This is a genomic window from Veillonella sp. ZSJB6, from assembly GCF_051549505.1.
GTDB lineage: Bacteria > Bacillota > Negativicutes > Veillonellales > Veillonellaceae > Veillonella.
In genome coordinates this window covers 1-115,343 of the sequence record NZ_JBPUGE010000004.1, presented here as the reverse complement: position 1 = coordinate 115,343, position 115,343 = coordinate 1, and the positions used below count along the sequence as shown (strand labels likewise).

102 protein-coding genes, 1 tRNA gene and 2 pseudogenes (1 of these 105 running past the window's edge) are annotated in these 115,343 nt (G+C 38.2%); 12 read left to right on the top strand and 93 right to left on the bottom strand.

What is annotated here, in order from left to right; translation table 11 throughout:
• The 9 genes from fabG to ACSV5T_RS06565 all read right to left on the bottom strand — a co-directional run.
• Window positions 1-402, bottom strand: the 5' portion of a protein-coding gene (gene fabG, locus ACSV5T_RS06605; RefSeq protein ID WP_005386974.1) for a 3-oxoacyl-[acyl-carrier-protein] reductase. It extends 342 nt beyond the left edge of the window; only the first 402 of its 744 coding nucleotides appear in the window; the start codon lies at window positions 400-402; the stop codon falls past the left edge of the window.
• 1 nt (window position 403) lies between these two features.
• On the bottom strand, window positions 404-1,345 hold the full coding sequence (fabD, locus tag ACSV5T_RS06600; protein ID WP_438320571.1) for an ACP S-malonyltransferase: 942 nt from the start codon (window positions 1,343-1,345) through the stop codon (window positions 404-406).
• Between the two features lie 10 nt (window positions 1,346-1,355).
• Window positions 1,356-2,300 carry an enoyl-[acyl-carrier-protein] reductase FabK gene (fabK, locus tag ACSV5T_RS06595; RefSeq protein ID WP_438320570.1) on the bottom strand — a complete coding sequence of 315 codons (945 nt, stop codon included), beginning with the start codon at window positions 2,298-2,300 and terminating at the stop codon, window positions 1,356-1,358.
• A gap of 15 nt (window positions 2,301-2,315) precedes the next feature.
• On the bottom strand, window positions 2,316-3,311 hold the full coding sequence (locus ACSV5T_RS06590) for a beta-ketoacyl-ACP synthase III (RefSeq protein WP_438320569.1): 996 nt from the start codon (window positions 3,309-3,311) through the stop codon (window positions 2,316-2,318).
• On the bottom strand, window positions 3,295-4,323 hold the full coding sequence (gene plsX, locus ACSV5T_RS06585; RefSeq protein WP_295793499.1) for a phosphate acyltransferase PlsX: 1,029 nt from the start codon (window positions 4,321-4,323) through the stop codon (window positions 3,295-3,297). The genes ACSV5T_RS06590 and plsX overlap by 17 nt, the downstream gene beginning before the upstream one ends.
• A gap of 3 nt (window positions 4,324-4,326) precedes the next feature.
• Complete coding sequence (gene fapR, locus ACSV5T_RS06580) at window positions 4,327-4,887, bottom strand: transcription factor FapR (RefSeq protein WP_005386980.1); 561 nt, start codon at window positions 4,885-4,887, stop codon at window positions 4,327-4,329.
• A 310-nt stretch (window positions 4,888-5,197) separates the two neighbouring features.
• Window positions 5,198-5,374, bottom strand: coding sequence for a 50S ribosomal protein L32 (gene rpmF / locus ACSV5T_RS06575; protein ID WP_004693428.1), 177 nt, complete (start codon window positions 5,372-5,374; stop codon window positions 5,198-5,200).
• 25 nt (window positions 5,375-5,399) lie between these two features.
• Entirely contained in the window at window positions 5,400-5,912 is a 513-nt protein-coding gene (locus tag ACSV5T_RS06570) for a YceD family protein (RefSeq protein ID WP_295793519.1), read from the bottom strand.
• Between the two features lie 101 nt (window positions 5,913-6,013).
• A complete protein-coding gene (locus ACSV5T_RS06565; RefSeq protein WP_004693422.1) occupies window positions 6,014-6,148 on the bottom strand; it encodes a rubredoxin in 135 nt (44 codons plus the stop codon).
• A 547-nt stretch (window positions 6,149-6,695) separates the two neighbouring features.
• On the opposite strand from ACSV5T_RS06565, the gene ACSV5T_RS06560 reads away from it, so the two are divergent.
• The gene (locus ACSV5T_RS06560) at window positions 6,696-7,649 is read left to right on the top strand and encodes a nitronate monooxygenase (protein WP_438320567.1); all 954 of its coding nucleotides are present in this window, start codon (window positions 6,696-6,698) and stop codon (window positions 7,647-7,649) included.
• Between the two features lie 17 nt (window positions 7,650-7,666).
• The gene (locus ACSV5T_RS06555) at window positions 7,667-8,215 is read left to right on the top strand and encodes a gamma carbonic anhydrase family protein (protein ID WP_156719554.1); all 549 of its coding nucleotides are present in this window, start codon (window positions 7,667-7,669) and stop codon (window positions 8,213-8,215) included.
• 153 nt (window positions 8,216-8,368) lie between these two features.
• On the opposite strand, the pseudogene ACSV5T_RS06550 reads toward ACSV5T_RS06555, so the two are convergent.
• The 61 genes and pseudogenes from ACSV5T_RS06550 to ACSV5T_RS06250 all read right to left on the bottom strand — a co-directional run bounded on the left by ACSV5T_RS06550 (window position 8,369) and on the right by ACSV5T_RS06250 (window position 75,691).
• A pseudogene (locus tag ACSV5T_RS06550) lies at window positions 8,369-9,016 on the bottom strand (hypothetical protein).
• Between the two features lie 87 nt (window positions 9,017-9,103).
• Window positions 9,104-13,759, bottom strand: a complete 4,656-nt coding sequence (locus ACSV5T_RS06545; protein WP_438320566.1) for an ESPR-type extended signal peptide-containing protein — start codon at window positions 13,757-13,759, stop codon at window positions 9,104-9,106.
• Between the two features lie 261 nt (window positions 13,760-14,020).
• A pseudogene (locus tag ACSV5T_RS06540) lies at window positions 14,021-14,446 on the bottom strand (hypothetical protein); the annotation flags it as partial.
• A gap of 12 nt (window positions 14,447-14,458) precedes the next feature.
• Window positions 14,459-15,697: a chloride channel protein gene (locus ACSV5T_RS06535; RefSeq protein WP_438320565.1), complete on the bottom strand. Its 1,239-nt coding sequence runs from the start codon at window positions 15,695-15,697 to the stop codon at window positions 14,459-14,461.
• Between the two features lie 2 nt (window positions 15,698-15,699).
• Complete coding sequence (gene nrdG / locus ACSV5T_RS06530) at window positions 15,700-16,197, bottom strand: anaerobic ribonucleoside-triphosphate reductase activating protein (RefSeq protein WP_295825005.1); 498 nt, start codon at window positions 16,195-16,197, stop codon at window positions 15,700-15,702.
• 137 nt (window positions 16,198-16,334) lie between these two features.
• Window positions 16,335-18,485 carry an anaerobic ribonucleoside-triphosphate reductase gene (nrdD, locus tag ACSV5T_RS06525; protein ID WP_295825007.1) on the bottom strand — a complete coding sequence of 717 codons (2,151 nt, stop codon included), beginning with the start codon at window positions 18,483-18,485 and terminating at the stop codon, window positions 16,335-16,337.
• Between the two features lie 244 nt (window positions 18,486-18,729).
• On the bottom strand, window positions 18,730-19,533 hold the full coding sequence (locus ACSV5T_RS06520) for a CpsB/CapC family capsule biosynthesis tyrosine phosphatase (RefSeq protein ID WP_438320564.1): 804 nt from the start codon (window positions 19,531-19,533) through the stop codon (window positions 18,730-18,732).
• A 263-nt stretch (window positions 19,534-19,796) separates the two neighbouring features.
• Entirely contained in the window at window positions 19,797-20,243 is a 447-nt protein-coding gene (locus tag ACSV5T_RS06515; protein WP_438320563.1) for a VanZ family protein, read from the bottom strand.
• 34 nt (window positions 20,244-20,277) lie between these two features.
• Window positions 20,278-21,444 (bottom strand): nucleotide sugar dehydrogenase, encoded by a 1,167-nt coding sequence (locus ACSV5T_RS06510; RefSeq protein WP_438320562.1) that lies wholly within the window; start codon window positions 21,442-21,444, stop codon window positions 20,278-20,280.
• Entirely contained in the window at window positions 21,445-22,542 is a 1,098-nt protein-coding gene (locus ACSV5T_RS06505) for an NAD-dependent epimerase/dehydratase family protein (RefSeq protein ID WP_295824843.1), read from the bottom strand.
• Window positions 22,543-22,568: 26 nt separating this feature from the next.
• Window positions 22,569-24,020 carry a lipopolysaccharide biosynthesis protein gene (locus ACSV5T_RS06500; protein WP_438320561.1) on the bottom strand — a complete coding sequence of 484 codons (1,452 nt, stop codon included), beginning with the start codon at window positions 24,018-24,020 and terminating at the stop codon, window positions 22,569-22,571.
• Window positions 24,020-25,159, bottom strand: a complete 1,140-nt coding sequence (locus tag ACSV5T_RS06495; protein ID WP_438320559.1) for a CapA family protein — start codon at window positions 25,157-25,159, stop codon at window positions 24,020-24,022. The genes ACSV5T_RS06500 and ACSV5T_RS06495 overlap by 1 nt, the downstream gene beginning before the upstream one ends.
• Window positions 25,137-26,069 carry an ATP-grasp fold amidoligase family protein gene (locus tag ACSV5T_RS06490; RefSeq protein WP_438320557.1) on the bottom strand — a complete coding sequence of 311 codons (933 nt, stop codon included), beginning with the start codon at window positions 26,067-26,069 and terminating at the stop codon, window positions 25,137-25,139. The genes ACSV5T_RS06495 and ACSV5T_RS06490 overlap by 23 nt, the downstream gene beginning before the upstream one ends.
• Window positions 26,047-27,288 (bottom strand): O-antigen ligase family protein, encoded by a 1,242-nt coding sequence (locus tag ACSV5T_RS06485; protein ID WP_438320556.1) that lies wholly within the window; start codon window positions 27,286-27,288, stop codon window positions 26,047-26,049. Before ACSV5T_RS06485 ends, ACSV5T_RS06490 begins: the two co-directional genes overlap by 23 nt.
• A gap of 19 nt (window positions 27,289-27,307) precedes the next feature.
• Window positions 27,308-28,375, bottom strand: a complete 1,068-nt coding sequence (locus ACSV5T_RS06480) for a glycosyltransferase (protein ID WP_438320555.1) — start codon at window positions 28,373-28,375, stop codon at window positions 27,308-27,310.
• A complete protein-coding gene (locus tag ACSV5T_RS06475; protein WP_438320554.1) occupies window positions 28,372-29,421 on the bottom strand; it encodes an NAD-dependent epimerase/dehydratase family protein in 1,050 nt (349 codons plus the stop codon). Before ACSV5T_RS06475 ends, ACSV5T_RS06480 begins: the two co-directional genes overlap by 4 nt.
• Entirely contained in the window at window positions 29,414-30,136 is a 723-nt protein-coding gene (locus ACSV5T_RS06470) for an IspD/TarI family cytidylyltransferase (RefSeq protein WP_195185978.1), read from the bottom strand. The genes ACSV5T_RS06475 and ACSV5T_RS06470 overlap by 8 nt, the downstream gene beginning before the upstream one ends.
• Before the next feature lie 9 nt (window positions 30,137-30,145).
• Window positions 30,146-31,012 (bottom strand): LicD family protein, encoded by an 867-nt coding sequence (locus ACSV5T_RS06465; RefSeq protein ID WP_438320553.1) that lies wholly within the window; start codon window positions 31,010-31,012, stop codon window positions 30,146-30,148.
• An 11-nt stretch (window positions 31,013-31,023) separates the two neighbouring features.
• Complete coding sequence (locus ACSV5T_RS06460; RefSeq protein ID WP_438320552.1) at window positions 31,024-31,710, bottom strand: sugar transferase; 687 nt, start codon at window positions 31,708-31,710, stop codon at window positions 31,024-31,026.
• Window positions 31,704-32,903: a DegT/DnrJ/EryC1/StrS family aminotransferase gene (locus tag ACSV5T_RS06455; protein ID WP_438320550.1), complete on the bottom strand. Its 1,200-nt coding sequence runs from the start codon at window positions 32,901-32,903 to the stop codon at window positions 31,704-31,706. Before ACSV5T_RS06455 ends, ACSV5T_RS06460 begins: the two co-directional genes overlap by 7 nt.
• Window positions 32,904-32,977: 74 nt before the next feature.
• Window positions 32,978-33,589, bottom strand: coding sequence for a CpsD/CapB family tyrosine-protein kinase (locus ACSV5T_RS06450; RefSeq protein WP_438320549.1), 612 nt, complete (start codon window positions 33,587-33,589; stop codon window positions 32,978-32,980).
• Between the two features lies 1 nt (window position 33,590).
• Window positions 33,591-35,036 carry a GumC family protein gene (locus ACSV5T_RS06445; RefSeq protein ID WP_438320548.1) on the bottom strand — a complete coding sequence of 482 codons (1,446 nt, stop codon included), beginning with the start codon at window positions 35,034-35,036 and terminating at the stop codon, window positions 33,591-33,593.
• A 120-nt stretch (window positions 35,037-35,156) separates the two neighbouring features.
• On the bottom strand, window positions 35,157-36,983 hold the full coding sequence (locus ACSV5T_RS06440) for a polysaccharide biosynthesis protein (protein WP_227720791.1): 1,827 nt from the start codon (window positions 36,981-36,983) through the stop codon (window positions 35,157-35,159).
• Window positions 36,984-37,019: 36 nt separating this feature from the next.
• On the bottom strand, window positions 37,020-37,763 hold the full coding sequence (locus ACSV5T_RS06435) for a polysaccharide biosynthesis/export family protein (RefSeq protein ID WP_438320547.1): 744 nt from the start codon (window positions 37,761-37,763) through the stop codon (window positions 37,020-37,022).
• A 419-nt stretch (window positions 37,764-38,182) separates the two neighbouring features.
• Window positions 38,183-38,893 (bottom strand): ABC transporter ATP-binding protein, encoded by a 711-nt coding sequence (locus ACSV5T_RS06430; RefSeq protein WP_005387028.1) that lies wholly within the window; start codon window positions 38,891-38,893, stop codon window positions 38,183-38,185.
• Between the two features lies 1 nt (window position 38,894).
• Complete coding sequence (locus tag ACSV5T_RS06425; protein WP_005387030.1) at window positions 38,895-39,656, bottom strand: ABC transporter ATP-binding protein; 762 nt, start codon at window positions 39,654-39,656, stop codon at window positions 38,895-38,897.
• An 11-nt stretch (window positions 39,657-39,667) separates the two neighbouring features.
• Entirely contained in the window at window positions 39,668-40,681 is a 1,014-nt protein-coding gene (locus ACSV5T_RS06420; protein ID WP_005387032.1) for a branched-chain amino acid ABC transporter permease, read from the bottom strand.
• Window positions 40,681-41,562: a branched-chain amino acid ABC transporter permease gene (locus tag ACSV5T_RS06415; protein WP_005387034.1), complete on the bottom strand. Its 882-nt coding sequence runs from the start codon at window positions 41,560-41,562 to the stop codon at window positions 40,681-40,683. Before ACSV5T_RS06415 ends, ACSV5T_RS06420 begins: the two co-directional genes overlap by 1 nt.
• A 16-nt stretch (window positions 41,563-41,578) precedes the next feature.
• On the bottom strand, window positions 41,579-42,727 hold the full coding sequence (locus ACSV5T_RS06410; RefSeq protein ID WP_005387036.1) for an ABC transporter substrate-binding protein: 1,149 nt from the start codon (window positions 42,725-42,727) through the stop codon (window positions 41,579-41,581).
• Window positions 42,728-42,836: 109 nt separating this feature from the next.
• Entirely contained in the window at window positions 42,837-44,756 is a 1,920-nt protein-coding gene (locus ACSV5T_RS06405; RefSeq protein ID WP_295793334.1) for an ABC-F family ATP-binding cassette domain-containing protein, read from the bottom strand.
• Window positions 44,757-44,783: 27 nt separating this feature from the next.
• Window positions 44,784-45,923 (bottom strand): type II secretion system protein GspD, encoded by a 1,140-nt coding sequence (locus ACSV5T_RS06400; protein WP_438320624.1) that lies wholly within the window; start codon window positions 45,921-45,923, stop codon window positions 44,784-44,786.
• A 230-nt stretch (window positions 45,924-46,153) separates the two neighbouring features.
• Window positions 46,154-46,984, bottom strand: a complete 831-nt coding sequence (locus ACSV5T_RS06395; RefSeq protein ID WP_257846663.1) for a hypothetical protein — start codon at window positions 46,982-46,984, stop codon at window positions 46,154-46,156.
• Window positions 46,985-47,113: 129 nt separating this feature from the next.
• Window positions 47,114-48,103 (bottom strand): UDP-glucose 4-epimerase GalE, encoded by a 990-nt coding sequence (gene galE / locus ACSV5T_RS06390; RefSeq protein ID WP_438320546.1) that lies wholly within the window; start codon window positions 48,101-48,103, stop codon window positions 47,114-47,116.
• Between the two features lie 9 nt (window positions 48,104-48,112).
• On the bottom strand, window positions 48,113-49,549 hold the full coding sequence (locus ACSV5T_RS06385) for a glucose-6-phosphate isomerase (protein WP_119206285.1): 1,437 nt from the start codon (window positions 49,547-49,549) through the stop codon (window positions 48,113-48,115).
• An 84-nt stretch (window positions 49,550-49,633) separates the two neighbouring features.
• Window positions 49,634-49,912: a DUF1294 domain-containing protein gene (locus tag ACSV5T_RS06380; protein WP_024065484.1), complete on the bottom strand. Its 279-nt coding sequence runs from the start codon at window positions 49,910-49,912 to the stop codon at window positions 49,634-49,636.
• Window positions 49,913-49,932: 20 nt separating this feature from the next.
• Window positions 49,933-50,856, bottom strand: coding sequence for an NAD-dependent epimerase/dehydratase family protein (locus ACSV5T_RS06375; RefSeq protein ID WP_105088996.1), 924 nt, complete (start codon window positions 50,854-50,856; stop codon window positions 49,933-49,935).
• 22 nt (window positions 50,857-50,878) lie between these two features.
• Entirely contained in the window at window positions 50,879-51,604 is a 726-nt protein-coding gene (locus ACSV5T_RS06370) for a ribonuclease H1 domain-containing protein (protein ID WP_438320545.1), read from the bottom strand.
• A 9-nt stretch (window positions 51,605-51,613) separates the two neighbouring features.
• Entirely contained in the window at window positions 51,614-52,105 is a 492-nt protein-coding gene (gene ybaK, locus ACSV5T_RS06365) for a Cys-tRNA(Pro) deacylase (protein WP_039969269.1), read from the bottom strand.
• 80 nt (window positions 52,106-52,185) lie between these two features.
• Window positions 52,186-53,184 (bottom strand): nucleoid-associated protein, encoded by a 999-nt coding sequence (locus tag ACSV5T_RS06360; protein WP_005387052.1) that lies wholly within the window; start codon window positions 53,182-53,184, stop codon window positions 52,186-52,188.
• Between the two features lie 27 nt (window positions 53,185-53,211).
• On the bottom strand, window positions 53,212-54,507 hold the full coding sequence (locus tag ACSV5T_RS06355; protein ID WP_438320544.1) for an AMP-binding protein: 1,296 nt from the start codon (window positions 54,505-54,507) through the stop codon (window positions 53,212-53,214).
• Window position 54,508: 1 nt separating this feature from the next.
• Window positions 54,509-55,615 (bottom strand): thiolase family protein, encoded by a 1,107-nt coding sequence (locus ACSV5T_RS06350; protein WP_438320543.1) that lies wholly within the window; start codon window positions 55,613-55,615, stop codon window positions 54,509-54,511.
• A 66-nt stretch (window positions 55,616-55,681) separates the two neighbouring features.
• A complete protein-coding gene (locus tag ACSV5T_RS06345) occupies window positions 55,682-56,194 on the bottom strand; it encodes a biotin transporter BioY (protein WP_005387058.1) in 513 nt (170 codons plus the stop codon).
• Window positions 56,195-56,202: 8 nt separating this feature from the next.
• Complete coding sequence (locus tag ACSV5T_RS06340; RefSeq protein ID WP_298633262.1) at window positions 56,203-56,769, bottom strand: hypothetical protein; 567 nt, start codon at window positions 56,767-56,769, stop codon at window positions 56,203-56,205.
• Between the two features lie 161 nt (window positions 56,770-56,930).
• The gene (galU, locus tag ACSV5T_RS06335; RefSeq protein ID WP_005387062.1) at window positions 56,931-57,794 is read right to left on the bottom strand and encodes a UTP--glucose-1-phosphate uridylyltransferase GalU; all 864 of its coding nucleotides are present in this window, start codon (window positions 57,792-57,794) and stop codon (window positions 56,931-56,933) included.
• A gap of 13 nt (window positions 57,795-57,807) precedes the next feature.
• A complete protein-coding gene (locus tag ACSV5T_RS06330) occupies window positions 57,808-59,361 on the bottom strand; it encodes an LptA/OstA family protein (protein WP_005387063.1) in 1,554 nt (517 codons plus the stop codon).
• Window positions 59,362-59,398: 37 nt separating this feature from the next.
• On the bottom strand, window positions 59,399-60,517 hold the full coding sequence (locus ACSV5T_RS06325) for a hypothetical protein (protein ID WP_039969271.1): 1,119 nt from the start codon (window positions 60,515-60,517) through the stop codon (window positions 59,399-59,401).
• Window positions 60,518-60,625: 108 nt separating this feature from the next.
• Window positions 60,626-61,072 carry a hypothetical protein gene (locus ACSV5T_RS06320; protein ID WP_005387067.1) on the bottom strand — a complete coding sequence of 149 codons (447 nt, stop codon included), beginning with the start codon at window positions 61,070-61,072 and terminating at the stop codon, window positions 60,626-60,628.
• A gap of 254 nt (window positions 61,073-61,326) precedes the next feature.
• Window positions 61,327-62,334 (bottom strand): hydrogenase expression/formation protein HypE, encoded by a 1,008-nt coding sequence (gene hypE, locus ACSV5T_RS06315; protein ID WP_438320542.1) that lies wholly within the window; start codon window positions 62,332-62,334, stop codon window positions 61,327-61,329.
• 1 nt (window position 62,335) lies between these two features.
• Window positions 62,336-63,454, bottom strand: a complete 1,119-nt coding sequence (gene hypD, locus ACSV5T_RS06310) for a hydrogenase formation protein HypD (RefSeq protein ID WP_438320541.1) — start codon at window positions 63,452-63,454, stop codon at window positions 62,336-62,338.
• Window positions 63,414-63,665, bottom strand: a complete 252-nt coding sequence (locus tag ACSV5T_RS06305; protein ID WP_295783481.1) for a HypC/HybG/HupF family hydrogenase formation chaperone — start codon at window positions 63,663-63,665, stop codon at window positions 63,414-63,416. The genes hypD and ACSV5T_RS06305 overlap by 41 nt, the downstream gene beginning before the upstream one ends.
• A gap of 143 nt (window positions 63,666-63,808) precedes the next feature.
• A complete protein-coding gene (gene hypF / locus ACSV5T_RS06300; protein ID WP_438320540.1) occupies window positions 63,809-66,088 on the bottom strand; it encodes a carbamoyltransferase HypF in 2,280 nt (759 codons plus the stop codon).
• A 34-nt stretch (window positions 66,089-66,122) separates the two neighbouring features.
• Window positions 66,123-67,532 carry a thioether cross-link-forming SCIFF peptide maturase gene (scfB, locus tag ACSV5T_RS06295; protein WP_438320539.1) on the bottom strand — a complete coding sequence of 470 codons (1,410 nt, stop codon included), beginning with the start codon at window positions 67,530-67,532 and terminating at the stop codon, window positions 66,123-66,125.
• Window positions 67,533-67,698: 166 nt separating this feature from the next.
• Window positions 67,699-67,842 (bottom strand): six-cysteine ranthipeptide SCIFF, encoded by a 144-nt coding sequence (gene scfA, locus ACSV5T_RS06290; protein WP_004693318.1) that lies wholly within the window; start codon window positions 67,840-67,842, stop codon window positions 67,699-67,701.
• A 67-nt stretch (window positions 67,843-67,909) separates the two neighbouring features.
• Window positions 67,910-68,710, bottom strand: a complete 801-nt coding sequence (locus ACSV5T_RS06285; protein WP_438320538.1) for an ECF transporter S component — start codon at window positions 68,708-68,710, stop codon at window positions 67,910-67,912.
• Between the two features lie 49 nt (window positions 68,711-68,759).
• The gene (locus ACSV5T_RS06280; RefSeq protein WP_438320537.1) at window positions 68,760-69,602 is read right to left on the bottom strand and encodes a hypothetical protein; all 843 of its coding nucleotides are present in this window, start codon (window positions 69,600-69,602) and stop codon (window positions 68,760-68,762) included.
• On the bottom strand, window positions 69,595-69,999 hold the full coding sequence (locus ACSV5T_RS06275; RefSeq protein WP_438320536.1) for a hypothetical protein: 405 nt from the start codon (window positions 69,997-69,999) through the stop codon (window positions 69,595-69,597). The genes ACSV5T_RS06280 and ACSV5T_RS06275 overlap by 8 nt, the downstream gene beginning before the upstream one ends.
• Window positions 70,000-70,114: 115 nt before the next feature.
• The gene (locus ACSV5T_RS06270) at window positions 70,115-72,253 is read right to left on the bottom strand and encodes a heavy metal translocating P-type ATPase (RefSeq protein ID WP_438320535.1); all 2,139 of its coding nucleotides are present in this window, start codon (window positions 72,251-72,253) and stop codon (window positions 70,115-70,117) included.
• A 16-nt stretch (window positions 72,254-72,269) separates the two neighbouring features.
• Complete coding sequence (locus ACSV5T_RS06265) at window positions 72,270-72,530, bottom strand: DUF6110 family protein (RefSeq protein WP_004697111.1); 261 nt, start codon at window positions 72,528-72,530, stop codon at window positions 72,270-72,272.
• A gap of 107 nt (window positions 72,531-72,637) precedes the next feature.
• A complete protein-coding gene (locus ACSV5T_RS06260) occupies window positions 72,638-72,844 on the bottom strand; it encodes a FeoB-associated Cys-rich membrane protein (RefSeq protein WP_257846679.1) in 207 nt (68 codons plus the stop codon).
• Between the two features lie 231 nt (window positions 72,845-73,075).
• A complete protein-coding gene (gene feoB, locus ACSV5T_RS06255) occupies window positions 73,076-75,448 on the bottom strand; it encodes a ferrous iron transport protein B (RefSeq protein ID WP_438320534.1) in 2,373 nt (790 codons plus the stop codon).
• A 9-nt stretch (window positions 75,449-75,457) separates the two neighbouring features.
• Window positions 75,458-75,691: a FeoA family protein gene (locus ACSV5T_RS06250; RefSeq protein ID WP_004697076.1), complete on the bottom strand. Its 234-nt coding sequence runs from the start codon at window positions 75,689-75,691 to the stop codon at window positions 75,458-75,460.
• 543 nt (window positions 75,692-76,234) lie between these two features.
• Here ACSV5T_RS06250 and ACSV5T_RS06245 point away from each other — a divergent pair.
• The gene (locus ACSV5T_RS06245; RefSeq protein WP_438320532.1) at window positions 76,235-77,533 is read left to right on the top strand and encodes a DEAD/DEAH box helicase; all 1,299 of its coding nucleotides are present in this window, start codon (window positions 76,235-76,237) and stop codon (window positions 77,531-77,533) included.
• A 64-nt stretch (window positions 77,534-77,597) separates the two neighbouring features.
• Here the strand turns inward: ACSV5T_RS06245 and ACSV5T_RS06240 are convergent, their stop codons facing one another.
• Window positions 77,598-79,907, bottom strand: a complete 2,310-nt coding sequence (locus tag ACSV5T_RS06240; protein WP_438320531.1) for a DNA topoisomerase 3 — start codon at window positions 79,905-79,907, stop codon at window positions 77,598-77,600.
• A 176-nt stretch (window positions 79,908-80,083) separates the two neighbouring features.
• Between ACSV5T_RS06240 and ACSV5T_RS06235 the strand changes: the two genes are divergently transcribed.
• Together ACSV5T_RS06235 and ACSV5T_RS06230 are read left to right on the top strand one after the other, a co-directional pair.
• Complete coding sequence (locus ACSV5T_RS06235) at window positions 80,084-81,679, top strand: peptide chain release factor 3 (protein WP_438320530.1); 1,596 nt, start codon at window positions 80,084-80,086, stop codon at window positions 81,677-81,679.
• 475 nt (window positions 81,680-82,154) lie between these two features.
• Window positions 82,155-83,402, top strand: coding sequence for a sodium/glutamate symporter (locus ACSV5T_RS06230; protein ID WP_005387098.1), 1,248 nt, complete (start codon window positions 82,155-82,157; stop codon window positions 83,400-83,402).
• A gap of 89 nt (window positions 83,403-83,491) precedes the next feature.
• Here ACSV5T_RS06230 and rsmA read toward each other — a convergent pair whose 3' ends face one another.
• Together rsmA and rnmV are read right to left on the bottom strand one after the other, a co-directional pair.
• A complete protein-coding gene (gene rsmA, locus ACSV5T_RS06225) occupies window positions 83,492-84,346 on the bottom strand; it encodes a 16S rRNA (adenine(1518)-N(6)/adenine(1519)-N(6))-dimethyltransferase RsmA (RefSeq protein WP_213467023.1) in 855 nt (284 codons plus the stop codon).
• 13 nt (window positions 84,347-84,359) lie between these two features.
• Entirely contained in the window at window positions 84,360-84,887 is a 528-nt protein-coding gene (gene rnmV / locus ACSV5T_RS06220; protein WP_438320528.1) for a ribonuclease M5, read from the bottom strand.
• 104 nt (window positions 84,888-84,991) lie between these two features.
• On the opposite strand from rnmV, the gene ACSV5T_RS06215 reads away from it, so the two are divergent.
• The 3 genes from ACSV5T_RS06215 to msrB all read left to right on the top strand — a co-directional run bounded on the left by ACSV5T_RS06215 (window position 84,992) and on the right by msrB (window position 88,382).
• Window positions 84,992-85,930, top strand: a complete 939-nt coding sequence (locus ACSV5T_RS06215; RefSeq protein ID WP_227721494.1) for a LysR family transcriptional regulator — start codon at window positions 84,992-84,994, stop codon at window positions 85,928-85,930.
• 391 nt (window positions 85,931-86,321) lie between these two features.
• The gene (locus ACSV5T_RS06210) at window positions 86,322-87,443 is read left to right on the top strand and encodes a 5-methyltetrahydropteroyltriglutamate--homocysteine S-methyltransferase (protein ID WP_005387106.1); all 1,122 of its coding nucleotides are present in this window, start codon (window positions 86,322-86,324) and stop codon (window positions 87,441-87,443) included.
• Window positions 87,444-88,382, top strand: coding sequence for a peptide-methionine (R)-S-oxide reductase MsrB (gene msrB, locus ACSV5T_RS06205; RefSeq protein ID WP_119207307.1), 939 nt, complete (start codon window positions 87,444-87,446; stop codon window positions 88,380-88,382).
• Window positions 88,383-88,506: 124 nt separating this feature from the next.
• Here the strand turns inward: msrB and ACSV5T_RS06200 are convergent, their stop codons facing one another.
• The 20 genes from ACSV5T_RS06200 to ACSV5T_RS06105 all read right to left on the bottom strand — a co-directional run bounded on the left by ACSV5T_RS06200 (window position 88,507) and on the right by ACSV5T_RS06105 (window position 112,782).
• Window positions 88,507-89,484 (bottom strand): 3D domain-containing protein, encoded by a 978-nt coding sequence (locus tag ACSV5T_RS06200; RefSeq protein WP_005387109.1) that lies wholly within the window; start codon window positions 89,482-89,484, stop codon window positions 88,507-88,509.
• A 426-nt stretch (window positions 89,485-89,910) separates the two neighbouring features.
• Window positions 89,911-92,028, bottom strand: coding sequence for a polyphosphate kinase 1 (gene ppk1 / locus ACSV5T_RS06195; RefSeq protein ID WP_346660812.1), 2,118 nt, complete (start codon window positions 92,026-92,028; stop codon window positions 89,911-89,913).
• A complete protein-coding gene (locus ACSV5T_RS06190; RefSeq protein WP_005387114.1) occupies window positions 92,018-93,583 on the bottom strand; it encodes a Ppx/GppA phosphatase family protein in 1,566 nt (521 codons plus the stop codon). The genes ppk1 and ACSV5T_RS06190 overlap by 11 nt, the downstream gene beginning before the upstream one ends.
• Complete coding sequence (gene ppx / locus ACSV5T_RS06185; protein ID WP_346660811.1) at window positions 93,583-95,130, bottom strand: exopolyphosphatase; 1,548 nt, start codon at window positions 95,128-95,130, stop codon at window positions 93,583-93,585. Before ppx ends, ACSV5T_RS06190 begins: the two co-directional genes overlap by 1 nt.
• Before the next feature lie 203 nt (window positions 95,131-95,333).
• Window positions 95,334-96,104 carry a TatD family hydrolase gene (locus ACSV5T_RS06180; RefSeq protein ID WP_119206850.1) on the bottom strand — a complete coding sequence of 257 codons (771 nt, stop codon included), beginning with the start codon at window positions 96,102-96,104 and terminating at the stop codon, window positions 95,334-95,336.
• Window positions 96,104-98,050, bottom strand: a complete 1,947-nt coding sequence (gene metG, locus ACSV5T_RS06175) for a methionine--tRNA ligase (protein ID WP_119206852.1) — start codon at window positions 98,048-98,050, stop codon at window positions 96,104-96,106. Before metG ends, ACSV5T_RS06180 begins: the two co-directional genes overlap by 1 nt.
• A gap of 34 nt (window positions 98,051-98,084) precedes the next feature.
• Window positions 98,085-98,933 (bottom strand): 16S rRNA (cytidine(1402)-2'-O)-methyltransferase, encoded by an 849-nt coding sequence (gene rsmI, locus ACSV5T_RS06170; protein WP_119206854.1) that lies wholly within the window; start codon window positions 98,931-98,933, stop codon window positions 98,085-98,087.
• On the bottom strand, window positions 98,923-99,648 hold the full coding sequence (locus ACSV5T_RS06165) for a tRNA1(Val) (adenine(37)-N6)-methyltransferase (protein WP_346661018.1): 726 nt from the start codon (window positions 99,646-99,648) through the stop codon (window positions 98,923-98,925). The genes rsmI and ACSV5T_RS06165 overlap by 11 nt, the downstream gene beginning before the upstream one ends.
• The gene (locus tag ACSV5T_RS06160) at window positions 99,641-100,486 is read right to left on the bottom strand and encodes a PSP1 domain-containing protein (protein ID WP_119206858.1); all 846 of its coding nucleotides are present in this window, start codon (window positions 100,484-100,486) and stop codon (window positions 99,641-99,643) included. The genes ACSV5T_RS06165 and ACSV5T_RS06160 overlap by 8 nt, the downstream gene beginning before the upstream one ends.
• A complete protein-coding gene (locus ACSV5T_RS06155; protein ID WP_438320525.1) occupies window positions 100,487-101,527 on the bottom strand; it encodes an ATP-binding protein in 1,041 nt (346 codons plus the stop codon). It lies immediately after the preceding gene.
• A gap of 75 nt (window positions 101,528-101,602) precedes the next feature.
• Complete coding sequence (locus ACSV5T_RS06150) at window positions 101,603-102,289, bottom strand: dTMP kinase (protein WP_438320524.1); 687 nt, start codon at window positions 102,287-102,289, stop codon at window positions 101,603-101,605.
• 2 nt (window positions 102,290-102,291) lie between these two features.
• The gene (locus ACSV5T_RS06145; protein WP_438320522.1) at window positions 102,292-103,773 is read right to left on the bottom strand and encodes an aminotransferase class I/II-fold pyridoxal phosphate-dependent enzyme; all 1,482 of its coding nucleotides are present in this window, start codon (window positions 103,771-103,773) and stop codon (window positions 102,292-102,294) included.
• 58 nt (window positions 103,774-103,831) lie between these two features.
• A complete protein-coding gene (gene pth, locus ACSV5T_RS06140) occupies window positions 103,832-104,410 on the bottom strand; it encodes an aminoacyl-tRNA hydrolase (RefSeq protein ID WP_295220212.1) in 579 nt (192 codons plus the stop codon).
• Between the two features lie 10 nt (window positions 104,411-104,420).
• Window positions 104,421-105,374 (bottom strand): ribose-phosphate diphosphokinase, encoded by a 954-nt coding sequence (locus ACSV5T_RS06135; RefSeq protein ID WP_005387130.1) that lies wholly within the window; start codon window positions 105,372-105,374, stop codon window positions 104,421-104,423.
• 126 nt (window positions 105,375-105,500) lie between these two features.
• On the bottom strand, window positions 105,501-106,874 hold the full coding sequence (gene glmU, locus ACSV5T_RS06130; protein WP_370815800.1) for a bifunctional UDP-N-acetylglucosamine diphosphorylase/glucosamine-1-phosphate N-acetyltransferase GlmU: 1,374 nt from the start codon (window positions 106,872-106,874) through the stop codon (window positions 105,501-105,503).
• A 127-nt stretch (window positions 106,875-107,001) separates the two neighbouring features.
• Window positions 107,002-107,820, bottom strand: coding sequence for a pur operon repressor (gene purR, locus ACSV5T_RS06125; protein ID WP_370815799.1), 819 nt, complete (start codon window positions 107,818-107,820; stop codon window positions 107,002-107,004).
• A gap of 224 nt (window positions 107,821-108,044) precedes the next feature.
• Window positions 108,045-108,653: a peptidoglycan-binding protein gene (locus ACSV5T_RS06120; protein WP_438320521.1), complete on the bottom strand. Its 609-nt coding sequence runs from the start codon at window positions 108,651-108,653 to the stop codon at window positions 108,045-108,047.
• A gap of 255 nt (window positions 108,654-108,908) precedes the next feature.
• A complete protein-coding gene (nhaA, locus tag ACSV5T_RS06115) occupies window positions 108,909-110,081 on the bottom strand; it encodes a Na+/H+ antiporter NhaA (RefSeq protein ID WP_005387137.1) in 1,173 nt (390 codons plus the stop codon).
• Window positions 110,082-110,109: 28 nt separating this feature from the next.
• The gene (nhaA, locus tag ACSV5T_RS06110) at window positions 110,110-111,264 is read right to left on the bottom strand and encodes a Na+/H+ antiporter NhaA (protein WP_005387138.1); all 1,155 of its coding nucleotides are present in this window, start codon (window positions 111,262-111,264) and stop codon (window positions 110,110-110,112) included.
• 192 nt (window positions 111,265-111,456) lie between these two features.
• Window positions 111,457-112,782 (bottom strand): PepSY-associated TM helix domain-containing protein, encoded by a 1,326-nt coding sequence (locus ACSV5T_RS06105; RefSeq protein WP_295826097.1) that lies wholly within the window; start codon window positions 112,780-112,782, stop codon window positions 111,457-111,459.
• Between the two features lie 135 nt (window positions 112,783-112,917).
• On the opposite strand from ACSV5T_RS06105, the gene ACSV5T_RS06100 reads away from it, so the two are divergent.
• From ACSV5T_RS06100 to ACSV5T_RS06085, 4 genes are all read left to right on the top strand, one after another.
• Window positions 112,918-112,991 (top strand) — tRNA-Gly (locus tag ACSV5T_RS06100).
• 105 nt (window positions 112,992-113,096) lie between these two features.
• On the top strand, window positions 113,097-113,306 hold the full coding sequence (locus ACSV5T_RS06095) for a TOBE domain-containing protein (protein ID WP_295826099.1): 210 nt from the start codon (window positions 113,097-113,099) through the stop codon (window positions 113,304-113,306).
• A 131-nt stretch (window positions 113,307-113,437) separates the two neighbouring features.
• Window positions 113,438-114,007: a transposase gene (locus tag ACSV5T_RS06090; protein WP_370815795.1), complete on the top strand. Its 570-nt coding sequence runs from the start codon at window positions 113,438-113,440 to the stop codon at window positions 114,005-114,007.
• Window positions 113,971-114,825, top strand: a complete 855-nt coding sequence (locus ACSV5T_RS06085) for an IS3 family transposase (protein WP_370816198.1) — start codon at window positions 113,971-113,973, stop codon at window positions 114,823-114,825. Before ACSV5T_RS06090 ends, ACSV5T_RS06085 begins: the two co-directional genes overlap by 37 nt.
• Window positions 114,826-115,343 lie beyond the last annotated feature (518 nt).

The following is a 115,343-nucleotide window of genomic DNA, read 5'->3' as shown; positions in this document are numbered from 1 at the left end:
AGAACGTTGTTTCATCATGATTTTAGATACTGCTTTAGTTACTAGATATACACCTTTAAGATTGATATCAATAACAGCATCAAAATCTTCGTCTTTCATACGCATCAACAAACCGTCGCGCGTAATACCCGCATTATTTACGAGAATATCAATGTGACCAAACTCTTTATGAGCTTCTTCTACCATAGAAGCAACTTCATCAGCATTGGCTACATTGGCTTTAATTTTAATGGCTTTACGGCCTAAAGCTTGTACAGCTTCAACAGTTTCTTGAGCTGCACCTTCGCTACCGCTATAGTTAACTACAACATCAGCACCAGATTGTGCTAAATTGATAGCTACAGCGCGACCAATGCCACGGGATGCGCCAGTTACAATGGCTACTTTACCCTCTAAATGCATTTTATCGAACCCCTTTCAAAAATTCAAGCGTTTTCTCTAAGGATGCAATGTCTTCAACATTGGCTAATTCCATATCTTTATTGATCTTTTTAGTAAAGCCTGTAAGAACTTTACCAGGACCTACTTCAACGAAACGAGTTACGCCAAAGTTAACCATTTCAGCTACGCAGTCTTCCCACAATACAGGATTAGCAGCTTGTGTAACTAAGGACCCTTTAATATCGTTTGCATTAGTCAAAATTTTACCTGTAACATTTGCTACTACAGGGATTTGAGCATCGCTCACTTGGATTTTATCCAACTCTTCTTTTAAACGAAGAGCTGCAGGTTCCATCAAACGGCTGTGGAATGGAGCACTTACAGGAAGCATAACAGCACGTTTTGCACCTGCTTCTTTCATCTTTTCTGCAGCCGCTTCCACCGCTGCTGTTTCACCAGCAATAACGATTTGGCCTGGGCAGTTAAAGTTAACGGCTTGTACAGAGCCAACAGATGCATTAACTTCATCACAAATTGCAACAACTTGTTCACGAGGCAATGCCAAAATTGCTGCCATAGCACCTTTGCCCAATGGCACCGCTTCTTGCATATATTCACCGCGTTTATGAACAACATATACAGCATCTTTAAAGTTCAATACGCCTGCTGCTACAAGAGCACTATACTCACCAAGGCTATGGCCACCTACGATATCAGGTGTAAAACCTTGTTCTTTAAGAACTTCATAGCAAGCTACGGATGCAGTTAAAATAGCTGGTTGTGTATTAGCAGTTTTAACAAGTTCAGTATCAGGACCTTCAAAGCACAATTTGGAAATAGAATAACCAAGTGCTTCGTCAGCTTCTTCAAAACGTTGTTTTACGATAGGATATGCATTGTACAAATCTTGTAGCATGCCTACTTTTTGGGAACCTTGACCAGGAAAAACAAATGCTGTTTTCATAAGGGCCTCCTTATTTACCAAGACCTTGAAGATTGTTAATTACACGTTCGGTTTCAGCCATAATATCTTTGATGATAGTTGCACATGGTTTAACATCTGTTAACATACCAGAGATTTGACCAATCATTACGGAACCTTCTTTTACATCACCATCAATAGCAGCTTTACGAAGTGTACCAGCACCTAGGCTTTCCAATTCTTCTTTAGAACCACCACTAAATTCAAGGGATTTATATTTATGTGCCAATGCATTATCAATGATACGTACAGGATGACCTGTTGTTAAACCAGTCATAACTGTAGCACGATCTTTTGCTTTCAATACTGCATTTTTATAGTTTTCATGAGCAATACATTCTTCAGATAATACAAAGCGCGTACCCATTTGTACTGCTTGAGCACCCAATGCAAATGCTGCCGCCATACCACGACCATCAGCAATACCACCAGCTGCAATAACTGGTACATCTACAGCGTCTACTACTTGAGGAATCAATGCCATAGTTGTAATATCGCCTACGTGACCACCGGATTCTGTACCTTCTGCGATAATGGCATCAATACCGCCACGCAACAAACGTTTTGCAAGTAATACGGAAGCAACTACTGGAATTACCTTTGTACCGATTTCTTTTAAAGCTGGAATGTACACGCCAGGATTACCAGCACCTGTTGTAATAACAGGAACGCGTTCTTCCACAACTACTTCCATAACTTCTTTTACAAATGGAGACATGAGCATGATGTTACAACCAAATGGTTTGCTTGTACGCTCTTTTAATTTGTGAATTTCATTACGGAAAATATCAGGAGGCATATGACCAGCCCCAATGATACCAAGGCCACCAGCTTCAGAAACAGCTGCCGCTAATTCTGCAGTACCGAGCCAAGCCATACCGCCTTGTAAGATTGGGTACTCAATCTGCAATAAATCACAAATGTCAGTCTTAATCATCTTGATGTGTCCTCCTTAATACCATTTCAAGACAAGGCTAGCCCAAGTTAGGCCTGCACCAAATCCTGCAAACGCAACGTTATCACCGCGTTTGAAACGTCCTTCACGATTAGCTTCGTCCAAAGCTATCGCTACAGACGCGGCAGATGTATTACCATACTTATGTAAATTAACAAATACTTTTTCCATCGGCATATGTAAGCGTTTTGCAGCCGAATCAATAATGCGAATATTTGCTTGATGTGGAATGAAGAAATCTAACTCATTAAGTTCCATTCCAGCACGTTCCAAAGATCTTAGAACCGTACGCCCCATCGTTTTAACAGCAAATTTATATACTTCAGGGCCATCCATATGAATGAATGTTAAACCTTCTTCAACGCGTTGGTCATTGGCAACTACAGCTGTACCACCTGCAGGAATACAAAGAGATGGACCACCAGTACCATCAGCACCCATATCAACACCTTTAATGCCATAACCTTCAGGAACTTCAGATACAACTGCAGCACCTGCACCATCACCAAAGAGGATACATGTGGCACGATCATTCCAATTCACTCGACGAGAAAGAATTTCTGCCCCTACAACGAGTACCTTTTTATATAAGCCAGAGCTAATATAGCTAGCTGCAGTAATCAATCCATAAACAAAGCCGGAACATGCAGCTTGCAAATCATAAGCCGCTGCATTTTTAGCTCCTAAATTCGCTTGTAATACACAAGCTGCTGAAGGAATAATCATATCCGGTGTTAAGGTAGCAAAAATAATCATATCAATGTCTTCTGCGCTAACCTTAGCCATTTGCATAGCTTTCTTGGCCGCCTCAGTTGCCATATAGGATGTATTCATACCTTCCGGTGCAATGCGTCGTTCTTCGATACCAGTACGTTCTCTAATCCATTGGTCATTGGTATCAACCATTTTTTCAAGATCAAAGTTTGTTACTACATTGTCAGGAAGGAAGCTCCCAGTACCAATGATTCCTACCGGTTTACTCATCATAGTCATACTTCAAGGCTCCTTCAATATCCATTGTTTCTCTTATGTGTTGAATAATCTTACGCTCTACTAAATCTCCAGCAATTTCAATAGCAGTCTTTATCTCTTTTGATTTAGAGCTACCATGGGCAATCATAAAGACCCCATTAACCCCTAAGAGTGGAGCACCACCATTTTCTGTGTGATCTAAGCGTTTAGCCATCTTCTTCAAAGCTGGCTTTACGAGCATAGCACCAATCTTAGCAAAGATACTCCCTGCCATGATGCTATCCTTTACTAATTGTGCAAGACCTGTTACTAGACCTTCCGCAAATTTAAGTACCACATTACCTACAAAGCCATCGCATACAACAACATCTACAGCCCCTTTAGGAATATCACGGCCTTCAATATTACCTTTAAAATTGATGGTTTTCATACGTTCCAAAATTGGATATGTGGCTAGAACGACATCGTTCCCTTTTGTGGCTTCTTCGCCAATATTTAATAATCCTACTGTAGGATTCTCTTTACCTAATAAAAGTTTTGCATATTCAGAGCCCATCAAAGCACCTTGTACAAGATGTTTTGGTTTACTATTGGAGTTAGCACCTGAGTCTAACATAACAGTAATACCACTCACTGTTGGCATCGGAGTAGCAATAACTGGGCGATCGACCCCTTTAATGCGACCGAGTCCAAACAATGCAGCTGCTACAGCAGCACCTGTGCTACCAGGAGCAATTACGGCATCGCAAATATTATCACGAACTAAAGATGTCGCTACCACAACAGATGCGTCCTTTTTCTTACGCAATGCTTGTCCTGGATGCTCATCCATACCGATGACTTGACTGGCATGATGTACAGAAATGCGTGGATTCTTAGCTTCATTATTAGCTTCTAATATATTAAAAATTTGCTGCTCATCGCCGACGAGCACCACTTCAATGTGTTCATTTGCTCGTACGGCTTCAATGGATCCTAGTACAGTCTCCAATGGAGCAAAGTCGCCACCCATGGCGTCTATTGCAATTTTCATAATCTACACCCTATTCTCTACGGATTCCATAATAAATTTTGCGCGAAATACTTCTTTTATTTTATCTCTTATAATGACCCAAATAAAGAACTTATTACCACGGCGACGCACAATTTCTGCTTTTGCCACCAAATTAGTACCAGCTCCTACTGGGTTTTTATATTTTATATTTCCAACCTCCGCAGAACAAACAGTAGTCCCCATGACTACCTTTGCGAGGGAATTCGCTTGAGCATATAAATACTGTGGTTCTACATATCCAAATCGATCTTCCATGTCTGCAGTAGTGCGCAACATCGATAATGCTTGTTGCCCTTCCGTGACATCAATCAATTCACCAACCACTTCGTACGGTACATGTTCTACCGTTTCTTGTGACTGACCTGTAGCCATGACGCGTATGCGTTCACGCAATTCAGGAATCCCCAACTCTAGTCGATCAAGACGAATAGTTGGCACACTTACATTAAAGTGTGTTGCCAATTCTTCATCAGTAAGAAATGGCGTAATATTCAGTTTTTCTTGTAACTGCTTTTGGCGCTCTTGCTTCTTTAACCGACTCATGGGACCACCTTTTATGACCTAGTATTAATATTACATCCTAAGTATATACAATAATTCCCCTATTGGCAAGGCTTTTCATACATATAGTAACAGATTTTACTCATATATACTAAATATAGATATTATTTTATGTTTAAGTATCATTTTGTTTATAAAAGTATAAAAAATGCCACTATTCTACAACTTTATATTACTATAAAATAGCGGCACTGACTAATGCATATCAAGTATATTAAGTTATATATATTACTAAAAGTATACAAAAAAGACGCCTACTATTATAGTAGGCGTCTTTTTTTCCGCTCACATATTAAGCATTAGCTACTACTTGCTCACCTTTATAGTGACCACATGTAGGGCAAACACGATGAGGCATCTTAGGTTCGTGGCATTGTGGGCATGCTACATAACCAGGAGCTTCTAATTTCCAATTAGCACGACGGCGATCGCGACGGCATTTAGACAATCTACGCTTAGGTACTGCCATTATCTGCACCTCCTTAGTACAATCATTAGGACAATCTATCATCTTTCTCATCAAGCAAAGCACGTAACTCTGCAAATCGAGGATCCACCACAAAGGATTCACAAGAACAAGGTGAAACATTTAAATTTGCTCCGCAATGAACGCACAATCCTTTGCAATCATCCTGACATAACACTTGAGAGGGCTCATTGATGATTAATGTATCCCTAATTAGTTCGGTTAAGTCAATTTCCTCTCCATCGAAAGGAATCACATCTTCAGCAGCGTCTCTAGAATCACTAAAGATTTCCTCAAAGGAATCCTTACGATCATGCTCTGTTGTAGTTAAACAACGAGAACACTCGTAATCACCTTTAGACTCTATCGAACCTTGAACGATGTAATTTTGACCATCAAACCAAAACTCACCATTAATGGTTATATCATGACGGCTCCAAGGAAAAGCAGTTACGTCACCAAGCTCAGAGGTTGGTATCGTATAGCTATAAGGAAATTTCTTTCCTATATGTTCTTTTGCTTGCTCTACTTGCAGTTTCATAATCTTACCTCGACTCATAATATTATAAACATGACATAGGGCTTTGTCAAATAAAAAAGACTATCTTAAGCGGACTCAAGATAGTCTTTTTGGTAAGTCAATTACATTTTTTCGAATTGGTCTTTACCAACACCGCAAATTGGGCAAACATAATCAGCTGGTTGATCTTCGAATTTTACGCCTTCAACAGCTTCGTCATAAACCCAACCACATACTACGCATACGTATTTTTCCATGAGTATTTCCTCCTTCACTTGAAAATTATTGTTTAATGTTTATCTTTTATAATTCAGATACTCTATCTGTAATGTAGTATATCAAAGATATCGAAACTTTTCAATACTCATTTTCTTAATTTCTCATTTTTTATAATATTTATAAAGCATATATAATATGCGGATTTGTGCTACATTATAATTTGAAATGTATTATCATTTAGGCTAATTATGACCTAAATTTACCTCAATTCCTTTCCCTATTGCTACTCATCTGTCAATATATCTATTAATATAAGTAATCTCCATTATTATACCAATACTTTTTAAAGTATTAACTAAAATAAGACCCAAGGTGTACATAATTTATATATTATACTATTATATATAGAAGAGAATATTGTTATATTATATATTCTAAAAGAACTTAAATATAACTTATTATATAAGTATGTACTTATGAACTCTTACTTCTCTATGCAATATTATCATAATAAGAACTTCACGATCTTAATATGAAATATTGATCAGAGAAATCGTCATTTATATTGTTATCATAGGAGGATTTATGAGAACAGCTTTAACAGAACTTTTACAAATTGAATATCCTATCATCCAAGGTGCTATGGCTTGGGTATCTGAACACAAATTAGTATCTGCCGTTGCTAATGCTGGCGCAACAGGCGTTATCGCCCTTGGTGGTCGTGATGCTGAATGGACACGTAATGAAATTCGTGCATGTAAAGAGTTAACTGATAAACCTTTCGGTGTTAACCTCATGTTAATGGCACCTAATAAAGACGAGTTACTAGAAATTATTATCGAAGAAAAACCTGCATTTGTAACACTAGGTGCCGGTAATCCTGTACCATATATTAAACCACTCCAAGAGGCTGGTATCAAAGCTATCCCTGTAGTCCCTTCCCTTAAATTAGCTAAACGTATCGAAGAAGCTGGCGCCGATGCAATGATCATAGAAGGTATGGAAGCTGGTGGTCACATTGGTAGCCAAACAACAATGTCTTTAATGGAAAACATTTTACCTGAAATCTCTATTCCTGTAGTAGTAGCTGGTTCTATCGTGGATGGTCGCGGTCTTGCCGCTGCATTACTCATGGGTGCAGAAGGTGTACAAATGGGATCTCGCTTCTTACTTGCTGAGGAATGCCAAGCACACCAAAATATGAAAGAAGCCATTATTAAGGCTACAGATACTGATTCTGTTGTAACGGGTCTTCTCTCTGGCCACGGTGGTGTTCGTAGTTTAAAAAATGAATTTACTACTCGCTATTTAGCTGCAGAAACGGATGGCGTTACTACACCTGAAGAACGTACAAAAATGTCTCAAGGCACTAATAAACGTGCTGCTATTGATGGTGATGTGGTAAACGGTGCAGTACAAGTAGGCCAAGCTTTAAATCGTCTTACAGCTATTGAACCAGCTCATACTATCGTTCAAACTGTAATGAATGAAGCTATTATGTCTATTCGTAAAGCTCAACGCCTTCTTGAAATTGTTTAATGAATTAGGAGTACCATATGTTACCATTTCACGGAAAATATCCAAAATTAGATCCTAAAAGTTGCGTCATGCCCGGTGCAGAACTTGCTGGTGATGTAGAACTTAAAGAATATGCATCTATTTGGCAAAACTGTGCACTTCGTGGTGACGTAAACAAGATTGTAGTAGGTCGTTACTCTAATGTACAAGACAACTCTGTATTACATGTAGACGACGATAAAGCATGCGTCCTTGGCGATTATGTAACAATCGGCCACGGTGCCATCGTTCATGCTAGTACAATCGAAGACAATGTGTTAGTTGGCATGGGTGCCATTGTATTAAGTGGTTGTCATATTGGCTCTGGCTCTATTATTGCAGCCGGTGCGGTAGTAAAAGAAAACACTGTCATCCCACCTAACTCTTTAGTCGTAGGTATTCCTGCTCGTATTGTTCGCACAGATGAAACTCAAATTGAACGCATTCACAATCAAGCTTTAAAATATAAACACTTGTGGACTATTGAGTACGGTATGCTTCCTGATGCAGGTGGCGAGGAATACGATAAAAACGCCAAAATCGTATAATCACATATACAATAAAATTTGCACAAATAATCAGAACCACCCGTAAAACGGGTGGTTTTATGATTCGCGACTACGTCGCGAACCAGTCTAAAGACAATAACAAAAGCCGAGGCAATCACTGCCTCGGCTTTCATAATTTATGTGGTCTAAATTTTATTGAATTGTTGGTGCATAAATCGCTTGTCGAAGATCCACCCTACGATGTTCTTCCATCATCTTAGAAATGTCTTCTTATTCGGCAGGTTTCACGCGATTGTTGCCGTCTTTCATAGCTTCTTTCAAGCTAAAGATAACCATTTCATTCATGTAGAAACGCAATTCATCATCATGTACATTGGCCGTATTGCGATCCAAGATATCGATGATTTGTTGTGCATAGTCCATTTTTTCATCGTCAGACACAGTCACATGATTAATAAAAAAGTCTTTATAATCATTATACAAACGATCTAACGCCATGCGTGCATAGCTGTCTTTCTTATAACGATGACTCACAATGTACCAGCTACGACGAACGTTCATATAATACAATGCATTATTGCGGTACCGTTCTTGGCCCTTCATAATACGAGAGTCGTCCATGATATATCTATCTTTTTGATCCAATTGGAATTGTGTGAAAGCATTCACTACTTCACGAACTTCTTCGCTAGGTACAGGAATAGCCACTTCTGCTTCAATCACGTTTAATGGTTCAGCTGGTTGTTCTGGCATCATCAAAGTATCCCGAGCCGCATCCGCCTGACCAACTGCACATACACAAGCAAGCGCCAATACAGGCATAATTTTTTTGAATTTCATACATCCTCCTTATGATAAGCCGCCCCCCGAAGGGCGGCTTTCACAATCCTTACATGAGCCATGAAGAACTCGAATATTCAGATTCGATTATTTTGTAAGACCTGCTTGTTGCATCAACAATGCAATTTGAGCCTTCATTTGTTCATTATCTTCCTTCACAGAGGATAATTCATCAATACGTTTTTGCATACGTGCATTATCATCCTTAACAGAAGACAACTCATGGAGACTTTCTTGCATGCGTGCATTTTCAGCTTTCAACGCTGTTACTTCATCTTGCAACACATAAATAGAGCTGATAGGACCGCCCTTATAACGTTCAGGAACAGCTTTCTTCGCATCGGAAGTGCCGAATTTACGAGTTACACCGGCATTCACCATGTTATGGTGGCTACCTACGGACATCCCTACATGGAACATGGTATCTTCCGCCGTGTAATGTGCAATGCCTAGAGCCGCCGCCGTTTCACCGCGATAGTTGCCGATGCCGGCCATCACCTGAGTCGGTTCCAACGGATCATACTGAATAGGTTTCAACGCTGAAAGTGCCGCCGCATGAGCGCCCACACGTTGCGTTTCGCCCGCTACCGCATTAATGGCATTTGACAAGCCGCCAGTAGCATCTTTCAATTGATTTACGTTAACCGCATCGGTACCGTTTACGCCAGGACCGACATTACTGATTGTATTGCCGCCGTTATCGAGACCGTCTTTTGTGAGGCTCACCTGGTTGCCGCTGGCCGGAGTGATTGTCACGCCGCCACCGTTCATAACGGTCGTATTACCATCAGCATCCTTAGTCGTTACGGTTTCAAGACCTTTCAAGTCCTTCGCCATACGAACCTTAAGGTTATTGTTGCCGTCGGATACGACACCCAAATTATCTTCTGAGGTCAACTTATTGGCATCGGTAATGCCGCCGACTACATTCACCTGTTCATTAAGCCGTTTCTTGATAACCGTACCGGTATCACCACCGTACTTCATACCATCATCTTTGGTTGCCATCTGATGTGTCTTACCGTTTTCATCCCGATATTTAATACGAGTGATTTCGTTTCCGTTAAGGTCAGGATCGCCTTTATCAACGGTAATATCCGCATTGCGGCCGTCCTTACCGCTTAAACCGATGTGACCGACACCGTCTTTACCGGACATGGATACAGCATCTTTACCGTCTTTGCCGGCAATGCCTACCTTGCCGTCCGTACCGTCAGCACCGTTAGGTCCTGTAATGGATACGCCGTCTTTGCCGTTTTTACCGACTTTCACCTTATCGGTAGTTAAACTGTCAGTCTTGAGATCCTTCGCCATCTTGATCGTAACATTACCATTTTCGGCTACGGTCTTAATATTCTCACCGGAATATTTATCATCATTTTCTGTACCTTCACCTTTAATGGTAACCTTTTGACCTAAATCACGATGGAATTCGCCTGTATTACCGGCAAAATCCATACCTTTCTTCGTGATTTCATCGCCCAAGTTGGTAATTTTATTATCCAAGGTCTTGTGAGATTTCTGCAACTGGTCTTCTGTAGCAGCACGACCGCTTGAGATATTATCAGGGTCCCAATCTTTGTTTTCCAGACCTGTCACATAGCCGTCCTTACCGTCAACAGCAACTTTCCCTGCCGCAATCTTGCCGTCTTTGCCGTCGATCGTTACCTTGTCGCCGGCCTTAATGGTACCGTTTTCGCCGTCAATCGTTACATTGCCCGCTTTAATAGTACCTTTATTACCATCGATTTCAACCTTATCGCCGGCTTTGATTGTGCCGGCGTTGCCGTCTATAGCCACTTGTTTTGTCAGATCTGTGCCCATTGTCACCTGATCCTTAAGACCCACTTCATAGTTTTTCGACCCATCCGCATTGGTGCCAGGTGTAACGATAATATTTTTACCGGCTGTCACCGTTGTAGTCGCAGCCGCTGTCGCCTTATCCAATTGGGATTTATTAACCGCATCTTTAGGATCCGTACCGTCGGCTACATTCGTAATCTTATTACCTCCGTTATCGAGGCCATCCTTTGTGAGGCTCACCTTATTACCGCCGGCAGGATTGATTGTCATACCGTCACCGTTGATAACAGTGTTATTACCACCGTTTGTGAAAGTTGTAGACGTTAACCCCTGTAATTCTTTCGCCAATTTTACATTTAATGTACCGTTACCGTCGGATACAACACCGATATTATTGTCGGATAATTTAGCTGCATCAGCACCGCCTTTGATAGTTACTGTATCACCTAATTTTCTGTTGCTTACGGCACCCGTATCACCGGCAAAGTTCAAGCCTTTTTCAAGAGTTTTATTGATATCGGAGATATCCTGTTTATTCTTATTGATGTTCTGCGTATTGTTGGCGATATCTCCGGCATTTTTATTGATGTTCTGTTTGTTACCCGCAATATCCTGTTTATTTTTGTCGATGTCGGATCTATTCGTATTAACTTTGTCGTTAACCTTCTTCAACTGATCTTCCGTAGCACCACGACCGGATACAGCCACTGGATTATCCACATTCCAATCCGTATTCGTGAGACCTGTTACATGACCTGTATCACCATCTACAGTTACAGGGTGGGCAGCACCGACATTGATTTTATTGCCTAAACCGACAGTAAATTCCTTACCGCCATTCGCATTCGTACCTTCCGTTACGGTTACATTCGAATCCTTTGCTTTCACAGTGGATGCCTTCGCAGTACCGTTGATAGCTTTTTGTAACTGACCGTAGTTAACTGCATCATTAGGATTACTACCATCCGCCACGTTGGTAATCTTCTGATTATTCGCATCGATACCGTTCGGCGTTACATAAGTCTTACCGCCTACAGTCAAGCCGTCATTGTTGATAGTCGTACTACCGGCAGTAACGCTGTCTAGACCGGTTAACGTTTTCGCCAATTTTACATTTAATGTATCCGTTCCGTTGGATACAACGCCGATATTATTATCGGATAGTTTTGTCGGATCAGTCACACCACCGACAATATTCGTCTGTTCACCAAATTTACGAGTAAATTGATTAGCTGTAGCCGATGCAGCTTTCACATCACCGGCATATGCCACGCCCTTATCCATCTCCGAAGTAACTGCATGCAATTGACTGCCGTTGATAGCATCCGTAGAAGTAGCGGAAATACGACCTGCCGCTACATTAGTAACTGTCCGTTCCATGCCTGCCTTGCCGACACTTACGGTGGATGCCGGATTAATACCTGCAAAGTTATGTACAGCCCCGTTAATGGTTGCGGAAGGTGTCGCTACAGCTGCTGCCGTTTCAGAACCGGTCCCCAGAGCTACAGCGCTTTCATTATCTACCTTTGTATTATTACCGATAGCCACAGCATTATTCGCCGTCACGGAAGCATTATTTCCGAGAACCATAGCCCCATCAGCGGAAACATTTGAGTTACTGCCCACTACATAAGAATTATCGGCCGTAATACTGTTCTTATAGCCGAATGCACCGGACATATTACCTTTAACAGTACCGTCTGTAACAGTTGTAATTTTATCCTGATCGGCACCTGCACCACTACCATTTGCTTCCGTCGTGGTCATAACAGTAGCGGAACCGATGGTATTTCCTGCACCGATAGCATACGCCTGATTACCGTAAATCGTATTCTTGGAACCAACAGCAGCAGACTCTTTCCCGGATTTAGAACCGTCTTTCATATCTAAACCGACCTGGTTCGTATCACCGATAGAGGATGAACGATTACCGTAAGCACCAACCTGCGTACCAAGAGCAAGAGAATTTGTTCCCCAACTACGTGTCATGATACCGATGCCGGTACTGGCTACACCTTTAGTCAAAGAGTTGATACCGATTGCTGTAGAGCCTGTACCATAGGCTTCGCTCAATGTACCGATAGCCGTAGTTGCATCACCGATAGCCGCCGTATTTGCATATTTACCTTTTACATTAATAGATGCCGAACCAAGAGTGCCGGCGAATTTATCTTCAATTTCCTTGTTAAAGCTCTTTTTAATACCGTTTCCTGCAGCCAATTGAGGCACAGCTGTTTCCAATTCAGTACGAGCCATATCGATATCATCACCGCCGATGGCAACAGATGAATTACCGATAGCTCTTGTATCTGCACCGAGAGCAAGAGACTGTGTACCATAAGTTTTCGCAGTGCTGCCGATAGCTACACCTTGCGCATATTTAGGGTTAACAGTACCGCCATCATTCTTAATTTTTACATTTGTTTCCGCAGATGCACCGATAGCCACATCACCACGAGCACCGTAGGAAGCAGCCTCCGCCCCCATAACAACAGCGCCGGATCCAGGATTACCATGGTGCGTAGAAACAATACTCTTTGCGGAACGACCGATAACGATATCCCCGTTTTCCAAAGCTTGTGCCCCTTGACCTATAGCTACTGTACTTGTAGGGATATTCGTGCCTACAGTACTTTCACCGGCTGCTTTTGCACCTGTACCGATAGCAATAGAATTAGTACCCCGAGCATTTGTGCTATCACCAATTGCGATACCACCGTCATTTTCAGCTTGTGCGTTGATACCATTTTTAATCGGTGCCCCCAAAGCATCCGTAGGCATCATAACGCCCGTCAACATAACGGCAAGCGCAGTAGCACCTACCATTTTAGAAAATACAACCGACAAAGAAGAACGTTTCGTCATGTTCTTTGCCGTTTCCGCTACGACTACGTAACACCCCTTTGTACGATTCCAAATTACTTTAAAAACTCGATTCATCAATCTTACTCCCTTAAATCAAACTAACTATATCCACTTACATAAAAATTACAGTAACCAATCGATAATCACTGAGACTATATCGATTTTCTTAAAATCATATAACTAAAATACCACATTTTACTGTATAAGTAAAATTTTTTTCACTTTATTTTCACATAATTATGAGTCAAAATTATCAATTTTTTCGATATGTAAAAAATATCGAGGCACCGTCACTCGAACAGCCCTCGATATTCTTATATATACTATTAAATTATTCTATTGGATTGTCGGTGCATTAATCGCGGTGCGAAGATCAACCACATGAGCGTCCTCCATCACAAGAGCACCTTTTTCGTCCATAGGTTTCACGCGATCATTGCCGCCTTTCATAGCTTCGTTCAAGCTGAAGATAACCATTTCGTTCATGTAGAAACGCAGTTCGTCATCATGTACATTGGCCGTATTGCGATCCAAGATGTCGATGATTTGTTGCGCGTAGTCCAATTTAACGTTTTCAGATACAGTCACATTCTCTGTAAAGAACTGTTTGTAATCGTTATACAAACGGTCTAATGCCATGCGCGCATAGCTGTCGTTTTTGTAACGATGACTCACGATGTACCAGCTGCGACGAACGTTCATGTAGTACAACACATTGTTACGGTAACGCTCTTGACCGGTCATAATGCGGGAAGCATCCATGTGTTTAGATTACTATTTATCACTCTTTAGTTTTGACTGAATAATCTGCTCTACCATAAGCGCTGTACCCATAGTTAACGCTATAGGGAACAACATTTCTACAGAAAATCTTGAAAGCTCAAGCATAAATACACATGAGGTCATAGGCATTTTTTGTGCGAGTCCTAAAAATGCTACGGCACCGATAAAGGCAGCCATCCCCAATGATATAGGCGCTACAGCAATAGACCAAAGAGTCCCAAATACTATGGCTAGCGTACTCCCCAACATCATAGATGGAGTAATACGACCACCATAAGCACCTGCCGCTAATGCAAGTAGTACTGCTATCCACTTAGAACCAAATAAACCCAATGCATAGGTCCAAGTAATATCATTGGTAAAGGTCAATTCATTCCCAGCTTTACCGTTCCCAAGTATTTCAGGAAAATACATAGATAACGCACCAATAAGTGTAAAGGCTACGATAGATATGGGGATCATAACAGGACTGCTACGATGAATAGCCGGTAACTTACTTTGTGTAATATTAAATAAAACTACACCTAAGGCAACAATAGTACCCAAGGCAATGGAGAATTCAACATAATGACTACCCAAGCTAGGTTGAGCCATTGTATATTGAATAACATCCCCTACACCTGCCTGTCTCGTTACAAAGGTTGCTAATCCACAGCATATAAGAGCAGCACTCATAGCGCGTATATTCCATGTAAGAAGCAATGTTTCCAACGTAAAAATCGCTGCCGATAAAGGTGAATTATAAACGGCCGCAAGACCAGCACCTGCTGCACAAGCAATCAATAGTTGGCGGTCTTCTTGTTTTATATCAAAATGTTTAACTAAAAAAGTTGTAATCCCTGCACTGGCTTCACGTGGTGCGACTTCTCGACCTAATGGTGAACCAATACCTACTGTAATAATTTGTAAAGTTGCATGTAAAACAGTAGTAATAGGATTCATATCCATCTTACCAGATACAGCCGTTTTAATATCTACAACACCTTTACCATATCGGTGAATAAGTACCCAACCGACACCGCCTATAAGACCGCAAATAATCAGTGGTATCAATCGCTCTACTGGAGATACACGAGCTACAGCAGCGCCAAAACTCATATGATCAGCAGCAGAATAATGATATACAAAGTGCTGAATACCATGTAATAAATGTGTATAAGAAGCCCCTACCAATCCCGCTATAAATCCAACGATAATTATGAGGCCTATTAAACGTTTATCAAATGCCATACTTACTCCATTGCTAATACGACTTCGCCTATTTCTAATGTTTTCTTAACATCTATAATACGTTGATTAGATGATCCTCTAAATCGCAATGCGGGATCTTTGAGTTCATCTACAAAGCGACCATCTACGAGAATATCAATTTCATGTAATAAAGCGCTTCTCAACTCATCTTCTAAGATATCATCTATTGTATAACCTGAATAGGCCCAAATTTTCTTTTCTGGTACCGCCGCACGAACTGCCCGCACCACCGGCAATAAACCTTGTACATTTTGGAACGGTTCCCCACCTAACAAGGTTAAACCTGAGCATGTTGGACTTTTCACATAGGATACAACTAAATCAGTTTCAGATTGAGTCCACTCCTTACCGGCATTAAAATTCTGGTATTCTTCATTAAAACAGTTATAGCAACAATGTGTACAACCAGTTACGAATATAGATGTACGAATACCTTCCCCATTGGCAATATCATATTGTCTTATTTGCCCATATCTCATAATTACCTCCATAATAGTGATTATCAACTTTGATTAACACCATATAGATATATTTCTATTTCTTACAAACGCAGTAAAAGCTGTGCCTTAAGCACAGCTTTTACCATGTATTTATAGAAACTATAATTCTAATAATTTTAAATGTGCATTACACGATCTTTGATTTCTTTCGTACGCCCTTCATTCCAGAAATTTTCACCTAGGTAACCACATGTACGACGAATTACAGTTAATTTATCGCGGTTTGTATTGTGGCAACGTGGGCATTCCCATTCATTATTCTCGTTTACCTTAATTTCACCATCAAAACCACATTCGTGACAATAGTCAGACTTGGTATTGAATTCAGCATAAGAAATATGATCATAAATATATTGAATCATAGTCAAAACAGCTGGGATATTATTAGTCATATTCGGAATTTCCGCATAGGAAATACAACCGCCAGTCGATTTCTTTTGGAATTCAGATTCAAAATTAAACTTATCAAATACATTGATTTCTTCACGAACATTAACGTGATAGCTATTAGTATAATATCCTTTATCGGTGATATCTTCAATTACACCAAAGCGAGCACGATCTAGAGAAGAGAATCGATTTGTTAAGCTTTCAGCAGGTGTACCATATAAACCAAAGCCAAGATTATGTTTATCATGCCATAGATTGATAGCATCATTTAAACGATCCATAATTTTCATGGCGAATACACGACCTTTTTCACCTGTGTTAGACTCACCAGTAATCAATCGAGTTGCTTCATAAATACCGATGTAGCCAAGAGAAATCGTTGCATAACCACCAGTAAGGAAGCGAGCGATTTTTTCTCCTTTTTTTAGGCGCGCAATAGCACCGTGTTGCCAATGAATTGGCGATACATCACTCACTACATCCTTTAATAAGTTGTAACGTAATAGTAATGCTTTTTCAGCTAATTCAAGACGTTTATCTAAAATTTCAAAGAATCTTTCTTCACTACCGCGAGCTAAGATGCCAATTTGAGGTAAGTTCAAACTTACAACGCCCATATTAAAGCGACCATCAAATTTATAGTTCCCCTTTTCATCCTTCCAAGGAGATAAGAAAGAACGACATCCCATTGGGCTAAATACATTACCTTCATAGTTTTCCTTCATCTTCTTAGCGGAAATGTAATCTGGATACATGCGTTTAGCCGTACATTGTGCAGCAAGTTCAGTTAAATAGTAATATGGACTATCAGGCGTTACATTATGTTCATCAAGAACATAAATCAATTTAGGGAATGCTGGCGTAATATATACATCAGCTTCATTTTTTACACCCTTAATACGTTGGCGCAAGATCTCTTCTGTAATAAGAGCAGCCTCTTTAGCGTATTCATAATCAGGTTTAAAATACATGAACAATGTAACAAATGGAGATTGACCATTTGTAGTCATCAATGTATTGATTTGATATTGGATAGTTTGGATGCCATCCTTAACCTCTTTACGCGTACGTTTCCACGCAATTTCACGGGCTTTTTCCATATTTGGTTCCATCCCGTAAATCTCAACTTGTTCTTCAATAACATTGTTAAGGATTTTTTCGTAAGATTTACGTACGAATGGCGCCAAAATGCGATCGATACCATTAATACTTTGACCGCCGTATTGACCAGATGCAACTTGGGCAATAATTTGCGTTGTTACTGTACATGCAACTTGGAAGGATTTAGGTGTATCAATTTTCTTACCATTGATAACCGTACCATTTGTTAGCATATCTTCCAAATTGATCAAGCAACAGTTAAACATAGGTTGGATAATGTAATCCATATCATGGAAATGGATAGCACCACTATCATGGGCTTCTAAAATATCTGTAGGAATTAATTTACGGCGAGCGATATCCTTAGATACTTCACCAGCGATTAAATCACGTTGTGTAGATACAATGGCAGCATCCTTATTAGAATTTTCATCGAGAACGCTGACATTACTGCGATCTAATAAACCGATTACATCATCATCAGTAGTATTTTGACGACGTTTAAAAGCTTGAACAGCTTTGTAACCTTCATAGGCACGTGCCGTTGCAGGATTATGATACTCAATCAACTTATAATACACTTGATCTTCAATAGCATAAATTGTCATGTCCTTTTGGAGCTTTGTAGCATATTCTTCAATTTCATCAGCAATACGCTGTGCCAACCCCTCTTCGTACAACCCTGTACTACTATGCTCAGCTTTTTCTATAGCCAAAGCAATCTTATTCTTATCAAATGGTACCTTTGTACCATCCCGTTTAATGACCTGCAACATATTGGCAACCTCCCCATTTTGTTACCGCTGAAATATATGTTAAGACATAGAAAAAAGTATGGAAAACCATACTTTTTATAAATTTATATGTAAAAATGTAAAGAATTATGACTAAACTCTCTATTTTTACCGCTAACTCAGTATACTATATATGGTGGTTGTTTTCAAGAACAAATACAATATAAAGTAAAAATAGGCTCTTTTAGCCATGCCAATACAGCATGAATAAAAGAACCTATATAAATTATAATGTAAAACCAAATAGACGAGTCAAGAAGTTAGATTTTTGACCTACCCAACTAGAAGGAACCGCTGGATAGAATGTGCGATCAGCTAAAAGATCGCGTTCATTGAGATGAATATTCGGCAACAAATCTTTTTTGTACGTACTATCTAATTTAGAAATAGCTTCTACATAGCCTTGATGTGCTTGTACATCACTTTCATTACAGTAACCAGTACCAAAGAAGTGAATTAGACCATTGCGATATAATTCAATAGCTCTATGATAGTTAGCATTGCTATGATTAAAGGAAGCCATATTACATTGAATTAGTATCCCTTTATCTACCCATTCCAACAATTGCTCTGGTTTAGTAAACAATTGACGATGTGTCTCTACTTCACTAATGATAGGAACAATGCCCATATCTAGTAAGCTTAGCAACCATGCATTAATATGGTGAACCTTACTATTTTCAGGTAATGCTACTAACATAAAATGGCTATTACCCAACAAATACTGATTGCGATGAGCAACGATATATTCAACCATTTCATCACAAAGTAAAACGCGAGCACCACCATGAATAGTTACATCCACTTGTTGTTCCCCTACAGCAAGCTTCACATCATTCAATGTTGTTTCCATCTCATCCCATGTATTCATATCCATAGATACGGTTACATCAGGTGTACTAAAAATATCTGTAATACCTTGTTCAGCCAAAGATTTTATCATTTTTACTGATTCTGCCATTGTTTGTGGCCCTTGAGGCCCTAACACAGCTGGCAAAATGCAACCATGTAAGTCAACCACGCGATTCATATTCTTTCCCTTCTACTTACGATAATCCCTTACAGAAATCGTTCTCTTTATAAAGTTCATGTTTATCTCATTTATTTTTCATTTTCTATTCATGATTATATCAAGGGAAAAGTGGCTTGTACAGTGGTTTTTATATAAAAATAGATAAATTATAATATGTTCATTTAATATATTTTTTATATTTTCATGTTATCTTCATTAAAAATACCTCATAATCGCTAAGATTATGAGGTATTTTTACATATTTGTATATTATTAACAATTTAATTTTTAAATGTACTTCGTTTATACCTGATGTAATGAACTAGCTTCACTACTAGAATACCAATAACAACACCAACAGTATCAATCAAAATATCAGAAATCTGAGAGCTACGCCCTGGTGAAAACAATTGTATAAATTCATCAAGACTAGCTATCAACATGCCTAAACCTATGGTCTTTATTACGGTACCGTATGTAATATATCGACGTAGAATCGTATATAAAACACCACCAAGGATTGTAAACTCTGTAAGATGGGCTAACTTTCGAACAATCCTATTCAAGGTCCATATATTTCCATGAAAGCCTAATTTATTTGCTATAGGAGTCAAAGTCTCTGCAAAAAGCAAACTAAATCCATCTGATGATCCACCATTCTGCATAGAATTATCCCATATAAAAAATACAATTAGACCTAATAGAATATATAGTATCCAACGTTTCATATTACTCTCCTAAACGCCATAATACATATCTATCTTAATCGCGGTCAAAAATATCTCTTGTATAAACTTTATCCTTCACATCTTCTAAGCTCTTATCCCAACGATTAGCGACTATAACGTCACTAACACGTTTAAAATCTTCAAAGTTGCGAATCACAGGGGAATTAAAGAAGTCTTCTGCATCAAGAGTCGGTTCATAAACAACTACGGCAATCCCCTTTGCCTTGATACGCTTCATTACACCTTGAATTGCAGATGCTCTAAAATTATCAGAATTCATTTTCATCGTCAAGCGATAAATGCCAACAATTTTTGGATTCTTCCCTATAATAACATCTGCAACGTGGTCTTTACGCGTTCTATTAGCATCTACAATAGCAGAGATTAAATTTTGTGGAACATCATTATAGTTAGCTAATAATTGCTTAGTATCTTTTGGCAAACAATACCCACCATAACCAAAGGATGGATTATTATAGAAGTCTCCAATACGAGGATCTAAACAAACACCATTGATGATTTGGCTTGTACTAAGGCCACGAACCTCAGCATAAGAATCTAACTCATTAAAGTATGCAACGCGCAATGCCAAATACGTATTAGCAAATAATTTAATCGCTTCTGCTTCCGTAGAGTCCGTATATAATTGAGGTACTTGTTCCTTAATAGCACCATCAGCTAATAGTTGTCCAAAACGGCGGGCCCGTTCAGAGTCTTCCCCTACTACAATACGGGAAGGATGTAAATTATCATATAAAGCTTTGCCTTCACGTAAGAACTCTGGAGAGAAAATCAAGTTCTCTGTATTAAATTCCTTACGCATTTGAACTGTATACCCAACTGGCACAGTTGACTTAATAATCATAACAGCATCTGGATTAATATCTAATACTGTTTTAATAACTTGTTCTACAGAAGAGGTATCAAAGAAGTTCTTTTGAGGGTCGTAGTTAGTAGGAGTTGAAATAATAACATACTCAGCACCTTTAAAAGCTTCTACAGGATCTAATGTAGCTTTAAAGTTTAACTTCTTAGTAGCTAAATACTCCTGCAATTCCACATCTACAATAGGTGACTCTTTACGATTTAGCATTTCAACCTTTTCAGGGATAATATCGAGGGCCACCACTTCATTATGTTGTGCTAATAAAACACCATTTGAAAGGCCTACATAGCCTGTACCAGCAATTGCAATCTTCATTTATTTGCCCTCCGTCATGTAAAACTCTTTATACCATATAGCAAATTTCCGTAACCCTTCACGTAAAGATGTATTTGGCTTGAATCCAAAATCTTCTTCTAGAGCACTTGTATCTGCATAGGTAACAGGTACATCGCCTGGTTGCATCGCCACTAATTCTTTATGTTCTTCAAAATTATAATCCTCTGGTAATACGCCCGCAGCAACTAATTCTTCAGATAGAATACGCACAAAATCAAGTAAATTTTCAGGATGACTATTACCAATATTATAAATAGCATACGGAGGAACCGGTAAACCATCGGCACCGTTGCGACGTTCTGGAGCCGCACACATGACCTTAGATACGCCCTCTACTATATCATCGATATAGGTAAAGTCACGTTTACAGTTACCATAGTTAAAGATTTTTATAGTGCCACCGTTCCGCAACGTATTAGTAAAGCCAAAGTATGCCATATCTGGACGACCTGCTGGACCGTACACAGTGAAGAAACGAAGCCCTGTACTAGGAATGTTATATAACTTGGCATAAGAATAAGCCAATAATTCATTTGATTTTTTAGTAGCCGCATACAGAGAAACTGGGTTATCTACTTTATGCTCTGTAGAGTATGGGATTTGTTTATTCGCACCGTATACGGAAGAAGATGATGCATAGACTAAATGCTCTACTCCACTTTCACCGTTATCATACGAATGACGACAAGCCTCTAATATATTGTAGAAACCAATAATATTAGACTCGATATAAGCATCTGGGTTTGTAATAGAGTAACGAACACCAGCTTGTGCTGCTAAGTTAACAACAACACGTGGTTTATAAGTAGAAAAGATTTCTTCAATAAAAGCCTTATCTGCAATATTACCTTTTTTAAAGATCCACGTATTTTTATTATCTTTGCTCATCTCATCAATTTGTTGCAAACGATAATCCTTTAAAGCCACGTCATAGTAATCATTAACAGAATCTATGCCGATAATTTGAGTTCCTTCTGCTTCAGATAAAAGGGACATAACAAGATTAGCCCCTACAAATCCAGCGGCTCCCGTTACTAGGATCACCGTATTGTTTAAATCTACATTTTTTGAAAGCATATGTACTCCTTTCATAGTTCTGTTAATTATGAGCGTCTTACTTTACGTAACACTTTATTAACGCCAGAAGTAATAATGGTACGCTCAGATGGAATGATACATAAAATAACCACATATAGTATTACGCATAACATCATACAAGCTATAGTCCACCACACCGCATCATATATATGTAAAACACTATACGCAATAGCGCCAACAATAGATGCGGTGATTAGATATACACCTATATTAGTAATCACACGTAAGGCACTCATATGGATAAATAATCCCAAGAAAATCATGGCAACCATTAACATTTCCATGCGTACTATTGAACGTGCATAGACAAATGTACTAAAGTCATACTGAATACAAATATAAATTACAGGTATTAATACAACTAAGTGCAATATTTGAGTCCAGAATGATAAATTAGGAACTCCTTTTGCACGGAATACTTCAGAAATCAAATTCGCTGTTACTGTCATAATAGCGGAACTCAAGGCCCAAGATCCCAATACAATACCTGCTAGTTTCCATTGTGGTCCCAATAAGAGATCAACAATAAAGTCTTGGAATACAAACAATCCTATTCCTATAGGCACTAAGAATAGAGCCATATAGCGTTGGAAGGTAAAGAATGTATTTGAAAATGCTTGTTGATCATTCTGAACTCGACTTAAGGCTGCAAATAATACAGGTGCCAAGGATGAAGTAGCCATGGCCATAACAGTCGTTACAATAGCCATAGGCATTTTGTATATTCCTAAATAATAGGCGTCTAAAAAGCGACTAATAATGAAGGTATCCACCCACGCTGTAAGCCAGATGGAAAATGCTTCAGCTAGTGACCATGCACTATAGCTGAACATCTTCATAAAGACCTGCCCACTAAAGAATAAATGGATTTGATTCTTCCTGCTCTTTAATAAGGCTAAAGCCGTGAACAACTGAGCCCCTAACATACCGGCGATTAACGACCAATAGTCATAGCCCATGAGTGCCATAGGTATGGATATCAATATAGGAGTCAGAATTGTGATGAGCCGAATGTTAAGAAGAAACTTAAAGTTAAAGTCCCGTCTATACAAGGCCATTTGTACACTACTGAAAGCAGAGAGCGGAATCATGGCCCCCATTATGGCCAATGGTATGCCTAAGCCATCATTTCCAACTAATACGGCCAGTTCATCACGACCGACTATAATAGCCCCCCACAAGAGTAAAGAAAGAACTAAGTTAGCAATAAAAGCTACATCTGTAGCCTCCTGTTTTTCTTTATCACTTTGAAACTCATGCTGTACAAGAAATTTTTGGAATCCCGCATCAGCTAGCATTTCTGCAAAGGATATAACCATCATAATTGTTGCCAATATCCCAAATGCCGTAGGTGCTAGCATATGGGCCAATATTATATTTGTTAGTGGTGTAATAAGCTTTGCTAAAACCTCTGTTATGACAGACCATTTAGCAGCAGCTACTATTTTAGTATCCATTATTTTCTATTGATATTCTTAATGCCCCGCAAGAATAATTCATGGTGAGCTTCACATTCTAAGTAGTTTTGGATTGCCAAATAACTTGTTTTTCCTAATAGGAGTTGCATTAATTTTCGACCAAATAATGCATTGATTGCACGTATAATAAATGATCTACCAATAAATTCACGTAAATAACGCTTTACATGTGTATCGGCAAAATCTTTATAGGCTTGTACTACAAAATGAGCATCTCTAATGTGTTCACTTCGTTGTTTATAGGCTGTCAAAGTTTCATCTGCTTCTGACTCAGTAGCTAAACGCGTTCCCATTTCCGTACTACGAATTGGCACTTCAGAGATAATAAAACTATCCTTTGTTGCCTCTACATTGATTAATAAAGAGTCTTTAACAAACTCCTTATGCTGTATATAGAATTCGGAGTTAAAGATAAAGTTACCTTGACCATAAATAATAGTCCCATTGCCATAGTCTTCACGAGAGCCTATACAATGACTATGTTGACAAACGACAAGGTCTGCCCCTTTATCAACAAATTTACGGCAATATCTCTGTAGCATTGGTGATGGATAGCGATAAAATTCCTTCCCACCATGATATAAAACGATGACATAATCACAGGTCTTCTTTAGTGCTTCAACATCATCAAAGCTCTCTAATACATCAAATGGATTAGCCCCCATTGTATGACAAGAAGCAACGGTAAACTCATGTTCTGCACATAGGTAAAATCCTATACGTATACCTTCTTTTTCAAAGATAAATGGCTTTTTAGCTTCCTTTACATTAGTACCAGCACCTGCATTTTTAATATCATGCTTTTTTAATAACTCCAGTGTAGTAGTTAATCCTTCTACACCCTGATCTAAGGAGTGATTATTAGCCAATGTTAAAAATATAGGCTCTAAAGCCTTATAACCATAGATTGTTTTTGTAGGAGACTTTAAATTATTACCAAATTTATTAATCGGAGTAGATGCATCTGTTAAAGGCACCTCTAAATTAAATACATTTAAATCAGATTCCTTTAGAAGTCCCAGTAACTCCTTACCAACCAAAGCCTCTCCATTACCAGATTCAAATAATTCTCTATTTATATCCGTTGGGACAAAATCAGCCCCGATGTACAGTTTCAAGGTGTAACCACTCTCCCAATTCATAATCTTTTGTCATAGGACGAAACTTTTCTAATCCTGCACCCGGGAAGAACGTTAACTCTCCAATATAAAGTCGTCCCTTTATTTCATAGAAATCAACACGTAAAAATGGGCAGTCTTTACTAAGTTCAGCAGCCAATCTTAGCATTTCTTCATATGTTTCAGGCCTTGTAAACTCAGTTGATACCGGCGGATAATGGCCAAAATGAATGCCCATAGGTTCCCAATCGATATCGTAAAAATTCATACGCGTTCCTGTTTTAGAAAAGCGGTCAGAACATACTACAGTCAACTTTGGTTTACCATGGAAACAATACATCTTATAATCTAAGATTTCATTGCTACCTAACTCAGATAAATATTCCTCTGCTATAATCCGACGAGGAACATCTTTATAAGGCCACTCTCTGGCTATACGCGAATAATCCCGTTGTAAGGATGCTCTTAACTTTGCTTTAGCGGCTTCTCGATCAAGGGATGACTTATCTTTACAAATAACGATGCCCCCACTATCATGTGTACATTTCAAAACAAATTGATTAGGTAATGCATCAAAGTCTATATCCTCTACAGAATCCCAAACAGCAAGTGTGCGAATTATATATTGTTCACCCACCCGTTGAGCAATAAAGTTCTTAGCTTCATGTTTATCAACCATTACAGTTTGTATAGGGTCTCTGTAATTAACCTTTAGCCATTGTAACTTTTCGCTAAAAGTTTTAGGATTTTCTAAATCTAGAGGATAGCCCATGTATTTTGGGAATACTTTCTTTAAAAACTCTTCATCAGATAAAGAATCATAATAACCTAATTTGATTAATACTCTTGTGCGATAGTAAGGTTTTGTTAAAAAGGACATGCCAACTTTACATAACTTGCTGAGCTTCATTTTTACGTCCTTTCCGGAGCAATTGCACCTCTAAATAAAACATCATCATATAAAAATATGTACTCTTACTTTCATAAGACACCATCCCCATATCCATGACGATTTGAGAAAGGAATAAAATGAGCACCATTACGTATTCATTGCTATGAAAATTTCGATAACGAATTAAGTTATAAGCTATATACACATACATTGAGTAATACGCCAATAAGCCGATTATCCCTGTACCCGCTAATAGTTCAATATAATTATTATGTAAATAATAATTCTCTTTACCATATAAAAAATAGGTAAGTACAGATGGATTATTTACCCCCACCCCAGTGATGGGCGATTGATAAAATAAATCCCACCCTATATCAACCAAGGCTAAACGAATAATGGTAGATGAATCACCACCAGTACCGGAGAAAGCATCCACCATACTCGACATACGATCCAGAACCTCTGAAAACATAGGTAATTGTAGAACTGCAATACCAATGATAGTAAGAGCTAACAATGAGCCAATAATCTTAGCAATAGAATTTACTACATTGGCACTACGTAAACTTTTAAATACAAATAGTAATACTGTACCAACAACAACAAATACTAAAGCTTTACGACTACCAGTAGCTGCTAGAATACCCAAGGTAGGTAATGCAATGATATGCCACCACCGAGGTCGATCGTACAACATATAATACAATGTCATAACAATTGCATTGGCCCCTAATAGACCAACTGTATTTGCATTTAATGCATCATTAGCAATTCGAGCAGATGAAGACAAAACAGTAATAAAGTAATCTAAACCATAGAAATATACAGTATAAAAACAAACTATATAACCAGTCCACATACCAATCTTTAATAATGTGTCCACCGATGTTTTATCTTGATAACACATGTATAGGATAATAAGCATAAAGAATATCTTAACAATATCAAAGCTTCGACTGAGTGCTACAGATGGCTCAATAGCATTAATAGTACTCAGATAACAGGCTCCAATAAAGAGCAGCATATAACCATGCATCCAAGTAAACCGAAGTTTTATAACTCCCTGCTCTCGTATGAGATAAAAAATAATAAGTCCAAATAGACATACAAATAATACATAGGCACCATAATTCGCATCGCCAAGGGCAAAGGAAATGGTCAACGACAACACTAAAAAAATTAGAGTTATGAACCATATCATGCGGTCAGCAATAGCCGTTATATTTAACTTCAATGGTTCTCCTCCTTACAACTCATAAAACATCTAACCAACGTTTAGCAATTTTACATAGTGGAAATTTATCACGCACCTTGATAGCTTCCTGTGAAAGTTTTGCTGCTAATGCAGGGTCTTTCAGAATACTGCGCATAGCTTCATACATAGCCTTTGTATCTCCTACAGGTACCAAGATACCATTCTCTCCACTTGTTATGACCATACGAGCCCCACCTACTGGACAGTCTGTAACAACTGTAGGCAAGCCCATGCCTAGCGCTTCAAGCATAGAGTTTGAAATACCTTCAAAATCAGATGATGAAACATACATAGAACAAGGTGCGACCTTCTCTAAAATATTACTAGCAAAGCCAGGCAATAAAATTCTATCCTCTAAATTAAGAGATTTAATTTGAGCTCGTAGTTCATCCTCTAAAACGCCTTGCCCATAAATGACGAGTTTATACTCTGGGAACTCGTCTGCTAGCATACTAAAAGCATTGATCATCATAGGCAAATTCTTTTGCGGATGCAATCGACATGCTGTAACGATTGTCTTTTCCCGTTCTCCCTCAATTGGTGGTGGCAATTTACCATTAATAGGATTTGGAATGATAACACCACGCTTTTGTACCGATTCAGGGAAATATGAACGTGCATCTTCCGTTTGGAATACTAACGCATCAGCAAATCGAAAGGCAAAATTACGCAATGCTTGTTGATGCCAACCGATAGGTACCTTACGCGGATTATTTCGCTCCGAAAAGACAATGCGATTGCTTACAAACCAAGAACTAATCGCCAAGATGAAACTCGATGCAGACAAGAACGATAAGCATGTAGCATTAGGTCTTGTCTTCAAGATCTTGATTAATTCTTTTATTTCTTGCATAAAACGAATCACTTTATTAGAGCTAGTAGTATGAATCTGAATTTGCTCAATACCCTCCTCTAAAGCATATTCGTTACCATATCGATTAGGGCTTGTTTGGATAACCGTAATATGGTGACCATCATGCACCCATTGACGAGCTAACTCTGTTAAAATTCGTTCAGCTCCATCATTGCCAAGGGAGATGGTAACAATGATTATTTCCTTTTTCATAGTCCTTCCTCTTGGATATATTCTGCAAGTCTTACATAAGCCTGCGCCATTGTTACCTTAGGCTGCCAGCCTAAGGACTTTAATTTTTTTGAACTCAAGAACATGTGCACTGTCGGCGCATAGCCTAAGCCTTGTACATCTTCTGGAATATCAAAAATGACTTCACTCTTATCATGACTTACATGAGTTGCTACTAGATGCGCAATACTTGCTATAGATCGAGTTTCCTCATCATGACATACATTGTATGCTTCACCAGCTTCTCCGTCCTTCATAAGGGTTAAAATGCCCGTTAATGCATCAGTAATATAGCAATAATTAGACATAGAATCACCCTTTGTATGAAGTACAATATTTTCATTTTTTAGAGCACTCTTAGTGAATTGCATAAATACGCGATTATCTGAAACAGGAACACCAGGTCCAAAAGTTTGTGCCAATCGAGCTATAACAGCTGGAACGCCAAATTCTACGGCATAAGATTTACAATAACACTCACATAATCTTTTACTTTCAGAATAAGAGCTACGCACATTTAAATGATCTAAATATCCTAATCGCTCTTCAGTCATCACCTGTCCCGATTCATAAGGAACACCATACTGTTCCATACTCGATAGATACACAAGTTTCTTTACCGTTTTATGACGGCCTAGTTCTAGCATAGCTTCCGTCCCATGAATCGAAGTACGAATCGTTTCTACAGGATGCTCCATAAAGAACTTTGATTGTGTTGGTGCTGCACCATGTAAGATATAGTCACAAGGTACGTCAATAGATTCTAAAGCACCATCGATAAGTGTAATGGAATCATTATCTAAGTAGTTACCTAATATAGCCTGTGCTTTATCATGACTTCGTACATGACCTATTACCTTTATGTCCAAGTTAAAAGTCTCATTGGCAAGTATAAGTAATTTTATAAACATAGAGCCAATAAGTCCCGTCGCACCTGTCACAAGAATGCGCTGATGGCGGAGGAATTCAAAGTACTCTTTGTCTTGTAATAAAGCTGTTAACTCGCGTTTAATAACGGAATTACTCATCTTGTAATCCTCCTAATTCACGGTTTTTAATAATACCTGTGAACATATAATAATCAGATGGTGTAGTAATCTTTATATTTTCTGTTTCTCCTAATACTGGATACAAGGTGTATCCATAATGCATCATCATGGATGCAGAATCTATAAAATTATGGATACCTTCTGTTTTAGCTCTATCATGAACCGATAAAATATCATCTAGTTTAAAGCTTTGAGGTGCTTTTGCCATAAGGCATTCACTACGATTTAAAATTCGGTTTATAGAGCCATTATCTGTAACCATAACGGTTTCAATAGCAGGTGTAACCGTAATAGCAGAACCCTTTGTTTCTACAGATTCAATATTTCTCTCTATTGTTGCCTTATCCACAAGTGGTCTAACACCATCGTGAATCAATACGGTAACCTCTTCATTAGGAAATAATCGTTTTGCCTCTGTCAATCCATTATATTGAGAGTCTAAAGCACTATCTCCACCTGGAACAATGGATACAATTTTTTGTAAACCAGCCTCTTTGATAAGGTTTTTAGTATGATCAATCCACTCTGCTTTGCAAGCTAAAACAATACCGTCAATAGAGTCGGTTTGTTCAAACACATCTAAAGTTTGAATCAAAATAGGTCTACCGTTCCATTCTAGAAACTGTTTTGGCGTCTTGCTGTTATTCATACGAGCACCTACGCCCCCCGCAAAGATTACTGCTATTCGTTTCATAGGCCCTCCTTAAGGTTGAGCTTCGTTCTTGGCATAATGTATGCCTCTATACTCCTTATAAGGTGTGTGCAAGTCAGCAAATACAGCATCATGTTTTGCTACGCGCTGTTCTACTGGAGGTAATTGCATATAATCGCCCCAGATGAGACGTAAATATCTTTCATACCCTTTCATAACTGGTATTTGATGGCCTTCAAAATCTTTATATATAACAGATTCGAAGTCTTCTCTAGGATGGCGCAGCTTCATACCTTTCAAACTACCAATTAGTTCAGTACACTCCTTGCTCGTATTGAAATCGTATTTAGTCATTTGCTTTTCTGCAAATCGCCATATATAGTAACGTAATGACTGACTAGAGAATACCTTATAAATACAACCTGCTAATGCACGATACATCGGTCCTTTATTATCCGGCAATCGTTGTGCATTGAAAAGTGCAAAGGTCATAGCCCACATCAGTTGTAGCGCTCGACTAATTTTACCTGGTGCACAGCCATCAATGGGCATGATTTCAAGAGCTAAACCATGACAAATATCTTCGTGCATACTATGACGATTAATAAATGTCGTGTTGTTATCTCGAATAGAAGCACCCGCATCATGATAGATATGATTTCGATCAGTTCGACAATAAGTATACCGTTCTGTATCTGCATATTTAGGCCATAATTCAGCTAATTTTTCATAATCGGGACGTGGCATAAATAAATCTAAATCATCATCCCAAGGGATAAATCCATTATGACGTATAGCCCCAATGAGACCACCGCCACAGAGGTAAAAGCGCAAATTATGTTTGTCGCAAAACTCTTTAAAGTACAGCAACATAGCAAGCTCTTTTTCTTGTATTTCCTTTGTCATAGATGTACTCATAGGGACCTCTTTCAACGTAATACAGCTAGTACTGTATCAACCATCGTTTTAATATCTTGTAGAAAAGAAAATTCTTTAATACTCTTTAAATTCCAAGCCATCTTGCCTGGTAATACCTCATTAATATAGACTTCATTAACATTTTGCGCATTTTGTAAAAGTTGATCTTCATCTTTATAAGCAATGCTTGCCACACTAGTTACCCCAGCTGGTAATAATAGGGTTGCCTTCATTTCATCGGTATAAGCCGCCACATAGCGAGGCACTTCTGGTCTTGTGCCGACAAAGCTCATATCGCCTAAAAGGATATTGATAAGCTGAGGCAATTCATCAAGACGACAACTACGAAGCATATTTCCAACCTTAGTAACGCGCATATCATTTTGTGATGTTACTTGAGCACCTAATGATTCCGCATTTTTTACCATTGTGCGGAACTTATAAATACCAAAGGTACGACCATACTGTGTAACCCGTGTTTGACGAAAGAAAACCTCTCCTTCGCTATCCCGTTTAATCATAATGGCTAACACAAGAAATACAGGGCTCAATATAATGAGCATCCCTGCGGCCATAAGGCGGTCAAAAATACTTTTACATAAAAGGCTCCCACGCTTTTGATTTAACAATTCAAAATAAGGACGCACAGCTTCACACTGCAGCTCTTTTGGGAGATCGTGAAAGTTTTTTACTAGCATTCCGTAATAATCCTTTTAAACTGTTTAATGATATATTGCACTTCTTCATCTGTTAGCAATGTATGAAGAGGCAATGTGATTTCATTTTTAAACTGATTATAAGCATTTGGATAATCATCGATGGTAAATCCGAAATTCTTATAAGCCGTGTGCATCGGAATTGGTTTGTAATGTACATTCGTTGCAATGCCAGCTTCAGCCATAGCTTCAATTACCTTGTTGCGATATTCAGCATCTTGTCCATCTAAACGTACTAAATACAAGTGCCCACTACTTTGATGTTCATCAGTATAATGATGTAGCAATGTAACCGGTAAGTCTTTAAAAGCTGCATCATAAGCTTCGATGATTTCTTTACGACGTGCTAACAATTTTGGGTATCGCTCAAATTGAGCTAATCCAATAGCCGCCATAATATCGGTCATATTACATTTATAATAGGTACCTTTAATATCATATTCCCAAGCGCCTGCTTTTGTTTTAGCAAGAGCATCCTTATCTTGACCATGCAAAGATAATAATTGGAATTGCTTATAAATAGCTTCATCATCAATACCATCTATGTGTCGCCATGTAGCACAGCCCCCTTCAGCAGTTGTAAAATTCTTTACTGCATGGAAGGAAAAACTGCTGAAATCAGCTACATTACCTGTTGGTGTACCTTTATATGAGGCCCCAAAGGAATGTGCACAGTCCGCTACAATAGGAATATGTGCCAATGCTTTTTGAATATCATTAGATGGTGTAAAGAGAGATTTCTTTTCTTCTACAATGGAACGCAAACGATCGTAGTCACAAGGGACACCAGCAATATCTACGGGGATAATAGCTTTTGTTTTTGGCGTAATAGCACAAGCCACTGCATCGTAATCCATTTCAAATGAATCTTTTTGGGTATCAACAAGAACTAGTGTAGCTCCCACATGAACAACAGGACTTGCACTAGCTGTATAGGAATAAGCACTAGTAATTACTTCATCGCCGGGGCCAATACCTAATACACGAAGAGACATCTCAAGCGCCGCGGTAGCAGAGTTTAAACAAACAGCTTTAGGTGTACCTAACTGTACCGCAATCTTTTTCTCTAATTCTTTTGTGCGCGGACCAGTTGTAATCCAACCACTTTTTAAGGCTTCTACAACTTCATTGATTTCTAACTCTGTAATATCGGGAGGGGAAAAATTAATTTTCATATACAATCACCTCATGACTTTCTGTACCTTATGGATACGCTTGATTTATCAAATCAAATTTATATTAATTACTATTACGCATCAATTACGATGGATCCTAGTAGAGGAATACCAACCTGAGTCAGTCGTTTTTTTGCTTCTATTAGATCTTTAGGACTAGCTACTTCATTTTTAACAACAAGCATAACGCCATCGGATTTTTCCGCTAATACAATAGCATCCGTAACATCTAATACAGGCGGTGTATCAATGATAACCACATCGTATTCATCGCGAATATATTCCCAAATTGTAGATAACTTACTAGAATCTACTACTTCAGAAGGATGCTCAACTATCTCGCCCGCAGTAAGCACATCCAAATGAGGAATTATATTACGATGAATCGTCAAATCTTCATCCATGATAACTGCATTTGTAAGACCTTTATTTTGTACATTGAATGCTACATGCTGTACTGGATTACGTAAATTACCATCTACTAAAAGAACTTTATTATTATTCTTTGATAGAGCTATTGCCGTATTGGCCGCTACCTCAGAGGTACCTTCTCCACCAGTAGCAGCTGTAATACAAATTATCTTACTTTTATGTTGATTGCATACGTATTGTAAATTGCTGCGCAATGTACGATATGCCTCTACTAGCGGTGTATCACCACGTTCATTAGAAATTAGTCTTATCATATTAACCTCTCACTTTGCGCCACAATGCTACGATACGATTACTAGGTTCTTCATATTCCTTTTCTTCATGATTTGGAATGACACCTAAGTTTTCAATACCAAGAATCTCATTGATTTCTTGTACGGATTGAACCTTGCGATTACAGAAGAACTGACCCAATGTGTAAAGGCAACCAAGAATAATTCCTAAAATTGCAGAGCCTAATAAAATAAGTACTTTACGAGGAGCAATAGCTTTTTCTGGCAATGTAGGAGCATCTACGATTTGCACTTCATTTGGCACCATTACTTCTGCTACCTTGGCTTCTTCTAAGCGTTTAGATAGCATTTCGTAAATATCTTGTGCTACATCTACATCACGTTTGGCTTGAATATAACCACGTTCTTTTTCTGGTAAGTTTTTCATAGCCTCTTCGTTTTCTTTATCAAGTTCAGCCAATGTAGACTCTTTGCCTTGTGCTACGGCTAAAGCCGCTTCATTTCTGAATTTATCGGCCAACAAACCTTGTTGAGCAGAATTGCTAGATGGTGCTTGTTGGGTTGCAATAGCATTAATCTCAGCATTTAAGCCGCTTTTTGCTTCTTCAATTTGTTGGTTAAGTTCTTTCATCGCAGGATGCTCATCAGTATATTTGCCAACATAGGAAGCCCTACGAGATTCTAAATCGGCTAGTTGCCCTTTATAAGCCTGAACGGTAGCACTGTCAGCAATACTTTTACCAGCAGAACCTAATTGCTCATTAATACTGCCCAACGCTGCTTGCGCTGTTTCTAAATCAAGTTGATTTTGAGCTTTCTCACGATCGATAAGGGTAATCTTATCCGTTAATCCCTTCATTTGATCTGCGGTGGAGTAAACCTTATTATCCACTTGGAATTGTTGCAATTTCTTTTCTGCTTGCTCCAATTCTTCTTTTGCAGTTACTACGCGTTTTTGCAAGAACTCCCGTGTCGTCCGTTGCTCAACATGTGAAATGTCTGCTAAGCGCTTTAAGAATGTATCAATTAATAATTGATTAGCCTCTTGTGCTTGTTCTGGACTTTTACCAGTTACACTAACTTGTAATAATTCAGTTTCTTTATATGGTTTTGTTTCGATACGCGTTTTAACAAACTCTTCGTATGTAGGTGCTTTACCTGTTCCCTCTGGATCTTCAATAGCGGAAATAACAGGTTCTACAACATTACGACTCTTTAAAATTTCTGCATCTGTATTCATCAATTGACGTGCCATAGAATCAGAATAACCATTAGCACTTGATAATACAGAGTTACTTAAACCTTGAGATTGCTTAATGCGCAACATAGATGTAGATTGATAGGTAGATGATGCTAACAGGCTATATGCACCACCTAATACAATACAAGCAACCGTTACATTGATAATTTTACGGCGCCGTTTAACGAGGACTCTACCGACCTCTTTTAAATCAATAATTTGTTCCACCCATATACCCCTTTCTGTGAAAGTTTACAAACAACAGGGTCTCTCCCTTTTAGGAATATGTACTGTATATCTCCCTCTCACGTAGATTACAGTTTTGAATAAATGATTATAATTAAATTGTTATACATTATGATTTGGATGATATGTTGGGACGATATCTTGTAATACATTGATTACATCCAAATCAGATTTACACGTTTCAAAGCGCTCGATTTCACCACTTAACCATTCTTGGTCTACATCTTCTAATGCAGCTTCAAAAATCTTCTTATGTGTAGTTGTGTTAGTGCCTTCTTCAGCAGTTAATAATTCTTCATATAGCTTTTCACCTGGACGTAAGCCAGTAAATTCAATACGAATATCTTTATCAGGCTCATATCCAGAAAGACGAATCATATTCTTTGCTAAATCAACAATTTTCACTGGTTCACCCATATCTAATAAGAACACTTCACCACCATTCCCCATAGCACCAGCTTGTAAAACAAGTTGGCTTGCTTCTGGAATAGTCATAAAGTAACGAGTCATTTCGGGATCTGTAACAGTTACAGGGCCGCCAGCTTCAATTTGTTTACGGAATAATGGAATAACAGAACCTCGACTACCAAGAACATTACCAAAGCGAACGGTAATAAACTTTGTATCGTACTTATGATTCATACCAAGTACAACCTTTTCTGCCACTCGCTTCGTAGCACCCATGACACTTGTTGGATTTACCGCCTTGTCTGTGGAAATCATAACAAAACGTTCAACACCATGTGCCCCTGCTACATCTGCTACATTACGAGTACCATAAATATTATTTAGCACCGCTGCAATTGGTTGGATTTCCATAAGTGGTACATGTTTATGAGCTGCAGCATGGAATACTACATCTGGTTCATAGTCAGTAAAAATTTGGTCTAACTGATTTTTATCTCGAATATCAGCAATAATGGGAACCAAAGTCCCTTCAGGTACAATGGATCGCAACTCTTGGTGAATAAGATAAATACTATTTTCACCATGTCCTAGTAACAATAGTTTTTTAGGTTTTACCCGCAGTACTTGACGACAGATTTCAGAACCAATAGAACCACCTGCACCAGTAACAAGAACTACTTTATCCTTAAGATATGGTTCCACCTTAGATGTATCGAGATGAATTTCATCACGCTCTAATAAGTCCTCGATAGAAACAGGATGAAGATGGGATACAAGGACTTCGTCATCTAGTAACTGGTACATCCCCGGCAATGTATTAATCTTACATTTAAGAGGAGAGCAGATTTCCATAATCTCACGAATGACATCGCGCTTTACAGATGGCATGGCAATGATTATTTCTTCAACCTTATATCTTGCTACAAGCATTGGAATATCTTCACGATTCCCTAAAATTCTAAAGCCATTCATAAGACGGTTATGTTTAAACATATCATCATCAACAAACCCAATGATTCTTCGAGACCGCTTATGATAACGTTCGATTTCACGAGCTATCGTTGCACCGGCATCACCAGCACCTATAATGAGTGTATTTACTTGGCCACTTTCACCATCGTCCCCATTACTATAATGAAGTGCCACGTAATGAAGTAACATACGTCCCATACCAACGGTACCGGTAGTTAAAAACCATGTAATAAAATAGATAGAACGTGGTAAAGATTTGCCAAAAGCAAACATGGAGGAATAAAAGATTGCTGTACCAATAGTTGTAGCTACAAAAACAGCTAGAACCTCTCTCATCCCTGCATAACGCCATATGCGCGTATATAGGTGCATGACCAAGAACATCAACATATATGAAACTAATAATAATGGCAATGCATCTACCATTTGATCAATATATCGAGGTTCTATATAACCGTCAAATCTAATAAATAAACTGATAAATGCAACAATAACAATCGTCGCAATATCGGCAATAAACAGTATGGCTGGTAATAAATATGAACGCAAAAGAACGCCCCCTTATATGTGAGATAAACCCTATCCTTAATTTTTGCCGATTCGAGATACCATGTATGCGCCGGTCAAGATTGGAGCAATATCACGAGCAAAGTTGATGCGGCTATTTTTAGTCAAGTAAAGAACATCCCCTTCACGCATAATATAGTTTTCGGACATATCTCCAGTTTGTAACATACGATTTAAATTTATAGGAATTGGTTTTTCAGGATTATCTTGATGAATCAAGTAAATTTTCTTTTTAGCTGTATCCCAGTTAAAGCTACCAGCAGCACCAATAGCATCGATAACGGTACTAGACTTAGTCAATGTATAGGCACCAGGTTTATTAATCTCACCGAATACATACACACGAACACCACCAAGTTTCGTAACATTTACAGTAATATCTGGATTAATAATGTAACGAGATAGACCTTGCTGTAATTGAGCCGTAAACTCATCGACGGTTAATCCATCTGCTTTTACTGGTCCCACCATAGGGAATGATACATATCCATCAGGACGGACAGTGTACATGATGTCGTTCCCATTACGTGTACCAAGATCCGCTTGTTGTACAACTTGAATGGTTAGTTCATCCCCTTGACGTAGACGATACTCTTTATCTGAGCTCACAACAGATGCACTCGTTTCTAGTGGTGCATGACCTTCTGTTTGTAATGCTTTAGCATTGTAGGACTGTTCTGTTGTTACATTAACAGGTGTAGCCATAGATGTTGTTGTGGCACATAAGAATGCTGCCATCATCATATACTGTTTTTTATTCATACTTTACCTCTTTGATTTACATACAACCCACTCAATACATCACTTATTTTCTAAGATTATTAATCCTAAAAAATCGGTTAAGTCATTTTATCATTATTTTAAATTTTCTTCCATAAACGCAGACCATTCTGAGCTAACTTCATCAAAACTTTAAGAAGGAATCCCGTAAATATAAGGTTTTCACCATCTATTCATGGGTATTTTTTTACTCACTTCACTCACATTTCACCCGATTTTTTCATTTATTTTCGATAAATAAATTAAATATATATAAACTCAATTCACCATCGCTTCACAAAATCATCAAAATCTCATCAAATTTATTGATGAAACAAAAAAAATAAGGTGTATATACTAGCTTTCTAGTATATACACCTTATTTAAAATTTTAGATAAGTCCTACTGACTTAAGGTATTAATTATTCAACACGACCGCCTAAATATGCTTCCATAACGCGAGGATCATGACGTACTTCATCAGCTGGACCAGATAATACCATTTTACCTGTTTCCAATACATACGCGTAATCAGCAATTTTCAATGCTTGTCGTACATTTTGTTCTACCAAAAGAACAGTAGTTCCTTCAGCACTAATTTCTTTGATAGTTTCAAAGATTTCATTTACTACTAATGGTGCAAGACCCATTGATGGTTCATCCAATAGTAAGAGCTTTGGACGTGCCATAAGTGCACGACCAATAGCTAACATTTGCTGTTGACCACCAGATAGAGTACCACCTAATTGGTAACTACGTTCGTCAAGGATTGGGAAGCGTTTAAATACTTTTTTAATATCTGCTTCAATCTCATTATCGTTACGAATATAAGCACCCATTTCTAGGTTTTCATAAACGCTCATATCTTGAAGAATTTGACGACCTTCAGGAACCAAGGAAATACCACCATGTACAATTTGATGTGTTTTATGACCAGTAATATCTTGGCCTTCAAATAATACTTTACCAGATGTTGGTTTTACAAGCCCCATGATGGTTTTCATAGTTGTAGATTTACCGGCACCATTGGCACCAATCAAGGATACAATAGAGCCTTGAGGTACTTCTAAACTAATATTTTTTAAGGCTGTAATATGTCCATAACCAGCCACGATGTTTTCTAGCTTTAACATATTACGCCTCCTCTTTACCTAAGTAAGCTTCAATTACAGCCTCATTGTTTTGAATTTCTTGAGGTGTACCTTCAGCAATCTTTTTACCAAAGTTGAATACTACCAAACGGTCACAAATATTCATCATCAATTCCATAGCATGTTCAATTACGACAACAGTAATACCTAGATCGCGAATCTTACCAATTAATTGGCGCAATGCTTCTGTTTCACTATCGTTCATACCTGCTGCTGGCTCATCGAGCAAAATTAATTGAGGATGCGTTGCCAAGGCACGTGCAATTTCAAGGCGACGTTGTTTACCATATGGCAAAGATGTAGCTACCTCTTCAGCATCGTCTTCAAGACCTACCAACTTTAAGAACTCATAAGCAATACCACGACAACGTTCTTCTTCAATACGTTGGCGTTTAGTTCTTAAGAAACTAGCAACGAAACCAGAACCTGTTCGGCAATGCATACCTGTTAAAACAGTTTCTAAAGCTGTCATATTACCAAAGAGACGAATATTTTGGAATGTACGAGCTATACCCATTTCAACTGTTCTATGTGGCTTAATACCTACAACAGACATGCCATCAAATACGATTTCACCAGAACTTACAGGGAATACACCAGTAATCAAGTTAAAGAGTGTAGTCTTACCAGCACCGTTTGGACCAATAACACCAAACACTTCACCTTGTTTTACACCAAAGGATATACCGGTGAGAGCTGCAACGCCACCAAAGCTTTTACTTACGTCATTTAATTCTAATAGCATTCAGTTCCCTCCTATCCTTGTTTTTCTTCTTGTTGTTTGCGTTTATACGCTTCAAAACGTTCTGTTAATACTTGTGATTCAGGAATATATGGAGCTTTTTTAAAGCCTAATTTACGACTAATTTTGTCTACCATAGATTCTGTTAAAATACCATCTGGGCGAACTGCCATCAAGATAACAAGCAATGCACCGTAGATGATGTCCCGATAATCGGATAAGAAGCGCAATACTTCTGGCAATAATGTAAGAATAAAGGAGCCTAATACGGAACCCCATACAACATTAGAACCACCAAATACAGGGAATAATAAGATTTGTACTACCTTATGGTAGCTAAAGTCTGTAGGATTGATAAAGTTTGTAATATGAGCATACAAACCACCGCCAATACCAGCGATGAAAGCACCAATGATAAAGGCCATCATCTTGTAGTATACAACGTTAATCCCCATTAATTCTGCTGCATGATCATCAGCCTTAATCGCTGCAAAGGCACGACCAACACGGCTATTATTAATGCGTACACAGAAGGCAATAATCAATACTAAGATTGCCAATAGGATAATGATAGCCATTAAGTTGCCCCATGCAACAGCATCAATACCCATCAAACCATCGATATCAAGTTCATAGGCTAAGTTTGTTAATTCTTGAGGAATGGATGGAATACCAGAAAGGCCTAATGCACCATTAGTAATATCCAAGTTCAAGAAAATAACACGCACCACCTCGCCAAAACCAAGAGTAGCAATGGCAAGATATAAACCGCGAAGACGTGTTGTTGGTAAACCGATAATAACGGCTACAAGACTGGCAACTAGGCCACCAATGATAATGCCTACAACGATAGGCAAATCAGCCTTCAAAGAAAGGATAGCGCCTACGTATGCACCAACGCTCATAAAGCCAGCAGCCCCTAAAGAAAGCTGACCACTTGCAAGTGTAAAGTAAATAGAGATACCCATGATGGCATTGATGATGAAGAACATCACGATCTGTAGATAATACGGGTTCAATAAATCCATTATGGTCTCCCCCCTTTATCTTTAGAACCAAACAAGCCTTGTGGGCGCCAGAATAATAATAGGATGATGAGGCCAAAGGCCACAGCATCACGGAATGTAGATGCGCCATAGGCAACAGAGAAGATTTCTGCTACGCCTAAAATGAAGCCGCCAACCATAGCGCCTGTAATATTACCAAGGCCACCTAAGATAAGCACTGCAAGGCCTTTAAAGCCGATGATAACGCCCATTGTAGGCTCAATAGCATTAAAGGACAAACCTACTAATACGCCTGCAGCAGCACCTAAGGCAGATGCAATCATAACAGTAACAGATATAATCATGGTTGGATTAATACCCAACAAAGCTGCCGTTTCAGTGCTCATGGATACAGCGCGGATAGCCTTACCAATTTTAGTTTTCTTAATAACTACATTAAGAATTAACATTAACACAACAGAAACGCCTAAGCCAATAATTTGTACCATGGAAATTTTGAAAGCTCCAAAGTCGATTAGGCCACCAATATAATCTGGTGGGAAAGATCTTGTTTGAGGGCCCCAAAGCAATAATGCCAAACTTTCAAGGAAAATAGAAACACCAATGGTACTAATAAGTGGTGCCAAGTGAGACACCTTTTTCTTGCGGAGTGGACGAAGCGCCACAAATTCTAAAAGATAACCGAGGATAGCACCGACAGCCATAGCTACGATAAGGGCTACAAAAATGTTAACGTCAAAAACAGTTACCATAAAAAGACCAACGAAGGCACCTATCATAAAGATGCCTCCGTGTGCCATGTTGATGATATTTAAAACGCCAAACACAAGTGTTAAGCCAATAGCGAGTACAGCATATAAGCTACCGAGGGTTAACCCGTTAACTAATTGTTGTAAAAACACTATATTACCTCAACTTTTATTTTTTTAATGCGTCAAATTGACCGTTTTTAATTTGTAAAACTTGAACTTCCATGGAAGGATCGCGTTTTTCGTTGAACTTGAATTGACCAGTTACACCAACGAAGTCAGCAATATTTTTCAAAGCTTCGCGGAATTTTTCACGATCTGTAGTAGAACCTGCTTTTTTCAAAGCTGCTTCATAGAGGTATACTGCATCATAAGCTTGAGCTGCGAATTGGTCTGGTTCTTTACCGTATTTATCTTTGTAAGCTTTACGGAAGTCTTTTACCTTTTGATCGTCTTTGTTAGGGAACCAAGGTGTACCTACGATAACACCATCAGCTGCAGCACCTGCAATTTTAATGAATTCAGGGCTGTTAAAGCCATTGGAACCAATTACAGGTTGATTCATACCCATTTCACGCATTTTTTTCATGATTAATGCGCCTTCTTGGTAAAGAGAAGCAACTACGATAACATCAGGTTTTGCTTGTTGAATCTTAGTTAATTGTGCAGAGAAATCAGTATCTTTATCTGCAAATGTTTCAGTATCAACAATTTGTACGCCTTCAGATTCCAATGCTTTACGAGCTGTATTATTTACAGATACCATTTGGTCATTGTTGTTGGAGTACATAATAGCTGCAGTTTTGAAGCCTAAAGTTTTATGTGCTTCTTTAATTGCAGTATCTACTGCTAAGGATTCAGGTACAGCATTACGGAAAATGTAATCGCCGATATCTGTAATACCTTCAGCTGTTGTAGATGTACCAAGAGCTACGATTTTGCTTTTGTTTGCTACAGGACCAGCTGCCATCATTTCACCAGATAACATTGGGCCGATAACAGCTACAACTTTATCCTTAGAAATTACTTTATTCATTGCATTAATTGCTTCGTTTTTATCACCTTTAGTATCTTCTACTAATAAGTTGATTTTTACAGCATTTGCATCAGCGTTGATTTCGCTTACTGCCAATTCTGCACCAGCTTTAATGGACTCACCATATGCTGCTGCACCACCAGTTGTTGTTGTTAACAATGCAATTTTAGCTTCATTGCTATTTGCATTACCTGCATCTTTATTACTGCCACAACCAGCAGCAACTGCCATTACACCAGCAAGACCAAAAATGGCTGCTTTTTTTAACATGGATTTATTCATGCTACATCCTTCCTTTGAAACATAAAACTTTAAATCTATATCTATATTATTAGAGTTTTCAATTTTTTGTCAATTAAAATAACTCTATAATAATATATACTATTATAAGTTATTCAGATAATCGTTCCCATTTCTCATACAATGCATCTAACTCACTTTGTGTAGATTCAATTTGTATGGAAATTTTGGACATTTCATCTAAATCTTGCTGTACTACAGGATTAGCCAATTGCACTTCATACATCTTCATGGTTGCTTCTAAACGAGCAATTTCAGATTCTACCTCAGCTAATTGTTTTTCCACCATATATGCATTCGGTTTCTTCTGAGGTTCCTCTGTCGGTTCTGATGTTGAAAGTACTGGTTCAATAACTGAAACAACTTTATTTTCAACTTTATCACTCTCTGAGTTCTGTTCATTAGCTAATGCTAATAAATCTTCTTGTTCTTTCAGCTTTTCTTTATAGTACGAGTAATTACCAAGATATTCAGTAATTTTTCCATCATCTAAAACAATGGTTTTTGTAGAAACTTGATCTAAGAAATATCTGTCATGGGAAATAATAAAACATGTACCTTCAAATTGTTGCAAGGCTTGTTCCACAATTTCGCGCGTTGGAATATCTAAATGGTTCGTCGGTTCGTCTAAGATAAGAAAATTATCACCTTGAAGGAATAATTTTAATAATGCTAAACGAGCTCTCTCACCACCAGATAAGTCACCTACAAGCTTAAATACATCATCCCCTTTAAATAGGAATGAACCTAATACATTACGGGCCTTCTCTTCAGTGTAGTTAAAGTGATTCATAACCTCTTCTACTACCTGCCAAGAATCATGTAGTTCTTCATGCTCTTGCGAGAAATATCCCACTTGTACGCGATTACCGATATCTACGTGACCATTCTCAGGAAATAATTCACCTACAATAGTTTTTACGAGTGTCGATTTACCTGCCCCATTAGGACCAATAAGAGCTACTGATTCACCTCGTCGAACTACGAGTGATATATCATCAATGATAGGACTTTCACCATACCCTACTGATAAATGATCTAGGACAAGAACCTTATCCGCACTCATCGCTGCAGGAGGGAAAGAAAATTGTAAATGATGTGAGGTTACCGGTGCATCAAGTCGTTCTAAACGGTTAAGTTGAGACTGCCGGCCACGAGCCATTTTAGATTTTATACCTGCACGATATTTATCTATATAGGCCTCTGTCTTCTTGATGTACTCCTGTTGTTTCTCATAGGCCACCATATCTGCTTTCAAACGTTCATCCCGTTGTTGAATATAGCGGCTGTAATTACCACGATAGATTGTCGCCTTATGGTTATCTAGTTCTACAACACCAGTGACAATACGATCTAAAAAATAGCGGTCATGGCTGACGATGAGAATACCGCCAGGATAGGCAGATAAATAACCCTCTAGCCACTCTAACATGTCCATATCTAAATGGTTAGTTGGCTCGTCTAAGAACAAAAAGTCTGGACGGCGTACCAAGGCTTTAGCTAAATTAATGCGAGTCTTTTGACCACCAGAAAAAGCACTAGCTGGCTTATCTAAATCCTCATCGGTAAAACCAAGTCCATAAATGATACGTTTAGTCTTTTGCTCATAATCATAGCCACCTAGCCATTCTAAACGATTTTGCAAATAATCCAATCGCTGCAGATCCGATTCACTAGCTTCTTCAGACTCCAAACGCGTGGTAAGTTCTTTTAGTTGCTCCTCTAATACATGGACATCGGCCCAAGCTTTTTCAATTTCTGTAGCTAAACTATCATCTCCTAGATTTACATCTTGTTGTAAGTAACCAATACTGGCTACAGGAGACTTAACTACATTGCCTTCATCTAATTCTTCATAGCCTAATATGCATTTTAACAAGGTGGATTTCCCAGCCCCATTAGGTCCTACCAAGGCTAGTCGCTCACCTTCTTTTATCTCAAAAGACACATTGGAAAATACTTGGCGCACCCCAAATGATTTTCCAAGGCCTATCATTCGAATGCGTTCCATTCATAACCTCCTAATCATTACCCTTTATTATACCACAATTGCCCGAACTAATATTAGCATCTCTATAGAATCTTTTGTTTTTCTACTATGTCGGAATAATTTACCTAGTAAAGGAATATCTCCTAAAATAGGTACTTTTTGAATTTGATGTTGATCGCGATTATCCATAAGTCCACCTATAACGAGTACCTCTCCAGGTTGTAACCGCACCCGTGTATGTGCTTGCCGCGTACTAATTTTATAAGCTTTCATTTCGGATACCATGATAGGTGTACTTACTTCAGCGTGAATTTTTGCATCTACACCGCCATCCCCAGTAATAATAGGCGTGTAGTTTAACTTAATCCCCACCTCTTCATAACGTGTAGAACGCTTACGTTCGCCATTCACTTCGGACTCTTCTATAACAGGGATACGTTCACCGATCAAGATATGTGCTGTTTCACCATTTAAGGCCATAATAGATGGCTTAGCAATTAGCGCGGCTTTACCGGAACTTTCCATAATACTCAACTCGGGTTTCACAAAAAATTTATAGGCTTCACCACCGGGTGTTTTACCAAAGGTAACGGCCCCGTAAGAATTAGTTTTATCTTCACCATGTCCTGTCAAGCTAAGCCACGACCAACGAATGCCTTGCTCCTTTGCATAAGATTGTTCCATAGCAATGACTGTCGCTTCTAATTGTACTTGCTTAGGCTCCTTATCTATAGCTTTAATCAGTGTTTCTACACGCCGTTTCTCTCCACTGGTCAAATGCATAATCACTTCATTTTGTTCTGAAAGTACCGCCATTTTATCATGTTTCACAACAGTGCCCATTATATTTTTTAAAGACTCTGCTGGCAAATGCTCCGGTGTTATAACATATAATTCTCTATTTTCAAGTGCTTTGTCATCTGGCTCAATAAGAATCGTATTATATTGTTTTGAAACGGAAAAATGATATAGCCTTCCTAATTCTTTTATAAGATCCTCTGGTGTTTCACCTTGCACAGTAGCCGTAATGTTACCTGTTAAAGATTCTACACCCATAACAGATATACGATAACTCCGACAAATCCCTAATACTGTTTCTTTTAGAGAAGCATTACGAACGGATATCGTAATTGATCCTTTTGATTTTCTCAGCTCGCCCTTTTCATTAATTACGTTATCCTTTTCTATGTCATTATTATTATTTGATTTACCATTACTAATTTCTCTATCTAGTGAGTCCCTATCGCTTTCTAGATTAGTAGTTACTGCTGGCCCTGTATTACTCGCTAATACTATAGAAGATTCCCCTAATGATGCATATAGAAACATAACCACTATTATAATTATTTTTAGTAGTATGCTAGCTTTGAATAGTTTTTTTCTTACTATGGTCACTTTACTACGTAAGCAATCCTTACCTAATTGATTTTTAACCACCGTGATGAACCTCCTTCAACGATTTCTACACCACTTGCACTTATATTAGAGACAGTAACGCCATGCCAAACCATCCCAACAGTAACCATTTGCTCCTCTGTACCTTTTCGTAAAATAGCAATAATCTCATTGCCCTCAACAATACCAACAAGTTCAACAGGCTGTTCCATACTCGAAGAATTTAACCTACTATGAGACTTTGAATTAATTTGATTATTAGTAAAATCATCACTGCTATCACTAATGGTTTTATCCCCTGTGTGTTTATTCTTATTCTGTGTTCTCCTGGTTTTATACCTATTAGTCCGTCCTTTATATGTATCCCTGCCTGAGTACTTACTATTATTAAACCCTTGCATATCATTAATGCTATCAGCCACTTCATCTACATCCTTAGTATCTTCATGTCTACCATGTACATCATTATCTGGTAAATCTTTAAAAACCTCTCTCCAAGGATGACCGCGTTCCACGCTGCTCACATCATATAACAAACGGCCCTCACTTTTAGTTTTTAGATTGTCATCTTTTCTCGTTTCTTTAGCATCACTGTTATGATGTTTCTGTCTATTATGTGATATTCCTTCTGATGATTCTTTTGAACTTAATCGGGTCTGATTATTTTCCCCACCATTAACATGCTCAGGTTGTATATGAACACGTTCTTCTTCGTGAGGATATAAAACACCAACGATTAATATGCCAACTATAATTACAAGAAAAACAGAAATAATAATTTTATAGTGACGAATAATAAAATACTGTTTATCAATCCATAATTTAATGCGTTGTATATAATCTTGTAAGTTCATATTCCACCTCCTGCTGACATATTCTAGGAGGTCCTTTTAAATTCCTACAAAAAAATGACTCTACCAGTCACCTAGGTGACTAATAGAGTCATTCATTATATTGACAAATCAAAAGGATTTGTTCTTGTTTTATTTGCTTTTAAAACCATCAGGATGAGATGTATGCCATTTCCAAGCATCTTTGATAACATCGGCTATATTACTGAATTTAGGATCCCAACCAAGTAATTCTTTAATTTTTTCAGAGGAAGCAATCAATGTACCTGGATCGCCAGCACGACGATCACCATATTGAACAGGAATATCGATACCAGTTACCTCTTTAGCAGTTTCAATAATTTCCTTAACGGAGAAGCCATTGCCACTACCAAGATTAAACACTTGAGATTCACCACCGTTACGCAAATAATCCATTGCTAACACATGAGCTGTAGCCAAATCATTAACATGAATATAATCGCGTACACATGTACCATCAGCTGTATTATAATCAGTACCAAAAACAGTTATGTGCTCTCTTTTACCACGAGCTGCATCTAGCACAAGCGGAATCAAATGTGTTTCCGGATGATGATCTTCCCCAATCGTACCAGACGGATCTGCGCCAGCCGCATTAAAATAACGCAATGCAACATACGTAGAACCATAAATAGCACTATAATCAGATAGCATTTCTTCAATCATCAGTTTAGTACGACCATATACATTAGTTGGATGCAATGGCGCATCTTCACGAATTGGCACTATCTCTGGTTCCCCATAAACAGCAGCTGTACTGGAAAATACAAAATGTTTTACACCAGCATTACGAGCAGACTCAATAAGATGATATGAGCCAACTACATTATTTTCATAATAAATAGCTGGATTCACCATAGATTCACCGACCTGTGAATGAGCCGCAAAATGCATAACACCAATGATATTATGACCTTTCATAATATCTACTAATTTTGGATCTGCTATATCCATATTGTAGAACTGTACCCCTTCAGGAATTGATTCTACATGACCGCGCGATAGATTATCTACAATAATAGGTGTATAACCCGATTGTTGTAAGGCACGTACTGTGTGACTCCCAATATAACCAGCCCCACCTGTTACTAAAATATTCATAGTTCCCCCTTATGAATTCTCTCCATCCTTTACATGAGCCAATTTTGGACCGATGAGACGTTTATAAACTTCAACACCTGGTTGATCGAAAGCGTCTACACCAGCAAAAATAGATTCAAAGTAAACAGCCCAACAATGCATAAACATGATTTCCCCTAAATGGAATGCATTTAATGTTGGTACAGTTATCGTCATATTAAAGCGATTGTCACTAGATAAAGCCTCTCTATTAGCATCTAATGCAATATTGAGAATATCACAAATGCCTACATTACCAAGTGCTTGCAATCGTTCATATTGACTATGTGTATTAGGCACTACAAGATTATGTTGCCACTCTTTAACCTTAATAAATTGAACGACCTTATTAAGGCGACCTTCTTGATGCTCTTGTACTTGAGCATGCATATCCATAGTTCCTACTGCCGCAACTGGTGTACGACCATAAGGTAAGCATGTATTACTCATCTTACCTAACGATTCGGACAATAGCTGTACATACCAATCAGATAAGGAATGAAGGGCTTCCCCATAAGGCATAAACACCTCAATAATACGACCATAACGTTCGGACGCAATATATTTTAGCAATGCACTTAATAAAGCAGGATTTTTGAAAATATCCTCTTCTTGGCAAGCAGCATCCATTGAAGCTGCACCAGCTAAGAACCCCTCAATATCAAAGCCCACAAGAGCCGCCGTTACAAAGCCAACCTCTGTAAACACAGAGAAACGACCGCCAACACCATAGGGAATACTATAGGTTTTCCAATGATTTTCTAGTGCCATAGAACGTAGAACTGTAGGATGTTCATCATCAGACGTATCGGTAACAGCTACTACTTCATAATTTATATTCCGATCTTGCAATGCTTTTTCCAAAATCATGAAATTAGCCATTGGTTCGATAGTAGAGCCAGACTTAGAGGTGATAACGAGCATCACCTTATAGTCGGGTCCTTTTTTCTGAGCTTGATACTCTAAGGTACGAATAAGGCCTGATAAATAATCACCATCTACGTTAAATCCAGCAAAATACATCCGTGGATATCCGTTGCGTTCTTCCGTACTAAGATTATTCCAAAATGCACCACATTGAACATCAAAAATAACCTTACTACCCAAATAAGAACCACCAATACCTACAGATACAACTGTATCAATATTATGGCGAGCATAGTCCCTCAATTCATAAAGACGTTTTAGCATTGCAGGTGTATTAATACCATCTTCAGAAATATAAGGAAGTTGGTAAAACAATACCGGTTCAGGCAAGCCGTCCTTGGAAACATGGCCTTCTTCAAAGCCTGTAGAGCGTAAAATATTGGTATGGCGCCAAACATTTTGTATAGCACGCTCAAAGTTTTTTACGTCTCGTTCTTGTATGCAACTTTCATTATATATGTTAGCGTAATCTAACTCGAACCCCGATTGTAATCGCAACATCAAATATCTCCTTCACTGACATTTTATGTACAATATTCTACTCATTATACCATAAAACAATGAATAAAATATTAGTTTATGCAATCAATTCACCCACAAACCATAACCAAACCCCACTGCATAAACAGACCATAACAATGCAATAGGGATAGCTAGTTTAAACTTAAGCTTTAAAGTCTTATGACGCCAAATAACCATGCCCAATAGCGCACCAAGGCCGCCAAAGGCAAATGCTAAAAATAATAATGTGAACTCTGAAATCCGATTATACCCCTTAATAGCACATAGCTTATCATATCCATACATGCTAAATACAATTAGATTCCATAGCCCTACAGTAACCCAGAATTGTGTATCACTCATGTCCCCAAACCTTATATACCTTACTTATGATGAGCTTTAAAATATTCTAATGTTTTTTGTAAGCCTTCATCTAATGTTGTTGAAGCTACAAATCCAAAATCACGTTCTGCCTTTGCATTACTTAAACGTGAATGTTTGATATCCCCTATGCGTTCGTCTTCATAATGAACCATAAAATCAGCACCACTAATAGATCTGAATCGTGTAATTAACTCATTAACAGATGTTCCCGTATTAGTAGACACGTTATAAATACCTGTACAGCTAGTATTGCCCATAGCCTTAATATTAGCTTCTACCACATCTTCTACATAAATGAAGTCTCTTGTTTGTTCCCCATCACCATATACGGTTAAAGGCTTACCTTCAACGATTAAACGATTGAAAATACTAATAACGCCACCTTCACCACCATCACCTTGACGTGGACCATATACATTGGCATATCTAAAGCATACTGTATTTAACCCGAAAGCTTCACGATAGATACGTAAATACCCTTCTGCAGTAAGCTTAGTCAAACCATAGAAGGATGATGGCATACCACTTAGTTCTTCTGTCAATGGTAATACTGCTAAGTCCCCATACACAGCAGCCGAAGAAGGCATTAAGAATTGTTCAACTTTCACCTTACGACAGGCATCAAGTACATTAATAAGCCCTAACAAATTAACATCACAGTCATAACTTGGATTCTCCATAGAGGATTGAACCATAGTTTGAGCAGCCTCATGAAATACAATAGAGGGCTTAAACTCTTCAAAAACAGATAATAATTTTGGATCTCGTACATCCATCTCAATAAATTGAGCAGAATCATGTACAAAAGAACGCATACCTGTAGATAAATTATCTATAACGAGCACATTGTGCCCCAATTCAATTAATCGATCAACGAGATGGGAACCAATAAAACCGGCTCCACCTGTAACACATATATTCATAACACCCTCCTTTCTGAGAAAGTTAAATTCCCGCGCCTTGTTTGGCTAGTACATCAGCCATTTCATTATATGTATCACCCGTATGAGCAGCTACCTTGTGAAAGTGTACGCGCACACGGTCTTTTATAGAGTCATAAAACGCAGCATAATGTTGAGTCAGTGCATTATTGCGTTTCCATCGTTTAGTAGCCCACATTTCTATTCCCATATAATCATAATATAGGGAACATTCTGGAATACCACGGTCAATGGCATATTTCATAACATACATAGCAGCTAGTAGCTCACCAGCTACATTCCAAAATGATGTATATCGTTCATCATTCGAAGGAAATGAAAAAGTCTCCTTAGACCCATTCAAGAAGATAACGCCACCAGCGCCAACTGTATTGGTGCCTTTATTATAACTACCATCAATATAAGCAATAATATGGTCGGCCTTAGTAAAATCTGGTTTCACCACATCTGGAGATACCTTATTTTGAACTTTAGAACTAAATCCTATAGGTCTAGAATTCATAGATTTAGACTTAACTGCTTGTGGCGATTTAGGTTCGCTCCGTTTAGCACTCATGAAATCACTCAAGGATAATCCTGAATCATCTACAAAGGCACGTGCTTCTGCTTCTGTAGGGAAAGATTTGTAGATAGCACCGCCAAAACCCTTTACCTGTTTCTCACAATCTGCCCATGTAGTATAAACTCCTGGTACACGGCCTTGACGAACTGCATAAAACTTCTTTGCCATACGTACCTCTTAATGATCCATTGTAAGTGATACAAATTCAGCATTTACAACAGAGGCCAAGTTCTTTGGATTTACCTTCATCTGCATGCCTCGTAGACCAGCGCTTACATATACAAACTCTTGAGGCTCCATTGTGGCATCAAAATAGGTAGGAAATGATTTTTTCATCCCCACTGGAGAACATCCGCCCCGTAAGTATCCGGTAATACCTAGTAAGTCCTTAACATGAATCAATTCTACAGACTTATTATGACTGACACGAGCCGCTTGTTTCATATCTAGCTCTTCAGCCACTGGAATACAGAATACTACAAACCCTGTTTTATCGCCCTTACCAACAAGTGTTTTAAAGACTTGTTTTTCATCGAGTCCTAAAGCTTCTACTACATGAAGGCCTGCAGCACGCTCTTCAGACCACTCATATTCGCTAATACTATAAGGTATCTTATGAGTATCTAAAATACGTAATGCATTTGTTTTCTTATGTTTCTCTTTACCCACTATAACCTCCATATACTAGCATAACAAATAAATTTAATCATACCATAATATATTTCTATCGATAAATATATTTTTCATTACTATTTATTTACGATTTTATTAATATTTTTTAGTTCAATACGCAAGGTTCCATCATCATTAGTTTTGATTTCAATGAACTCGCGATTTTTCATATACTCTACAGGAAAAGAAATTTCAATGCCCGTATCGGTTTTAATCTTATGATGTTCGCCAACCTTCGTAGCAAACTCTCGATTAACAGGTAGAGGCCTCATCATATCCGCATCAGCTAATTCTTTCTTAGCCGCCTCTTGTTGAACAGGATTGGCTTTAAATACCTCTTCCACAATGCGAACAGGATCTACTGTATCAGATACTTCTGCATTTTTCGCAATCATAGACTTTGCAATCGTCAATTCAACGACACCATCTGACTCATGGGCTTGAGCCACCTTATCTACGATAGCTTTCACCTTTTTCACCGTATCTCTAGAAGATTGGTTAGTGCCTAATTGCAATACCTTATCTGCTAAGATATAGGATACTTCACCATCAAATTCACCTTTTGGTTCAAAAATTCGAACGCTAAAATCATGCAAATTAATCGATGCAAAGGCGCGTAACTTTTGTGAAGGCATAGGCAACACAGCCTTATGAGAAACAAGTTCAGTAGCTAAACTGCCATCATCTTCACTAAATAGTTGATGAGTAAAAGCATCATGAGCTTGGCACAGAAGAATGCAGATATAAGATGCATCCGTAACAGCTTCACAAATAATCGTATCGATAACAACGGAGTCCGTCGCTTGTTTCATATAGGTAAACAAGCTTTCACCTAAATTCTTAGATAACTCTATAAACTTGAGGTCTCCATTTTTATAATCGACTAATTGTTTACCAAATGGACTTGCATCATGCAAGGTACCTGTTCTAGCACCGGGGTCTTTGAACGCCTTAACTACATGATTTGAAATATAATCATGAATAGCTTGATCGCCAACCTTTAATTCATGTTCAGAGTATACAGCTAAAGAAGACGTAAAATCGAAAATCTCTAGCGCCGCCTTATTAATCTGCATGATGCCTCCTTATAACAGTAAAAACGATTACCCTTTATTATACCACTCTTTTAGCTTTCGTTTATCAACTTTTGAGCATTCTGTAAGAGGTAACATAGGAATAGGGTAAATAGATTTTGGCCATTCTATGGAAGGTCTATGATGCCGAATTGTTTCCATAACATCAGCTACTAGAACATTATCCTCCAACACCATATACGCTACAAAATCTTCCCCTTTTACATCATCTATGATATCGATAATAGCTACTTCTGAGACACCATCTATAGATTGCAAATAAGTTTCCATGGAGGGAATAGATATTTTATAGCCCCCCTTGTTTACCACATCTCCTTGTCGCCCAGTAAACATAAGATACCCCTCTGTATCTATATAACCACAATCATTAACGGTATATGTATCAGAAATGCCTTCAATATGATATTTTGTAGTTACATATATAACCCCATCATCTGCTTTAATTCGGACTGTTGGGAATGGCCTGCCCACAGTGCCTTCTCGGTCTAGCCACTCTTTACCTGTGCAATAGGTTATATAGTTAAGCTCAGAAGCACCATAATACAGAATAAACTCCATATTAGGACATAGCTGTTGCAACTGCTCCATCAAATGACGATCAAGCACTTGTGAGCCAGCAATAATATAGTTAATCGCAGATAATTTACATTTACAATGCCTTACGAGCAATCTAAGTTTTGTAGGAAGAGCATAGATATGATCTACTTCATATCTTTCAAGCAGCTCAATCCATCGAGTAGGACGCAAGGAACTGGTAGTAACAATGGTTCCTCCTGCCCATAAGACAGCAACAACCATATTACTAACACCAGTAAAACTAAAGCTGCCTTGCAAAAAGATTTTTGTATCTTCGTTGATATGAAAGATATTATTTTGAATATCAAAAAACTCTCGCCAAGATTCTTCCTTTCGCCACAAGGGCTTAGGACGCCCCGTAGTGCCCGATGTAAGCACACCAAAATCAGTTAATGGTAACACGCCTTCATCAGCTATAATATGAGCTAATTCGTCTATATACTCACTATCCATTTCATTATGGCATACCATAGGAATGTAACATCTATACAATGCACCTAACCATTGTACAAGTTGTTCTAAAAAGGATTGACTCTGAATTAAAAGAACTTTATTTTTTAATGTTTCTTTAACTTGAGTAAGATGTACGATACCACTAGTATCATCAAGATCTATTGAAAGAATAGCATCATACAATTCACCATATGTATACTGTGTATCATCTACAATAAGAGCAACCTTATGAGGCTTTAAGTCTTTATATTGTCGTAACCGTTCAATAATTGTCATTTTACATTCGTTCCATAATCAAAGCAGTTCCTGTACCGCCTGCACCGGCAATAGCACATAAACCATAGCGACCATTACAAGATTCTAAAGCAGCCATACAATGAAGAGCTAATATAGCACCAGAACAGCCATAAGGATGTCCATACGCTAAGGCACCACCCAATTTATTATATTTTTCTAAATGCTTAGGATAGGCCTTATTGAAGAGAACATCAATGATAGCAAAGGCTTCGTTCCACTCTACTACATCAATATCATCCATCGTTAGACCAGTGCGTTTTAAAATCGCTTCTGTGCTTTCTAAAGCTCCTTCTGGACTAAACTGAGGATTTCCCGCCCAAGGCATAATACTATGAATTCTAAAGGGCCCTTTTTCATGAGATACGTATACAAAAGCCGCGCCATCATGAGTTAAACAAGCATTGCCTGCATTTGTAATGGAATTAGGTCCTAATAAAGGCTTCATACGTGATAATAGTTTCTCATTCATCTTAGGGCGAATACATTCATCTACACATGCTTTTCCATCGATGGTAATAGGCATAATATAAGATTGCAAATATGGATTATCTAAGGCCTCAATGGCCCGTTGGTGACTGCCAATAATGTATGGATATAAATCTTCCTTGAGTACATTATGCTTTTGAATCGTCCTCTCTGCCCCTTCTAACATAGCTAGAGGAGAACAATCGTTAGGGCTAAACTGAGCAACCTTATATAGGCCTTCACGATTATCACCAGCTGCATACATCCTATCGGGCTGTAATGAAGAACTTTCAATACCACCAGCAATAGCCGAATCCATAACACCTGATGCAATATGTGTATAGGCCATCTCAATACTCATCAAGGCTGATGCACATTGCATATCTACGGTAATCCCAGGAACAGAATTCGGTAAATTAGTCATGAGCCCCATAAGGCGACCAATATTCCCACCTGTACCAACTGCATTACCACAAAAGATCCCATCCACTTGTGAAATATCATAACGATTGATTAATTCATTAATGAGTTGAGCTCCTAACATTTCAGGTCTCATATTTCTATATTGTCCATGTAATACGCCTATAGGGATTCTAAGCCCACCATGAATATATACTGACATATTAGCTCCTATAAGAAAATGCAGAAAAGAGGCATCCCAAGGAATGCCTCTTTTCATTATTACATTCTAAATTTTAATTTTAGTTGCTAACCAAGAAGCAACGAGACATTTTACAATATCCCCAGGAATGAATGGGAACATTACTACAGGCAATGCCGCCCAAAGTTCAGTTTTTGTTACAATCATAAAGCCTGCAACGCCAAATAGATATACTACAGGAATAGTAATTACAAGAGAACGCCATGCATAAGAGAAGAAGCTCTTCTTAGAACCTTTGAATACGCTTAATAATGTATAAGCTATTGGCCAAGAGAAGATAAAGCCCCCTGTTGGTCCTAATAATTTGCCAAGACCTGCTGTGCCACCAACGAATACTGGTAAACCTACAGCACCAAGTAAAACGTAAATGATAAATACAATAAATGCATCCTTTGGTTGCAATAATAGACCTGTTAATGTAGCCACCAAAGTCAATGCAGTTACCATAGCCGGACTAAATGGCAATGGGAACGAAATATATGCTGAAATACATAATAAGGCTGTTAATAAAGCCATTTTTGTTAAACGTCTTGCTTCCATAATTACCTCTAACTAATACATCTTTGTTTTAAAGATGTTAAATCTTCATTTTCACCAAAAAACGTAGCAGAAAATGCCAATGTGTCACCTACATAACCTTCTACATGAGCATCTTCAGAGTTTTCCACCAAAGTTACCTGATCATCTGCAATAACGGGTGCATGAAAATAAATAGCCATCTGCTGTGCAGATTTACTAATATTCCAATAATTCCATAAATTTTCTAAAATCATACAACCAGGCACTACATAGGGCGATTCACGATGAATTTCATTGGTATCGTTAATATCATTTACAAATCGTATGATATCCTCCTTAGAGAAAGATATCGTCCGATCATTCTCTTCTTCATGAATTATTGAACGAATACGAAATTTTCTCGGTACCGGTCGTAAATCAACTATTAAAAAACCTGATTTGTCTAGAATACCAATTGTAGTAGTTTTAGCAACTTGATATAAAATACCACAGATAGATTGATCACTACCCGAAGCATCATAATGCATATGCTTAATAACACAATGCCCTGGTAATCCAAAATCATTATTACACAATGTTGTAAAGAGCGATCTCATATAATCACAGTCCTTTATTTATTCAATAAATTGATTATAATCAACATTATTTTATTAGTCAACAAAATCACATCCGATTTGTTGACAATAATGCAAAAATATCGCTACCAATTAAAAGAACCTATGGTAACATCCACAGGCTCTTTTAATATATAGATTTACTATTTAAGATCTAGTTCTTTCAAATAAGCTTTGAAATTTTCACCTAACTCTTCATTACGAAGGGCATACTCAACAGTAGCTTTCAAATAACCTAATTTATCGCCTGTATCATAACGAATACCTTCATACGCTAAAGCATACGTATCAGTTTTGGATGCAGCTAGAGCATCAGTCAATTGAACTTCATTACCTACGCCTGGCTTTGTATTTTCCAAAATATTGAAAATATCTGGCGTTAAAATATAACGACCTAATACTGCAAGTCTAGATGGTGCATCTTCTTTTTTTGGTTTTTCCACCAAATTATGAACGCGATATAAATTATCCGCTAATGCTTCACCGGATACAATGCCATAAGAGCTAACTTTATCCTCAGGTACAAATTGAGCCCCTAAGATAATACCAGGATGTTCATCGTAACACTCAATTAACTGTTTAAGGCATGGATTTTCAGGATTATATACAATATCATCACCAAGCAACACAGCAAATGGTTCATCACCAATAAAGGCTTTTGCACATAGTACAGCATCGCCAAGACCACGAGGAGCTTTTTGACGAATAAAGTGAACTTTAATATCTGCTAAGTCTTTAATCATAGCCAATTGTTTATTTTTACCTTGGCTTTGTAAAAGCAATTCTAGTTCCACACTGCTATCAAAATGATCTTCAATAGCGCGTTTATTACGACCTGTAATGATTAGGATCTCTTCAATACCAGAATCTAATGCTTCTTTTACAATATATTGGATAGCAGGTGTATCCACGATAGGAAGCATTTCCTTTGGTTGTGCTTTAGTAGCTGGTAAGAAGCGTGTACCAAAGCCAGCTGCTGGAATAACGGCTTTTCTAATACGTTGCATAGTTATCTCCTAATTAAAAGTCTTTGCCAACAAATTTGATTTTCCATTGATCATTATTGCTTCTATGTGCATCCTTATAAGTTAAGTACAAGTCAAAGGAATGTAAATCACGATGCCATGTATAATATACAGAGTCTATCTGACCACTCATCATATTTGTTTTAACACTTACAGACACATCATCTAAGCGAGTCAATTTATAGTTACCGCCATAGATGAGCTCTTTAGGAAGCTCTGTAGTATCAAATCGATATGGAGAGTTATTATAAGAAATATTACGTTGATTATAGCTAACCCATACATTAGCACGATTTCCCACTTTAGAGCGGAATCTAGCGCCCCAGTAAGGCATGCTACGAATCGTGCCATCGTAACCATAGTAGTCGCGTTGGTAACCGCCCAAGAAGCGTAAATCAGCATTTTTACCAAGCTTAATTGGATCATGAGATATTTCTGTATAGTATTCCTTATGGGAACCTTTTACAGAACCTTCTTTCCAATAACCGGCATTAACGCCACCGCGTACAGTTACTGGTGATTTACCCACATGATACGTATGAGTATCTAAACGGGCCTCACCAATCTTTTCAACCCATACCGTTTCATCATTATATTCATTAGATTCTTTACTGTACCCAATTGACGCAGTAGCCCAAGGCAAGTAATGTCTATAACCAACTTTTGGTTTAAAGCCTGATTTTGAATACCAGCGATAATCGATATAAGCTTCACCATGCTTACCAATTGGATAATCAGTACTACCATGCAAGCCAAGTCCATCATCACTACTATATGTAGGCTTTGGAACTAATGAGAATATACTGAATTTTCCTTCTTTATCATGGCGCAAGGACGCTGTATAAGAAGGTAAAGATAAAACCTTAAAGTTTTTAATGTAGAAAGACGGTTTTTTAATAATGACTTTATCGCCAGGATACACCTTGATATCTTGACCTTCTACACGATAATCTGGTGTATGTTTAAAGGCCATCGCATGTTTTGTGGTAACCATGCCTTTATCCATATGACCAGTTTCACCATCAAATGTAGCATTTTGCCCCTTCACATAGTAAGGATCATTCCAACCAAACGCTTGGTCAGCTGTAAAATGACGGTCACTAGTCCGATATGTCATATTTTGACCTGTAATATCCTTTGTTTTACCGCCATTTTCCAAAAAGCGATACCCACCAACAGTACGGTATTCTGTAGTTTTTGTATTACCTTCTATACGTGGTGCCATCAAGGTTTGATTACCTTGAGTCACTACTACATCACCTTGTGCATATACATCACCAGTGGACCCAGTATAGGACATTTTATCTGCATCAATACGAGTCGGCAATTGTTCTGTAGGTTGATCAGACTTTGCCTTTTCACCACGACGCACAACACGGATATTACTATTTTCAGGTGTAGATGCTTTAGAGATTTCTCCAAGATAGGATTGATCAACGCTATCCAATTGATCTTGATATACCGTGGTTGACTCCGTAGCGGCCCATACTGGTTGTGCTAAACAAAAAACACAAGCCGCTGCCAGCCATTGTACTTTACGTTTCCTCATGGTTACTAGAACTCCTCTTGCTTTAAGAATTTGTTAATTATTGATTACGCTTTACAACTACGATAGGTTGAGAAACATTTTCTACCGGTTCTTCTTGTTCTTCTACTGCTGCTGGTTCCTCTGTTGTTGTTTCATTTTCATCAACAGCTGCTTCATTAGTATCTACAGTCTCTTCAGATTCATCGGCCGTATTAGGTACAGTTACTGCTTCAGCCAATTCATCATCACTGTGAGCCAAACCATCACCACCAATTACAAGACCTTGAATTGTAACAGAATCTTGAGGTTGTACATAAATAGTTGCACCAGCAGGGTATTCAATATTTTTACCCTTAACAAAGGCACCACCTACTAAGCCTACTGGTCCAAGTAAAACAGCACCAGCTACGGATGCACCAGCTGCTTTAACTTCACTGCGAGTTTTATCCTTAGCTTCTTTACCTTGTACTGCAGTAAATTCAGTACCATCAATAGCAGGGATTGTGTCAAATGTGATGTCTAATACACCATTACGACCAAAGGAACGAGCCTTTTTCAAGGATGTAATTGTACCAGATCCTACTGTACCTGCAGGTACCAATAACACATTGCCATCCATTACATTTTCAGCTACTGTGAAAGCAACAGTGTCGCCTTCATGGCTAGTTTTAGAAGAAACAGCGTCATTCAAGGTAACTTTGAAGACTTGGTTACCAGCTAATGTACCAACTTGGTTAGTAAGCGTTACATTGCTACCATATACTTTTGTTTTCAAAGAAATGATACGTTTTTGTAAAGAGCCACTACCAATACGACCATTAACGCTACGTTCCATCTTTTCTACGCGATCTACAAGAGAACCTGCATTAATGCTATTTTGATATGTATATTCAAGTGCGTCCATTTCTTCGCGCAAAGAAATGTTTGTGCCACTACCTTCTACGGAGTTATAGAGGGAATCAACACGTTTGCTCAATGTAGCAGAATTGCCATTGAAACCAGTACCATACACGGTTTCATCAAGTTGATTAATGCGGTCCACTACAGCACCATCTTGTACTGCGCCATATACAGTAGTTTCCAAAACATTTGTTTTCTCTGTAACTGTGCCAGGAGCAGCAAATGCAGTGCCTGAAATCAAGGATGCCATTAAAAGTGTAAGTACTTGCTTCTTCATAAATTCCTCCACAACGTATCTAATGTATAACTGTTATACAACAGAATAAGCACGGGCCTAAGACCGTGCTTATTCCCTGAGTCTACTATTTTATATGCTCAGTGGCCATTAAATTTTCAAATCGATAATCGCAGATACACCTACGCCTTGAACACGAGATGCACCAACTGGGTTTGTGCTATCAACAGGTACTAAACCTTTAACACGAACCATGCCGTTAAAGCTACCTTCTACTTGGGCAACGGCTTTAACTTGTTCAATGCTAGATGCAGGACCAGTAACTTGAGCAGCACCGATATAACCTTTTGTACCGATACTGATGATAGGTACAACTTTAGTTGTATATTCTGTGCTTAAGTTATTTTGTTTCAATAATTTATTCAAGAAAGAGTCAATTTGTGGACCGAATTTATTAATAACAATACCGATACCACCAATTTTAGCTGCACCGCCAAGAATACTGCTAAGGCCACCAGCTTGAGTAGTCAAGATACCGCCAAATGCAGTTGTAGTTAAACAAATCCCTAGAACAGCTGTAATAATCTTCTTTTTCATAATAAGCCTCCTATAGATACTTATATTTTAACAAATTCTATACATAGATTCTAGTGAAAGTATAAGAACTTACACATAAAGATACTAGCATTGTATAAAAGTCCGATGAACAATCAATGAATTTTACACAACTTAATTTAATGCTACCATCATAAAGAATTAGTGTCAATATCAAGTCTAACTCATACTCTATAGGCACAAAATAGTTCTTACCTTTACATATCTTTAAGACTTAAAGAAACTCAATTATATAATTAGCAGATACGAGGAACTTGATCTTCACCTAACAAGTCGATTAAGCGAACACCACCAATAGCAGTTTGCAAACCAACCTTACCAATATTCTTATCTAATGTTTTGCCAATTAGTACCGCTTCTTTACCTTCTTCAAAGCTGTGAAGAATAGATAGAACTTCATCTGTAACGGATGGATCTACCACGAGTACAACCTTTCCTTCATTTGCTAAATATAACGGATCATACCCTAAAATATCACAAACAGATTGTACTTCGGCGTGAATTGGTATAGCCGCTTCTTCTACCTTAATCCCCACTTGGCTTTGATCTGCAATTTCTTTTAACACAGTACCTAAACCACCTCGTGTAGGATCTCGCAATAGAGCTACTTGAGGACCTACTTTATCAAGTACAGCATGAACCATGTTATTTAAAGGAGCACAGTCAGTTTTTAATGCATCAGATAAATCCAATCCAAATCGTTGTCCCATAACGGCAATAGAATGATCTCCTATGGCACCAGACAAGACAATATCCATACCAGGCTTCACACGATGTGGACCAATATCAATCCCCTCTGGGATCATGCCAATCCCCGCTGTATTTATGTAGATTTTATCTACCTCGCCCTTTTTAACAACCTTAGTGTCCCCTGTAACAATTTGTACATTTGCAGCTTTAGCCATATCTGACATAGTATGAAGTATTTCATCTAACTCATCAAAGGCCAAGCCTTCTTCTAAAATAAGGCCACAACTTAAATATTGTGGGACAGCACCATTCATAGCTAAATCATTCACAGTACCACATACAGCTAATTTACCAATATTTCCGCCCGGGAAAAACGTTGGTTGTACTACATAGGAATCTGTAGAGAACGCCATACGCCCTGCTGTAACAGGAAATTGAGCACCATCATGTAAAGGAGCCAATAAATCATTTGTAAAATATTTCAAAATAAAACGCTCGGTCAATTCATGACTAAATCGACCGCCATTCCCATGGACTAAGCGAACTCGTTCCATATTAATCCTCCCACGTCGATCCACCACTGGAATAACCGTATTTATACCATGCTGCACAACTACCTTCTACAGATACCATGCAAGCACCAACAGGGTGGTCTGCAGTACAACTTTTACCAAATAATGGACATTCACTCGGCTTAATAAGCCCTTGCAATACACGACCACATTGGCATCCCTTTGGATCAAGAGAAGGCTTTTCAAGCTGGATAGGTAATGCACGTTCCACATCATAGGCTGCATATGCATCCTTTAATCTTAAGCCAGAGTTTGGAATGACACCGATACCGCGCCACGCATCATCACATACATCATATACTTCTTTGATCATCGCTTGCGCGACCGGATTGCCCTGCTGCATAACTACAGAATGATAGGTATTACCCACAACAAAATTACCGGTTTTACGTTGCTCTAAAATATTTGCTATAGCAGATAAAATTTCAAGTCCATCAAAGCCAGCAATACAAGACGGTATGTGATATTCTTCAGGTAAGAATTGATATGGTTCTTCACCAATAATAACGCTTACATGACCTGGCAAAATAAATCCGTCGATATGCCCTTCTTGTTTATCCAGTAAAGCTCGTAATGCAGGGGGCACTAATTTATGAGATACAAGGAAGAAAACGTTTTTCAGGCCTGCTGCGTGAACTGCTTTTACTGTTGCACAAATTACGGCAATAGTCGTTTCAAATCCTATAGCCAGAAATACTATTTTCTTATCTGGATATTTTTTACTAAGTTCTACCACCTCTAAAGGGGTATAAATGACATGAATATGGGCGCCCTTTGTTTGAGCCTCACTAAGACTGCTATAGCTACCAGGAACCTTTAACATATCCCCAAAGGTAGCAATAATAACATCATCCCGTTCAGCATAGGCTAACGCCTTATCCATATACGTTTGATCTGTTACACATACAGGACATCCTGGTCCACTTACAAGTTCAATGCCACTTGGCAATAATTGTCGAAGACCTTCACGGAAAATCGATACAGTATGTGTACCACATACCTCCATAAGCCTTACGGTTTCCCCAGGCTCATGAAGAGCATTGATGCGTTTTAACAACGCATCAGCACTGTTCTGCTTTTCCTGCAAAGTAAGCTTCTTCAAGTTCTTCTAGCTCCCTAAAGGCCTCTAATGTCTTTTGTGCCTCTTCTTCATCAACAATTTGTACAGCAAAACCCGCATGGACTAACAACCAGTCCCCTACCTTTGCTTCTGGTACGAGGAGTAAGCTGCAGTCACGGGTGGCACCTGTTAATTCAACAGTGCCAATAACATCATTCACAGCTACTAACTGTGCTGGTACAGCTAAGCACATACTATCTCCTTATATATTTCATTAATAACAAATTCTATGTGTTTACTTTTATGTAAGCAAACTCACCATATATAAATATTTCTAATATCATTGTATCACAATTATAGTAATTATTAAGTGATACTAGCTACAAGAATATATTACTATTTCTGATTACCAATCCATAGTTGACCAAATGCTAATCCACCATCATTGGAAGGAACCGCTTCATTCATATACAAATTGCCTACATGCCAAGCACGATATATTAACTCTACTAATTTGCGATTTTGAAATACACCGCCAGAAATAGCCGCATCATTAACATTATATCGCTCCATTAAATCCGCTGCGGTTTCACATATTGCGATAGCAACGGTTTTATGGAAGGATGTAGCAAGATAAGCTCTAGATTCGCCATTAACTACACCATCCATAATGGATTGAACGGTAGGTGTAAAATCAAGAGTTCGCCCATCATAGTTATAATCAAGCAATATTCCTTTTTCATCACCACATAGAGCCTCTAACGCTATAGCAATTTGTGCATCATAGGTGTGGACCATACCAAGCCCCAAAAGAGAGCCTACCGCATCAAACAAACGCCCACAACTCGTTGCTTGAACCATAGGCATCGTAGATTGTAATGCTTTATCTAATATGTCCCAACCTTTAGGCAATTCTTTCATCCAATCTTGGTAGATAGGTGGAATATCCTTACCATAGTAATTTCGGATATACCATAAGGCTTGGCGCCATGGCTCAGAGACAGCTTTCTCTCCCCCCGGTAATGGCGCTTCATGGATATGAGCTAAGCGTTGATATTGGTCTCCCTTGCAAAGGAGAAATTCACCACCCCATACCGTTCCATCTGGTCCATATCCAGTACCATCCATGGCAATCCCCAGCACTGGACCTTCAAGATTGTGCTCTGCCATGACTGATGCAATATGAGCGTGATGATGTTGAACGGACATAAGAGGAATCTGTAAGCTTTTACCAATGCGCTCTCCTAAGTGGGACGAGAAAAATTGAGGATGACTGTCTACAATAATTTTCTCTGGTTGTATAGAAAACAATTCCTCATATCGGTCAATAGTCCACTCCAAAGTTGCATGAGTAGATGCATTTTGTAGATCACCAATATGTGGACCTACAAGGACTTCTGAGCCTTTATTCATAGCAAATGCATTTTTCAGATCACTACCCATAGCTAGTATCGGAGTTTGCCCTGAAAGTTCACAATGAATGGGTTCTGGTACATAACCACGACTACGACGAATCAATCGAGGTTTATTATGGATGACCGTCACAACAGAGTCATCGAGAGGTGCATAAATTTGACGATTGTGCACCAAGAAATAATCGGCAACCGATTCTAACTCTTCAAAGGCTTGATCATCATCATATAAAACTGGATCACCACTTCGATTACCGCTTGTCATGACCCATGCCGCATCTGATGGTAATAGTACCTCATGCATCGGTGTATATGGTAACATTACGCCAAGCATATGATTATCCGGAGCTACATGGGGACTCAAACGCACTAAACTATCGGTATTTCTTTTTAATAATACAATAGGACGTTCCATTCCCGTCAAAACATCAAGTTCTTCATCACTAAGATGGACAAGCTCAATTGCCGTATCTAGGGACCCTACCATAATTGCTAAGGGTTTATGTGGTCGATTCTTACGCTTACGCAAGCGTTGGACCGCCGCATCATTTCGAGCATCACAAACTAGGTGGTAGCCACCTATCCCTTTTATAGCAATAATACTACCTTCATTGATTAATTCACGGGTAGTATTCCATATATTTACAGTATCTACAACCGTACGATTAGGTTTATATAAAGTATAATAAGGACCACATTGAACACAAGCATTTGGTTCAGCACGATAACGGCGCCCCTCTATATCTTCGTATTCAGCCTTACAAGCTTCACACATGGGAAACTCGTCCATCGTCGTTCGTTCACGATCATAGGGAAGAGATTTAATAATCGTATATCGTGGGCCACAATTTGTACAATTAATAAAAGGATATTCTTTTCTACGCTTGTCCTGTTGTAGTTCTTTAAGACAATCAGCACATGGCGCTGTATCGGCACTAATAAAGGTGCTAACTGCTTCCCCTAAAGGAGATGGCTCCACAGAAAACTCAACTTCATTATTTTTTATAGTTAGATGTTCTACTGTTTGACTTGTAATACGGCACAGTCTAGGTCGGTCATCTTGAATAGCATCTAAAAATAGCTGTAAATCACCAACACAACCTTGTACCTCAACGTAAACACCTTGGCTATCATTATAAACAAAACCAGTTAACCCTAGAGAATGCGCCCACATAGAAACAAGGGGCCGGAATCCGACCCCTTGAACTATACCGGTATAACGAATTCCCCAGCGTTCTATAGTTTGATTACTATTTTGTTTCATATAAGCTCCTACTATAGACGGAGAATTAAGGCTATTAACCTAATGCCACAGGAATACTGCCATCAATGCCAGCTTGTTCTAACTCAGCTTGAATCATGATAGCGCATTCAATACGTTTCTTTTGTAAACGGCAACCAAATTCATAAGGTGTTTCTAAATCGCCACCTAATGTAATATTGTTAGCATGACAGCCACCAGAACAGAAGAATTTCGCCCAACATTCAGCACAAGTCGGTTTAGAGAACACATGTGTATTACGGAAATCTTTAGGAATTTCTGTATTTTTCAAACCATCATATACATTGCCAAGCACGTATCCATCTTTACCTACGAATTGGTGACATGGATAAATATCGCCATTAGGTACAACAGCCATATATTCATGACCTGCCCCACAACCGCGAAGGCGTTTAGCCATACATGGACCACGATACAAATCCATACGGAAGTGGAAGAAGTTAAACTTCTCACCCCAACCTTCTAATTGACGTTGTAGGTAAATATCTGCTAATTTTTCATATTCTTTTTCTAATACTGGCCAATCCTCTTCGCGTAGTACATAATCCCCTTCTTCACCTACTACAGGCTCCATGGATAAATGTTCAAAGCCAAGATCAGACATAGCCATAACATCTTTTGTAAAATCTAAATTCTTATGTGTATACGTACCGCGTACGTAGTATTCAAGACCATGACGTTGTTTTACGGCATTGATAAGATTTTTAGCAATATATTTATAAGACTCAGCACCACTACCCGCTACAGGGCGCATTGCATTATGTACGGATTCACGACCATCTAAAGATAATACAAGACTCATTTTATGTTCGTTTACATAATCGATTTTATCTTGTGTTAACAACATGCCATTTGTAGTCAATGTAAGCTTAAAGATCTTATTGTGCTTTTTTTGAATGGATTCGATATATTCAACGGTTTGTTTTACAACATCCCAGTTCAATAAAGGTTCCCCACCAAAGAAATCAATTTCACAATGTTGACGAGGGCCACTCATTTTAATGAGGAAATCTACAGCACGCTTCGCCACATCAAAACTCATTAACTCGCGTTTTACACCGCCGTAATCACCTTGGCTGGCAAAACAGTATTTACATGCCAAATTACAATCATGAGCAATATTTAAGCATAGTGCCTTAACAATAGGTTTTTCACCTACTACAAGTTTAAACTCAGTACTCATTGGAGCAAACAATTGCTCTGCCTTAATGAGCTCATCTAACTCATCCATAATCTCATCGAGTTCTACTGCATCTTCCTTAGCATCTAAAGCAGCATGTACTGCATCGCGATTAGTGCCATCATATATGTCAAGAACTCTATCAATGAGTTCGTCGATAACGTGAATGATACCGCTATTTACATCTAAGCAGTAATAGTTATCCTTCATCCGAAACTTATGGATCATTGGTTTTAATTCTAACATGGTACCTCCAAATAATATGTATGGTAAAAGCTCTACTATATAGAACTTTCTAGATAATTGTACCACATTTCCGCGTTAAACGTTATGAAAAGAGTCATAAAGATATACCATACAAGGTATGTATTAAAAACATAAATAAAAAAGGCCCGCTAAGCGAGCCTCTTTATTATTTTTGTTTGCAAACTTGGTTACCAACTGTGCAGCTTGTTTTGCAAGCGGATTGGCAAGATGTTTGACATTCCCCACAACCGCCAGTTTTAGCAGTTTTTTGTAAGGATTCAGTGTTGATAGTACGAATACGTTTAGCCATGGTTATCCTCCTCAATACTTATCGAATGATATTTATTTTATCATATTTATGAAAAGCCTGTAAAATACTATTTAGTTATGTTTTCTTCTACAGGTTTTGTTTCATTTACTTCTACAGTTGCAGATTTATTTGTATTTGCTGCACCTGTTGTTGCTGTAGTAGTTGTAACATCCTCAGATTTTGATTTCTTTGGCGTATCCTTACGTAATACCTTTCTCAATGCCATTGCAACTGGTGTTACGATAACAGCAGCAAACACTGCTTCTGGAATACCATGTGTAACAGATAAGAATACAATAGACCCTAATACTTGATCTGGACTAAGATTCATTTTAACAGCAAACATATCTGCGTAAAGCAAGAAAATAAGCCCCATAACCATAATTGTATGGAATACGGTACCCATGAAAGCAGATACGATGATGCGTGGACCTTGCGGTGCTTTCCATAATAGTAAATATACTAAATATGCTAATACTGGGAACAATATACGTGGTAGCACAGAAATAATTGGATTAATAAATAGAGGGGATAAAATATTAGGTGCTGTAATATTTTGCCACAAGCTATAGCAACCAAAGATGAAGCCTACAAAAGCACCCACTTTAGGACCCTCTACGATAGCACCAATAAGTGTCGGTACATGCAAGGTAGTTACATTAAGCGGGCCTAACGGAATAATACCATAGCCAGAAACACCTAATGCAATAGTAATCCCCGCTAATAGACCAATAATTGTTAATTCTCGAATCGTAATGCCACTCTTCTTCTGCTTTTTGGTCTCTTTACGTTTAACTTGCTTCAGTTTTTCATTGTCTTGGATTGATACAGTTGAGTTATCATCCACTGGACGTTCAATGTTGTTCATAGATCCTCCTTCGCTCTCATTCCTTACGGATATAAGTCGAAACTAGAAATTAAATACGTTCACGGCGTCGTGAAATTATACCACGTTCTACCAATGCGCCTATAATCACTGCTACACCTGTCATGCCAGCTTCTAATAAAGTGGGAGTAACAAACACTAGCGGATTACCTTGATACGTTGGGAAAACGGTGGGAACTAGAGATACAATAAATTCTGGAATATAACCACCGTATAAAATATGGGCATTCATAGCAAGCCATAAAGCAGCGGTTAAAACAATGCGAAATAATCGTATGCCTCTATATGCTATATCTCTTGGATATAAATAAAATACAAATACCAATAAAGATATAAGCAACAACACAAATTCTGCAAACAGTATATTTACATTCATTGATGATGCATACATGAAGTATACCATCGGATCCTGTAAATCAATATACAGAAGCGAACCAATATATAAAAATGGGATTGGTATAGTATACCCGATTATATCAAGGGCTTCATCTACCATGCCCCATCGATGATTTCGATTGAAAAACTTATTTACTAACAGACCACAAAGTTCAATGAGTACTTGAACGATAAAATACACCACGAAAAGAAGCAATGCTGTTACAATTCCATTCTCTGTTGTAAAGCTAAATGGCGTATGAAGAAATGAAAATACTGTCCACCAAGCCCAACTATATGCATGATAGCCCATACTCAATAGTAGGTCGTCGTTAAATTTAGCATTCTTAAGTCTACGCACCATGAGTGGTATTACAAGAGACAATACAGGGAATACTAATATAGATAACGCTAATGCTCCACTCAAGGAAAGAACTGTTGTTACAGCACTTACAAATAAAGCGCAAACAATAGTAAATAACCAGAAACTCTTATTCATTACGGCCTCCCACTAAGCGAGTAAGACCATACGCTAAGATCAAGCTAATAGTGACACCAATATACATAGCTACTAAGAAAGCTACATCTCGGCCTGCTGTAGGCCAGCCCCATAACATCGATAAATCTACACCGAGAAAAATACCTTTATAGCTAATGCCGTGGATTATAATCCAACTTACAACATAGGCAATACGGCTTATGGATTTACCATCTCCAAAGGTACTACTTTTAAATGATAAATATGCCCAAGGCATAATTAGGGATAAAAGCAAATACCATACAAGTGCTACCGTCGCACTCGATCCATTATGAATCATATACGCAATAATAGGAATTACTACGATAAACAGATTCAAGTACATGGATCTTTTACAAATATCCATTAATGTGTTCATAAAGATCTCCTATGATATGTAATCTCTTTGTATTTTACAATAATCATAGATAAATGTCATCAAAAAAGAAAAACCTCCATATAGGTAAATGAATACCTTATATGGAGGTTTCTAATTAAGCTACTACAGAGTCAGCTGTTACATCAATTGTAGGAACAGCATCCTTTGGTTCTTCTTTTTTCAACAATGGAGTCATGCTTTCTAAGCCGATACCCAATGTGAATAGATTATGCAACCAAGCTGTTTGACTTGGCGGCATAATACCGAGTACGCCACCACCAACAAGAGCACCATTGAAACCAACGATACCATTGTAATTAGCTTTGATACGTTTCATCAATGCCATAGAAATACGGCGTAAATCTACAAGAGCTTGTAGATGATCGGAAGAAATAGTAACATTTGCAATTTTTTGAGCGATTGGCGCGCCTTCATTCATAGCGATACCAACATGTGCTTCAGAAATTGCCGGGGAATCGTTAATACCATCCCCTACCATCATAACAGTATAGCCTTCAGCTTTTGCTTGTTTTACATAAGCTGCTTTATCTTCTGGCAATACTTCAGCATGCAATTCATCGATGCCGAGTTCGTCAGCTACACGTTGTGCATTACGTTTAGAGTCGCCAGTCATCATGACAACCTTTTTAATGCCCAATTTATGTAAATCAGCTATAACTTGTTTTGCTTCCTCACGAACAGGGTCTTTAATACAAATAACCGCTGCTAGTGTACCTCCAATAGCGAGGTAAATATGGGAAGATGAATTTGGTAAATTATTGAACTTTTCTTGTTCATCTGCAGGAATTTTTGTCTTTTCATCATCAAAGATGTAGTGAGCACTACCAATGCGTACACGGTAGCGACCGACTTTAGATGCAATACCATGAGCTACAACGTATTCTACATCGGAGTGCATTTCCTTGTGAGGCAAGTCATGATCCTTAGCAGCGCGTACAATTGCTTTTGCCATGGAATGAGGGAAATGTTCCTCAATACATGCAGCTAATTTCAACATTTCATCTGCATCATGACCGTTGAACGGGATGATTTGTTCAAACTCAGGTTCTGCTTTTGTAAGAGTACCTGTTTTATCGAATACAATCATATCTGCTTGTGCAATTTGTTCTAAGAACTTACCACCTTTAACAGTGATACCGCGTTTAGATGCTTCTTGCATAGCGGAAAGTACTGCTAATGGAATGGATAATTTAAGAGCACAAGAGAAGTCAACCATTACGAAAGACAATGCTTTCATTACATTACGAGTCAACAAGTATGTTAAACCAGCACCAATAAAGCTTATTGGAACTAATTTATCAGCCATGCGGTATGCTTGTTGTTCCATACCGGATTTCATTTGTTCAGACTCTTCAATGAGGTTAACGATTTTTTCGTAACGAGATGTTTTGGATGTGCTACGTACTTCTACAATAGCTTTACCGTCTTCAACAACAGTACCTGCATATACAGAACTGTCTTGATCGCGACGAACCGCTTCTGGTTCACCAGTCATGGAGCTTTCATTAACAAGAACAACACCATCGATAACGACGCCATCCAATGGAATCACTTCGCCTTGGCGAATAATGATTTTATCACCTGCCACAACTTCGTTAACTGGCTTGCTCACTTCAATGTCATCAACTAAAACCCATACTTTATCTACGTTCAAGGACATGCTTTGAGCGAGATTTAATACGGATTTACGGTGAGTCCATTCTTCTAAGATATCACCAATACCTAATAGGTACATAACAGCGCCAGCTGTAGGGTAATCCTTTTGAAGTAATGCAGCACCAATAGCTACACCATCAAGTACTTCTACAGTTAACTTACGTTGCCACAATGTTTTAATGGCTTTGCCGATAAATTTAATACCATCAAACCATGCCCATGCAGCTGCAATTGGTGCAGGCAACACTGCTTTTTTACCTAAATAAACTGCAGTGCGATTGATCATCATTTCACGGTATTTTTTATTTACCAAGCGTGGAGAATATTCGTTCAAAGCAGGTGCTTCGGACAAGTCTAAATCGCGTAGACCTAGCACTGCTTCACGCACAGCGTCAATATCACCAGTATGTTTAATGGCAACTTGACTGCTGCGAGTGTAGAAGGTTACATCTACAATTGCATCGTTAAGGAGTAATGTATCCTCTACATAAGCTGCTTCAGCTTCTGTAAAATGATGACCTGTAACCTTAACGTGCAAGCGATTTCTGAGTTTTTTTACTACAGAAAATTGTAACATATGTGCAATCCTCTAATTATTTGTTTTCTTCAAAGATTTCTTCGTTGCGTGCTTCGTTGATTTCTTGAGCTTCTGCCAATACGTCAGATGCGGATGCTTGTACTTTTTCAGCTGTTTCTAATACAGTTTCTTTAGCGCGAAGGCCAGCTGCTACGATACCAGCATATACTTTTTTAGCGTCTTTAGAAGTTAAAACTTTAAGACCTACAGTACCCAATGCAAGACCTGCTGCGAATAAGTTAGCGTTTTTAAGATTTTTTTGATCGATGTTGAACATGATAATATCCCTTTCTACTAATAAATATATAAAAAATTTACTTACTATATTTGAAAAGTGGAGCCTATTATAGAGACTCCTCATTCAAATTCAGAATTCGTATTAGCTTACTTAGCAGTACGTTTAATGCCTAGTGCTTTATTGGAACCATCACAGCTGCAGTTACCACCGCAACCAGAAGATTTTTTAGAGCCAGACTTGGAGCCACCGCCACCACAGCCGCAGCCACCTTTACCAGACATTTGTTTGTAAAATTTATTACCGATATAAGCTAATGCTAATACAACTATGAGTCCTATAACAAGATTATCCATTATTATGCCTCTTTCTCAATATCTACTAAATTATAATATGTGTATTAGTGATAAACAAGATAAAAGCAATATCTAAAGGATATTTCCCTTTTCTCATTATCATTTAACCACGAATATTGATAATTATCAAGTATTATTTTTAAATTACTTATAACAAAATCGCAATTTTTAAATTCATTTTTGTTTAAAGAATCTAAAAGTGGCTAAACTCTCCTATTTAGCGATTTTAGATTAGAAACCTAATGCGCGACCTATGTTATAGAAGATGAAACATGCAATCCAAGCAAATGTGTTTTCATAGAAGAACATGAAAGCAACCCATTTCCAGGAACCTGTTTCACGTTTGATAACAGCTAATGTTGCCAAACAAGGTGGGTAAATTAAGATAAACAACATCATTGTCAAACCAATTAATGGTGTAAAGTGAGAGTCGTTTTGTAGGTACTCAGTCAACGGTGCTGGATTTTGATCATCACCACCAACAGCATAGACAGTACCTAACGTTGAGATAACAACCTCTTTAGCCGCCAAACCAGCTACTAATGATAGGCCCATTTTCCAATCAAAGCCCAATGGTTCTAGCACTGGGTTGATAGCTTTACCAAAGGATGCTGCATAGGATTGTTCAATTTTTTCAGCAGCTTGTTCTTTATCAAGTTTGTCATTTTCAGCATCTAAGTTAGCACTGTTTTTATACATTGCCCATGCTGCTGGGAACAAGTCTTTATTTTCATCTTTAATATCATTGAATAATTCAGGTGCTTCAGAATCATCCTCTACTGCTACTTCAGGTTCATCTTCTCCTGCTTGCTTAGCAGCATCAGTAGCATCTTGTACAGTAGATTTCATATCTTCAACAATTTTATCAACTGCATCTTTTTGGTCATCTGTAGCAATACCGAATTGAGATAATGTAGCTGCATCTTTTACTTCATACTCTTGAGCAACTTGTTCTTTCATTGCATCATAGTCTTTAGAGTATTCTACATCCATTGGGTACGCAGTAAGGAACCAAATCAAGATAGATGCGGCCATGATGAATGTACCAGCTTTAATGATGTACAATTTAGCACGTTCGTACATGTGCATCCAAGTAGCTTTCAATGTAGGTAAATGATATGGAGGTAGTTCCATTACAAATGGTTCAGCTTCACCTGCAAATAAGAACTTACGGAAGATCTTTGCAAAGATAATACCGAAAATAATGCCCAAGAAATATACAGAAAATACAACAAATGTACTATCCCAACCATTTGGGAAAAATGCATTTGCAAATAAGATATATACCGGTAAACGAGCAGAACAGCTCATGAATGGTGTAATCAAGATTGTAACCATTCGATCCTTATAGTTATCAAGGATACGAGCGCCCATTACAGATGGTACGGAACAACCGAAACCTAAAAGCAACGGAATAAAGGATTTACCATGCAAACCACAAGCGCGCATTACACGGTCAATAACGAAGGCTGCACGAGCCATGTAACCAGTATCTTCCAAGAAAGAAATGCCAAGGAAGAGTAATAAAATTAATGGTAAGAATGAAAGTACCGCACCTACGCCGGCAATAATACCATCAGATACGAGTGACTGTAATTGGCCCTCTGGAATAGTCTGAACCGCATAAGCTTGTAATGCAGCGAAACCATCCTCGATCCAACCTTGAGGAATACCACCAACGAAGTTAACGAACGCAAACAATAAGTACATAACAACCATGAAGATTGGTAAGCCCCAAATTCGATGCGTTAAGATTTTGTCATAACGGTCAGAGCGTGTTTCCAATTGAGTTGGCGCTTGTGTTAAACATGTATTATATACTTCTACTGCAAAGCGGTGACGATATTCTTGGAAGACAATATCAAGATCAACTTGATCCTTAATTTCTTCACGAATAGCTTCAGCCTTTTGAATAACAGCTTCCGTATTATCAAAGCGCATAACTTTGCCAATAACGTCAGCATCTTTTTCTAACAACTTAACAGCAATCCAACGAAGTGGATATGTAACAGTGCCCGCTTGTTTTAGCAATTCTACAAGCTCACTAATTTTACCTTCTAACAAATCACCATAGTTAATTGTTACACCAGGAGCTTTTTGAGAAGCAGCTACACTAATTGTTGCTTCTAACAAGTCTTTTGTACCAATGTTTGTACGACCTACTGTGCTAACAATTGTAGCCCCTGTCATTTCTGCCATTTTTTTTAGGTCGTATTTGATGCCCATTTCTTCAGCAACGTCAGCCATGTTTAGAGCAATAACCATTGGCTTTTCAAGTTCCAATAATTGTGCAGCTAAATATAAGTTACGTTCCAAGTTAGATGCATCAAGAACATTAACGATTACATCTGGGTTATCATTTACGATAACATTACGCGCTACTAACTCATCCAAGGAACGTGCAGTTAAGCTATATGTACCTGGTAAGTCAATAAACAATAACTCATGGCCATCAAAGTTCGTATGGCCTTCCTTTTTTTCTACTGTAACGCCGGCATAGTTACCAACGTGTTGCTTCGCCCCTGTGATATTGTTAAACATTGTAGTTTTACCACAGTTAGGGTTACCTGCTAAGGCAATGCGAATTTGCCCATTTTCTGCCATGTGAACCTCCTATTGAACCTCTACATCAATCATGCCAGCTTCGCTTGTACGAAGTGCTAATTCAAAGTTTTTTACCTTGATTTCCACTGGATCACCCAAAGGGGCAAACTTCATAACATGGATTTTTGTACCATTTACAAGACCCATGTCAATTAGACGATGCTTAACATTGCCACTGCCATGTAGTGCAACAATAAGACCAGACTCACCTGGTTTCATGTCTTTTAACTTTTTGATAGCCATACGACACCTCCTAATTATTGTACCTAACAACCTCATATTAAACACACCAAATAATAATGCGTATTAATATCTTAAATTATTATATCAAAGAAATCATTAATTTCAACAATTATTATCATTTTTATGGTAATTTTCTATCTCATATATATATTTTTTTCTCATATTAAATATGAGAATTATTTTATCATTAATCAAAATAAACCCTGTAGGGTATAGCTTTTTATGAACCAATATAAATCATAATTGCTTCACCAAATAAGAAGCACTACTAAGATTATCATTATTAATAATTTAATCATTCTCAATTAAATATTAAATTTTTATTTAAACATGAATACTTTAATGTTTTTTATTCTCATAAATATACATGCATTTCGTTATTTTTCAATATATTATCATTTAAATAGACCAACATACACATTCTTTATGGCAACCTAATTTCCCATCTAATAATAATCGCTATAAATAACAATTCATTTTATTTGCCCCTACTATATGCATAAGGTATAATTAATATAATATGTATTATAGAAAGGACGATCCATGAAATCTTTTAAATCTTTAGGCGTTTGTGATGAACTCATTCAAGCCCTTCAAAAACAAGGTATCAAGGAGCCCACTCCAATTCAAGAACAAGCCATTCCTATAGTTTTCAAAGGGAATGATATCATAGCAAAAGCTCAAACAGGTACAGGCAAAACATTAGCCTTCTTATTACCTATTCTTCAACGGGTTCACACAGATGTGCATCAAGAACAAGTACTTATCATTGCACCTACGCGAGAACTAGTAAAACAAATTTCTGACGAAGCAAAAGAAATAGGTACCATTTTAAATGTGGACATCCTCCCTCTTATCGGTGGCAAAACGATTGAAGCACAGCTACAACAATTAGGACGTCGCCCTCAAGTTATCTTAGGTACGCCTGGCCGTCTATTAGATCATGCTAAGCGTGGTTCACTTCACCTAGATTGTATTCGTCGTGTCGTACTCGATGAAGCCGATCAAATGCTCCACATGGGGTTCTTACCGGATATTGAAAATCTCATCAGCCAAACAGATGCTAATAGACAACTTTTACTATTCTCTGCAACAATCCCAGATAAGATTAGAAACCTTGCAAAAGCGTATATGTCTAAACCGGCTTCTGTAACAGCTGAGGGTAAACATGTAACACTTGAATCTATCGATCAACGCGTATACATGATGAACCCAGAAGAAAAAACGCAACGTCTCATCAAAATGATCGAAGAAGACAACCCATTCTTAGCAATTGTGTTCTGTAATAAGCGTGAAGGTGCTGTTCGCTTATCCTATGAGTTAACTGCAGCAGGCCTAAATATTGCTGAAATGCATGGCGATTTGACACAAGGTCGACGCACTCAAATATTACGTGATTTCGCAAAAGCTAAAACACAAATCTTAGTAGCTACAGATATTGCGGCTCGCGGCATTGACATCGAAGGCATTACACATGTTTATAACTACGACGTACCACGCGACGTAGATTACTATATCCACCGTATTGGCCGTACTGGTCGTGCAGGCAACTCTGGTGTAGCTGTTACATTTGCTACACCGCAAGATGAATCTTGGTTACGTCGTATTGAGCGCGCCATCCAAGCAACGCTTACTAAATACACTAAAGATGGACAAATTAAGACTAAAGGTAATGCAAGTGCGGCACCTAAACGTGCAAAAGTATCTGGCAAACCTAAGATTACAAGTTCCTATCAATCTACAAAGGCTAAAGCTCATAAAGCTCGTGGCCACAAAGGTGCTAATACACGCCAACGCCGCACTTCTACGTCTCAAACTGGACGTCGTGGTAAACGCAAATAAAATTAAAGACGCGTACAGAACATCTGTACGCGTCTTTTTATGTTCTTAACTAATATACATCTTATTATTTATTAGCATAAATGCTTGGCACTCCATTCACATCGGAGCATTGTGTCTTGCATTGAGATCGATTACTGCAAACCCAGTTAATACGTCCTCTCGCCTCTTGCTTAACAAAATACCCTTCTTTACATCGTGGACATTTATATTGTTTATCTTCGTCAGCTACAATGATATTACTTTCACCCTTTGAAACATCACCCTCAACCGGTTGTGTATGTTTACAAGCAGGATAATTAGTACAGCCTAAAAAAGCACCAAATTTACCATTACGCTGTTGCATTCTGCCCTTATTACACTTAGGACAGACCGGCAAAGAAGATAGATCTACATCAGAATTATCCATCGGACGTTTCCGGTTTTGATTCGTTATAGTGCGAACTACATTGGGCATCATTTGACCAGAATTTACCTGTTTATCAAAGCCAAGCTTATCAATCAACAACTGTAAAAACTTAACTTGATCAGACAAGAAGGAATCTAAGGTATCCTCCCCTTCGCTCATGAGGGCCAAACGTTCTTCCCATACAGCCGTTTCATCAGGATATAACAATTCATCAGGCAAAGCATCTACTAAAAGGTAGCCCGTTTCCGTAGGTGATAGAACTTGCTTCTTACCAGATGTTTTCATAAAGCCACGACTGATAAGTTCGTCAATAATATTGGCACGAGTCGCCTCTGTACCTATACCAGATACAGCCTTTAATTGCTTTTTCAAGTCTTCATTTTTTACAAACTTGTGAATTTCCTTCATCGCTTGTAACAACGTAGACGGTGTAAAGCGAGAAGGCGGCTTAGTTTGCTTCGCCTCTACAGAGGAATCCGTGTAAAGCACAGAATCATTTTTCTTAACCGCAGGCAAATGATCTGTTTCTTCAATAGCCTCTTTTTTAGAGTCTGTTTCTGCACCACGTTCATCAGTTAAATCAGGTTCATCATTATCTGTCACAGATTTAGACTTTTGTCGTTTATAAAGTAATTTCCATCCTTCGTCTATAACTACACGGCCATTGGCAACAAACTCTTCTTTGCATTGCTCCACGACGATTTTAGTTTGCTCATAAATATGTTCGCCATAAAACTGAGCAATATAGGCCTGACTAATGAGGAAGTAAATATTGCGTTCCTCACGGGACAAACTATTTATATTACAAGCTACGGTCGTAGGAATTATAGCATGATGGGCTGTAATCTTCTTTTCATTCCAAGCGCGGCTCTTAATGGAGCGGTCTGCATCAGTAGCCCACTGTGCTAGTCTTTCATCTCCTGCATTCTGTAAATTATTGAGAATTGCATTGCGGTCACCATATTGATTTGGTGGTAAATATTCACAATCAGAACGAGGGTATGTAGTCAATTTCTTTTCATATAGTTTCTGTGCTGTATCAAGTACAGTTTGCGGATCATAGGAAAAAGCTTTACCAGCTAATACCTGCAAAGATGATAGAGACAATGGTAAACGCTGTACATCTTTCTTTTTAGATTTTGTAACAGCTTTAATAACTCCATCTGACCCCGCCTGTAAGCGCTCTACTAATTCATCGGCTATGGCTTTATTAATAAGACGTCCATCTGGGTCAAGCCCCTTTTGTTCGTCTGTAGGCTGCCACGTAGCCCAGAACACACCATTTGGATGGTTATATAAAACCTTTAGTGTGAAATAATCGACCGGTTTAAATGCGGCTAGTTCTCGTTCTCTACGAACTACTAATGCTAACGTTGGAGTCTTAACACGACCTATAGGTAATGTTACCTTATTACCTTTATATCGTTCAGATAAGGTATATGCCCGAGATAGGTTCATTCCAATAAGCCAGTCTGCACGCGCTCTAGCCAATGCAGATTGATATAAATTGTGAAAGTCTTTATTATTACGCAAATCATTAAGAGCTGCACGAACAGATTTTTCGTCCAATGCATTTAACAAAATACGCTGTACAGGTTTTGTATTTCCTACATAATATAAAACCTCATCAACTAACAATTGCCCTTCCCTATCCGGGTCACCGGCGTTAACGATAATATCAGCTTTACCGATAAGGTCTTTCACCGTTTCAAACTGTTGACGACTACTATCCGTAACCAGTAATTTCCACTCATCCGGCACAATAGGTAAATCTTGAGGGCGCCAGCGAACATATTTATCATCGTAATCACCAGGTTCTGCTTGATGTAATACGTGACCTACAACCCATGTCACCACATCATCACCTTGGACAAAGTAGCCATTCCGTTTTTGGATATTCTTATTTTCCAGCAAGCATTTACTAATTTCGCGAGCCATGGATGGCTTTTCCGCAATAAATAACCGCATGGTCCCCTCCTTAACATAAAATAACGGCTATTCCCCTAAGCCGCTCTTTGAAATCTCATTATACTACAATTTAGTGGTCATAACTACCAAAATCATGTATAATTTTAAAGATATGAATGATGTGAAAGTTATATAATGAGACAAGGCTTTTACAAACGAAACAATAGAGGTGAACTATGACATTTTTAGAGGAAGTGCAACGTCGTCGTACGTTTGCTATCATATCTCACCCGGATGCGGGTAAAACTACATTAACAGAAAAATTACTTTTATATGGTGGTGCTATCCACTTAGCAGGGTCCGTTAAATCTCGTAAAACAGCAAAACACGCCGTATCTGACTGGATGGAAATCGAAAAGCAACGTGGTATCTCCGTAACAAGTTCTGTGTTGCAATTTGACTATGATGGTTGTCGCGTCAATATCCTAGACACCCCTGGTCACCAGGACTTTTCTGAAGATACATATCGTACCTTAATGGCTGCCGACAGTGCTGTCATGTTGATTGACGTAGCAAAAGGCGTCGAAGCACAAACGAAAAAACTATTTGCTGTATCTAAAGAGCGCGGTATTCCTATCTTTACATTTGTAAACAAGATTGACCATTTCGGTCGTAGCCCATTTGACTTGATGGAAGAAATCGAAAATGTTCTCGGCATTCGAACATGCCCTATGAACTGGCCAATTGGTATAAACGGTGAGTACAAAGGCGTATACGATAGAGAGCATGAAACCATCGAGCTTTTCGCAAAAGATGAAACACATGGTCAAGAAAAGTTAGCCTCTGAAAAAGGAGCTTTGACTGACCCTCGTATGAAAGAATTATTAGGTGATGACGTATACCAAGCATTGCTTGATGATATTGAATTATTAGACGTTGCTGGCGATCCATTCGATTTTGATAAGGTTCGTGCAGGCGAATTAACACCTATGTTCTTCGGTTCTGCTATGACTAACTTTGGGGTAAAACCATTCTTAGAAAAATTCTTAGAACTAGCTCCATCCCCTGCTCCACGACAAGCCGTGGAAGAAATGGTGCAACCTACGAGCGAAGACTTCTCCGCTTTAGTATTTAAAATTCAAGCGAATATGGACCCTAATCACCATGACCGCATCGTATTTATGCGTATCTGCTCTGGTAAATTCGAAAAGGGTATGTCCGTATTGCATCGCCAATCTAACAAAACGATTCGCTTGTCTCAGCCTCAACAATTCTTGGCTACCGAACGTACCATCGTAGAAGATGCATATCCTGGTGATATTATCGGTGTCTTTGATGCTTGCACAATGGGCGTAGGTGATACACTATGTGCACAAAAACACAAGGTAACATTTGGTGACTTCCCTGTGTTCCCACCAGAATTCTTCGCCCGCGTATCTCCAAAAGATACTATGAAACGTAAGCAATTCCAAAAAGGCATGACACAATTGGCTCAAGAAGGTGCAGTTCAAATCTTTGAACAACCAGGTGCCCTCGACTCCTTCGTAGTTGGTGCCGTAGGTATGCTTCAATTTGAAGTTTTAGAATACCGTTTAAAAAATGAATATGGTGTTGATTTATTAAATAATACATTGCCATACAGTGTTGCTCGTTGGATTGATGGTGAAGTAGATATTGCGTCTTTAAAAGGTGTAGATAATGCGATGATTGTTAAGGATAATCGCGATCGTACGGTAGTTCTTATCTCTAATGAATGGCAAATGGGTTGGGTTCAAGAGCGTAATCCTGATGTTACTTTCTTAACAACCCCAAAACTTCATCACGAACTATAGTATTGGCATTTATAGCTTATCTTTCTAAATCTATACTTCGCACTTCTAAATGCGAGATGTACTATGTAGCAGACAGCGGCTTAACTGCAAACCTCAATAGTTAAGCACACTATAAATCCTCAGATAATCACAACTGGAATATATTTCTCAATATATAAAAATTAGAAATATATTCCAGTTTATTTTTTTATAATAGGCAGGAGAATCACAGAATTTAGTCGAATACATATAGTATGATTATGTAGAGAAGTGATTTATACTATTACTTTCTCGTATTTTTGTATATAATATAAATATATTATAAATAGATATATATCTAATATAGATATATAAAACCTAATGGTTTTACTGTTGTTGTGAGTGTTGAAAATAAATAATATATAATTATTATGCCTTATATATTCTATAGTTTTTTTCGACCATTCATGATACCATAAAATATAAGTTTTATTTTTTATTTTAAAGGAGTGATTTTATGCCACTTATTGACTTAGCGTTAGTCAACGATGTATGGACATTGAAACTGTCCATGATCCAAACTGTAGGCCTCGCTGTAATCACGTTATTCATTGGTACTTGGATTAACAAACATTCCAAGTTCTTACAACGTATGTGTATGCCTGCACCAGCTGTAGGGGCTTTGCCATTCGCATTCTTAACTGCTATTCTTTCTTACTACAAGATTTTGAACATTACCTTTGAAGGTTCCCTACAAACATTCTTAATGCTTGCCTTCTTTACCACTATCGGTTTGATGGCTTCTTTGAAAGTCCTCAAAAAAGGCGGTATCTTCATTATCTTCTTCTTCCTCGCTTGTGCAGTATGGATTGTTGTACAAAATACAGCAGGTATTATGATTGCTAAAGCTTTAGGTATTGAACCAATCATCGGTATTATGGCTGGTTCCGTATCCATGATTGGTGGTCTTGGTACAGCTGGCGCCTTCGGTCCATATTATGAACAATTGCTTGGTATCCCTGGTACAGCATCCGCAGCGGTTGCAGCCGCAACATTCGGCATGGTAGCAGGTACAATTCTCGGTGCTCCTGTAGGTGAACGCATTATCAAAATGCACAAAGTTAAAACACCTTATGAAAATCCTGAGTTAATGGAAGATGAAGGCATCGACATGATCGAAGATCACGTTGAAAGTGGTGGCAAACAATTCAATTCCCAAGACCTTTTAACAATCTGTATGTGGATTGGCCTTGCTTTAGGTATCGGTACTATCGTAAGTGCTGGTTTGTCTATCTTAACTCCACTACCTGCATATATCGGTGCAATGATTTGTGCAGCTGTAATCCGTAACTTCGGTGACTTCACTAAAGCTTACAAAATCAACGATGCAGCTCTTGATGCAGTATCCAATGTAGCATTATCTCTATTCGTAACTATGGCTATCAATAGCTTGAAACTAGTTCAATTAATCGATCTTGCTTTACCACTTATTACAATCTTAGTTGCACAAATGGTACTTATCTGTGTATTTGCATACCTTATCTACTTCCTATTTGGTCGCAACTACGATGCAGTTATGCTTGGTTCTGGTGCCATCGGCTTCGGCTTAGGTGCTACACCAAATGCATTGGTTAATATGTTATCCTTAGCAAGTAAACATGGTCCATCCCCTCGTGCATGGCTTGTAGTTTCCTTGGTAGGTGCATTCTTAATCGACTTTGCTAATGCTTTCCTAATTACAACAATGGCTGGCATTCTTTACTAAATAAAAAGGACCCATTTGGGTCCTTTTTTTATGAAAAGAGCTTATTAGAATGATATGTTATCAATCTAATAAGCTATTTTTATATTACTCTATTTAATTAAGGCCGCCCATGCATTGGCTACATCAGCAAACTCTTGAAGGGTAAAAGTCTCCCCTCTTCGTTGCCCATCGATATTGGCTTTTGCTAATAGCTCTTCGATTCTGTCTTTTGATAAGCCCGTTGTTTTCATTGTATTAGCGAATGTTTTACGTCGTTGCGCAAAACCAGCTTTCACAACTCGGAAGAATAGTTTCTCGTCAATAACATCAACAGGAGGCTTGTCACGCAATACGCAGCGAATAACAGAACTCGTTACAGCTGGAGCCGGCAAGAAAGATTTAGGCGGTACATCAAGTACAATATTGGGCTCAGTATAGTACTGTACAGCTACAGATAGTGCACCATAATCCTTTGTACCTGGCTTAGCCACCATACGTAAGGCCACCTCTTTTTGCACCATTACAACAAGGCGTTCTATCGGTAATTTACTTTCCAATAGAGACATAATAATAGGTGTTGTAATATAGTATGGCAAATTAGCAACCACTTTAAATGGTTTATGGTTCATAATGGTTGGCACATCGAGTTTCAACACATCACCATGGACAATACGTACATTGTCATAAGAAGCCAAGGTAGTATCTAGAACCTCTAATAAGCGACGGTCTAATTCAATGGCAGTTACATCAGCACCACTTTGTGCTAACCCCTGTGTCAATGTGCCAATACCAGGACCTACCTCTAGTACAGGTTCACCAGGTGTTAATTCTGCAGCATGTACAATTTCGTCTACAATACCTCTCTTAATAAGAAAGTTCTGCCCTAATTTCTTACTCATTTTAATATCGAAGCGTTTACATATATAATGTACTACTTCAGGGCTTGCAATTACTGATTCTAACATCTTAACTCCTATTTTAACTATTTACAGCCTCTTCAAAAGCATCTCGACTTATACCATAGTGATTTAAACGGTATAAAAACTGTTTCCCATTGCCATAACCAATGCCTAACTTAGCCCCAATAACCGCACGGCGAGCAGCACTATCAGGCATACCTAATAACCCATGACGAACTAGATCTACCATAGAAAATTCGTTAGATGATTCCAAGGATTCTACATGTAATGTGGATAAAGCCTTTCTAATGGATTCTGGAGATGCTTGTTCTATGCCAATATCATCATTTGCAAACGCTTCATCACGAGGGACAAAAGCATGCTGTGCATTAGGGAATTTTTTTGTTAATACACGACGAATTCTCTCCCCTGCTGTATCAGGATCGGTTAATATGATAATACCTCGCTTTTCATAAGCTACACGAATCATATCAATAACACCTTTACGAAGTGTAAAACCCTCTGTAGCAATACAGTCTGCTTCTACGGCTTGTGCAATACGTTGTATATCAGATTTTCCTTCTACTACGATGACTTGTTTAAGCATAGGTCCTCCTTTATTCTATTAGTACATTGTAACATATATATAACATTGCTTAAATACTTATAATCGAGTAGTATAGGTAGTGTAATATATAAAAGGAGGCCATTATGACCTTACAACAATTAAAGTATGTCACAACAATTGCAAATATAGGCAGTATTAGTGAAGCTGCTAAGAGACTCTTCGTGTCTCAACCAAGTCTAACAAAGGCTATTAAGGAATTGGAAAAGGAAATGGGCATTACCATTTTCGACCGTACCAATAAAGGGATTACTGTTTCTAAAGAAGGGGAACGTTTCCTCGGCTATGCACGCCAAGTACTAGAGCAAGCCGCTTTATTGGAAGAGCAATATAAAAGCCAAAGCGGTGGTAAAAAACAATTCTCTGTTTCTACGCAACATTACTCCTTTGCGGTTAACGCCTTTGTAGAGCTTTTAAAAGGCGCAGGCATCGATCAATATGATGTATCCTTACGAGAAACTCAAACCTATGAGATTATTGATGACGTAGCTCATATGAAGAGTGAGATTGGATTGCTCTATTATAATGATTTTAATAGACCTGTACTAGAGAAATTAATTCACACTAATGAATTAACATTTACAGAGTTATTTACTGCACACCCACATATTTTCATAGGCAAAAACCATCCACTAGCTAATAAAAAGGTTGTATCTATGGACGAATTAGAGGAATATCCATATATCTCCTTTGAGCAAGGCGATCACAACTCTTTCTATTTCTCTGAAGAAATTTTTAGTACCGTTGTACGACCAAAACATATTCGTGTACGCGATAGAGCTTCCCTCTTTAGTTTATTGCTTGGTCTAGATGGATATACCGTATCTAGTGGTGTTATCGATGAAGAAGTAAATGGTGAGAATATTATCTCTGTTCCTCTCGCCGAAGAAGGTTTGATGCATATCGGTTACATTACCAATAACAAAATGCATCGCAGTCGTTTAGGGCAAGAATATATTCAAGCCTTAGAACAGTATGTAGGCAACTACGGTAGACATATTAAACTACCTGAAACAAAAGAATAATATTGTAGGATTCTTGATTATAGTTCAACTACTCTACATAATAGTGTAACTTTAAATAAAAGCACTCTCGATTTTGAACTGTACCTCGAAAAATTGTGTCCAATTTTTGGGGTGCAGTTCATTTAGAGAGTGCTTTTTAATATATGTAGGAAATCTAACTGCTAACAACTAAACCAAAGAAAAGCATAAGATAGAATAAGATATGCCACAACTGAGTTGATACTATATTACTTTTACATCTCGATATAACTGAAGCGCAAAAATAACTCTCTGATATAACTTAAAACTATATACAACATTAATATATTGATATTTTTATATATGCTCATCCTTAGTTATAATAAACCTATCGAATCTATCGGTTTTACCGTTTATATAAGGAGGATTATATATGTCCAAACAATTAGCACCATTTCATTTTGATATCGTAGGTTCCTTCCTACGCCCAGCAGAATTAAAAGAAGCTCGTGAAGCTTTTACAAAAGGAAATATTACAAGAGAAGAACTAACAGCTGTTGAAGATCGTCTTATTACAGACCTCATTCAAAAACAAAAAGCTGCAGGTCTTCCTGTTATTACTGATGGTGAATTCCGCCGTGCATACTGGCACTTAGATTTCATGTGGGGATTCAATGGCGTAAAAGAAATTGAACTTGAACACGGTTACAAATTCGTTGGTCAAGAAACTGCGCCAGGCTCCCTCGCCCTTACTGGTAAAATTACAGGTACTAACCATCCATTTGTAGAGCATTTCAAATTCGTAAAACAATTTGAAGATGAACATACCACAGCACGTCAAACAATTCCTGCGCCATCCCAATTCTTAGCCGAATTATTCCGCGAGGATAACGGTATTACAACACGCTCCTTCTACCCTGACTTAGAAGAATTAATTCAAGACATTGCTGCCGCATACCGTCAAGTAATTAAAGATCTCTATGAAGCAGGTTGCCGCAACATCCAATTTGATGATTGCACTTGGGGTATGTGCTGTGACCACGCTTACTGGACTGGTCGTCAAAAAGATAAAAGTGTTACTATTGAAGGCGAAACAGCTAAGTACCTACGCTTAAATAACTTAGCACTCGAAGGTCGCCCTCATGACTTAGCGTTCACAACCCATGTATGCCGTGGTAATTACAACTCTACTTGGGCTGCTAGTGGTGGTTATGAGCCAGTTGCACCAATTCTATTTGCTAAAGAAAATGTAGATGCATACTATCTAGAATTTGATGATGACCGCTCTGGTGGCTTTGAACCATTGCGTGAAGTATCTCCTAATAAAAAGGTCGTATTAGGTCTTATTACATCTAAACGCCCAGAATTAGAGGATAAAGAGGTTATCAAAGAACGTATCAAAGAAGCTACAAAATATATTCCTCTTGAAAGACTTTGCCTATCCCCTCAATGTGGCTTTGCATCTTGTGAAATCGGCAACCAATTGACCGAAGAGCAACAATGGGCTAAACTTGCATTAGTAAAAGAAATAGCTCACGAAGTTTGGGGTGATTAAATGAATGAACATACTATATATTTAGGGGGCGGTTGTTTCTGGGGCCTTCAAGGGTATATCAGAAAAATCTCTGGTGTGATTTCCACTGAAGTAGGCTATGCCAATGGTCCTACGGAAAATCCAAGTTATGAAGATGTCTGTCATGATAGCGGTCACGTGGAAGCGCTAAAGGTTAAATACGATGCAGATGTACTCTCCTTAGATCACTTAATTCAATACTTCTTACGCGCCATCGATCCATTCAGTATTAATAAACAAGGTGGCGATGTAGGCATTCAATATCGAACCGGTATTTACTATATAGAGAAATCCGATAAGGCTATTATTGAAAGTACCTTAGCTCGTGCTCAATCCTTCGAAGGTAAGCCATTTGCTATTGAAGTATTACCTCTATCTAACTACTATTCTGCAGAGGAATATCACCAAGATTACTTAGATAAAAACCCTAACGGTTATTGTCACATTCCACTAGGCCTATCTGATGAACCACTTGTAGATGACAACGCCTATAATAAACCTTCCGAGGAAGAGCTCAAGGCTTTATCTCCGCAAGAGTTCGAAGTTACACAAAACTCTGCTACAGATGCACCATTCAGTCATGAGTTAACTGATGAATTTAAAGCAGGTCTTTATGTAGATATCACTACGGGAGAACCCCTCTTCGTGTCCGCCCATAAATTTGAGTCTCACTGTGGTTGGCCTAGCTTCACAAAGCCAATCGCAAAGGATGTCATTAAATACTATCAAGATGACTCTCATGGCATGAATCGTATCGAAGTACGCAGCCGCATTGGTAATGCCCATTTAGGCCATGTATTTGAAGATGGTCCTAATGGTTCATTGCGCTACTGTATCAATGGATCATCTTTACGATTTATCCCTAAAGATGAATTAAAAGGTACAAAGTACGAATATCTAATTCCATATATCGAAGACTAAAAAAGGACGCCTTAATCATAAGGCGTCCTTTTACTATATCTATTGTGATTACTTACTTACTGAGCTAAGTAGGTCCAATAAAAAAGAGGATATATCTTATAGATATATCCTCTAAATCATCATATTAGTCCAATACGTACACTGTAACGTCTTGGCGACCAAAGTCCATAGCCTCACCATAAGAGTCCATTACAAGGTCAATTTTGTTACCCACAATGGCACCGCCTGTATCGGCAGCAATAGCTTCACCATAACCAGGGATAAATAAACGTGTACCCAATGGAATAACATCTGGGTCAACCGCTGCAATACCGCGTACTGCAGGTACACCCGTTGCCGTAATACCAGCACCATCACCATCGCCAGCAAGGTAAGCAGAAGCTTCCATTACGATAGCACGAGATGAGCGACCAGCAATATTACGAGATGTAGTCACTTCACGAGTACCTTCTTTAATAATAGTAGGTACCATTTCGCGTTGTGTTACTTTAGATACGTCATTAGTCTTAATAACCGTACCATTACTATATAATGTTTCACGTTGCACTCGTTCTAAACCAGGTTGACCAACTTGAACAACCTCTTCTTCACCTTGTGCCATTGTATCATCTTTTTGTCGAATTACTTGAATAGCAATTTCTTGATCTACAGTAGACAAGGATCGACTAGTTACTTGTGCAATTGTAATATGTGTACCACTTAATACAGAACCATTTGCATCGCCTACTACAGCGTAGTTAGGCATTTTGAAACCAAGTTCATTAGCAACGCCTTGTGCAGTTGTTTCTGTTGTGAAAACAGCTCTAGTCTTACCATTAACAGTTACATAAACTGGAATGGCACGTACAACAGTTAATGTTGTACCATTTTGAACAGATGTTGAGCTGGAAATAACTTTATCATTTGGATTTAATTTAACCCCAGCATCGCGTACGATACCTTCGTTAGAATTTAAATGTGTTCTAACAGTGTGTGCTGCACCATCTACCATAACGGTAACGGTTTTATCATTATAAGAAAAACCTGTCATAGTTACAGCTGTTACAATCAATCCAGCAACAACAGACGAAATATATCGTTTGTGTGTCTTATGAATTCTCATATTGTAATCCCTCCTGTAATGTAATTATTCTACTACAGATAGATATAACCTGTCAAACACCAAAGGTTAACAATAGGAGATAAACCTATGTAAATTCTGACTTTTTATTAATATAATTTTCTATATTTTTACAAAAAGTCCACTGCATACGTACATATCTATATTTTTTAATACTATACAATATATTCCGAATTGTGTACATATATACGATACCACTACCATATATAGTATGCTAGGATTTTTTATAACATAAATTGTATTTTTATGTGTTTTTCAATTGTTACCAAAATTTTCTACATATCAGAAAACTTCATTTTTATCTCATTTTTAAATATGTATACATGCAAAAAAGCCTGTAAAAACAGGCTTTTTCAGTATTATATAAATGTATTAAAATTCATCATTCAACACTATGTGTGAATTTCATCATTTATTCATCTTAAACATTGGTTGTAAACGCTCAATGACGGTCATCGATTCCTTGTGTTCTCCAGCAATAGCTTCTTTCATAAGTTCCTCTTGAGCAGAAATTGGATGTTCTCTATCATTAATTTTACGATACGAGCCATCTGCTCTCATAATATGAGCTTTTAAAGTATCTTCTAAATATAAATCTAAAATACCTTTAACGCGCTCCTTATGCCGTTTATCTTCAATAGGAATCATAAGTTCTACACGTTCATTTAAATTTCTCGGCATCCAGTCTGCACTAGATAGGAATAGACTTTCATTCCCCCCATTACGGAAATAGAATAAACGATGATGTTCTAAAAAACGCCCTACGACGGAACGAACCGTTATATTATCACTAACACCTGCAATGCCAGGCCGTAGTGTACAGATACCACGAACGATAAGATCAATACGAACACCTGTAGCAGAAGCTTCATATAGTTTAGCAATGACTTCTTTATCGAGCAAGGAATTCATTTTGCCAATGATATATGCCTCTTCTCCCTGTTTTGCGAATTCGATTTCACGGTCAATCAATTCCATTATCTTTTCCCGCAAATTTAAAGGGGCTACAATAAATTTATTCCAAATTGGAGGATCGGAATAACCAGAAATTAAATTGAAGAAGCGAGATGCATCGTCGCCATATTCGTCATTACATGTGAATATGCCACAATCCGTATACATTCGTGCTGTCTTGCCATTATAGTTACCTGTAGCTAGGTGAACATAACGCCTAATACCCGCATCTTCCCTGCGAACAACCATGGTAATCTTGGAGTGAGTTTTAAGTCCTTTCAAGCCATAAATAACATGGCAGCCAGCCTTTTCTAGACGGCGTGCCATATGAATATTATTTTCTTCATCAAACCGTGCTTTAACCTCCATAAGTACGGTTACTTGCTTGCCATTATCAGCTGCTTTTATAAGCGATGCTATAATAGGCGAATCGCCACTGACGCGATATAATGTTTGTTTAATAGCCAATACATCTGGATCCGTAGCTGCTTGTGCTATAAATTGTTCTACCACCGCAAAAGACTCAAAGGGATGGTGAACAAATAAGTCTTGCTTTCCAATGACAGAGAATAGACTTTCTCCTTCATGATCTACTAATTCACTAGGAAGTTTAGGTTCAAATGGAGCATAACGAAGATGATCTAGACCTGGATAATTGCAGAAATCAAAATACATACGACAATCAAGATGACCATCTATACGATATACATCCTTTGGCTCTAATTCAACACTGGTGAGTACAAAGTCTAACAGATTATCCTTTACATCACCACAAACCTCTAATCGTACCGCATCACCACGACGTCGACGACGCAAAGATGCTTCTACCTCAGAAAGCAAATCTGTTGCTTCTTCTTCATCAATTTCTAAATCCGCATCACGAGTTATACGGAACACCATAAAATCTTCTATACCATAACCTTGGAAGAATTGAATAGCATAGTAGGTAATCACATCCTCCAAATATACAAAGCGATGTTCCTTATTGCTACGGCTAGGTATTTCAATGATACGATTTAGTACAGACGGAATTGGTAAAATTGCGATTTTATAATCTTTTGTACCATCTGGCAATACTTGAAAAATACGTACAATGGCATTAATAGTATGGTTTGTTAAAAATGGAAATGGGTGTCCAGAGTCAACGGCTAGAGGAGTTACAACCGGGTAGATATGTTCTTCAAAATAGTGCCGTAACCAAGCCTTTGATTTTACGTCTAACTGATCTGGATAGGTAAAATAAAATCCATGAGATTCTAATTCACACAATACATTCTTTAAATATGTACTTTGCATCGATACGAGGCGCTGTACAGACTCATCAATAGCTTTTAGCTGTGCCTTAGCATCCATATGAGCCGCATCGTACTTAACAATGCCATTCACAACTTGATGACGTAATCCAGCCACACGAATCATAAAGAACTCATCTAAATTAGAGCTAGCAATAGCAATAAATCGAAGTCGTTCTAATAAAGGAGTATTAGTATCAATAGACTCTAATAAAACGCGCTGATTAAACTTTAACCAAGATAATTCACGGTTAAAATAATACTTTGCATTACTGAACATGACGATCCCCTCCCCTTACTAGTACAATTTCCATACCAAATACCTCTGTAAAATATTCCGAATCACGGTCAAAGGTCCACCATTCTAATGAAATATCCTCATTAGTACGACAGAATACATAAAGTACATTATCTCGTTCTTCTAATGTTACTTCAGAGATTTTTTGGTTACTACCTGCATCGAGTGCACAAGCAACCCGAATGATGGCTACCAGCTTGGTAACTTGAATTTTTTGTAATTCTGTTAATGCATTGAAATATGCGTCGTCATCATTTGGAGTTCCCTTGTAGTGGTAATACACAACATTAGCAACTACTTGTTTTTCTTCTTCTGAAAGGCCAAATATATCTGTCCCCATTACAATATGATACGCATGCTCTCCATGATTTCGTAAATTAACGAACTTGCCTACAGAACAAAGAATGGCTGCAATACGACATAGATAGCCCCACCGTTCTGGTAAACCTTTATGTCGCAATGCTTTACAGAATAAGGAGCTAAATAGCTCTACCTCGGCATCATGAATTCGGTCTGTATGATATCTTGCAGCAACAGCACGCGCTAACTGTGCATTTTGTTCACGCAATTGATACATAAACGGATTATTCTCGGTTTCCACACCGTAGAACCAACTAATGCCTTGAGAGAATGAAAAGCTACTGAAAATTAATGATTTAGGCTCTATGGCCGTAATGATTTCATTAAATAAAATCATGGTAGGCATTAAAATATTGGCCTTATATTCAGGTAATTTATAACGATTCATCAACTTGGTAGCTGTCACACCGTCAAAAGAATTGATAAGCCCTTTAAATCGTTCTGGTTCAATAGTAATAATGTCTTCTTTATTATTTTCTTGCCCCATTAAATGAGTCATATATTGCGCCTCATCACCAGATAAGACGATACTATTAATATTGAAAGTTTGTAATTCTTCACGAAGGGGGCCAATCATACGATGTAAGTATTCTGTAATAGCCCTTGGGAATGATATGGAAGATCGTTGATTTCGATTAAATGACTCCATAACCCGTAAGGACCCACTATGCATATTGCGTTGGAACAATAAATTCTCACCACGCCAAACCGTTAAGCCTACCCCACCAGATGTAATATCCAAGAATAATGTTGCCTTAGTAGGATCTGTCAGTTTATATTGATGCGTCATCTTGTAATATAACAAAGCATATTTGTAATATACCTCTTTCGGCATATCGATGACCTCAACGCGCATCCCCGTTTGAATATAGATTTGATCTAGAATACTACGACGATTAGCGGCTTCGCGTATTACGGTCGTACCATATAGTTTAGAACGACTCACGCCATAATCTGCCATTAATTGCTTATAACCTTTTAAAATATGACAGATTTCTTCAATTGTTTTAAAGCTCAAGCGAGATGTTTGAAATAATTCTTCCCCAAAGGTTACCTCCCGCGCCGCATAATCTATAACACGTACATCATCTATGCCTTTATATTCTAATATGGTAATACTCATGCTACTGGATCCCACATGTAGTACTGCATATCGTAATGTTTTTGGTAATGCCATTATGCCTCCTTACGAGATTCATGCCATTCTATTTCTAAGGATTTCTCGAATTCTTTTTTAAATGATTTTGAAAGTTTTTCTACCGCCGTTCTAGTGACACTCACATCGCGTCCTTCTAAATAGAACACTTTTATGACTACACTAGTGTATTTAATATTTACCTCTAACTGTTTGATAAATTGTTCATGGCTTTCATCAAGAGCCTCTGCAATCGCTAAAATAATAGAAAGCTTTTGACCTAATGAGCGTTGTTCTTGATCTAACAATTTACCATATAAGAAATTCTTATATTCCTTTGGCGTCAATCCATGAGAATTCATGACTAAGAATGCACTAAACGCCTGTTCAACATGAGAAATCCCATATAAATTACTATTGACGAGCATATAGCAGCCATGACGAGCATGACTATAATAATTAACTCGTTTACCTATATCATGCAACAGTCCCGCTGCAATCAAACATCGTCTAAAATTCTTATCGGCCTTATGGAGTGGCTCTAATGCATCATATAAAGTAGTAGCTAATTTCGTAATATACTTAGCATGCACGAGCTCATGCTTTGTCATACCTAATAGTACATTCTCTGCAGAATGAACTAGAATATCATCGATTATAGAATTTCCGCCTAAATAGTACTCACCGTAATAATCGTAGAATAAACCTTCACGCAAACCACAACCGCCTACAACAAGGGTCTTAGCATTTACATAGTTAAACAGCTCATCCACTATGGTGAGTCCTGCAATAATAATATCTGCACGTTCCGATGATAAGCCACTAATTTTTTTACGGGCCTCTAAGGATTTACCTTTTACATCTTCTAAGATTTCGTGAAATCTATGATATGGTAACTCATAGTTATGTAGTTTCGTAATGGGATATGATAACTTACGTTGATCTATTTTTGCAATATTACGAGCTGTACCGCCAATACCTAATAGAGGAAGCTTCACATTATGAAGCCAATAATGTTCCTTAATGGTTTTCTTTACAGCCTTCGTCATTTTTTCTAGTTCTTTAGGGGTATACTCATCGCCCTTTTGATAGGTTCCAGTTAAGGTAAGTGCCCCTATAGGTAGACTAACAGCTTTCACAATATGTCGATTTTTTACTAGCGTTACCTCTGTACTAGCACCGCCTAAGTCAAAAATAATAAAATCTTTAAGGCCAATCGTGTTGATAACCCCAAGGAATCCAAGGCGCGCCTCTTCTTCACCAGCAATACATTCTAAATCTAGACCTGTTCGTTCTTTTACGGCTTTAATAAAAGCATCCCCATTTTTAGCTAGACGTACTGCAGCCGTAGCAACAGCTTTTATGGTATCTACCTCCATAGCGTCAGCCATATGAACAAAGCCTTTTAAAGCACGCAGAGAGCGCTCCATTGCCTCATTTGTTAACTCATGAGTGCCCCACATATTTTCACTTAAGCGGACACTCTCTTTTTCTTGATATATGAGACGATAACTACCGGTCTTAGAAATCTCATAAATGACAAAACGAACGGAGTTGGATCCTAAATCTATAAATGCAATACGTTTCATGCTACTAACCTCGACTTACTATAGTTCAGTATGAATATACTTTAGTATACCATAGAAAAACGCGATTCTCACCGCTAAGGGAGAATCGCGTTTTATAATTTATGATTCTAATGATTCTGAATAGATATCCTAAGAATTAGAACAATGCCATTAGACGTTTACAATATTTTATTTACCAGCATTTATGTTGACTAACATCAAAATTATTCAATACCAAATACACGTTTACCATTATTATAAGTAATCTCACAGAACTCATCTACATCCATACCTTTAAGGCCAGCAATTTCCTCTGCTACAAACTGAGTCTTGCTTGGGTCATTGCGACGGCCTCTAAATGGTGGTGGTGTCAAATATGGTGAGTCTGTTTCAATAAGAATTCGATCTAATGGTACTTGTTTAGCCACTTCTTTAAGGTTTGTAGATTTAGGGAATACCACAGGGCCAGCAAAGGATATGTAGAATCCTAATTTAATAGCTTCTTTTGCCATTTCCCAGCTACCAGAATAACAGTGGAAAATACCCCAATTATCCTTACCTTCATTGCGCAAGATATTCATAATATCCCCATGTGCATCGCGGTCATGAATAATAATTGGTAAATCTACTTCACGAGCAAGCTCTAATTGACGAATGAATACGCGTTTTTGTGTTTCACGGTCAGAAAAATCATAGTAATAATCTAAGCCAATTTCACCGATTGCACGTACTTTATCATTATTAAGGGCTTGATCCTTATAGAACTCATAGTCTTCTTCTGTAAAATCTTTAGACTCATGAGGATGTGTACCTACAGCGGCATATAAACGATCATACTGTTCCGCCAAAGCTAGTCCTGATTCAACAGTACCTCGGTCGACCCCTGGAATCATAATGTATTCTACGCCTGCATCAAAGCAAGCTTGTAACATCTCATCACGGTCGTTGTCAAAACGACCGTCATTTACATGAGCATGGGAATCAAAGAGTTTCATTATTTAACCACACTTCCTGCTGGTAAAGATTCGATATTTGTTACCTCTAAATGTTCTTCCCAATCAGATGCAGATAGAATCATGCCATAAGACTCAATGCCCATCATCTTCTTAGGAGCCAAGTTAGCCAAGTAAATTACCTTTTTACCAACCATAGTTTCTGGTTCATAATATTGAGAGATACCGCTTAATACTGTGCGTTCTTCAATACCGATATCCAATACGAATTTCAATAATTTCTTGGACTTAGGAACCTTTTCACAGCTTACAACTTTTGCTACACGAAGATCTAATTTTTCAAAATCATCGTACGTAATGTTTTCTTTTAATGGTGGAATATTAGATGTGTCTACAGATTCTTCAACCTTCTCTTCCACAACAACTTCTACCATTTCAGGAATTTCAAAACGTGGGTAAATAGGATCACCTTTTACAACCTTTGTACCTGTTGGAATTAAGCCCCAGACTTTTGCATCCTCAAGAGTAGCATCTGTAAAGCCTACAAGTCCTAATTGGTCCCAGATTTTTGGAGCACCTACAGGGATAACAGGACTTACTAAGATTGCAATAATACGCAATGCTTCTGCCAAGTGATACATAGCAGATTGTAAGCGTTCTTTATCATGAGCATCTTCAGATTTAGCCAATACCCAAGGCATTGTTTCATCAATGTATTTATTCATGCGACCAATAAAGGCCCATACGGATTTAATCGCTTTATTAAGCTCCATATTTTCCATAGCCGCTTCAAAATCTTTTGCAGTTTGAACAGCTAGTGTAGATACATCGCGGTCCAAATCATCCATATCATCGCATTTTGTAATCACACCACCATGGTATTTTTCAATCATCGCAATGGTACGGTTCAACAAGTTACCCAAATCGTTAGATAAGTCGGCATTAATTTTTGTCACAAAGTTAGGCAATGTAAAGTTACCATCATTACCAAGTGTAATTTCACTCAATAAATAATAACGCAAGGAGTCTGCCCCATATGTATCGATCAATGGAATAGGATCGATAACATTGCCTAAAGATTTACTCATTTTAGTGCCGTCAACGATCATCCAACCGTGGCCAAATACCTTTTTAGGTAATGGCAATTCAAGACTCATGAGCATCATAGGCCAAATAATTGTATGGAAACGTACGATTTCCTTACCTACTAAGTGAAGATCTGCTGGCCAGTATTTTTTATATAATTCACCATCACCATCAAATGGAGAAAGTGCACTAATATAGTTTACCAATGCATCGAACCAAACATATACGACATGTTTAGGATCAAATGGTACCTTGATACCCCAGTCAAAGGATGTACGAGATACAGCTAAGTCTTCAAGTCCTTGTTTTACGAATTGGATCATTTCGTTACGACGAGATTCAGGTTGAATAAAATCAGGGTTTTCTTCGATAAATTTCAACCATTGATCTGTATATTTAGCGAGTTTAAAGAAGTAGCTTTCCTCTTTAACCTTTTCTACAGGACGACCACAATCTGGGCATGTATGATTTTCACCTAGCTTTTGCTCAGTCCAGAATGTTTCACAAGGTGTACAATACCAACCTTCATACTCAGCCTTGTAAATATCGCCTTTTTCATACGCTTTAGTGAAAAGCTCTTGTACTACCTTCTCATGGCGTTCATCAGTAGTACGAATGAAGTCATCGTTGGAAATATGCATTTTTTCCCACAATGCTTTAAAGCCGTTTACGATATTTGTAGTATATTCAAGAGGTGTAATACCTTGTGCTTCTGCAGCGCGTTGAATTTTTTGACCGTGTTCATCAGAACCAGTTAAGAAACGCACATCATAGCCAGCTAAGCGTTTAAAGCGCGCAATTGTATCGGCTACAGATGTACAATAGGTATGACCAATGTGCAACTTAGCACTTGGATAATAAATTGGTGTCGTAATATAATACGTTTTTTTTGTGTCTCCCATGATGAGTCTCCTTCTAACCTTCGAATGGGAAGGTTTAACGTTCTACAATATTATATACATCCCGGCGGGAAACGTTAAAACGTTTTGCCACCTGGCGAATTGCTTCTTTCTTAGGTATCCCTGTATCTACAAGGGCTTGTACAGCATCTACATACGATACTGGTTCACCCGAAACTTCACTAGTATCGGACTCAATCGTATCAGCGCCACCTACGATGAGAACAAATTCCCCTTTATAGGTGAGCTGATCCAAATCATTTACAAGGTTTTCCAAATCGGTGCGCACAAAGGTTTCAAACTTCTTCGTCAATTCCCTTGCCACCGTTATGGATCGATTCCCAAAGGCTTCATACATATCTTGTAAGACCTCTTGCAATCGGTGGGGTGCTTCATAAAACATCAAGGTCCCCGTTACTTGTGAAAGTCGTTGTAATTCTTCAACTCGATGTTTACCCCGCTTCGGTAAGAAACCTGCAAAAGTAAAGGATTTAGTATCTAAGCCAGATGCAATGAGTGCGGTCAGTGCCGCATTAGCACCAGGCAATGGTACTACCGTTATGTCTTTTTCAATAGCCTTCGTTACTAGGTCAGCCCCTGGATCAGATATAGCAGGCATACCCGCATCACTAACGCAAGCAATGGACTGGCCTTCTAATAAAAGCTCCATAATATAAGTACCCTTTTCTTCCTTATTATGTTCATGATACGAAATCAAAGGCTTCTTAATATCAAAATGTTTTAATAATATACCTGTATGACGCGTATCTTCGGCAGCGATAGCATCTACTTCGCCCAAGATACGAACTGCGCGATACGTCATATCTTCTAAATTACCAATCGGGGTAGGCACCAAGTATAAGGTGCCCCATTCGTTATCGTTCATACCAAGAGGACACCTCCTTTGTGTACACATTTGGTTTCTCATAAACGATGAGTGGTGGTTCTAATACAAGGCCAGCTTTACCTTGATAGAGAGCCTCTATTAATACGAGTTTCGCCGGTTTATCTACCAAACCGTGGATAAACCGAATGCGCTTAGCTTGAAAGTTAGCTGCTTCCAGTTCATGTAGCACATATTGGAGGCGACTAGCACTATAAATCATCCACAAGCGCCCCTTGCACTTAATAAAGGACTGTACAGCCTTCAAAACATCTTCTAAGGTTGTATGTTCATCATGAAGTGCTACAGTCCGCTCTTCAGATGTAGGTTTTGCACCACTTTCACAATCATAGAAGGGAGGATTTACAATAACACCGTCAAAGGGTTTATCTTGTACATCCCGGTACGACATGTGCCGATAATCGCCACATACCATAGTTACCATATCTTGTTTATGATTGTGCGCTACACTGCGCTGAGCTAACTCGATAAGAGTTTTATTAATATCAATACCCGTTATGTGGCCTGCCCCTAAGGACGTACCTATGAGCGGCATAACACCTGTTCCCGTGCCAAGGTCAACATAGGATTTACGACCATTGAAACGGCAAAAGTGAATGAGTGCAATGGCATCAAAGGAAAAGCGAAACATATCCGTCCGTTGATAAATTTGTAAGCCATCGATAATTAAATCATCAAGTCGTTCTTGATCATTCATCAGGCAATGCCACCTCGGACCATTTCAAATCGATAGTACGGCCTGCTTCGAGCTGTACCTTCACTGTATGTTTATGGTGATTTACCTTTAAGACCTTACCAATACCTTCATCGGTAACGACCTCTTTACCAATCCCAGGAGGTGCTACATCTTGAGGAGCTTGAGGTCGTTCCTTCTTAACATATAGGTCGCCACCCTTTTTATATAAATCATCTTCATAGTTAAGGCAGCACATCAAGCGACCACATACACCAGAAATTTTCGTAGGATTTAGGCTCAAATTTTGATCCTTAGCCATACGAATTGATACTGGTGTGAAATCACCTAAGAAATTAGAACAGCATAACGGTCGACCACAAGCGCCGATACCATTTAGAACCTTAGCCTCATCTCGAACGCCTACTTGGCGTAACTCAATACGTGTTCTAAATACGGTGGCTAAATCCTTAACAAGCTCACGGAAGTCGATACGACCATCCGCTGTAAAGAAGAATATAATTTTATTCATATCAAATGTGTATTCCACATTGATAAGTTTCATAGGTAACTTACGTTTACCAATTTTTTCGAGACAAATTTCAAAGGCTTTTTCTTCCCGTTCTTTATTCTTCTCGATTTGTTTTAAATCTTTTGGTGTTGCCTTTCTAATAACAGGCTTAACAGGAGCTACAACAGTGTCTTCAAAGACCTCTTTAGGTCCGATCACAACAGTACCGTATTCGACGCCACGTGCCGTCTCAACGATAACCCCATCACCAACGGATAGTTCTAATTGTTCAGGCAGAAAATAGTAAATCTTCCCTGCTTTTTTAAAGCGTACGCCAACTATGGTTAGCATTTAGTCCTCCTCCCGAGCATCATGAAGGGCGATACAAAGACCGTCCACCACGAGAGCGGTTTTTATATGTAAACGCAAAGCCCGTTCTGCTTGCAATGTTTCGGTAATAACCTTAGCCAATGCTTGCATAGACCAGCGCGGTAATAATCGTAATAATTGAGTTTTGTACATAGGTACTTGTAATTGTCCATCTTGTGCACCCATCTTAAGAGCCATCATATCTCTACTTACAAGGCGCAACCAGTGCATCAACTCTGTTAGGCTTTCACGAGGCAAATTTTCACAAGCTAAGGAAATCATAGAAAACCATCGCGTTTCAAAGGCAAGGGTGTCCATTACCTTAACCGCTAACTCAAGCATTTCAATGCGACCTTGCGTAGCCAATTTTTCTACTAACTGCGGATTACCATGACCGGCTAATAAAGCTTGTTCAATATCACCTGTGATGCCACGCTCTACGAGGGCTGTGCGAATTGTATCTACATCAACACTGTTAAAGCCTACGCCCATACATCTTGAAATGATGGTTGGTAATACAGTATTAATCTTGTTCGTAATAATAATGAAATATACCTGCTCAGGCGGTTCTTCAATAGTTTTTAGCATAGCATTTGCCATGACTGCATTGGCCGTGTGAAAGTCCTCCACAATGACAACACGGTTACCATTACCCGCTACTGACAGATGATCTTGCAATAATGAATACCACTGCTCTACCTTTAGTATCGTCTTCATAGGGCGAATCCAAAAGGCATCCCCCTTATCCATATAGATAGGTAAACCTTCTGCTTCGATGCGTTTTTCCGTCTCACCATTGGCAAGACGTGCTTCTTTTACATCTGCTAAATACGCTTCTCCCTTTGGTTGAGAAAATACTTGGCGCCCCAACAATAGAGACGCTAGACCTATGGCCATATCTAGCTTACCAAGACCTGCTTCACCATAAAACAAAAGGCTATGCGGTAATGCATTACGACTTACAAGTTCCGATAGGTGTGCCTTGATCGAATCTTGACCAATTATAGAATCAAAATATGTCATAGCCCCTCCTATCAATACATGCTCAATATTAATATTATATAAGAAAAAGGCGACTTTTAAAAGAGTCGCCCTATCCTAAGGTAGTAGATTTACTACTGCTTGATATACATCGTTATGAATATCTTCTATGGTACGTAACCCATATTGACCAGCACCATCTTTAATAGCACATGGAATACGGTGCCATTGATAGCGTTCTACTAGCTCTTCATAAGCATCGTGAACAGCTACTAAATACTGATGATTTCCTTCATGAATATCCCCTGTATTACCTCCCGTTTTACCAGTGCGCTCTGCCATAAGGGCTTCACTCACTTCAAGAGGCATATCTAAGAGACATACTGCATCAGGTGTAGGCAAGCCGAATTTATTAAACTCAAAGTCTTCAAGCCAATCTAAAAATGCAGTACGTTCCTTCTGATCGTCGTATTTTACCATTTGGTGCACCATATTAGATGTTGTATAACGATCTGCAATGATGATGCCACCATTTGTATAGAACTCTTCCCAGTCAGTTCTAAACGAAGCAAAGCGATCGATAGCGTACATGGAGCTTGCCACATAAGGATTTACATCATGCACATCTTTGCCAAATTCTCCAGCTAGATACATTTTTATAGGCATAGCAGCACCGCTATCATAATTCGGGAAACTTACAGATTTAACTGCATGACCTTCCTTGGTTAATCGCTCTACTAATAGTTTAGTTTGTGTAGCCTTACCGCTGCCATCTCCACCTTCTAGTATGATTAAAGTCCCCATAATTACTCCTGTAACACCCAAATTGTTTCCAATGTCATATCATCAGCCCCATTCGGTACATAACCTAGAGCCTTACGATTCTCTATATATTGTAACACAGACTCACTAATCACTTCACCTACTGCTACACAAGGAATCCCTGGAGGATAATAAGCAATTGTCTCTCCTGCTATACGATGAAGTGCGTCTTGTAACCGTACTTGCTCCCGATTGGCATACATAGCATTACGAGGCGTTACTCTTACAATAGGCTCAGGCAATAAAGCTGAATCTTTGCTAAGGTTTTGCAAATTCTCATCCTTCGTATCATTTGATTCATGAGATGTACTTAACACCGTATCGCTGATAGACCGTACAGCTTGAATAAGAGCCGTTATTGACTCTTTTGTATCGCCAATGGTAATGAGTACTAGTACATGATGAGCTTGTACTAACTCCACCTCAATACGATGTTCTCGTAACATCCGTTCAAATGCAACACCTGTAAGACCTAGTTCTTTAGCATCGATGAGTACCTTGGTACAGTCATAGTTTACCACTCGATCTTCTATGTCTCTGTATTCCATAGTAGTAATACCGGAAATCTTATGTAATTCACTACGTAAATATAAGCTCAATTCCACGGTTCGACTAACGAGGTCTTCACCTACTGTAGCCAATTGATGGCGCGCCATATCTAAGGATGCCAAAAAGATATAATTTGGGCTCGTACTTTGTAACATTTGATGCATTTGTGTAATGCGGCGTTTATTAATTCTTTCACCTTGCCCTAATAACCAAGATGTTTGTGTTAATGAGCCTACCGATTTATGCGTACTCTGTGCCACTAAGTCTGCACCTGCTGCAATGGCCTCGATAGGTAAATTTTTTGAAAATGGTAAATGAGGACCGTGCGCTTCATCAACAAGAACAATCATGCCTCGTTTATGTGCTTCTTTTACGATATTTACAATATCGACACCTACACCATAATAGTTTGGATACACTAAGAGAATCGCCTTTGCTTCTGGATTTGCATCCATGGTTTTAACAGCATCGTTCAACGATACACCTAAGGGAATGCCCCAACGCTCATCGAATTGGCAATCCATATAGACCGGTTTAGCACCAGATAACACAAGGCCACTAATAACGGAACGATGTGCTTCTCGAGGAATGATAATCGTTTCATCAGGACCTACAGTGCCCATAATCATCGCTTCAATCAAAGCAGTAGTACCATTAATGGAGAACCAACAATAATCAGCTCCATATAACTGGGCTGTTAAGTCTTGAGCCTCTTTTAATTCACCTTCAGGTTCATGTAAATCATCTAAGGCATACATAACACCTAGGTCATATGGTAATGCCGGTCCCATCCAGTCTTTTAGTAGTTGAGGTGCTTCTACACCAATCTTATGGCCTGGTGTATGAAAAGGCACAAAATGTTGTTTTTTATATGATTCTAAGGCCTCTACAAAAGGCATTCTTTCTTGATTACTCATATTTACCTCGTAAAAAAGGCATGAATCTCAATGAGACTCATGCCCTTATGCATGTTATTTATCGTTGCGGACGACGCTTAGGATTGAATTGATTCATCCCTTTATCGATGCCCACCTCTAAAGTACCTAAGACTGCTTTCACAGTATCCTTGATACCTTTTTGTACCTTCTCTTGTGATTCTTCACTAAATGGTGCTAACACGTGGTCAATGACAGTCCATTGTGGTAATGGACGACCAATACCTACGCGAAAACGGGGAAAATTTTCTGTTCCTATATGGGAAATTAAAGATTTAATCCCATTATGCCCACCAGAACTACCATTTGGTCGAATACGTAATTTGCCTACCGGTAAATCCATATCATCATAAATACAATACACATCAGATGGATCAATCTTGTAGTATCGCATTAGTGGGCCTACAGATTCGCCACTTGCATTCATAAATGTTTGAGGCTTTACAAGCAATACCTTTTCACCAGCTACATTAATACTGCACACCTCTGCCTTTTGTTCCTCTCTCCAAGGAGTATGAGAAACGCTATCCGCAATGGCATCGATGACCATAAATCCAATATTATGTTTTGTCGCTTCATATTGCTTGCCTGGGTTACCAAGGCCTACTACTAACTTCAAGAATCACCTATTATTTATCAAATAAATTACTTACTGAAACTTCATGAAAGATACGCATAATTGCTTCACCCAATAATGGAGCTACAGATAGTTGCGTTACATTGTCTAATTTGCAATTTTCTGGTAATGGCATTGTGTTTGTTACGATAAGCTCTTTAATGTTGGAGTTTGCAATGCGTTCACTTGCTGGATCTGTTAATACAGCATGGGTAACAGCAGCCATAACAGATTTAGCACCAAATTCTTCTAATGCTTTAGCACCTTCTACAAGAGAACCTGCTGTATCTACAATATCATCAACGATGATACAGTTTTTGCCTTTTACATCACCGATGAGGTTCATAACTTTAGCTACGCCTGGTTCAGGGCGTTTTTTCTCGATGATTGCAATTGGCGCACCAATGCGGTCAGCCAAATCACGAGCTCTTGTAACACCGCCAAGATCTGGAGATACTACAATAACATCTTCAAGATTTTTTTCATTAATATATTTAGCTAAAATGGATGCACCATATAAATGATCTACTGGCACATCGAAGAAGCCTTGAATTTGACCTGCATGCAAGTCAATTGTTACAAGACGTGTAATACCAGAAGTTTGCATCAAGTTTGCTACTAATTTTGCTGTGATAGGTTCACGGCCACGAGTTTTGCGGTCTTGGCGAGCATAACCGTAGTAAGGAACTACAGCCGTAATATGACGAGCAGAAGCACGTTTTAACGCATCAGCCATAACCATTAATTCCATTAAATTATCGTTTACAGGATAGCTAGTTGGTTGAATGATAAATACATCTTTGCCACGTACGCTTTCATCAATCATAATTTGTACTTCGCCATTATTAAAGCGACCTACAAATGCTTCACCTAAAGGCAAACCTAAATAATCACAAATTTCCTTTGCCAATGCAGGATTCGCATTACCTGTGAAAATTTTAAGTTTTTTGCCGTCTTCAAATGCCATTTTGTTACCCTTTCATTTGTTCCTATATTGGTTACTTATCCATAATCATCCATTACAGATACACACTATTGCCTTTTTATTGTATACTATTTTGCCCAAATTGTGTTAAAAAATTATAATATTTTTTTATTTCTTTTTGAAAGTATCGTCAGTTACCCAATTTTCTTTCACAATTTGCTTGCTACGGCCCACTGCTAACGCCTTATCTGGTACATTTTTAGTAATGGTAGAGCCTGCACCTACATAGCTATAATTACCTACTGTTACAGGAGCTACTAAGTTACTATTACAGCCTACAAAAGCACCATCGCCAATGGTCGTACGATGTTTAACTTTACCATCGTAGTTTACAGTAATCGTACCACAACCAATATTAACACCAGATCCTACATCACTATCGCCGATATAAGATAGATGTGGGAACTTAGTTCCTTCTCCAACATTAGAATTTTTCACCTCTACGAAGTTACCTACATGAACCTTGTTGCCTAGTACAGTATTTGGACGTAAATGAACATATGGACCAACATCTACACCATCTTTTACTTCACAGTCATGACCATAAGTGAAGTGGATAATCGTATCATTACCAACTTTCACATTTGTTAAACGAGTATGTGGACCAATTTCACAGCGCTCACCAATTACAGTATCACCTTCGAGGATTGTACCAGGGTGCAAGATTGTATCGGCCCCTACTGTTACCTCTGGAGCTACATAAGTATTGGCAGGATCAATAATAGTAACACCAGCTGTCATTAATTCAACATTTTTACGATGCTTCAAAATAGATTCAGCTTCCGCTAATTGCAAGCGAGAATTTACGCCTAGAGACTCTTCAAAGTCCTTTGTCATATACGCGCTTACCTTGTCGCCACCATTTACAAGAATACCAACTACATCAGTGATATACAATTCACCTTGTGCATTATCATCAGATAATTGATCTAAGCAAGGCCATAATTTTTTACTATCAAAAGCATACATGCCTGTATTAACTTCTTGAACAGCTAATTCCTCCGGTTTACCATCTTTTTGCTCTACAATGCGAACTACAGAACCTTCTTCATTGCGGATAATACGGCCATAACCTGTTGGATCTGGCATATGAGCAGTTAAAATTGTCGCTGCTGCACCTGAATTTTTATGTTCTTCTAATAGTGCTTCTAAACTTTCTTTTGTAACAAGTGGTGTATCGCCACAAAGTAATAAGATAGTTCCGTCATAATCGCCAAGCACTGGTTGAGCCATTTTTACAGCATGACCTGTACCATTTTGCTCTTCTTGACGAACAAATTCAGCACGGTCCCCCAAGTAATTTTGTACCGCATCACCGCCAAAGCCTACGATAACCACATCGCGATTTGTACCGATTGACTGAACCGTTTCAAGAACGCGCTCTACCATCGCCTTACCGCCAACCTTGTGCAATACCTTTGGCAATTTAGACTTCATGCGCGTGCCCTTACCAGCAGCTAAAATAAGGCTTGCAATATTCATAGTAATCTCCTATCTGTTATCTCTCATATATCTGACTTTTTAATAGTACTTACATCATATTAGCCCATTGTCCAATATGCGATATAAAGTCATTATATCTAACTATAATGTATCTAATATTAATTATTTATTCTTCATCAAATACTGGTTCTATGTTGATTTTCTTTGTATTTTCATCAATACCATAGAACGTAAATAGTGATTCATAATCATCGATTAATTTTGGATTTGGCTCTGCCGTTGCTACAAGAACACCGGTCCCCACAACGACACCACTCATTTCTAAAACAAGTTCTTTAAGACCTTTTGCAGTGCCACCTGCTTTCATAAAATCATCGATAATTAAGACCCTAGCATTCGGTGGAATAGCACGTTTAGTAAGCGTCATAGTTTGAATACGACCAGAGGAGCCAGTTACATAGTTAATACTAATAGCAGACCCTTCTGTTACTTTACTATCACGACGAGCAATAACGAGGGGTTTATTAAACGCTCTAGCCACCATAACAGCTAAAGGAATCCCCTTCGTTTCAACCGTCAAAATATAATCTGGATTGCGGTCCATAAAGCGAGTCATTATGATTTCCCCAAGACGTGTCATTACATGCCAGTCATACAAGATATCAGACATATAAATAAACCCACCAGGGATAATACGATCTGGTTCCATTAAACGAGCTTGCACATCTCGTAGAATATCATTTGCTTGAGTACCCTTCCGATGAGGAATAAAACGTACCCCGCCTGCCACACCAGCCACTGTTTCTAATGTGCCCAGTTGAAAGTGTTCCATAGACTGTCTAACACAGGTTAAATCTTCACTAACTGTAGATTTAGCCATGCCAAAGAAATCACAGAAATAATTTAAAGGAATCAATTTTTGCGGTGAATCAACTAACAATTTTGTCATTGCCACCATGCGTTCCACGCGCCGTACTTTATCCATAGAATTTCCTTTACCATTCATCATATAACTATTGATTACACTCATGTAACAAATGTCATGAGTTATTTCAAATATATCTATGTTTATTATACCATAATTTCCGAATATTCGAGGTTATAGAAACACTATAATTCGGCAAAATAAAAACTCTCTAGTCCTCATGTAATACTGTAAGTTTAGACCTTATAGTCTATTACACTATTATATGTACTAGAGAGTTTTTATTATAAAACGTAAACCTTCACAGTTTGACGACCAAACTGCAATGCTTCAGAACGTGAATCATAGGCTAAATCAATTCTATGACCTTTAATAGCACCACCAACATCGTCGGCTACAGCATAACCATATCCTTCAATGTATAATCTCGTACCTAATGGAATTAATTTTGGATCTACAGATACAATTCCCTTCTTCAAGCGACTACCTGTAGCCGTATAATTTCCATTTCCAGGATCTTGAGCAGAATAAGCACTAGCCTGCATAGTTAATACTCGAGAGTATTTATTCGGCACACCATCATGACTTAATGCTGTACCATGACCACCATATCGAGTCTCCAACTTTTCTAAAGCATTCATTGTTGCAGGACCAACTCGCCCATCGACAGCGAGTCCCTTTGACTTTTGAAATTTTCGTACGGCCTGTTCTGTGTTATGACCATAAATGCCATCTACAGAATCATGCAAAAACCCTTGATGCTTTAACATGGTTTGCACCTTACTTACATGGTGCCCCCGTTGTCCCCGATCAATCGTTTTTGCCAATGATACGGAAGATACCATTGTAGTCATACAAACAAGCGTACATGCGATAATTATTTTCTTAACCATATACACCTCACCTTACATCAGTAGTATACTATACAGTTTTAAATAATCTATAAACCATATTGAGATAGCAATACAAAAAATGCATATATAATGCACGTTTTTAACTATATCTCAAATCTAGTACTACATATATATCATAGAAATATAGTATAGCAATGAAAAATCTCCATTAAAGTCTGCCTAATCAAGTAAAGTTTTTATGTTTTGATTTTATAGACAGTCAATAATGGAGACTTTTATAATAACTATTTAATTTTAGCAGTTATGATATACACCTATATGGCATTCCTTACGCTTAGCACCAATAATGCGTAAGTAAATATAGCCAATAACGGCAGAAATGATGGAACCTATTAATACGCCACCCTTAGCCATCTCTTGAGCATGACCTGGATCAAAAGCTAAAACAGAAACAAATATACTCATAGTAAAACCAATACCACATACAATGGAGGTACCATAAATAAATTTCCAGTTAGCTTCTGCTGGCATAGGTACAATACCTAACTTGATCATCCCAAACATAGCACCAAAGATACCGATTTGTTTACCTAAAATAAGGCCTAGTGCAACACCTAAAACAACAGGATGTGTTAAATCTGCTACACCGAATCCAGCAAGACTTACACCGGCATTAAAGAAAGCAAAAATAGGAACAATCACAAAGCTTACCCAGTTAGATAAATAATGTTCCCAATGTTGCATTGGTCTAACATATTTACGACCAATCTTACCGCGTTCTGGAATTGTCATCGCCAAGATTACACCGGCCATAGTAGCATGTAATCCAGAGCGAAGTATACAATACCATAGAATCAAACCAAGAATGATATAGGATAAAGATCTAACATAACCAGACCGATTACAGTAAATCAATAAACCCGTTACAACAACGGCACCAAATAAATAGAAAAGATTCAGATTTGATGCATAGAATATAGCAATAACGATAATAGCAATCAAATCATCAATAACAGCTAAGGCGGTCAAAAAGACCTTCATAGAGTTAGGAACTCTAGATCCCAATGCAGTTATAACACCTATAGCAAAAGCAATGTCTGTCGCTGTTGGAATAGCCCAACCATGAACATACACTTCACTAGAGCCTGCAATAAGATAATAAATAATAGCAGGTACTAACACACCAAATAATGCAGCAATACCTGGCATAATACGCTTTGCATTCGTATTAAGCTCGCCACTTACCAATTCACGCTTTACTTCTAACCCAACAAAGAGGAAGAAAATCGCCATTAATGCATCATTTACCCACTCCATAGTTGTTAGTGGACCTAGTTTCAAATTAACAAGTGACATATACTGTGTCGCCAATGGAGAGTTTGCTACGATTAATGCAATAAGTGTAGCTCCTAGTAGAACAGCAGTCGCCGAACCAGGAGAACGTAAAAATACAAATATCCGTTCCATATGATTCCTTCCTAATATAATACGTTCATTATTTATGCTTAAAAGTTCTTATTTTATATGCCAAAATTAAAACTATAGCACCTAATAAACCAGAAATAATAGAACCTATAAAGATACCAATTTTAGCCATTTCTTGATTGACACCAGGTGGAAATGCCAATGTAGCTACAAATAAGCTCATAGTAAAACCAATACCACAAACGATGGCAGTACCATAAACCTCTGGCCATGTTGTATTAGTAGGCATCTTGATAATCTTAGATTTAACTAAAACGAAAACTGCAGAGAAAATACCAAACTGTTTACCTAAAATAAGGCCTAATGAAACGCCTAGTACAACAGGATGGAATAAATGATCTACAGAAACATCAGCAAAGGATACCCCTGCATTTAAGAAACTAAATAAAGGAATAATTAAAAAATTAACCCAATGCTTCAGTTTATCTGCCCATTTATGCATAGGATATACTGTTTCACCATCAAGTTTACCTGTTGCAGGAATTGTCATAGCTAAGACAACCCCAGCAATAGTTGCATGAACGCCAGACTTTAATACAAAATACCAAAGAACTGCACCCAATACACCATATAATACAGGTCTCACATACCCCTGTTTATTAGTATACCACAATGCGCCTGTTACGATAGCGGCACCAATCAAATACGGGAAATCTACGCCGGCACCGTAGAAGATAGCTATAACGATAATAGCAATTAAATCATCAATAACAGCTAAGGCAGAAAGAAAAGCTTTCATAGCTTGAGATACACGTTTACCAAGCATCATAATAACACCTATGGCAAATGCAATATCTGTAGCTGTTGGAATCCCCCATCCATGGGTATACTCAGGGACAGAACCAGCAATTAAGAAATATACTAAAGCAGGTGTAACAACACCTGCAAAAGCAGCTAAGAGTGGTAATACTCTTTTTGAATTTGTATTCAATTCGCCAGAAATCATTTCTGATTTAATCTCTAGCCCTACATATAGGAAAAAGAGTGCCATTAACCCATCATTAACCCATTCCAGTATATCCATAGGTCCCCAATACACATGCATTAAGGCGAAATACTGTTCTGCTAGAGGAGAATTTGCTGTAATAACACCAAGAATAGCGGCAAGTAAGAGCATAATACCGCCAGATGATTCAGACTGAATAAATGCTTTTATATAATTCATAGTAACTACCACTTTCTCAATTATAAATATAAATACAGAATTTTATACATAAAAACTATTTATTTAAATTTATTATATCATTTCACTTCGAAAATAATCAATAAACTAATGATGAACCATGCGGATTAAGTCTAGAGTAATCAAACATTTGCGACATACTTATACTTATGGAGCAAGCTAATAAAATACTGATTAATAATTATTCCCTCTGATCAGAGAAATTAAGAATCCAATAAGTGGAATGCTTAAACAAATGGCAGCTATACTATTTGTGATTGGATTAGACCAAAGAGGCACAATAAAACCTAGGAGAACTAAAATACTATAAAGGATAGGTTTACGCCAAACATGTTGTATCTCAACGGGTGCTCTAGATTCCATAGCACGAGATTTAACAAATTTCTTTATAATAGTCATCATAATGCCTGTTATAATACCTATAATAAGAACTATATCCCAGATGGCCCATAATATTTTAAGCACCATTGTATTATGATTATGAATATGGAGATTAATCATTGTAGTCATACCAGTAAAATACCATGGTATTGTTTTTGTAGAATACATATCCTTAGCAGAATCAGCATGTAAATTAGCATAGACAGGCTGTCCCAAAAACATAGCAGGATCATCATCATTTTCAGCACCTAAATAAAATGCATAGTGATGGTCATTAAATTTGGATGGATAATCAATAGATATAAGCTGACGATCTGGATAAGCTTTCATAATGCGAGAAATAGCTTCGGATGGTTGTAAAATTTCGGATTGATCCGATGAAAGCTCTTGCTTTGCAGTATGTAGTACATCTGCATTATAGCTGTCATTGGCAATAAAAAATCCACCTATCCATACACCTGTAATACATAAGATAAATCCCCATACAGTAGCAACCATTGCAAACTCTCGATGCAATGAACTTAATTTCATATGATTTGACAATACTGCAGATTTTGCAAAACTTTTACGAAATGGACCATATAAGAAAATACCAGAAATAATCGATAAAGCACATAAAAAAGATAAAATTGTTACAATATAAATCCCAGTTTTTCCGAGATCTAATCGCGTATGTAGTTGATGAAGAGTATGTAATATACTGCGCACCCAAGGATGAGCAGATGTTTCATGATGCGTAGTAATGAGAGCTTTCGTATTAGGATTATATAATGCATAGTCACCACCCATTCCCATACGTGCTGGAGGAGCTATGGTAGCAGCTGAATCAATAATACGATAACGTAAAATATGTCCAGCCCCCATAGCAGGAGAAATATTTAAAATATCCTTAGATGGATAGGTTTGCTTAACTAATGAAGCTCCTTCATCAGCATAATTAAAAATTGACATTTCTTGTTGACTCATAGCCATAGATGATGAAGTATTGTGTGTTCCTCCTTGAGCCCATGCATTTAACTCAGTCCTAAACATAAGGATAAGCCCAGTAATACAAAACATTAAGAAAAACACTACAGATATTATAGATAACCATTTATGGATTTTATAAATCTTTGACATACATATGCCTCCTTTTCTATTACTTTATACCTCTATTGTTATAACAATACAATACAACTACCACTATAGGTATATTCATGACGACTAACTTTACTTGAATGTATAGATACATATATGATACAATATGTACATCCTGCGGGCGTAGTTCATCGGTAGAATGCGAGCTTCCCAAGCTTGAGAGGAGGGTTCGATTCCCTTCGCCCGCTCCATGCATAAAAAACCATGATGTGATATACATCATGGCCTTTTTTATATATAATGATATAATAAATATAAATTTGAATGTATTATATAATTCTTATAAGGAGCCAAATATGAAATTAAGCGCAAGAAACCAATTAAAAGGTACTATCGTAGAAATTCAAGAAGGTGCCGTAAATGCAATTGTGAAAATTAATGTAGGTAACGATAATATCATTACTGCTGACATTACAGTTCAATCTGTTAAAGAATTGGGCTTAACAGTAGGCAAAGAAGTATATGCTGTTATCAAGGCTACTAACGTAATGGTTGGTGTAGAATAATAAACCTAGAGCTGCTTAGGCGGCTCTTTTTTGTATATAAATAAAATCCCTAATAAGTTGTTATAAATAAGCCCTATGATTTTGTTGATATGTACCCCCTTTACTGGACAACCAGTAAAGGGGGTATTTTCATGAGATATAGTTATGAATTTAAAAGAAAAGCAATTGAATTATTCTATCAAGGTGAATGGCCCAAGACACCTAACGGTGTGAGGACAGATACATTTCATAGACTAATAAGAGACTGGGTTAAATTAGAACAGCTTCATGGCTCGGCCATTAATAAAAGTCGAGGGGCTAATAAGTATTGGTCTCCAGAAGAGAAATATAGTTTGGTATGCCAAGTCCTCTCTGGACAAGGATTGAGAACAGTAGCTATTGTAGCTGGTATTAATTCTGGGCAGCTGTATCAATGGGTTCATAAATACAAAACTTTGGGATACAATGGTCTTATCAATAAATCTAAAGGACGACCACCAAAGGATTGCAAAATGAAAGTAACTAAGACTATCTCACCTCGAAAACTCAAAGAGAGTGAATATGAGGAACTCATTCGCTTACGAGCTGAAATTGCTTATATTAAAGCTGAAAATGAAGTCATAAAAAAAGAGATTGCCTTGAGAGAAGAAAAGGAAGCTGCGCGTCTCAAGGCGAAAAAGCAGCGATTATTAAAACGCTCCGAAAGCAAGGATATCAATTAAAGCATCTTTTGAAAGCTATGCCAATGTCCAAATCTACTTATTATTTTGAACTTACTAAAGTAGATCTTGTAGATAAAAGAAATACAAAGCTAAAAGATGAAATTCAAAAGATTTTTACAGAACATAAAGGTCGGTATGGTGTGCGGCGTGTATACCAAGAGCTTCTTAATCGAGGTTTTGTAGTCAATCATAAACGAGTGCAAAGGCTTATGCATAATATGGGACTCGCAGGAAAGCGGCCGAAGGAAAAGTATCACTCTTACAAAGGGAAAGTCGGTAAAGTAGCAGAAAATATTGTCAATAGAGATTTTAGTACAACTGCACCATTACAAAAATGGACTACTGATGTGTCTCAATTTAATTTCTCGTGGGGCAAATGCTATTTATCGCCTATTTTAGATATGAATACGAATGAGATTGTTGCGTATGACTTAGCATTAAGGCCTAACTTAGAACAGATTTCTCGTATATTAGAGAAAGCCTTTAAGAAGTTTACTAATCTTTCGGGATTAATCTTCCACTCTGATCAAGGATGGCAATACCAACATAACTATTTTAGGCAAGCACTTAAAGAACATGGCATTATTCAGTCTATGTCTAGAAAAGGAAATTGTTATGATAACTCTGTGATAGAAACCTTTTTTGGTAGATTGAAAACAGAAATATATTATGGTTTTGAAACAGAATATTCATCATTTAATGCTTTTGCAGTAGCAATAGAAGAATACATTAACTATTACAACAACAAAAGGATCCAGAAAAAAACAAAAGGGATGCCTCCTGTAAAATACAGGGAAGCATCCATGTGTTTAGGCTAGTAAATAATATGTGTCCAGGAAAATGGGTACATATCATGTGATCATGGGGCTTGTTTTAATTACATAATTTAGAGTAACTCAACTGCTTTACGGTGCGATACCATTGGTGCTACGCACCGCGGTATCGGTTAGAGGTAGTTTATATCTACCACTAGTCGCGGCTTCCTATCACACTCGCCCATGGCAGTAGTTAAGACTATGCTCTAAAATAAAGAATATACCTTAAGGGCTTCGTCGAACCTGATGCAATGGACGTATGCGTCGCTGCGCTCCTTTACGCCCTATTGCCCTAGGCTTCCCAGGCCTCCTATAGGATAAAACACATAGATAATACTTGTACAACCTTGGCTGGAAACGGCTCTAGAAGAAATTGGAATGTGCTCGTTAGAGCACAAAAATAGAGGGCCAACCCTTTAGGGTTGACCCTCTATTTTATGCTTCAATCAGCGGCTTCCTATCCTCCCAGGCCGTCTCCAGCCAAGTACTTTCGGCGTTTATGAGCTTAACTACTGTGTTCG

Excerpts from the sequence above, each read along its gene's own strand:
- ACSV5T_RS06490 (WP_438320557.1), bottom strand. The coding sequence starts at position 26,069 with ATGAAGCTCAGCAAGTTATGTAAAGTTGGCATGTCCTTTTTAACAAAA.
- ACSV5T_RS06095 (WP_295826099.1), top strand. The coding sequence starts at position 113,097 with ATGAAATTAAGCGCAAGAAACCAATTAAAAGGTACTATCGTAGAAATT.
- feoB (WP_438320534.1), bottom strand. The coding sequence starts at position 75,448 with ATGGCAGAAAATGGGCAAATTCGCATTGCCTTAGCAGGTAACCCTAAC.
- ACSV5T_RS06250 (WP_004697076.1), bottom strand. The coding sequence starts at position 75,691 with ATGGCTATCAAAAAGTTAAAAGACATGAAACCAGGTGAGTCTGGTCTT.
- plsX (WP_295793499.1), bottom strand. The coding sequence starts at position 4,323 with ATGAAAATTGCAATAGACGCCATGGGTGGCGACTTTGCTCCATTGGAG.
- ACSV5T_RS06180 (WP_119206850.1), bottom strand. The coding sequence starts at position 96,104 with ATGAAACTCTTTGATTCCCATGCTCATGTAAATGACGGTCGTTTTGAC.
- ACSV5T_RS06570 (WP_295793519.1), bottom strand. The coding sequence starts at position 5,912 with ATGAAACTGCAAGTAGAGCAAGCAAAAGAACATATAGGAAAGAAATTT.
- ACSV5T_RS06245 (WP_438320532.1), top strand. The coding sequence starts at position 76,235 with ATGAAATCTTTTAAATCTTTAGGCGTTTGTGATGAACTCATTCAAGCC.
- ACSV5T_RS06360 (WP_005387052.1), bottom strand. The coding sequence starts at position 53,184 with ATGCAGATTAATAAGGCGGCGCTAGAGATTTTCGATTTTACGTCTTCT.
- ACSV5T_RS06385 (WP_119206285.1), bottom strand. The coding sequence starts at position 49,549 with ATGTTGCGATTACAATCGGGGTTCGAGTTAGATTACGCTAACATATAT.
- ACSV5T_RS06510 (WP_438320562.1), bottom strand. The coding sequence starts at position 21,444 with ATGAAGATTGCAATTGCTGGTACAGGCTATGTAGGCCTTTCAAATGGT.
- ACSV5T_RS06280 (WP_438320537.1), bottom strand. The coding sequence starts at position 69,602 with ATGAATAAGAGTTTCTGGTTATTTACTATTGTTTGCGCTTTATTTGTA.
- ppk1 (WP_346660812.1), bottom strand. The coding sequence starts at position 92,028 with ATGTTCAGTAATGCAAAGTATTATTTTAACCGTGAATTATCTTGGTTA.
- ACSV5T_RS06345 (WP_005387058.1), bottom strand. The coding sequence starts at position 56,194 with ATGGAAGCAAGACGTTTAACAAAAATGGCTTTATTAACAGCCTTATTA.
- hypE (WP_438320542.1), bottom strand. The coding sequence starts at position 62,334 with ATGGAACGAGTTCGCTTAGTCCATGGGAATGGCGGTCGATTTAGTCAT.
- ACSV5T_RS06090 (WP_370815795.1), top strand. The coding sequence starts at position 113,438 with ATGAGATATAGTTATGAATTTAAAAGAAAAGCAATTGAATTATTCTAT.
- ACSV5T_RS06410 (WP_005387036.1), bottom strand. The coding sequence starts at position 42,727 with ATGAATAAATCCATGTTAAAAAAAGCAGCCATTTTTGGTCTTGCTGGT.
- ACSV5T_RS06430 (WP_005387028.1), bottom strand. The coding sequence starts at position 38,893 with ATGTTAAAGCTAGAAAACATCGTGGCTGGTTATGGACATATTACAGCC.
- rpmF (WP_004693428.1), bottom strand. The coding sequence starts at position 5,374 with ATGGCAGTACCTAAGCGTAGATTGTCTAAATGCCGTCGCGATCGCCGT.
- nrdG (WP_295825005.1), bottom strand. The coding sequence starts at position 16,197 with ATGAGATATGGGCAAATAAGACAATATGATATTGCCAATGGGGAAGGT.
- ACSV5T_RS06395 (WP_257846663.1), bottom strand. The coding sequence starts at position 46,984 with ATGAACTTACAAGATTATATACAACGCATTAAATTATGGATTGATAAA.
- ACSV5T_RS06555 (WP_156719554.1), top strand. The coding sequence starts at position 7,667 with ATGTTACCATTTCACGGAAAATATCCAAAATTAGATCCTAAAAGTTGC.
- ACSV5T_RS06160 (WP_119206858.1), bottom strand. The coding sequence starts at position 100,486 with ATGCTAACCATAGTTGGCGTACGCTTTAAAAAAGCAGGGAAGATTTAC.
- scfB (WP_438320539.1), bottom strand. The coding sequence starts at position 67,532 with ATGTTAGAATTAAAACCAATGATCCATAAGTTTCGGATGAAGGATAAC.
- ACSV5T_RS06340 (WP_298633262.1), bottom strand. The coding sequence starts at position 56,769 with ATGAGATCGCTCTTTACAACATTGTGTAATAATGATTTTGGATTACCA.
- ACSV5T_RS06275 (WP_438320536.1), bottom strand. The coding sequence starts at position 69,999 with ATGAACACATTAATGGATATTTGTAAAAGATCCATGTACTTGAATCTG.
- purR (WP_370815799.1), bottom strand. The coding sequence starts at position 107,820 with ATGGATAAAGTACGGCGCGTGGAACGCATGGTGGCAATGACAAAATTG.
- ACSV5T_RS06460 (WP_438320552.1), bottom strand. The coding sequence starts at position 31,710 with ATGCTAGTAAAAAACTTTCACGATCTCCCAAAAGAGCTGCAGTGTGAA.
- rnmV (WP_438320528.1), bottom strand. The coding sequence starts at position 84,887 with ATGCTTAAACAAGTCATCGTAGTAGAAGGAAAATCTGATATACAACGT.
- ACSV5T_RS06120 (WP_438320521.1), bottom strand. The coding sequence starts at position 108,653 with ATGGTTAAGAAAATAATTATCGCATGTACGCTTGTTTGTATGACTACA.
- ACSV5T_RS06455 (WP_438320550.1), bottom strand. The coding sequence starts at position 32,903 with ATGAAAATTAATTTTTCCCCTCCCGATATTACAGAGTTAGAAATCAAT.
- ACSV5T_RS06535 (WP_438320565.1), bottom strand. The coding sequence starts at position 15,697 with ATGGCATTTGATAAACGTTTAATAGGCCTCATAATTATCGTTGGATTT.
- ACSV5T_RS06505 (WP_295824843.1), bottom strand. The coding sequence starts at position 22,542 with ATGCTTTCAAAAAATGTAGATTTAAACAATACGGTGATCCTAGTAACG.
- ACSV5T_RS06515 (WP_438320563.1), bottom strand. The coding sequence starts at position 20,243 with ATGAAACGTTGGATACTATATATTCTATTAGGTCTAATTGTATTTTTT.
- ACSV5T_RS06215 (WP_227721494.1), top strand. The coding sequence starts at position 84,992 with ATGACCTTACAACAATTAAAGTATGTCACAACAATTGCAAATATAGGC.
- ACSV5T_RS06135 (WP_005387130.1), bottom strand. The coding sequence starts at position 105,374 with ATGGCATTTGAAGACGGCAAAAAACTTAAAATTTTCACAGGTAATGCG.
- metG (WP_119206852.1), bottom strand. The coding sequence starts at position 98,050 with ATGGGAGACACAAAAAAAACGTATTATATTACGACACCAATTTATTAT.
- ACSV5T_RS06420 (WP_005387032.1), bottom strand. The coding sequence starts at position 40,681 with ATGGATTTATTGAACCCGTATTATCTACAGATCGTGATGTTCTTCATC.
- ACSV5T_RS06450 (WP_438320549.1), bottom strand. The coding sequence starts at position 33,589 with ATGATAAGACTAATTTCTAATGAACGTGGTGATACACCGCTAGTAGAG.
- ACSV5T_RS06475 (WP_438320554.1), bottom strand. The coding sequence starts at position 29,421 with ATGAGTAATTCCGTTATTAAACGCGAGTTAACAGCTTTATTACAAGAC.
- ACSV5T_RS06560 (WP_438320567.1), top strand. The coding sequence starts at position 6,696 with ATGAGAACAGCTTTAACAGAACTTTTACAAATTGAATATCCTATCATC.
- rsmA (WP_213467023.1), bottom strand. The coding sequence starts at position 84,346 with ATGTTAGAATCAGTAATTGCAAGCCCTGAAGTAGTACATTATATATGT.
- ACSV5T_RS06380 (WP_024065484.1), bottom strand. The coding sequence starts at position 49,912 with ATGAGTGATACACAATTCTGGGTTACTGTAGGGCTATGGAATCTAATT.
- ACSV5T_RS06155 (WP_438320525.1), bottom strand. The coding sequence starts at position 101,527 with ATGACATATTTTGATTCTATAATTGGTCAAGATTCGATCAAGGCACAC.
- galU (WP_005387062.1), bottom strand. The coding sequence starts at position 57,794 with ATGCAACGTATTAGAAAAGCCGTTATTCCAGCAGCTGGCTTTGGTACA.
- ACSV5T_RS06230 (WP_005387098.1), top strand. The coding sequence starts at position 82,155 with ATGCCACTTATTGACTTAGCGTTAGTCAACGATGTATGGACATTGAAA.
- nhaA (WP_005387138.1), bottom strand. The coding sequence starts at position 111,264 with ATGAATTATATAAAAGCATTTATTCAGTCTGAATCATCTGGCGGTATT.
- ACSV5T_RS06545 (WP_438320566.1), bottom strand. The coding sequence starts at position 13,759 with ATGAATCGAGTTTTTAAAGTAATTTGGAATCGTACAAAGGGGTGTTAC.
- fabK (WP_438320570.1), bottom strand. The coding sequence starts at position 2,300 with ATGATTAAGACTGACATTTGTGATTTATTGCAGATTGAGTACCCAATC.
- ACSV5T_RS06265 (WP_004697111.1), bottom strand. The coding sequence starts at position 72,530 with ATGTTCAACATCGATCAAAAAAATCTTAAAAACGCTAACTTATTCGCA.
- nhaA (WP_005387137.1), bottom strand. The coding sequence starts at position 110,081 with ATGGAACGGATATTTGTATTTTTACGTTCTCCTGGTTCGGCGACTGCT.
- ACSV5T_RS06470 (WP_195185978.1), bottom strand. The coding sequence starts at position 30,136 with ATGAAACGAATAGCAGTAATCTTTGCGGGGGGCGTAGGTGCTCGTATG.
- ACSV5T_RS06285 (WP_438320538.1), bottom strand. The coding sequence starts at position 68,710 with ATGAACAACATTGAACGTCCAGTGGATGATAACTCAACTGTATCAATC.
- msrB (WP_119207307.1), top strand. The coding sequence starts at position 87,444 with ATGAATGAACATACTATATATTTAGGGGGCGGTTGTTTCTGGGGCCTT.
- hypF (WP_438320540.1), bottom strand. The coding sequence starts at position 66,088 with ATGAAACAAAATAGTAATCAAACTATAGAACGCTGGGGAATTCGTTAT.
- rsmI (WP_119206854.1), bottom strand. The coding sequence starts at position 98,933 with ATGAACGATAACGAATGGGGCACCTTATACTTGGTGCCTACCCCGATT.
- ACSV5T_RS06145 (WP_438320522.1), bottom strand. The coding sequence starts at position 103,773 with ATGAGTAATCAAGAAAGAATGCCTTTTGTAGAGGCCTTAGAATCATAT.
- ACSV5T_RS06405 (WP_295793334.1), bottom strand. The coding sequence starts at position 44,756 with ATGGAACGCATTCGAATGATAGGCCTTGGAAAATCATTTGGGGTGCGC.
- ACSV5T_RS06375 (WP_105088996.1), bottom strand. The coding sequence starts at position 50,856 with ATGAATATATGTGTTACAGGTGGAGCCGGTTTTATTGGTTCCCATCTC.
- ACSV5T_RS06165 (WP_346661018.1), bottom strand. The coding sequence starts at position 99,648 with ATGAATGATCAAGAACGACTTGATGATTTAATTATCGATGGCTTACAA.
- ppx (WP_346660811.1), bottom strand. The coding sequence starts at position 95,130 with ATGAAACGTATTGCATTTATAGATTTAGGATCCAACTCCGTTCGTTTT.
- ACSV5T_RS06480 (WP_438320555.1), bottom strand. The coding sequence starts at position 28,375 with ATGAAAAAGGAAATAATCATTGTTACCATCTCCCTTGGCAATGATGGA.
- ACSV5T_RS06500 (WP_438320561.1), bottom strand. The coding sequence starts at position 24,020 with ATGGATACTAAAATAGTAGCTGCTGCTAAATGGTCTGTCATAACAGAG.
- ACSV5T_RS06270 (WP_438320535.1), bottom strand. The coding sequence starts at position 72,253 with ATGTTACAATTTTCTGTAGTAAAAAAACTCAGAAATCGCTTGCACGTT.
- ACSV5T_RS06190 (WP_005387114.1), bottom strand. The coding sequence starts at position 93,583 with ATGGCATTACCAAAAACATTACGATATGCAGTACTACATGTGGGATCC.
- ACSV5T_RS06355 (WP_438320544.1), bottom strand. The coding sequence starts at position 54,507 with ATGACAATTATTGAACGGTTACGACAATATAAAGACTTAAAGCCTCAT.
- fabD (WP_438320571.1), bottom strand. The coding sequence starts at position 1,345 with ATGAAAACAGCATTTGTTTTTCCTGGTCAAGGTTCCCAAAAAGTAGGC.
- ACSV5T_RS06105 (WP_295826097.1), bottom strand. The coding sequence starts at position 112,782 with ATGTCAAAGATTTATAAAATCCATAAATGGTTATCTATAATATCTGTA.
- ACSV5T_RS06590 (WP_438320569.1), bottom strand. The coding sequence starts at position 3,311 with ATGACTATGATGAGTAAACCGGTAGGAATCATTGGTACTGGGAGCTTC.
- ACSV5T_RS06370 (WP_438320545.1), bottom strand. The coding sequence starts at position 51,604 with ATGGCAAAGAAGTTTTATGCAGTTCGTCAAGGCCGTGTACCAGGAGTT.
- ACSV5T_RS06200 (WP_005387109.1), bottom strand. The coding sequence starts at position 89,484 with ATGAGAATTCATAAGACACACAAACGATATATTTCGTCTGTTGTTGCT.
- ACSV5T_RS06465 (WP_438320553.1), bottom strand. The coding sequence starts at position 31,012 with ATGAGTACATCTATGACAAAGGAAATACAAGAAAAAGAGCTTGCTATG.
- ACSV5T_RS06240 (WP_438320531.1), bottom strand. The coding sequence starts at position 79,907 with ATGCGGTTATTTATTGCGGAAAAGCCATCCATGGCTCGCGAAATTAGT.
- scfA (WP_004693318.1), bottom strand. The coding sequence starts at position 67,842 with ATGGCTAAACGTATTCGTACTATCAACACTGAATCCTTACAAAAAACT.
- nrdD (WP_295825007.1), bottom strand. The coding sequence starts at position 18,485 with ATGTTGCAGGTCATTAAACGGGATGGTACAAAGGTACCATTTGATAAG.
- ACSV5T_RS06520 (WP_438320564.1), bottom strand. The coding sequence starts at position 19,533 with ATGAATCGCGTGGTTGACTTACATGGTTGCATTTTGCCAGCTGTGTTA.
- ACSV5T_RS06350 (WP_438320543.1), bottom strand. The coding sequence starts at position 55,615 with ATGTCAGTATATATTCATGGTGGGCTTAGAATCCCTATAGGCGTATTA.
- ACSV5T_RS06435 (WP_438320547.1), bottom strand. The coding sequence starts at position 37,763 with ATGAATAAAAAACAGTATATGATGATGGCAGCATTCTTATGTGCCACA.
- ACSV5T_RS06565 (WP_004693422.1), bottom strand. The coding sequence starts at position 6,148 with ATGGAAAAATACGTATGCGTAGTATGTGGTTGGGTTTATGACGAAGCT.
- glmU (WP_370815800.1), bottom strand. The coding sequence starts at position 106,874 with ATGAATATTGCAAGCCTTATTTTAGCTGCTGGTAAGGGCACGCGCATG.
- ACSV5T_RS06260 (WP_257846679.1), bottom strand. The coding sequence starts at position 72,844 with ATGGATAATCTTGTTATAGGACTCATAGTTGTATTAGCATTAGCTTAT.
- fapR (WP_005386980.1), bottom strand. The coding sequence starts at position 4,887 with ATGAGTCGGTTAAAGAAGCAAGAGCGCCAAAAGCAGTTACAAGAAAAA.
- galE (WP_438320546.1), bottom strand. The coding sequence starts at position 48,103 with ATGAATATTTTAGTAACAGGTGGGGCTGGTTATATTGGGAGTCACACA.
- ACSV5T_RS06235 (WP_438320530.1), top strand. The coding sequence starts at position 80,084 with ATGACATTTTTAGAGGAAGTGCAACGTCGTCGTACGTTTGCTATCATA.
- ACSV5T_RS06305 (WP_295783481.1), bottom strand. The coding sequence starts at position 63,665 with ATGTGCTTAGCTGTACCAGCACAGTTAGTAGCTGTGAATGATGTTATT.
- ACSV5T_RS06210 (WP_005387106.1), top strand. The coding sequence starts at position 86,322 with ATGTCCAAACAATTAGCACCATTTCATTTTGATATCGTAGGTTCCTTC.
- ACSV5T_RS06320 (WP_005387067.1), bottom strand. The coding sequence starts at position 61,072 with ATGAAAAAGAAGATTATTACAGCTGTTCTAGGGATTTGTTTAACTACA.
- ACSV5T_RS06330 (WP_005387063.1), bottom strand. The coding sequence starts at position 59,361 with ATGAGGAAACGTAAAGTACAATGGCTGGCAGCGGCTTGTGTTTTTTGT.
- ACSV5T_RS06150 (WP_438320524.1), bottom strand. The coding sequence starts at position 102,289 with ATGGGGACTTTAATCATACTAGAAGGTGGAGATGGCAGCGGTAAGGCT.
- ACSV5T_RS06325 (WP_039969271.1), bottom strand. The coding sequence starts at position 60,517 with ATGAAGAAGCAAGTACTTACACTTTTAATGGCATCCTTGATTTCAGGC.
- ACSV5T_RS06425 (WP_005387030.1), bottom strand. The coding sequence starts at position 39,656 with ATGCTATTAGAATTAAATGACGTAAGTAAAAGCTTTGGTGGCGTTGCA.